The sequence below is a fragment of the Arthrobacter pullicola genome (assembly GCF_014836875.1).
Taxonomy (GTDB): Bacteria; Actinomycetota; Actinomycetes; order Actinomycetales; family Micrococcaceae; genus Arthrobacter_B; species Arthrobacter_B pullicola.
In genome coordinates this window covers 224,377-339,719 of the sequence record NZ_JACSQC010000001.1, presented here as the reverse complement: position 1 = coordinate 339,719, position 115,343 = coordinate 224,377, and the positions used below count along the sequence as shown (strand labels likewise).

Genomic DNA, 115,343 nt, shown 5'->3' with positions numbered 1-115,343 from the left:
CGGCAGGCCGAGCTGCTGCAGGGCTTCCCACAGCGGGTAATACCGTTGGTCCGAGGGATTGAATCCCTGCAGGCTTGGGTGGAACTTGAACCCACGGACCCCGTAGTCCTCAACCAGCTGTTTCGCCCGGTCGATGGCGTCGGCACCGGTAAGCGGATCCACAGACCCAAACGGGATCAGCACGTCATTGTTCCGGGCTGCGCCCTCGGCAATCTCCTCGATGCTGTTCGGCTCGTGCTTCAACCGGGTCCGGGCGTCCACAGTGAATACCACGGCAGCCATGTTCAGTTCACGATAGGTCGCCGCGATCGCGTCCAGCGACGGCGTCCGCTCCTCGGCCTTGAAGTACTTGCTCGAGGCGTCCATCAGGTCCTGCGGCAGCGAAACGTGTCCGTGCCCGTCGATTTCGATATGCACATGCATGTCGATCGCGGTCAACGAGGCAACATCCAGGCCCAACTCGTAGCGTGTGGATGCCATGGCTACTTCGCCACCGCTTCGGGCTGGAGTTCGGCGGGCAGCGGCGGGAACTTCTCCCCCACACCCTGCAGGCTGCCGGCGAACGGGAACGCGGCCGCGAGATCCTGATAGGTCCACCCGCCGTCCCGGTACTCCGAGGCAACAGCTTCGGGATGGGACCACAGCTGCAGCCGGTCCCCGCCCACACCAAGGGCCTGTCCGGTGATCCCGGCAGCATCCTCCGAGGCCAGGAACGCGATCAGCCCGGCAACATCCTCCGCCGTGCCAAAGCCCAGCTCCTTGCGGAAGAAGTCCGGCATCGCCTCACCGCGCTCCTCGGCCTCAACCGCGGCAGCGAAGTACGGGACGGTCTTGGTCATCGCCGTCGCGGCGACCGGAATCACGGCGTTCGCGGTCACGCCGGCCTTCTTCATCTCCAGCGCCCAGGTGCGGACCATGCCCACGATCCCGGCCTTCGCCGCAGCGTAGTTGGTCTGCCCGAAGTTCCCGCGCTGCCCGGTCGGGGAACCGATCGTGATGATCCGGCCCGCCACATTGTTTTCCTTGAAGTACGCGTATGCCTCCCGGACACAGGTGAACGTGCCGCGCAGGTGCACGTTGATCACCAGGTCAAAGTCCTCGTCCGTCATCTTCAGCAGCGACTTATCCCGCAGCACCCCGGCGTTGGTCACCAGGATGTCCAGGCCGCCGAAGTTCTCCACCGCAGCAGCCACCAGGGCCTTGGCCGTCTCGGTCGACCCGACCGGAGCCACCACCGCAACCGCGCGGCCGCCGTCGGCCTTAATCACCGCTACCGCTTCCTCGGCAACGGCCGAATCGACGTCGTTCACCACTACCGCTGCGCCCTGCCGGGCCAGCTCCCGGGCGTAGGCCAGGCCCAGCCCCCGCCCGCTGCCGGTAACAATCGCGGTTTTGCCGTCCAAGGACATGGTGGCTCCTTTTCTGCCGGCAGTGCCGGGCGCCGTTGACCTGCTCTTTTGCTCCATCCTTGCCGGAATGGTTGAAAAAGTCAACGGTTTAAGAGTGCACCTATCCCTGGCGCAGCGCCTCAGTTCGCTTGTCTTCCTCTTCTACGGAATCTGCTGCCTGCACCAGAGCTGTGATCTCCGCCAATGGCCCCCACGCCCCTTCCTCGGAGTTGGAAACCAGCGCCAATGTCACATCCGCGCCGGGATAATAGCCCAGGAGGGCACTGGCCCCGGCATTGATGCCGTCTTTATAAATCAGACCCGCCTGCCCTTCCGCATCCAGCCGGAAGACCAGCCCAAAGCCGTAGTGGAGCTCTCCGGCATCGAGGTCCGAGTGCTTGACCTGCGGAGTCAGGAACGCGGCAGTGGACTCGGCGGAGAGCAGCCTGCCGGCCCGGACAGCGTCCAGGAAACGGACCAGGTCTGCGGAAGTCGAATGGGCGCCGCCATCCGGGGACCCGATCGGCGGATAGCTGAAAATATTCTGCCGCCAGGAAGTTACCTGGCCACTGTCATCACGGATCGGGTCCCAGCCCTCGGCGACGTTCGGCACAGCTTCCTGCATGGAGAAGAATCCCGAATCGTGCATGCCCGCTGCTGCGAACACATGTTCCCGGACGTAATCCCGGTAGTTCGTGCCGGTCACCTTTTCCACTGCCAGCCCGGCCAGGACGTAGCCGCAGTTGCAGTAGCGGCACCCGGTGCCCGGGGCAAAGTTCGGCTCCTTGTGCACGAACTGCGGCAGGAAGTCTGCGGTTTTGGTGACTGAATAGGTGGGACGGTCCACCCACAGGTCTTCGTAGGACTCGCCGGCCTCCTCGTCGGCATCGTCCCCGATGCCCGAGGTATGAGTCAGGAGCTGGCGCATCGTTATCGCCGGGTCTACCCGGGTGCCGCCTAGTTCGACGAACTCTCCAACCGGGGAGCCGAGGTCAAGGGTCCCGGCATCCACCTGCTGCAGCACGGCCACAGAGGTGAACAGCTTGGTAACGGACGCGACGTCGAACCGTGTTCCCAGGGAAACCGGCACGCCCCAGCGGCGGGAAGCCACGCCGTAGGACCCTTCGTGAAGAACGCTGCCCGCACGCGAGAGCTGGATGGTGCCGGAAAACTCCTCCCGGGCCACAGCGTTCCGAAGGATCAGGTCCACGGCTTGGGCATCAATGTCTTGGAACATGGCCCCAACACTAGTGCGCAGCACCTATCCCGGCTGCAGCACCCGGAAGCGCAGGTGGATGCCACCGGCAAAGGCCTCCGTCTCCAGCCGCTCCAGATTGACCGGACGCTCGAGCCCGCTGAACAGGGAGATGCCCCGGCCCAGCAGGATTGGCACCACATGCAGCTGGATTTCGTCGACGATCCCGAGTTCGAGGCACTGCCGGGAGATGCTGCCGCCCAGCAGTGCCACTGCCCTCGCCCCCGCCGCGGTCCGGGCCCGCTCGACGGCCTGCGGGAGATCGTCCAGGAAGGCGTAGGTGATGCCGTCCTTTTCGATGGGGCCGCGGGGCGAGTGGGTCATCAGGAACACCGGGACTTTCAGCATTCCCCCGTAGGGTTCTTCCCCCGGTTCGATCGTCTGGGTTTTATTCGCGCCGCCCACCACGGCACCGATCTCCCGGACCACGCGGTTCACCAGCGCGGTGTCCGCCTCCACCGACTCGGCGTCGAACATCCAGTCGACGCCGCCGTCGCTGTCCGCCATAAAACCGTCCACGGTCACCGTTGCGTGAATCAGGACTTTTCCCATGGTTCCGCCCGCCTCTTTGCAGTTTCCCGGGCCTGGCCGTGAAGTTCAGGCCCGGACGCGGGGGTTCAGGCTATTTCTAACGCGCAGGCGGGTACCCGCGCCAGAGCCAGGACACCGGTCAGCCGCCGAGCTCCCCCGAAAGCCGGCCCTGCAGGGACAGCGAAGAGTCATTCAGGCCAATGATCCGGACGGTTTTGCCGCGGCTGCGGTACTTTTCGGTGATGGAATCCAGCGCCGCGACGGTGGAGGCATCCCAGACATGCGAGCCGCTCATGTCGATCACCACGTCTGCCGGGTCCAGGGCGTACTCGAACTGGGTATAAAGGTCGTTCGAGGAGGCAAAGAACAGCTCGCCCCGCACCGCATAGGTGACCGCGGCGCCGTCGTCGGCCACCGTCCGCTGCACGGTGACGAAGTGCGCCACGCGCCGGGCAAACAGGACCATCGCCACCAGGACACCGATGCCGACGCCGATTGCCAGGTTGTGCGTGAGCACGGTGGCGACGACGGTGGTCACCATCACCACGGTTTCCGACCGGGGCATCCGGCGCAGCGTGGACGGGCGGATGCTGTGCCAGTCGAACGCGGCCCAGGCCACGAAGATCATCACCGCAACCAGCGCCGCCATGGGAATCAGCGCCACGATGTCGCCCAGCACCACCACCAGGATCAGCAGGAAAACTCCGGCCAGGAACGTGGAGATCCGGGTCCGGGCGCCGGAGGCCTTCACATTCATCATGGTCTGCCCGACGACGGCGCAGCCGCCCATCCCGCCGAAGAACCCGGTGACGATGTTGGCGATGCCCTGCCCGGCGGCCTCGCGAGGCTTGGAGGAGCGGGTGTCGGTGATGTCGTCCACCAGCTTGGCAGTCAGCAGCGATTCGAGCAGGCCCACGAACGCCATCGCCACGGCGAAGGGCGCAATGATCTGCAGGGTTTCCAGGGTCAGCGGAACCTCGGGGAAAAGCAGGGCCGGCAGGCTGTCCGGCAGTTCCCCCTTGTCCCCCACCGTCGGGACGTTCCAGCCGGCGGCGACGGCGGCAGCCGTGAGCAGGACGATCGCCACCAGCGGTGCGGGCACCGCCGTCGTCAGCCGGGGCAGCAGGAACACAATCAGCAGCCCGACGGCGACGATCGGGTAGACCAGCCACGGCACCCCGATCAGTTCGGGCAGCTGGGAGGAGAACACCAGGATGGCCAGGGCGTTCACGAAGCCAACCATCACGGAGCGCGGAATGAACCGCATCAGCTTGGCGACGCCGGCGAGCGCGAGCAGGATCTGGAAAATCCCAGCCAGGATCACGGTTGGCACCAGGTATTCCACGCCGTGGCTGGCAACTACCGGGGCAATGACCAGCGCCACGGCTCCGGTGGCCGCGGAAACCATAGCTGGCCGCCCGCCCACGAACGCAATGGTCACGGCCATGGTGAAGGAGGCGAACAAGCCCATCCGCGGGTCGACGCCGGCGATCACCGAGAAGGCGATGGCCTCCGGGATCAGGGCCAGCGCGACCACCAGTCCGGCCAGCACCTCGGTTTTCAGCAGCCGCGGCGAGCGCAGGGTGGAGAGAACGGTTTGCGGGGCGGAGTGCGCTGGAACGGGAGTCGGGGCAGGTAGGGACAAGGCGGTTTCCATTCGGGTGTGCGGGGGCATTCGGCGGCCGGGGCGGAATGCCGGGGGCCGTGCGACGAATCCGGTTCCAGAATACCGGCGCGGTGTCCCCTCAAGGGAAGTCCAGCCGCTGGCCGAGACGCGGTCCGGAGCGTAGTTCGGTCCGGCATGGCCTAGTTTCCCTGCGTTTCGGGACTTCCCCGCCAGATGGGGACAATCCTGCGCGGCGCCACGGCAGGAAAGTCCCAAACCGGAAGGATTGTCTCAAAACGGAGCAAAACACGGACGGTCTGCCGCCACACAGTCCGAACCGCTCGTATGAGAGGGTGAAAAACAGAAACAGCATCCGCCGAAAGCAGGAATTTTGGAAGAGGAACGATCATTCGTGCCGGGCGTCAGCAGGTGGCGGGCGGACGGCAGCAAGCTCACCGGGAACTTCGGAACCTGGCGCGGCTGCGAATACGAGCTTCGGGCTGTCCGGCCGAGCCAGGGCGGAACCCTGACGCTGGTCAGCAGGACCGGCCTGGCTCCCGGCCCTGAATGGAAAACGATCCGCCGGCATCCCAATAATTTCGCCGCAACCCCGGTTGAACACCTTCTCAGCGTGCCCCTTGACGAAGTCTCAGGTGTTCAGGAGGTCGAAGTAACAGGCGACCTGGGCCGGGCGCGGCTGGTCCGAATCCTTGCCGAAGACGCTGAGGGAAGACTCGCGGTCATACAGTCGAGCCAATGGGAGGAATCGGACCAGCGCAGGCTCATCAGCTCTTACGGTTTCCGTCCCTTCTCTGACAACGAGCCTTTGTCGCACCAGAGCGTCGCCGGCTGGATCCCGGCCGAGCGGGTTCACCTCATCCGGCGCACAGTCGAGAATTTCTGACGACCTGCGCCAAGACCCACCCGCTCTTGGGTTCCACGCTCCGGCATGAGGCATGGGGCATACTCGCCCCATGGCCATCACGGACTTTGAGCGCTATCCCCTGACCTTCGGACCCAGCCCGGTCCACCCGCTCCCCCGCCTGAGCCAGCACCTGGGCGGCGGCGTCGAGATCTGGGCGAAGCGGGAGGACGTCAACAGCGGCCTCGCCTTCGGCGGCAACAAGACCCGCAAACTGGAATACCTGGTGCCGGACGCGCTGGCGCAGGGTGCGGACACGCTGGTGTCCATCGGCGGCTACCAGTCCAACCACACCCGGCAGGTTGCCGCGGTTGCCGCAAAGCTGGGGCTGAAGGCACGGCTGGTGCAGGAGAACTGGGTGGACTGGCCGGACCCGCTCTCGGACCGGGTTGGGAACATCCAGCTTTCCCGGATCATGGGGGCGGACGTCCGGCTGGACAGTGCCGGGTTCGACATCGGTTTCCGCAGCAGCTGGGAGGCCGCCATCGAAGAGGTGAAGGCCGACGGCGGCACCCCCTACGCGATTCCGGCCGGCGCTTCCGACCATCCGTTGGGCGGCCTGGGCTTCGCCAACTGGGCGTACGAGGTTCAGCAGCAGGAGCGTGAGCTGGGCATATTTTTCGACACCATCATTGTCTGTACGGTCACCGGCTCCACCCACGCCGGCATGATCGCCGGCTTCGCCGGACAGGACCGGCCGCGGCGGGTGATCGGCATCGATGCCTCGGCGACCCTGCAGAAGACCCGGGACCAAGTGGAGCGCATCGCCCGGAACACGGCGGAGCTGATCGGTCTGGGCCGGGACCTTCGGGATGACGAAATCACCGTGCTGGCGGGCTGGGCCGGGGACCTCTACGGCATTCCGGTGGATTCCACGCTGGAAGCGATCCGGCTCGGGGCCTCGCTCGAGGCGATGATTACCGACCCGGTCTACGAGGGAAAGTCCCTCGCGGGCCTGATCTCCCTGGTGAACAGCGGGGAGATCCCGGCCGGCAGCAGGGTGCTCTACGCCCATCTGGGCGGGCAGCTGGCACTGAACGCCTACAGCGGACTGTTCCGCTCGTAACACTTGCCGGACCCGCCGGAAGGCAGGGTTACAGTCAGCTCATGTTCACCGGCCTCAGCGCATTTCCCCTGACCCCGCTCAAAGACGATTCCGTTGACGAGGCCGCCTTCACCGGCCTCGTCCAGCGGCTCGCGGACTCCGGCGTCGACTCCATCACCGCTCTGGGATCCACCGGTTCCTATGCCTACCTGACCGCCGCGGAGCGTGCCCGGGTGGCGCAGCTGGCGGTGGAGCACGCGGGCGGAGTGCCGGTGTTCGTGGGTGTCGGTGCGCTGCGGACCTCGCATGTCCTGGCCAACGTCCGCTCCGCGGAGGCTGCGGGCGCGGCCGGCGTCCTGCTGGCCCCCATCAGCTATCAGCCGCTGACCGACGACGACGTCCTCGGCCTCTTCCAGGCCGTCACCGCCGGCACGGACCTGCCTGTGATCGTGTACGACAACCCCGGCACCACCCATTTCAGCTTCAGCACGGAGCTGTACGCGCGGATCGCGGAGCTGCCCGGGATCGCGTCCATCAAGATCCCCGGTGTCCCGCGGGATGCAGCGGAGGCCCGCAATCGGGTCGCAGGAATCCGGGCCGTGCTTCCGGAGCATGTCACCATCGGCGTCTCGGGGGATGCGACGGCGGCGGACGGCCTGGCCGCGGGGTGCGACGTCTGGTATTCGGTAATCGCCGGAACCCTGCCGGCCCCCGCGCTGCGGATCCTGCGTGCCGCCCGGGCGGACAGTGCGAACACAGCGGACGAGGCAGACCAGGCGGACCGGGCGCACCAGACGGACAGAGCAGCCGCCGCCGCCGCCGAATCGGCGCGGCTGGCTCCCCTGTGGCAGCTCTTCGCCGAGTTCGGCAGCCTCCGGGTTACGGCCGCCATTGCCGAACAGCTTGGGCTGGCGCCGCACGCAAGCCTGCCCCTGCCCCTCCGCGGGCTGGACAGCAACGGACGTACCCGGGTGGCCCGTGTCCTGGAAGAACTCCGGCTGGCCTGAAAACTGCCCGGTTTGGCCTGACGTGAGCCCGGCCACCGCATTCGGTGACTCCGACCGGAAGTCAGTAGGCTTAGGATCCGCGAAATTGTCCGTTTCGCTGATTGTTGCCAGGAGGAATGCCCATGTCACCGTCCCGCGCCGATCTGCAGCGCACAGCTGCCCGGGTTTTTGGCTGGGAGGATTTCCGTCCCGGCCAGCTGGAAGCGATGGAGGCCGCGTCCACGGGCCGGGACGTGCTCTGCATCATGCCCACCGGCGCCGGAAAGTCCGCCGTCTACCAGGTGCCGGCCATGGCGATGCCGGGGACCGCCGTCGTGATTTCACCATTGATTGCCCTCCAGCAGGACCAGGCGGACGCCATTAACGAGGCGGTTGGCCGTACCGCTGCGTACGTGCTCAATTCCGCGCAGTCCCAGGCCTACTGGGACGAGGCGTGGGCCGCGGCAGAGGGGGACGGCGCCGGTCAGGCAAAGTTTCTTTTCCTCGGTCCGGAGCAGGTGGCCAGGGCGGAAGTAGCGGAACGGCTGCGTGCCCTGGACGTCTCCTTAGTGGTTATCGATGAAGCACACTGCGTCTCCGCCTGGGGGCACGATTTCCGCCCCGACTACCTGCAGCTCGATCTTCTGGTCAAGGCCCTGGAACGGCCCGTCGTCGCCCTGACGGCTACGGCTTCCCCGCCGGTTCGAGCCGAGATCGTGGAGCAGCTCGGCATGCGGAATGAACTGCAGGTTTCCCTTGGCTTCGACCGGCCCAACCTGCGCCTGTCCGCGGCACGGCACGAAAATCCGGAGGACAAGCGGCGCGCCATCCTGGCCCAGACCGCGCAGCTGCCCGGCCCCGGACTGCTCTACGTTGCCACCCGCAGGGAAACCGAGGAATATGCGCAGGCCCTGCAGGAAAAAGGGCTGCGCGCTGATGCCTACCACTCAGGGCGGCGCCACGAGGACCGGCAGCAGATCCATGAACAGTTCCTTAACGACGCACTGGACGTGGTGGTGGCTACGACGGCGTTCGGCATGGGCATCGACAAACCCAACGTGCGGTTTGTGGTGCACGCGGATGTGCCCGACTCCGTGGACAGCTATTACCAGGAGATCGGCCGCGGTGGGCGCGATGGGGAACCCTGTGGGATCTTCCTGCACTACCGGCCGGAAGACCTCGGGCTGCGCCGGTTCTTCGCCGCGAAATCCCCCAACGAGGAGGCGCTGAGCCAGGTCTTCAAGGTGGTGAAACGCCATGATGCTCCAGTCTCCGCGGACACGCTCCGGCAGGACCTGGATATCAGCGCCCGGCGGCTCTCCGGGCAGTTGAGCCTGCTGGAACAATCCGGTTCGGTCCAGGCCAGCGGCGCCGGGTATACCGCGCTGCCTGTGACGGCGGCGAAAGCCGTTCAGGCCGCCGTCGAATTCGCCGAAAAGCGGGAGAACATTGACTCATCCCGGCTGGAGATGATGCGCCAGTACGCCGAAACCGGTGACTGCCGCCGGCGCTTCCTGCTGAACTACTTCGGTGAGGACGCTCCCGACATGTGCGGGAACTGTGACAACTGCGAGCGCGCGGAGGAACGGGGCGAGGAACTGGGTCCTCAGGAACCCGCCGGGGAGCAGCCCTTCCCGCTGCAGTCCGAGGTGACCCACGCAGAGTGGGGCCGCGGCATGGTGATGAGCTACGACGACGGCACCGTGACCGTCCTGTTCGATTCCGAAGGCTACAAAACGCTCTCCGTGGACGTGGTGCTGGAGAAGGAGCTGCTCAGGGCACAGTGACGTCCCGGCCCCTCCAGCGGGCAGCGGTTATTCCGGGACCGGTCGCCAAGGACCGCCAGGTTCCGCCATCCCGGCGGCTGAACGAAGGTCACCCGCCGGGATGATGCCTCAGGCCTGCCTGGCGAGTTCAAGCAGCCGCTGCAGCGCCGCCGCTTCGGTCTGTTCGATGACTTCCTCCGGAGCGCCGTCGAACTGATGTTTGGAGCTGCCCGTGGCGCCCTTGCAGCTCCAGCCAATGAACACAGTGCCGGCGGGCTGTCCCTCCAGCGGGCCCGGACCGCCAGCCCCGGTGGTGGAAACGGCGACGTCGGCTCCGAACAGCCGGGCCGCTCCAGCCGCCATCTCCTCGGCGCACCGCGCACTGACCACCGGACCTGGACTGACGCCCAGCACGGACTGCTTGACCTCCGTCAGATACGCCACGATCCCGCCGCACAGCCACTGCCCGGTATTGCCGCCCTTCCCCAGCGCTCCCGTAAGGTTTCCGCAGGTCAGCGACTCAGCCAGGGCCACCTTCAGCCCGGCCCGTTCCACCTCCTCCGCGATGCGGTGTGGAAGCTCTTCCAACTGTCCGTTTGTGGCGTTCATACTCAGCCGCTGCCCACCCTTTCCGGTCCGCATGCTATTGATTAGTAACGCTACTTACTATTTCACCACCCGCGCGGCACCGGTTGTTGCTCAGACCTGCCGCCGCATAACGGAAAAGGGGTCACAGATTGCAGCCGCGCAACACCATTCGGGTCGCCAGTGTTCCCTCCGGACACGTATACATCCGCCATCTGGACCCGGTCCCTGGCGCCACAGCCGGCCAGGCAGAGAAGCTTCCGAAAGTGGTCCGGCTCCCCGATCCGGACCCCGATTCCCCGGACAATCCCGCGACCGGCAAGTGGTGGCCGCCGGTTATGCTGCACGCGGACTGGATCGACGCCAATGCCGCTTCCTTCGACGTTTTCCACATCCACTTCGGATTCGATGCCCTGGACCCGCAGGATCTGCAGGACGCCGTGACCGCATTGCGCCGGCACGGCAAGCCGCTCATCTACACGGTGCACGATCTGCGCAATCCCCACCACAACAGCCCCGAAGCGCACAACGCGCACCTGGACGTCCTGATCCCGGGTGCCGACGCGTTGATAACCCTTACCGCCGGAGCTGCCGCGGAGATCGAACGCCGCTGGGGACGGACTCCCCACGTGATTCCGCACCCGCACGTCGTCGAACTCGACACGATGGAACAGTACGTCCGCCGGGCGGCGCAGACCCCGCCGGGGCAGGAGTTCCGCGTCGGGGTCCACGTCAAAAGCCTGCGGGCCAGCATGGAGCCGCTGCCCGTGATCCAGGCACTGCTGGACGTTGCCCGGCAGGACGGCGGCATGGTGGTGCAGGTTAACGGGCACAAGGATGTCCTGGAATCCGGCGGGGCCCGGTACGACGCCGGCCTGGCACACTTCCTCACCGCCCAGGCCGCTGCCGGGGAACTTGTTCTCCACGTCCACGATTTCCTGCCTGATGATGACCTCTGGGAGTACCTCGCCGGCCTGGACCTCTCGGTGCTGCCCTACCGGTTCGGCACCCACTCCGGCTGGCTGGAGGCCTGCCGGGACCTGGGCACCGCCGTCGCCGCTCCCGACTGCGGCTACTATGCCGGCCAGGGACCGGTGTTCGGCTACCACCACGACGAAGCAGGACTCGATCCGGAATCATTGAAGGCCGCCGTCCGCGCCGCCCGGCTGGCCGGCCCGCCGGAGCCGCTGCCCACCCTGGCGCGCGCCGAACAGCGCACGGTGATCGCGGCCCAGCACGCGGAAATCTACGCCACGCTCCTGGACCGGAGCGGGGTGCTGCAGTGAGGCTCTGCGTCATCGGACCCTCCCGGTTTCCGATCAGCGAGCCGTTCGCCGGCGGCCTGGAAGCCCACACCCATGCGCTGGTCTCCGCGCTGACCGCCCGCGGCCACGAGATCACGCTTTTCGCTGCCGCCGGTTCCGACCCGGACCTGAGGGTCGAGTTCCTGGACGTGCCGGTGTTTGAAATGAGCGGCGCGGCCCGCCGCGACGTCGGTTCGCCGCCCGAGCAGTGGATGGCCGAACACCATGCCTACCTTTCGCTGATGCTGGACCTCGCCGAGTCCGGCCACCGGAAGTACGACGCCGTCCTGAACACCAGCATCCACCACCTGCCGATCGCCATGTCCCGGCTGCTGCAGGTCCCCCTAGTGACCACCCTGCACACACCCCCGGTCGGCTGGATCGAATCAGCCATCCGGGTCCGCGGTGAGCGCACCCGGTTCATCGCGGTCAGCGCGCATACCCGCGACGCCTGGTCCGGGCTCGTGGACAGCACCGCCATCCTCAACGGAGTCGACACCCGGCGCTGGCAGCAGGGACCGGGCGGCGGCCCGGCCATCTGGTTCGGCCGGATCGTCCCGGAGAAGGGCACGGCACTGGCCATCCACGCCGCGAAGCGCGCCGGGACAGCCCTGGACCTGGCCGGTCCCATCTATGACCACGCATACTTTGACGCCGAAGTCCGCCCCCACTTGGGGAAAGACATCCGCTATCTGGGCCACTTGGATCACGCCGCGCTCCGCCGGGCCGTACAGGGTGCCAGCGCCGCCCTCGTGTCCCCGCGGTGGGATGAACCCTACGGCCTCGTCGCCGCCGAGGCCCTGGCTGCCGGGACACCGGTCGCAGCCTTTGAACGGGGCGCCCTTCCGGAAATCCTCACCAGGGACTGCGGGCGCCTGGCGCCGGCTGACGACGTCGAGGCCCTCGCCGCAGCCCTGCGCGAAGCTGCCGCACTGTCCCGCGATGCGGCCCGGCAGCGGGCGGAGACCTTCTGTTCGCACGAGCGGATGGTGGACGAATATGAGGCGCTGCTGCTCGAGGCCGCACAGGTGGTGGCCGCGTGATCGGCTACTACATCCACCATCACGGCAGGGGACACCTCCGCCGCGCCCTGGCCATCGCCGCGGAGCTGCCCACGGGCAGCGTCACCGGGTTATCCTCCCTGGCCTGCCCGCCTGAATGGCACGGTCCCTGGATCCAGCTGGAGCGCGACGATGCCTCCAGCCAGCCGCAAAGCGTTGACGCCAACGGTTTCCTGCACTGGGTTCCGCGTGATGACGCAGGGCTGCGCGGCCGCATGGCCCGGCTTTCGGCCTGGATCCGGGATGCCGCCCCGGCTCTGCTGGTGGCGGATGTGTCCGTGGAAGTTGCCGTCCTCGCGCGCCTGCACGGGGTACCCGTGGTTTCGGTGGCACTGCCGGGCGTCCGGACAGATCCGGCCCACACTCTGGGATTCGGGATCTCCGACGCCGTGATTGCCGCCTGGCCGGCCGCTGCTCCGGACATGCTCCGCACGGCGGATGCCGGCCTGGCCGGGAAACTGCACCCGCTGGGCGCGATCTCCGGGGTGCCGGTGCAGTCCGGCCGGCTGCCCCGCCGCATTGAGCAGGTCCTGGTCCTCGGGGGCGCCGGCGGCGGCGGGATGAGCGACGACGATATCCAGGACGCGCGCCGCCAGACGCCGGGCGTGGACTGGGTGGCGGTGGGAACCACACCGGACAACCGGACCGGCGATCCCCTCCCCCATCTGCGGGCGGCGTCGTTCGTGGTGACCCATGCCGGGCAGGGGGCGGTGGCCGACGCAGCAGCTGCCGGCATCCCGGCGCTGATCGTGCCGCAGGAACGTCCGTATCAGGAGCAGTTCACCACGGCGCGGGCACTGGCAAAACTGCAGGATCTGCCGGTCATCGTCTCCTCAACCTTCGCCCGGACGGATTGGCGGGAGGTTCTGGAAACCGCCGGAGGGCTGGACGGCAGACAGTGGCACGCCTGGAACGACGGACGTGGAGCGGCCCGCGCCGCGCGGATCCTCACCGCGGTTGCAGACCGTGCCGGAGCACCGGCAGAGGTGGACGCATGAAGATCGCCGTCATCACCCTGGCGCAGGGCCGCCACAGGCACCTGGCCGCCCAGCAGCGGGCCCTGCTGCGGTCCTCACGTTCCGTGGATGACTATGTGGTGGTGGCCATGAACGATCCGGCCGTCGGCGCCCGCGTCCGGGACCCCCGGCTGCCCGGGACAGTCCTGAACGTCCCGGCCTCCGGCAGCAGTCTTCCGCTGGCGAGCGCGCGCAACGCCGGTGCCCAGGCGGCACTGGAGCGCGGCGCAGACCTGCTGGTCTTCCTCGACGTGGACTGCCTCCCCGGCCCGGATCTGGTTTCCGGCTATGCGGCCGCCGCAGAGCAGGCGGGCGGCCGCCTGCTCTGCGGACCGGTGACCTATCTGGATCCGCCCGGCCCGGACGGCTACGACCTGCTCCGGCTCCAGGACCTGGACGCACCACATCCTGCCCGGCCGGCGCCGGAACCGGGCAGCATTGTTCCGGACAGCAATCCGGACCTGTTCTGGTCCCTCTCCTTCGCCGTCACGGCCGAAACCTGGCAGCGGATCGGCGGTTTCTGCGAGGACTACACCGGCTACGGCGGGGAAGATACCGACTTCGCCCGGCTCGCCGGGCAGAAGGGCGTGGGACTGGCGTGGGTGGGCGGATCCCGCGCCTACCATCAGTGGCATCCCACCCAGGATCCGCCGGTGCAGCACCTTGCGGACATTGTCCGCAACGCAAACCTGTTCCACGAACGCTGGGGCACCTGGCCCATGGGCGGCTGGCTGGAGGGATTCCGCCGGCGCGGCCTGATCCGCGGCGGTACCGGCTCCGAGCCGTGCAGGCTAGCCGAACCGGCCCCTCAGTCTGCCCAACCTTCCTCTCCGCTGCAGCAGTCCATGGCAACAGGCATCGACGCCCGGGCAGCGATTAACAACGCCGCCCTTCGGCACGGCAGCGATGTCACCGCCGACAGGCTGCGGAAGGAATAACGCACGGCGTACCCCCGGTGCGGGCCGGGCCGGCTCTCCCGGCCCGGCCCGCCGGGCATCAGGGCATGGCCGCCATGGTCTGGCGCAGCAGCGACGGGATGACACCGCCGGCACGCAGGAGACTCACATCCAGCCCGGTTTCCACGGCTGCCGTGGCGGTGAACTCTTCCCGGTGCCCGTCTGCGGTGTGGAGGATGACGGGGATTCCGGCACGCGGGGCAAGGTCTTCCGCGCCGGCCTGGATCTCCAGGGTGTCACCCGGGCGCATGGCCCTGAGTTTGGCACCGGCTTCCGCCGTGACGGTCAGGGGCAGGATGCCCATCCCAATGAGGTTGGAGCGGTGGATCCGCTCAAAACTGCCGGCCAGGACGGCCCGGACACCGAGCAACCGCTGCACCTTTGCCGCCCAGTCCCGGGAGGAACCGGTGCCAAAGCGTTCTCCGGCCACAACCACCACGGAGTGCCCGTCCAGGCGGTATTTCTCAGCTGCTTCGAAGAGCGGCAGGATTTCCCCGCTGGGGGCGTGCACGGTATGCCCCACCGGCAGCCCGTCCGGGATGCCCGCCGCCAGCTGGTTCACCACGGTTTTGTTATGGAACGCTCCACGCAGCATCACTTCCCAGTTGCCCCTTCGGGAGGCGAAGACATTCAGGTCGTGCCGGTCCTCACCCCGCTCGACCAGGAAATCCGCCACGAACCCCGTGGCGGGAATGGCACTGGCCGGTGAGATGTGGTCCGTGGTGATGTCATCGCCCAGGACCAGCAGCGGATGGGCCGTGTATCTGCCCAGCTGACTGCCCTCCGAGACCGAGGCAAACGGTGGCCGGCGCAGGATGGTGGAGTCTTCCGCCCAGGGGAAAAGCGGTCCGTCCGGTGCCTCGAGACGGGACCACATCGGGTTCCGGACGGCCACGGAAAAGTCCCGGGCGAAGTCGGCGGGATCCTGTCCGCGTTCCCACACCGCATCGATTTCCGCCTGGTCTGGCAGCAGGTCCGCGAGCCTCAGCGGAGCCTGCCCCGTCCCGGCCAGGAAGTCGTAGGTCGTGAGATCCACGTCCGCACGGCCCGCCAGTGCGTAGGCAACCACCAGGGGCGGGGACATAATGAAGCCCAGGTCAAGATCCGGATGCACCCGGCCCGGGAAATTCCGGTTCCCCGAAAGGACCGCCACCGCACGAACCCGCCCCGCATCAACGTTCGATTTAACAGAGCCCTGGAGCGGGCCGGGGTTGCCGATGCAGGTGGTGCACCCGAAGCCGACGATGTCGAACCCGACGGCGCCCAGGTCCTCCAGCAGACCGGAACGCGAAAGGTAGCTCGAAGCGGCCGGTGATCCGGGGGCCAGGGAGGTTTTGACCCAGGGCGCGGGCCGCAGTCCCAGCTGCCGCGCTTTGCGTGCCACCAGGCCGGCAGCGATCAACAGCTTGGGGTCCGTGGTGTTGGTGCAGCTGGTAATGGCGGCGAGCGCGACGGGGAAGCGGGGCATGTCCGACGCCGGTTCGCCCGTGAGCACTCCCTCAGCAGCCAGTGCCTCCGGGATACTGCCCAGGGCCAGCAGGTCCTGGGGGCGGCGCGGCCCGGCGGCGCGCAGCTGGACGGTGGTGAGGTCCACGGTGGTGCTGCGGCTGTACTCGGGGCTGGCCCCGGGATCAAACCAGAAGCCGCACGCCTTGGCGTACTGCTCCACCAGCGCACGCTGGGACTCGCTGCGCCCGGTATGGCGCAGATAGTCCAGCACCTGCTGATCCACCGGAAAGAACCCCGTTGTCGCCCCGTACTCCGGGGCCATATTGGCCACCACCGCACGCTGGCCGACACTCAGGCTGGAGACTCCCGGCCCGTAGAACTCGATGAACTCCCCCGACACACCCATTGCGCGCAGCAGGTGCGTCACCGTCAGCGCCAGGTCGGTCGCCGTCGCTCCGCGGGGCAGGGCACCTGTCAGCCGGACGCCCACGACGTCGGGGATCCGGAGGGTGGTGGGCATCCCGAACATAACGGTCTGGGCCTCCAGCCCGCCCACACCCCAGCCGAGCACGCCCGCTCCGTTGATCATGGGCGTGTGGCTGTCCGTGCCGATCATCATGTCCGGCACGGCCCACGCCGGCCCGCCGGCGCCGTCGTCGACCGTGGTGACCACGGTGGCCAGCTGTTCAAGATTGATCGTGTGCATGATGCCGGTGCCCGGCGGATTAATGCGGACCGTTTCCATGCCCTGCGCAGCCCATTTTAGGAAGCTGTAACGCTCTTTGTTCCGGCGGTACTCGTGGACCAGGTTGCGCCCGGCGGCATCGGGACGGCCGTACTCTTCCACGGCCAGGGAATGGTCAATCGATACATCCACCGGGACCACCGGGTTCAGCACGGAGGGGTCGAGCCCGGCCTCGGCCAGGGAGTTCCGCATTCCCGCGATGTCCACCAGTGCCGGGGTGCTGGTGGTGTCATGCATCAGGATGCGCCCTGGCCAGAATTCCAGCTCTTCCAGGGATGTCCGTGCATCCAGCCAGCCCCGGAGGTTCTCCACCGTCCGCGCGCTCTCCCGGGCGGAGGAATTGCGCAGGGTGTTTTCAGCGAGCAGCCGCAGGACTACCGGCAGGCGGTAAAAGTCCCCGCCCAGGGCCGCGCGGGCGTCAACGGCGCGGAAGTCCTGTCCATTGACCCGGAACTCCGTGGTCCAGTCCTTCGCTGCGGCACCACTCACCATTTCGCCCTCTTTCATCCGTTACAGGTTATAAGCTATACCGAATCTACGCCATCATCGGCCGGCCCGGCCGAAATATGCGGGGCAAACACGGCCCCAACGGCCAGGTGCCAAGTCGACACTTATAGTTCACACGTTATAGGGTATTTTTGTGGCCAGCGTCACAGTGTTTGAAACCCTGCTCATCGATAGTTCCACCGGAAGGAATCGGCCGTGAAGCCCAGCGTCGAGCCCACAGTGCGCCCACGCCTAGCCAGACGCACAGCAATGGCTGTTTTCGCCGTCCTCGGCGCTGCCGCCGTGGTTATGGCGTCGGTTGATGCCTCTGCCAGCGGAAGCGGTGACGATGCGCGCAGCCAGTTGACCATCATCGCTCCGGCCGGGGCCGGCGGCGGCTGGGACGGAGCCGCCCGCGAGGCGCAGCAGGCCATGCGTGCCCAAGGCATCGTCAACAATGCCCAGGTGGTGAATATCCCGGGAGCCGGAGGAACCATCGGGCTGACCAAGTTCGCCGGCATGGAGGGTGAGAACACCACCGTCATGATGATGGGCATCACCATGCTCGGAGCCATCAACATCAACGGCTCCGAAACCACGCTGGAGGATGTCACCCCGCTGGCCCGCATCACCGAGGACTACGACGTCCTGGTGGTCCCGGCGGATTCCCCCTACAACTCCGTGGATGAACTGGTTTCTGACTGGCAGCAGAATCCCAAATCCTTCGCCTTCGGCGGCGGCTCGCTTGGCAGCGTGGACCAAATGATCATCACGCAGCTGGCGCAGGCCAGCGGGATCGACCCCACCGCGGTGAACTACATTGCCTACTCCGGCGGCGGCGAACTGGCCACCTCCCTCATGTCCGGCACCATCAAGGCGTCGGTGAGCGGCTACGTGGACTTCGCGGACCAGATCGAGGCCGGGCGGCTGAAGGCCCTTGCGGTTTCGGCTCCGGAACCGGTGGGGTCCATCGACGTTCCCACCCTGAAGGAACTGGGCTACGACATTGAGCTCACCAACTGGCGCGGAATTGTCGGACCGCCGGGCATCAGCGACGAGCAGAAGCAGGAGCTTCAGGCCATCCTCGCTGAAGTGGTTGATACGCCGCAGTGGCGCGATGCGATCGAGCGCAACCAGTGGACCGACAGGTTCCTGGCCGGCGAGGAATTCGAACGTTTTATTGCCGAGGAGACCTCGGCCGTCAATGACATCTGGAATGACCTGGGCTACTAAAGCCCCCCTAGCGCTGGAGACACCATGACAATCCTGGTTGGATACACGACCACCACTGAGGGAGAAGCTGCCCTCCGCCACGGCCTTAGTGCCGCAGAGTCCACCGGCATGCCGGTGACCATCTTCCCGCTGACGGAGAATCCTCCGGCAGCAGGCAGCGACGCCGCCCTTGAGACTGCATTGACCGCCGGCGCAAAGCTCCTTGAACGCGATCCCCAGGGACGGCACGCGGCAGAGGAACTGCTTGATACCTCTGCGGAAATCGCGGCGCACCTGATCATCATCGGCGTCCGGAACCGCTCCCGGGTCAGCAAGATCATTCTTGGTTCCGACGCCCAGACCATCATCCTGGGTTCCCAGGTTCCGGTGCTGACCGTGAAGGCAGCGTCCGATGACGACTGAGGCACGGGACGGCACAGAAACAGCGGACCCCACCCCGGAAGGCACCACCGCGGACGGTTTCTGGACCGGACGCAGCGGTTTGGTAGTGGCAGGCATCCTGGCTGCCATCGGCGCCTACCTGGTCGCCGGCATTATCACCATGGATGTGCCGGAAGGCGCCAAATCGCCGGGCCCCACCTTCTTCCCGATCCTGATTGCCACGGCCGTCTTCGTCCTGGCAGGTCTTTTGGCAATCCAGACGGTGCGCAACCCCGATCCGAAGCCGGCCGGGCCTGCAGAACACCGTTTCTACACGGACTGGAAGTCGCTGGGACTCGTATTCTTCTCCTTCCTGGCTTTCGCGCTGCTGCTGGTGCCCGTTGGCTGGCTGCTCTCCGCAGCTCTGCTGTTCTGGGGCGTGTCCCGTGCCTTGGGCAGTAAGCGCCCGCTATTCGACATCGGGCTCGCCCTGGTGTTTTCCTCCTGCATCCAGCTGGCCTTCGGCGCCGGACTGGGCCTCAACCTGCCTGGCGGCATCCTGGAAGGAATCTACGGCTGATGGAATCCCTATCCCTGCTTATGGAGGGCTTCTCCCAGGCGCTGACTCCCATGAACCTGCTCTGGGTTTTCGTGGGGGCGTTCCTCGGCACCGCCGTTGGCGTCCTGCCCGGCCTGGGTTCCTCGATGGCCGTTGCACTGCTGCTCCCGGTGACCTTCAGCCTGGATCCGGTCGGAGCCTTCATCATGTTCGCCGGCGTCTACTTTGGCGGCCTGTTCGGCGACTCCACCATGGGCATCCTGATGAATACGCCCGGCGGATCCACGGCAATTGCCACCACTTTTGAAGGCCATCGCATGGCCAAGCTGGGGCGGGCTCCGCAGGCGCTAGCCACCTCAGCCATTGGCGCCTTCATCGGCGGCCTGATCGCGACCACACTGGTGGTTTTCTTCGCACCGAAACTCGCGGACCTCGCCGTGATGTTTGGTCCTGCCGAGTATTTCGCCCTGGCGTTATTCGCGTTCATCGCGACGGCATCGGTCGTGTCCGATTCCGTCATCAAGGGACTGGCCGCTCTGGGCATCGGCTTGGCCCTCGCCGTCGTGGGCATCGACGGCATTTCAGGTGCCTCCCGGTTCACTGCGGATATGCCCCAGCTCTTTGACGGCATCAGCATCATCGTCATCACGGTCGGAGTCCTGGCCCTGGGTGAGGTCCTGCACGTTGCCTCCCGGATCCACCGGGATCCCGCCCTGTCCGCGATCGCTGTTTCCGGCCGCCCCTACCTGTCCAAGCGCGAGTTCCGCGAGGCTCTGCCGGCTTGGCTCCGGGGAACCGCCTTTGGCGTGCCCTTCGGCGTCATCCCCGTGGGCGGCGCCGAAGTGCCGACCTTCATGGCGTACGGGACGGAACGGCGGCTGGACCGTAAACGCCGCAACCCGCAGTTCGGCAAGGGAGCCATCCGTGGTGTGGCCGCTCCGGAAGCCGCAGGCAACGCCACCTCCGGCACCGCGATGGGTGCCCTGCTGGCGCTGGGCCTGCCGACCTCCGCCACGGCTGCGATCATGCTGGCTGCCTTCCAGCAGTACGGCCTGCAGCCCGGGCCGCTGCTCTTTGAACGCAACCCGGACCTGGTCTGGGCACTCCTGGCCAGCCTCTTCGTGGGCCTGGTGATGCTGCTGGTCCTTAACCTGCCGTTCGCCCCGCTCTGGGCCAAGCTGCTGCTCATTCCCAAGCACTACCTGTTTGCCGGCATCACGGTCTTTTGCGGCTTGGGCGTCTACGCGACCAGTGCCGCGGTGTCTGACCTGCTGATTGTCCTGGCCATTGGCTTCCTGGGCTTCATTCTGCGCCGCTATGGTTTTCCGCTGGCCCCGATCATGATCGGGGTGGTGCTCGGCCCGCTGGCGGAAACCAGCCTGCGGAACGCAATGATGTCCAGTGGCGGCGAGGTTTCGATACTGGTCAGCAGCCCCATCACCTGGGCTCTCTACGGGGTCCTGGCCATCGTCATCATCTACACGCTCTGGCGGAGAATCACCACGCGCGCCCGGGCGGACGTCTAGGCCCTTTCCGGGGCGGACACCGCGTGGCTGCTCAGGCCCCGCGGTGTCCGCCGCCGCAATTCCGCCCGGTCCCGGTGCCCAGCGCGCCGGTAGGCTATAAGAAACAGACTATTTCGGCTGTCGTTCCTGCGTCGGTTCCGTAGGAGGGGCCCGCCAGGGACAAGGAGTCAGCCGTGCCAACCCCTCCTGTTGCTTTGACCAAGAGCGCCTACGCCTATGAAGAGCTTCGGCGGCGCATCCTCACCGCGGAAATCCAGCACGGTTCGGTGATGAGCCAGGCTCAGATGGCCCACGATCTGGGCGTCAGCACCACCCCGCTCCGGGAAGCCCTGCGGCGGCTGGAAGCTGAGGGCCTGGTCCAGCTGGAATCCCACCGGGATGCGCGGGTAGCCGCCCTCACGGCGGAGGAGGCCGGCAACCTCTACGTCATCCGCGAAAACCTCGATCCGCTGGCAGCCGGCCTGGCCGCAGAGAGCAGGAACCAGGCGGACATCAGCGCCATCAAGGATTCCCTCCGCCGGCTGGTCCCGCTGAGTGACGCCAATGACCTGGCGGCGATGACGGCGCACCGGGAGTTCCACCGCAGCATCTACACCGCGTCCCATAACCCGCTCCTCACCGGCATTCTGGAGGGCCTCTGGGACAAGGCGGACCGTTACCGGCAGATTGGGCTGCAGAGCCAAAAGGACTCCCGGACGGATCGGGCCAGGGTCCAGGCTGAGCACAAGGAAATCGCGGCAGCTGTCATTGCCGGGGATGCCGGGGCAGCCCGGGCCGCGATGCACCGGCACGTTGTGGGAAGCCTGGGACGCCGTGCCATTGAGGTGCTGGCGTCCAGCACGGACTGACCCGCCTGCGCTTCCCGTGGCCGGACGGCAGGTCCGGCTGTCTTTCGGCTCCCTGCCACTCCATCCCCGACGTCCACGGGAACCGTTCCCAGCCGGGACGGGGCTGTGTAGCCTCGGGTGCACTGCAGCCGCAGCTGGCCTGAGATCAAAGGAGATCGTCCATGCCCAACCTCGCCGGAATCCTGACCGATACTGCCGCCCGCGCTCCGGGGAACACCGCCCTCCAGCTGGACGACACTGTGATCAGTTACCAGGTGCTGAACGCCATGAGCGCCAAGATGGCCGGCCTGCTGCGCGCCCGCGGCGTGCAGCGCGGCGACCGCGTGGCGCTGATGATGCCCAACATTCCTCCCATGGCATCCGTCTATTACGGGGTTCTGCGCTATGGGGCCGTGGTGGTGCCGATGAATCCCCTGCTGAAGGCCCGCGAGGCCGCCTACACGCTGCAGGATTCCGGTGCCAGCCTGCTCTTCGCCTTCGAACCGGTGCTTCCCGAAGCGGCCGCAGGTGCCGGGGAAGCCGGCGGCGTGGACGTGATCCCGGTCAACGCGGACAGCTTCCGGCAGCTGCTGGCCGACACCGAAGCGGACGACGCCGTTGCGGAGGTCGACGGCGAGGACATCGCCGTCGTCCTCTACACCTCCGGCACCACCGGCCGGCCCAAGGGAGCCGCGCTGACCCATAACAACCTGCGCAGCAACGCCGAGGTTGCCAAGGACCTGCTGGGCATCACGGAAACGGACGTGATCTTCGGCGGGCTGCCCTTCTTCCACGTCTTCGGACAGACCGCCGCCCTCAATGCGGCCGTACTGGCCGGTGCCGCCATCAGCCTGCTCCCCCGGTTCGACGCCGGCCGGGCGCTGGAAATCATCGAGCGGGACGGGGTAACTCTCTTCGAGGGGGTGCCCACCATGTATATCGGCATGCTGCGCCACCCGGATGTGGCAACCCGGAACATCTCCTCCCTGCGCGAGGCGATTACCGGCGGAGCAGCGATGCCGCTCGAAGTCCTGCGGGAGTTCGAAGAGGTGTTTGGCGCGGAGCTGCTGGAAGGCTACGGCCTGTCCGAGACCTCCCCGATCGTGTCCTTCAACGTTCCCGGCGGGGAGCGCCGTCCCGGATCCATCGGCAAACCCGTGTACGGGATGGAGGTGCGGATGCTCGACGACGCGGGCCACGACGTGCCGATCGGAGAGATCGGTGAACTGTCCGTCCGGGGCCTCGGCGTGATGAAGGAGTACTGGAATAACCCGGAGGCCACCGCGGCAGCCATCCCCGACGGCTGGTTCCGCACCGGTGACCTGGCCCGGTTCGATGAGGCCGGCAACATCTACATCGTGGACCGGAAAAAGGACATGATCCTGCGCGGCGGCTACAACGTGTATCCCCGCGAGGTGGAGGAAGTCCTGTACGAACACCCTGCCGTCGCGGAAGCCGCCGTCGTCGGAGTCCCCGATGAACTCAACGGCGAGGAAGTAGCTGCCGTGATCGGGCTCAAGTCCGGGGCCCTGCCGGGCGATGGCGCCGCGCGGGAAGCGCTGGCCGCTGAAATCCTGGCGTTCGCCAGGGACCGTCTGGCTGCGTACAAATACCCGCGCAGGATGATCTTCACCGACGAACTGCCCAAGGGTCCCACCGGCAAAATCCTCAAGCGCGAAATCCAGATCCACCCGATCCAGGGAGCCCAGCCGGTCCAGGGAATGCAGGGAGCCCAGCCAGCCGCCAGTGAAGCGCAGGCCGACCCGCTCGGAGCCTGAACCGGGACCCCCGTACGGCAGGACTCAGCGGCCCACCTTGCCCATAAGCCCGGCGACCGGACGCAGGAAGACCGGCCGTGCCGCCACCCAGGCCACCACCATCACCACCACTGAGGCCGCAAAGAACCAGAACCCGGTCCATCCGGTGCCGTCCGAGGCCGCGTACATGTGGTTCAGGTTCCGCAGCGCGCCGGTGGTAAGCACCAGGGTGACGTGCACGATGATGAACAGAACGAAGAAGGCCATCACGGGAAAGTGCACCGCCCGTGCCGTTTCAATGCGGAGGAAACGGTTGATCCGCGCTTTCGCCGGCCAGGACGGGGACATCCGCAGGCCGGAGATGATTGCCAGCGGGGCGGCGATAAACACGACCGCGAAGTAGGAGAGCAGCTGCAGGCTGTTGTAGTTCACCCAGCCGTTTTCCAGGGGCCACTCCAGCGAGGCGTACTGCAGCGCCGTGGAGGCGGCGTTCGGGAACACATCCCAGCTGGTGGGCACCAGCCGCATCCAGTGGCCGGTGGCGAAGATCAGCACATAGAAAATGAGACCGTTCAGGACCCAGAGCACATCCAGGCTGAGGTGGAACCACAGGTCCAGGCTGATTTTCTTCGGCTGGTTCCTGGTGCGGATCAGTCCCTTGTTGTTCCGGGTCCAGGAACCGACCGGCCGCTGCCGGGTCCGGATGAGCCAGCCGGACCGGATAATCAGCAGGATCAGCAGCGAGTTGAGGAAGTGCTGCCAGCCGACCCACGCCGGAATTCCGACCGGAGCGCCGTCGGGCAGCTCGGAGAACCCCGGGTACTCGGTGAGGAAATCCTGCAGCGCAGGGGTGTCCCGGAGCCAGCGGGCAGCCAGCACAACACCGGCGAGGACCAGCAGCGCCGCGGGCACCATCCAGGCCAGTTTCAGCCAGCGGGACCGTGGGGCAGTTCTCGGCGGACTGGGACTCATTTGGTGCCTGCCGTCGGCTGCGTGGTTCCCCCGCTGCCGGAACCGGCGAATTCCGGCCGGACCTCCGGCAGCACGCAAGGATCAGTCTTCACGGTTTCCCCCGTTGGTCGAGCCGCTTCGTTGCCGGTGAGCCTACCGGAGATGGGCACTAGGAGCGCCGTTGTCCGGTTACTTGGTCCGCGCCAGTCGCCTGGGCTTCCGCTCCGGTGTCCGGCAGGTCCGTGTGCTTGTCAGACCGGACCAGGACCAGTCCGGTGACAATCAGGGCCCCACCCACCAGCTGGATGGTGCGCGGAAGTTCGGAGAGCAGCAGCCAGGCCCACAGCACGGCGAAGAGCACTTCGGTGAGGGAGACGAACGAGGCAATCCGGGGTCCAAGGGCGCGTGCGGCAATGATGCCGGTGACGTAGGCCAGCACGGTGGAGAGCAGCACCAGGCCGATCAGCGGAACCCACCAGCGGGTGACCCAGCCGGCGAGTTCAACGTCGGCGGTGCTGAACCCGGTGGGCAGCAGTCCGGTGAGGCCAAGCAGCACCATGGTCCCGGCGCCCACCAGCAGCCCGCCGGTGGTCAGCACAAGCGGCGGCAGTGTGTCGTTTTGCTTGGCGGTAATGAAGAAGTACATCGCCAGGCAGACGGCGGCAGCCAGGCCCCAGGCGATGCCCAGCGGATCAACCCGCAGGTCACCCCCCAAATCCAAAACAAGGACCAGGCCGACGACGGCGGCCGCTGCACCGAAGATGGTGGCGGTCCCGGGGCGGCGGCGGCTGCGGAACCAGATCCACAGCACCATCAGCACCGGCGCCAGGAACTCCAGCAGCAGGGCCACGCCGACGGAAAGCCGCTCCACGGCATTGAAGTAGAAGAACTGGCATCCAGCCACTCCCACCAGGCCGAACAGCAGGATGGTTTTCCAGTTCTGCCGCACCTGGTACCAGCGGCCGTGGAGCGCGATGAGCGCCGGGACCAGCAGCACCAGGGCGGCTCCGCCCATGCGGAAGCCGACGGCGGTTGCGGGCGTCCAGCCGGCCTCCATCAGCGACTTGGCGAACGATCCGGAAAGGCCGAAGACAGCGGAAGAAAGGAGGGCTATCAGGATTCCGGACGCTCCGGCGGGCGGCAGCGGGCGTGCCGTGGACGTGGGCTTTTCCATGCCGGACCTTTCGAGGAAGACGGCCCGCCCCCATGGACAGTGTCACGGGCTGGTCAATGCTGGTGTCGCTGGTGTCAAAGCTTGTCACGAGCTAAATGGGCCTATGCTAGTGACACTAGGGTGGCCGATGTCAGGAGTCAAGATGCTTTTCACTTATGACACCGAAGTGGCACTGACCAGTGCCGCGGCTCTGGTGAACACTGCCTCCGAAGACCCCGATCCGCTCTCCGGCGACACCGGCCTCACGCGGTTCCTGGCCCAGGAGGGCTTCTCCGGATCCCGGACCCATACTGCCGCCGAGCGGCAGGCGGTACTGAGGCTGCGCGCAACTCTCCGGAACCTCTGGGCCGCCGGCGAAGAACCGCTGGTTGAGGGCATCAACCAGCTCCTGCGTACTTCCCGCGCGCTGCCGCAGCTGGTCCGGCATGACGGGTGGGACTGGCATCTGCACTGCACTCCCCCGGAGGCTGCCCTGGCTGACCGGATGGCGACGGAGGCGGCCATGGCGCTTGCCGACGTCGTCCGGGCCCGGGAGCTGGGCCGGCTCCGGGTGTGTGCGGCTTCCGACTGCAGCGATGTTCTCATTGACCTCTCCCGCAACCGCTCCCGCAGATACTGCGGAACCGGGAACTGCGGCAACCGGGAGAACGTCCGGGCGTACCGCCGACGGCAATCTGCCTCCATGACAGGCACAAAGTAGCCTTACGAATTGCCAGACGCACTTTTACCCGCTAGGCTCCGGGGCAGTTCCGGGACACCACTATGTCACCGGAATGCCAACTAAGTCTCGGATTCCCGGCGCGCGTCCCTCTCTGCGGTTTGCCCCGGGCAGCATGAGCGTGGCTCACGTCTGATGGGGGTATTCAATGAGGAGAACGTCACTAGTCCGGTCCGGTCCAGCGCGCGCTGTGGCCGTTACGGCGGCCCTGGTGGTCGGCGGCGCACTGATCGGGGTGCCGGCCCAGGCCGCACCCGGCGCCGGCGAGCCCGAGGAGTCGGCTGCTTCCCAGCCGGCTGCGGCCCCGGAGACTGCCGGAACCGCGGACCTGGCCGGCGCTCTGCCGCCCGGTCTCGCCGAGGCACTGCAGCGCGACCTCGGCCTGACCGAGGCAGAATTCCGCGACGCCGGTGAGCTGGGCCAGCGCGCCGCCGCCGCCCTGCCGCGGCTTCAGGCCACGGAAGGCTTCGCCGGTCTGGCACTGGAAGACGCGGAAATTGTGATTTACGGATCGGGCACCGCGCTGGAAGCCCTGGCCGAGGAGCTGGACGCACGGCTCGAGGCACCGGCGGCCACGGACAAGGCAACCGACGCCGCCGATGACGAGTCATCTGACGACAAGACGGCGACGGACGCCGGCAGCACTCCTGCCGCTCCCGCTCCCACCGAGACGGCGGCACCTGCCCCTTCGTCCGAGCCCGCACCGGAAGAGTCCGCTGCCGAAGGCACCCAGGCCGACGCGGCAGCGACCCGCACCGCGACCGATCTGACTTCCTTGGCACGCGACTACATTGCCAACGTGGGAGTGGACGGACTCCAGTCCATCAGCCTCGACTCTGACGGCTTCACGATTAATGTCGAAAACCCGGAAGCTCCCGTCACAGCCTCAGCGCGGACGCTGCAGGATTCAGCTGCACCCGCCACGCCGAAGGAATTCGCCGACGACTACACCAACGTCCAGGCAGTAAAGTCCAACGGTGGGCCAGGCGTCCCACTGGAGAACGTCTACGGCGGCCAAGGGTATGTCAGCGGAAACGGCAGCCAGCTCGCCGGCTCGTGCTCCATCGGTTTCAACGGCTGGAACCCGGCAGGCGAGCCGGCAGTTATTACTGCGGGGCACTGCACCGGCGACGGCTCTCTTAAGGACACCTACCTGGCTCCGACGGATGGCACCAACGTTGTCACAACGGAACTGGGTACCTTCGGCACCTCGGTCTTCGGCGGACCGGGCAACACACCCTCGAGTGTGGAAAATCCTAACGTTGGCACCGACGTTGCCGTTATTGACGGCATCAACACTGACCTGGACCTGCTGGCTGAAGTCACCGGGTGGGCCGCGGGCGGACTTTCAGAGACCACAACCCGGATCACCGGCGTCGGCTCAGCTGTCGCCGGGCTGCCGGTCTGCCGGTCCGGGCTGACCACCGGCTGGGAGTGCGGGACGGTCGACAAGCTGGCGGTCTTCTTTGTCGGCGGCCACAAGATGGCTACCGATCCCAACGACGTTCGTGCTGTCCTGGGCTTCGAGTCCACTTTGAAGGCAAAGGGCGGCGACTCCGGCGGACCGGTCATCGCCGGCAACACCGCTCTGGGGCTGGTCAGCGGCGGCATGGGACAAACGGATAAGGACGGCTTCTATAACACCGTCGGCGCTGCTGATCTGACGTCGGCACTCTCCGTCACCGGCGGCTACACCGTGGCCCTGCATGTCGAGGCACCGGAGCTGAACATCAAGAACGGCGACACAGTGGAAACCGATCAGGTGCTGACCGGCACCGCACCGGCTGGCTCGGCCGTCAAGGTCACCCTCAACGGTTCCAGCACGAAGGTGGAGACCGCTCCGGACGGATCGTGGAGCGTACAGGTACCGCGCACCCTTTCCGACGGCGGAAAGCTGGAAATTGAAGCCAGTGCTGCCATCGGGCAGTACAACAAGTCGAAGACCACCACGTACAGCGTGACGGTTAAGCACTCTGCACTGGCGGCTCCGGTCCTGACCAACCTCGCTGACGGAGCGGCCGTTGTGAACGAGCTCCGGACGCTCGAAGGGATCGCGGATCCCACGGCGACCGTAACCCTGGAGGTCGCACCCGCGGCTGCAACGGAGGACGCAGGCGAAGCACAGGCCTTGGCAGCCACCGATCCCCAGGTCCTGACGGTTACCCCGGACAAGGACGGATCGTTCTCTGTTCAACTGGAAGAGGCGCTGTCCTACGGCCTGTATTCGGTGTCCGCCAGCCAGGACGGCGCTCCCGGCAAGACCGCCTCGCCGGTGGTGACCACCTCCTTCAGCGTGATCTACCCGGCTCCGGCCATCACGTCGCTGCGGGACGGCGAAGTCTTCACCGAAGCCACGGCTCCGGAGACCATCTCCGGCACCGGCGTTCCGGGTGCAACGCTCACCCTGGCCGTCGGCGACGCAGACCCCGTTGCCGTGGTGGATGCTGATGGCAACTGGACCGTGGAACTGGGCACCTGGGCTGCCGGTGAATACGTTGTCACCGCCACCCAGGAACTGGATGGCATTGGCTCGGCAGCGGCGACTGCCACGATCCGGGTCACGGAACTTCAGGTGGCTGGCGTAGCCAACCCGAAGCCGTCCGGCAAGCTTCCCAGCACTGGCGTAAGCGGCACCACCGCACTGCTCTCAGCCGCAGGCATCCTGCTCCTGGGCGGCGCGGCCGGCGTAGGCATCAGCCGCCGCCGCCGCAGCAGCACCCGCTAGCCCGCCAGCCGGCTCACAGAACGGTCCGGGATCCGCCTTCGCGCGGAACCCGGACCGTTTCGGTCTGGCATGATGACCGGCGGAGACCAATACTGGGAAGGCCTTGCGGGTCAGGACGGAAAGGATGAGGTTCAATGCAGTCAGTACGGTGCGGTTCCACAATCGGTTCACAGTCCACAGCCGGTTCACAGTCCGCGGTCCGTTCGAATTCCGCAGTCCGTCCCCTGTCCACCGCGGCACCGCTGGCGCGTGCACTGGCCGTTGGCGCCCTCCTGCTGCCGCTGGCCGGCTGCGGTCCTGCACCGGAGCCGGCTTCCACCGGGGCAGGAGCTGACGCCGCCCCTTCAGAACAACTTGCAGCTGTCGCTGGGCCCGCGGTTCCGGCCGCTTCGAAGCCCGGAACTGTCTTCCCTGAGGCTGCAGAATCACCCCCGGAGGACGGCATGGCTGACCTGGCAGAAACCAACATGGCCCTCAAAGCGGCACTCGGCGCGGCGTACACCGATGCGTGGGTTGCTGACGGCACACTGCATGTGGCGGTCACGGACACGTCCTTCTTTGAGGCCATCCGAGCCGCGGGAGCCGTCCCGGTGCAGGCAGCATTCTCCGCAGCGGACCTGCAGGCAGCACTGCGCCTTGTCCACGACACCGGAGCTGCGGCAGGGACGGAGTTCCATAGCCTTAGTTTCAGCGGCCAAACCGGCATCACCGCCCAGGTACCCGCGGAACAGGTCGAGCCGTTGCGCGCGGCCCTGTCCGCCGCTGCACTTCCGGGCAATGTGCCCGTAGCGGTAGCCGTATCCACGGGAGTTGGAGTACCACTGGACCCAAACAACTCCTGACGGCCCGGTTTCAGCTGCCCCGGGGCGCGTCAGCGGAACATCCGCTTCTAGACTGAGGGTGTCGAGCAGTACGGCATTCCGCCTGCCTCCAGGAGATTGTATGGAGCAGAAACTGCGTTCCGCCCTGTCCCCCCGCGCCGCCTGGATCCTGATCGGCGCCTGCATCATCTTCTGGATAGTCTCGGCGTTCGGGCTTCTCCAGCTGCCGGCTTCTGCACCGTCGCTGCTGATGTTCTTCTGGCTGTACCTGAACGCACTGGCAGCCCTGGCCAGCGCTGTGGCGGTGGCGGCCGCGGTTGCTGCGTTGGTGCTGCACCGCCGGGTGTCACGGCACCTGGAACCGGAGGGTGCCGGCGGCGCACCGCCGTCGGCCCTGGACGCCGCGGAGGAGACCGACCTCAACCGGCTGCTGAACGAGGAACCGCCGAATGAACCCGGCACCCCCGCTCCAAGTCAACCAGCGCCGGCGTCGGCAGCAGAGTCCACCCGGACCTCACGCAGGAAGCGCAAGCGGCGCTAGCTGGCCCGGCGTCTGATCAAAACCAGCCGCTCAGTACCAGGGAGTGTTGCAGTCCTACGCTTTGTCAGCGGAGCCTTCGGTAGGATCGGCGCCGGCGGGAGGTGTCTTGGAAGCCTGGCCGTTTTCGGGAGCCTTCTTCGCACCGGGCGCTCCGACGCTGCCGGCACCGCCGGGAATATTGGCGGAGGCACGGTGAACGCCGGAACCTTCGCTGAGGTGGTCAGGATTAGGCTTCTCAGTCATCAGCAGCAGCGAGGAAATCAGCAGCGAGGCGATAAACGCGATGCCTGCTGCGGTGAGGCCTAGATCGACCCGCAGCTCCTTGGTGGCACCACCGGTGGCGAAGATCATGGTGGTGATACCGGCAATGATGGCCAGGACTGCGGAGAAAACCAGCGGGGCTTTCACGGAATTCCGTTTCTGCGGCCCACTGGGCTGGCTCTTCGCCACTATCTGTCCTCCTGCATTGTCGTTTGGGCGGTCTTCTACCTCAGGTAGAAGCCGCGGTCAGTTCTAGTTTACGGCCTTCGAGGCTTCCTCGCTGTCCCGGGCCAGGCTGGCGTCATGGCGCAGCCCCAGGCCGGAGATCGCGAGAATCACCGCAGTGATGACTGCGGCTCCCCCGCTGACACCAAGGAGGGCCTGGACATGGCTGCCTTCGGGCAGGGTAAGGAAGACCGGCATCAGGACACCGGCGCCGATTCCAACCACGCCGGTGATCAGCCAGTCACGCGCCGGGACGAACTGCTTCCGGGCACGGAACCAGAGCACGAGTTCTATGACTCCCCCGATGAGGAGGGCGGCTCCGGCGGTGTATGCAAAGACCTCCGCCGATTGAACAACAGCCACAAGGACGCCGGCCACGGCGTAGACGGCTGCTGCGGCAAGCAGTGCGGCCGGAACCAAGGCAACCCCGCAGCCCTTGGCCAGGGCGGACATCCGCCAGACGCTGACTCCGGTGAGCACCAGGTAGATTCCGCCTGCGAGGGCGAGGACCGCCACTGTGGGTTCCTGCCAGAAAATGGTCACTGCGCCGTAAACCGCCGCGATGACGGAACGCAGCAGAATAGGGATCCAAGGTGCCTTGGGGTGGGATACGCCCACGGTTGGCCTCCGCTTTCAGGTTGCTTGGCGGCCGGTCCGGCCGATCCTTAGCTTAGTCCTTCCGGTTCCCGGGTGCCGCACCGGTCCGCATCCAGGCGTCTCCACGGGCCCGCCAGGCGAGGGTGATGGCCCGCGCTGACATGTAGCCGAGCCCAAAGGCCGCCCACAGCCAGGCGATTCCGGTCCCGCCCTCGAGTCCGGAAACGTGGACCCACCACAGCAGCGGCAGATAAGCCAGCAGGTTCACGACGCCGGTGAGGGCCAGGTACTTGGCGTCGCCGGCCCCGATGAGCACGCCATCCAGGACGAACACCAGGCCGCAGACCGGCTGTGCAGCGGCCAGGACCCACAGGCCGGCCGTCAGCGCGTGCTGCACACCCGGGTCGGGGGTGAAGATCCAGCCGACAAACGGAGCCGCGGCGGCCAGCAGCGCGCCGGTGATGACGCCGAAGCCGAGGCCCCACCGGGACATGGTCCGGGTCAGGTCACGGACGGTCCGGCGGTTCCCGGCTCCCAGTTCCTTGCCGATCATGGCCTGCGCGGCGATGGCGAGCGCATCGAGGGCGAACGCCAGGAAGGTAAAGAACGTCATGACCAGCTGATGGGCGGCCAGGGACACCGGCCCCTGGGACGTGGCGACGAAAACGGCGGCAAGCACCGCGATCCGCAGGCTCAGGGTACGCAGCATCAACCAGGATCCGACATGCAGGCTGGCCAGGATGCCGGACGCCGCCGGACGCAGTGACACCCCTTCCCGCCGGGCCATGCGGGCCACCATGATCAGGTAGACCGCAGCCATACCCCACTGGCTGATGCTGGTTCCCAGCGCCGCGCCGGCGACCGAAAGGCCCAGTCCGTAAACGAGCAGGAAGTTCAGTCCGATGTTGACGCTGAACCCGGCCACCGCGACGATGAGCGGGGTCTTGGTGTCCTGGAGACCGCGCAGCACGCCGGTGGCGGCCAGCACCACCAGCATCGCGGTCAGCCCCGGTGCCGACCAGCGCAGGTAGTCCACGGCATAGCGCTGCACTTCCCCCTCCGCGCCCATCACGCCGGTCAGCCACGGTGCCAGGAGGACGGCCGCGGCGGAAAGGACGATGCCCAGCAGCACTGCCAAGGCGATGCCGTCCCGTCCGGCTGCCACTGCCTCGCGGTGGCGGTTCCCGCCCAGGTACCGCGCCACGGTGCCGGTGGTCGAATAGGCCAGGAACACCATCAGCCCGACGGCGGTCTGCAGGACCGTTGACGCCAGGCCCACACCGGCCAGCTGGTTCACGCCCAGATGCCCGACGATCGCGGCATCGGCAAGCAGAAACAGCGGTTCAGCGATCAGCGCCCCGAGAGCCGGCAGGGCCAGGGCAAGGATCTGCCGGCCGAGGCCGCGGTCCGCAGCGGGAGTCCTGGTTTTCACTCCTCTAGCCTAAGGCTGGCCGGGTCCCGGCTAAGTCCCCCCGCCAAGGCGCCACCGGCCTCCTGGCAAGGCCGTAGCGAGAAGGGCAGCCAGCGCCATCAGCATGCCAACAAATCCCGCCAGCCCCGCCCAGCCTGAGCGTTCGAAAAAGAAACCGCCGGCCCAGCCAAGCAGGCTGGATCCGCCGTAGTAGGCAAGGTTGTACAGCGACGAGGCCTGCGCCCGGCCTCCTTCGGCCAGCACCGGCACCCACCCCGAAGCGATGGCGTGCGCGCCGAAGAACCCGGCAGTGAAAACCACCAGCCCGGCGATCACCGCCGGCAAAGTCTGCATTAGCGTGAGCGCGAGTCCGGCAGCCATCACCGCGGTGCTGGCCAGCAGGACGCTCCTGCGGCCTCCCGCCAGCAGCCCGGCGGCCTTCCCTGCTGCGCGCGAGGACCAGGTGCCGGCCAAATAGGCGAGGAACAGGGAACTGGCCAGCGCCTGCGGCAGGTTGAACGGTGCCATTCCGAGCCGGAAGCCAAGATAGTTGTAAACCGCGACAAATCCACCCATCAGCAGGAAGGCCTGGGCGTAGAGCACCAGCTGCCGCGGTGACCGCAGGTTCCCTGCCAACCGGGCACCCAGGCCGGGGCCGCCGTCGTGCCGCCGGACGGGAACGTAGCCGCGCTGCCGCGGTGCCGCAAGCATAAAAACGACGGCGGCTGCCGCAGCGAGCAGGCTGACCGCCGCAACGCCCAGGCGCCAATCGGCATACTCGCCGATGGGCGCCGCCACGATCCTGCCTGCCAGTCCGCCGATCGTAGTCCCCGATACATAGGTTCCGGCGGCGACGGCAGCGTGGACCGGGCTGACTTCCTCACTGAGGTAGGCCAGGGCGACCGCCGGAATCCCGCCCAGGGCCGCACCCTCGGCGAAACGGAGGAGCAGGAGCGCCGGAAAGTCCGGCGCCAGCGGCACCAGCAGTCCCAGGACGACGGCGGCCACGATGGCTGCCCGCATCACCGGCAGCCGGCCGAAACGGTCAGCGGCCGCGGACCAGGGGATGACGGCGGCAGCCAGGCCCAGCGTGGCGGCGGAGACACTAAGCGCCGCGGTGGCGGCGGTGATCCCGAAGTCGGCAGCCAACTCGGGCAGCAGGCCCTGCACGGAGTAGAGCTGGGCGAAGGTCGCGAGTCCAGCAGCGGCCAGCCCCACCAGTACTCCCCGGTAGCCGGCGCTTCCGCGTTCGTGGCCCAGGAATCCGTCCCGGCCCTCAGCCACGGGGCGGCCCGGCTTCCCGGCGCGGGTTCCGGGGTTTTCCCGCCGGATCCCCGGAAGCTGAGAGCGCAGCCAGTTCGCGCCGCAGGTTTGCGCGGGCCGCGGCTCCCCACAGTTCCTCTCCCCGGGCGGTGCGGAAGAGCCGGGTCCGGCCCAGGAGCGCGTCAAGGACGGCACGGCGGCCGGCGCGGAAGGCCTCATCGTCGAAGTGCCGGTATTCGAGGCGCACGTCAGCGGCATACCGGTCATATCCCTCCGCGCCCCGGCCCAGCACGGCCAGGTCCGCGTCGCTGAGCAGCGCACCGCTGATATCCCCGGGATCCGGATCGTGGCCGGCCGTCAGCCGGACCAGCCGGGCCGTCTCCGCCGTCTCGGAACGGCTGACGCCGGCAGCCGGGAGCAGCTGCTCCGCCAAGACCGCGGAGGCCTCCTCGTCCGTGCCGGGTACGCCGTCGTACACCGCGTCATGGAACCAGGCTGCCAGCAGCACCGGACGGTCACTGCAGCCAAGACGATGCAGGGCTTCCAGGGTTTGGAGCAGGTGGCGGCGGTCGTGATAGCGGCGGTGCGGCTCGCCCCACCGGTTCAGCAGCTCGGCACCCAGCTCCGGGGTTCCGGGGAGCATCGCCTCCCAGCGGCGGCGCAGCGGGTGCACCAGGGACGCGGCGCGTTCACGCGCCGGTATCCGCAGTCCGCCGGCGATCAGGGCACGGACCAAGGTGGCGCCGTCGACGGCTGCGGCACCGGCGTTCACCAGGTCGCGGTACCGGTGCGCCGGCACGTCATAGTGGTCCTGGTCAAAGGCGCGGCGGGGAATTCCGGCGGCGCCGGCAAAGGCATGCAGTTCTTCCAGCGAGGTGTCGGACACCAGGTGGGAGAAGTAAGTGTTGTGGGCAGGCCACAGGGGCGGGTCGATGTAGATCAAGCGGACTCGGAGGGCCGGGGTGCGGGAACCATTCCTCCATCCTTAGCCCACCGGGTCCGCAATTTCCATCTGGCCGGCTGCGCGCCCGCCTTCCACCGTGCGGGTCGGCGGGCACCCGGCAGAGCCTCCGCAGGACAGATCCTCCGCGGAACGGCGGGGTGCCGTCCCGCGGAAGGGTTCTGCAGTCCGGCTAGTGTCCGGCCGGCTCCGCTGCGGTGCTGCCGCGGACAATCCGGGCGGTTTCATCCTCCGCCGGCTCGGACAGATAGCGCTCCAGCGAGTCGTCAAGCTCGCTCAGCCACGGCGTGTGGTGGACCACGGACTCGGTTCCGGTCAGGACGGAGGTGTGCACACCGTCGCGGTAGGTGAGGATGTTCTCCTTCTTGTCCTGTTTCCAGGCGAGGAAGACCTCAACGACGCGGTCGAGGTCGAACTCCGGATAGTCCGTGGCGTCCACCAGGTCCCGGATGTAGTCGGCCTGGAAACGCACCTCGTCGGCAGCGCTGCCGATTGCCCGGAAGCGGCCCTGCCACTCGGCCAGGTGCTGCAGGCGGCCGGCCGCGGAAGGAAGTTCCGCGGTGCCCAGGATGAGGTCCCGCACGTACCAGGCCTGCGCATCGAACATGTTGAAAGTGAACCACTGGTCCTGCGCGCCGAGGTAGTAAAGATGCGGGTTCCCCTCCCACACCACACCCCGGTAGAGGCGCTCCGGGTAGACGTTGTTCGGGGAGTCCAGCGCAAGTTCGGCCGGCAGGAACGGATACTTGTGGAGGTACCCGGTGCATAGGATCACTGCGTCGAAGCGGCGCGTCTCACCGTTCGAGAAGCGCACGGTCTCGCCTTCGAAGCGTTCGATCAGCGGCAGTTCCTCCATGCTGTCCGGCCAGTCCAGGCCCATGGGAGCCGTCCGGTAGCTCATGGTGACTGACTTGGCGCCCATCTTGAACGCCTGCACACCGATGTCCTCAGCGGAATAGCTGGCCCCAACCAGCAGGACGTCTTTACCCGCGAGCGCCTCCGCACCGCGGAAATCGTGGGCGTGGCGCAGTGACCCGGGAAAGGTTTCGATGCCGTCAAAGTCGGGCACGTTCGGGACGGAGAAGTGTCCGGTAGCCACCACAACGCGGTCGAAGCGCTCCGTCGTCGTCGTTTTGGCCCGGAGATCCTCGACCGTAACCTCGAAGCCGCCGTCGACCTCCTTCACCCAGCGGACGGCGTGCGCAAAGCGCACCCACTTCCGAACGTCCGTTTTGCTGACCCGGCCGTTGATGTAGTCCCAGAGGACCGCCCGCGGCGGGTAAGAGGAGATGGGCCGGCCGAAGTGCTCGTCGAAGGTGTAATCGGCAAACTCGAGGGCTTCCTTGGGTCCGTTGGACCAGAGATTGCGGTACATGCTGGAGTGGACGGGCTCACCGTAGCCGTCGATCCCGGTGCGCCAGTTGTAGTTCCACTGGCCTCCCCAGTCATCCTGCTTCTCGAAGCAGACAATCTCGGGGACTTCCAGGCCCTGCCGGGCCGCCGACTCAAACGCTCTGAGCTGGGCCATGCCGCTGGGGCCGGCTCCGATAATGGCAATTCGTGCAGTCAAGGCTGCCTTTCCGGCCTTCCGGCCTCGTGTCACACAGCGCGGAGGCGGCCCGTGGGCCGCCTCGACACGCCGCTTCGTATAACCGGAAGCAGCCATCACGTGGCGGGTGCTCCCGGGGGCGCCGAAAGGGGCGCCCATGCGGCCCATCCTATCGGCCGGGTTTTCCCACCCCTCTTTCCCAGGTCTTTCCCAAGACTGACCCCGGTGCCGCCGGTGCCGGGCGGTCCTTGCTGCGCTGCGGCGGTTTGGCTGCCGGTTACCCCTTGTCCGGCCGCAGGCCGGATGGTCCAATATCTGCCATGACGCAGACGGAAGATACTGTCCTGGCTATCGGCACGCGCAAGGGCCTCTGGCTTGCCCGCAGCACAGACCGCACGGACTGGAAGCTCAGCGGGCCCCACTTTCTGATGAATGAAGTTGCCAGCGTTGCCTTGGATACCAGGAACTCGCCCCCGCGGATCCTGGCCGGGCTGCTCTCCTCCCACTGGGGACCAACGGTGGTGGCCTCCGACGATCTCGGCGGGACCTGGACGGAGCCTGAAGAGGGCGCCATCTCCTTCCCCGCCGCGACCGGGGAGGCCCTGGGCCGGATCTGGCAGCTGCAGCCGGACTCCGCGGACCGCCCTGGGGTGGTCTGGGCAGGATGCGAACCGATTTCGGTATGGAAATCGACCGACGGGGGAAACCGGTTCGAATTGAACCAGGCCCTGTGGGACCACCCGCACCGCACGGAATGGGGTGCCGGCTACGGCGGGGCGGCCGCTCACACCGTCCTGCCAAGTCCCATCGATGAGACTGTGCACGTGGCCATCAGTTCCGGTGGTGTCTACCGCTCCGACGACGGCGGAGACAGTTGGCAGGCACGCAACCAGGGCATCTCCGCCTACTTTTTGCCCGATCCGAATCCCGAATTTGGGCAGTGCGTCCACAAGGTGGCACGTGACGCCGAGGTTCCTGGCCGCCTGTACGCGCAGAACCACCATGGGGTGTACCGCTCCGATGACTCAGGCGAGACGTGGGTTTCGATCGCCGACGGGCTTCCCGTGGACTTTGGCTTCGTGATGCTTTCCCATCCGCGCCGCGGCGGAACCATCTGGACCATTCCCTTGGTGGCTGACGGCGAACGCATCCCTCCGGACGGCCGGCTGGCGGTCTACCGCAGCACCGATGCGGGGAACTCATGGACCAGGCAGGACGCCGGCCTGCCGGACGCCGAGTACAACGCCATCCTGCGCGATGCGGCCGCTGTTGATGCAGGCCAGCCGGCCGGAGTCTACTTCGGCACCCGGGCCGGTGATGTCTTCGCCAGCGCCGACGAAGGGGGTAGCTTTCACCTGGTCGCTTCCAATCTTCCCGATATCCTGTGCGTCCGCGCTGCCACGCTCGGACCGGCTGGCCAATGACTGCCGGTGAGGTCCGGGTCCTGCTGCCGGAAGTCCTGGCGGCCACGGCGGAAGGTCAGCGGGAGCTCACGCTCTCCGGGGCCGACGGACTCACGGTCGGATCACTGCTTGACGCACTAGCGCTGCGCTATCCCGTGCTGGAACGGCGGATCCGGGACGAGACAGGGATGCTGCGGCGGTATGTGAACATCTACATCGACGGCCAGGACATCCGTGGCCTTGACCGGCAGGACAGTGTGCTTGGCTCCGGCGCCGAGGTGCTGGTCCTGCAGTCCATCGCCGGCGGTTAGGCGCGCGAACCCGGCTGAACAAGTGGTTAAACACAGAACGGCTGGACTCCCGAAGGAGTCCAGCCGTTCTCACGCAGCACCGTCTTAGGCGGGGAGCTGCAGGACCTCGCCGGTGAAGATGAGGTCCGGGTGGACGATCGTGCCGGCGTTGGCAGCGTAGAGGGCCTGCCAGCCGCCTGCAATGCCGAGCTTCTCGGCAATGGAGGACAGGGTGTCGCCAGCCTGAATGGTGTAGGTTTCACCGCTCAGTGCCGGAGCCTGGACGGGAGCAGCCGGGGCCAGCGAGGAGGCGGGAACCTCCACAGGTGCGGCTGCGACCGGGGCCGGCTCAGTGTAGGTCGGTGCCGGGGCAACTTCCTGCACCGGGGTCTCCGGGACGTAGGTTTCGACCGGAGCGGTGTAGGTCTCGACAGGTGCAGTCTCAACGTACTGCTCCTGCGGCGTGACGGTCTGGCTCTGGGTGCTCACATCGGTGGTGGCACCGGAGGTCACGCCGGTGGCGCCGCCGGAGAGGCCAAGCTTGGCAGAGCATGCGGGCCATGCACCCCAGCCCTGGCCTGCCAGGACGCGCTCAGCAACAGCGATCTGCTGCTCACGGCTGGCGTTTTCGGGGCTGCCGGTTCCACCGAAGGCTGCCCAGGTGGAAGGCGTGAACTGCAGGCCGCCGGAGAAACCGTTGCCGGTGTTGATGTTCCAGTTGCCGCCGCTCTCGCACTGCGCCAGGGCGTCCCAAGTACTCGCATCGGCCGCCTGGGCACCGGGCCCAGCAAAGGTGAGGCCTGCGCCAGCCACGACGGCAGCAGCAAGTCCACGGCGAACGTAACGGGTAATCTTAGAGTTCTTCATCAGCTGTATCTGCTCCTGAGGGCCCACCATGCGTTCCGCCCGTCCCCGGGCTTCACAACGCCGTCGCCTACCCCGACTACTAGAGTTCAGGTTTAGGTGCTCCCATCGCGGCGACGTCTGGTGGCGCGGGGCACCTTGCAATTTGTCGGCCACACCATCTCATGTGGGGTGCTGGCCGGCCGGATCAGCCTCAGCGGACTCTCTTGGATCCGACGTAGTCCCGTATTGGGTACATATCCAAGCTAAGACGAGTTCGAATCGATACCAAATCGAGACCTTCGGAAATGAACCGTTACCCTACGGGACTTCCGCTTATTCATGCGGATCGAGGGGCCAAATGTGCACTTTGCCACAGGGCCGTTTTAGCGGTATTGGAAGCTGTTTGACCCGGTTGTTTTTGTGGCCGCACTCACGGATATAAGGCTCCGGAGAGGGTTCATCAGCACGGTTTCCTCGGAACTTACATTCCCGTCAACGACCTCTTCAACTCAAGACCCACTGTCCGCGCAGCCGGTGCGAGTGCGGCCAAGACAGGTTCAATCTGGAACCCATCAGCAGGCACGACTACAGCCAAAGCAGCCACAGTTTGGCCATATGGCCCCCTGACCGGCACGGCGATCGCCGTGGATTCCGGATGGATAAACCCACTGGTCACGGCGTGGCCCTCTGACCTCGCTTTGGCTACCCGCGCCCGGAGGGACGAGGTGCTTTGAGCCGGCTCCGTTGCGTACCGGGGCCGGGGAAGCTCCAGGATCCGGTTTTCCTCCTCGGGGCTCTGCCCTGCCACCAGAACCAGCCCGCTTGAGGTCGCGTACCAGGGAATCCGCCCACCCACCGCTGTGAAGTTGACGGCGGATTCCGGGGCTGAGAGCCGTTCCAGGTACAGAACCTCGGCGCCCTGCAGGATTCCCAGCTGCGCATGCTGCTGAAGCTTGTCCCGCAGCTGTTCCAGATAAGGCAGCGCGGTCTCACGCAGGCCAAAAACGCCCGGAGCGCGCACTGCCAACTCCCAGAGCTTTACCCCCAGAAGGAGTTCCCGCCCCCTGCGCTCCAACAGTCCGAGCCCGACGAGCTCGGCGACGATCCCATGCACAGTGCTCGTTGGCATTCCGGTACGGGCCGCAATCTGGGTCAGTGTGAGTTCGCTGCGTGACGGATTGAACGCTTCCAGTACCCGCACAGCCCTGGAAAGCCCTGAATGGCCTTGTGAAGAACGCGCCACGGAACCTCTTTTTCGTTTCATGCGAATCGCGTCACGCTCTGTGCGTGACTCAGATCATACTTTCGGGAACGAAGAACCGCGGAAAGGCCGGAAAACGACAGTGACAAATACAGCAGTTCCCGTGGGTCTGCCCACTGCCGGATGGCTTGATCCGGCAGAACTGGCATGCGACCCCTACCCCAGTTACGAACGTCTTCGCCGGGAGACTCCAGTGGCATGGGCTCCGGCCGTGAAAAAGGTCCTCATTTCTACGTTCGAGGGCTGCAGCTTCGGAGAACGCCATCCAGAAATCTTCTCCTCCAACGTCTCCGGCGGGACGATGGCAAAAGCGCTGGGCGGGCGCCCGCTGATCCGCAAGGACGATCCGGAGCACGCCAGCGAGCGTGCCCCCATGAACCGGACGCTGAGGCCGAAGCAGATTATGGAAATCTGGGCCGACAAATTTGAAATCAATGCCCGCCGGTACCTCGCCGAGATGGTCTCCAACAGCCAGGGTGCCGCAGATCTAAACGCCGCGTATGCGGCCCCGCTGGCTGCAAAGAATCTTTGTGACATGGTCGGCATGCCGGATGTGGAGCCGCTGGATTTGGCGCGCTGGTCAGTTGATTTCATTGCCGGGACCGGCAATGTGCTTGACCGGCAGGACATCTGGGACCGCTGCGAGCGTTCCCGGGCGGAGTGTGATGCCGCCCTGGACGAGACTGTCGCCCGGCTGCGCAGGCACCCGGATCCTTCCATTACGTCAATGCTGCTCGAAGGCGGCATGGCCGAAGATCAGGTGCGCAACAACATCAAATTGACGATTTCCGGTGGCATGAACGAACCGCAGCACATGATCACCAACATGGTCTGGTTGCTGGACCGTTCACCCGATCAGAAGGCCGCGGTGCTTGCCGACCCTGGTTTGTGGAAACAGGCTTTTACCGAGGCCGCGAGGCTTTTCTCCCCGATTGGCATGATTACTCGCCAAACAATTGCCGATGTCGAAATCCAGGGAGTGGCGATACCCGCCGGAACCCAGATCGGCATGATTCTCTCCTCAGCGAACCGGGACTCAACACAGTTCACAAACCCCGATCAATTCGACATTCACCGTCCGCCTGGAACCAATCTGGCCTTCGGATCGGGTGTACACCAGTGCGCCGGCAAATGGGCGGCCCAAAAAGCCATCGGAGATATTGCTGTTCCCTTGCTCTACCGGGAACTTCCCGGCTTGAAACGGGATAAGTCCCAGCAGGAAATCTGGGACGGCTGGGTCTTCCGCGGCCTCACCAGCCTGCCTGTCGTGTGGTAACAGTCATCCCATCCAGAGAAAGTGACAACGATGTCATCGATAAACCCTTACTCCACGGCTGCTGACCGCACGGTGGTCCGCGAGCGCCGCCGCGTGGTCCTGTCCAGCTACCTCGGAACGACTATCGAGTTTTATGACTTCCTGCTGTACGCAACGGCCTCGGCTGTGGTTTTCGGACCGGTGTTCTTCTCTGGGCTGGACCCCTGGGCAGGTACGGTCGCCGCTTACGGAACCTTTGCCGCAGGATACGTAGCCCGCCCTCTCGGCGGCGTCATCTTCGGGCACTTTGGCGACAGGCTGGGCCGCAAGAAGCTACTCGTTATCTCCATGCTGATCATGGGCACCGCGTCCACAGCCATCGGCCTGGTCCCAGGCCCGGACCTGATCGGCGCCTGGGGGGCCGTATTGCTCGTCCTCCTGCGGGTGATCCAGGGCATTGCGATCGGCGGAGAATGGGGAGGCGCTGCCTTGATGGCGCTGGAACACGCGGACCCCAAGTCGCGCGGCTTCGCAGCATCCTTCACGAACGCGGGTGCCCCCACCGGATCCGTCCTGGGCCTGCTGGTCATGAGCGCCTTCTCGGCCATGCCGCAGGAAGCCTTTCTCGCGTGGGGCTGGCGGGTTCCCTTCCTGCTCTCCTTCGTGCTGCTGCTCGTGGGCCTGTATGTGAGGTCCCGCGTCTCCGAAAGCCCTGTCTTCCAGGACGCGATGGCCCGCCTCGACAGCGAATCGGCAAAAGAAATGGGTGTCCGCCGGTCAGTGCCCCTGTTCCAGGTCCTTCGGCGGCCGGGGCTGCTGGTAACAGTGATCCTTGCTGCGACCTCGGCATTCGCACTTCAGACCCTGCTGTCGACATTCGCCATGTCCTACACGGTTTCTCTCGGGCTGCCGCAGTCCCAGGTCATGCTCGCCTTTGCCGGCGCCGGAATCATCAGCATCGGCACCACACTGCTGATGGGACGGATTTCTGACCGGTTGGGGCGCAAACCGCTGATGATCGCAGGCAACGTTCTCTTCATCCTTGTCCTGGTCCCCGTTTTCGCACTGCTCTCAAGCGGAAACCTCTCGCTGGTATTCCTGGCTTTCACCCTGGGAATCGTGACTCAGACGATTCTTTACGGACCGATGGCAGCTTTCATAGCGGAACGTTTCGGGACAGGATCGCGCTACACAGGCGCATCTCTGGGATATCAAATAGCCACTCTGCTGGGTGCCGGATTCACCCCGATCGTGCTGGCCAACCTCTATGGCGGCGGGCAGTCCACCACTCCCGTGATCGTCTACCTGGCGTCGGTTTCTCTCATAAGTCTGATCACCGTAGTTTTTATGCCGGAATCAAAGGACAGAAGCCTGACCGATTCACCCGGAACAGCGGCCGAAGCTTCCGAAGGGACGCGGTCAGCCGTGAGCTGACCGCGATGCGGTGGAGGCTAGCCTTCCGGGCTAGCCTCCACTCGCTTGGCGTCTGACCGGGGCCGCTGCTCTATCGATCCCGATCCTCCTTATTCGATTCCAAAGGGAACCACAAATGGCAAAAATTACCTTCCACCATCCCGGCGGCGGCATCGATGTCCTGGACATTGAACCGGGCACATCAATCATGCGGGCCGCAGTCACAAACGGAGTGCAAGGCATCGTTGGTGAATGCGGCGGGCAGGCAATGTGCGGCACCTGCCACGTTTATGTCCGGGAGCAATACCTGGAAGCAGTGCCGCCGGTTGGAGAGGACGAGGATGAAATGTTGGACTGCACCACCGCCGGACGCTTAGACGGGTCACGGCTGGGGTGCCAGTTGGTAGCCGGCAACGGCTGGGAAACCCTCGAAGTCGATGTGCCCGGAAGCCAGACCTGAGTTCACGGCCTGAGGATCATTCACTGACGGGCCGCAGCCCCGGACAGGCCCGGTTTGGAGCCGTCTGGACTTGGTTATGCAACCGGTCTAGGGTTTGACCTCGTGCTCACATTCTTCAATGCGCTCAAGCGCATTCTGGTGGGGCGTCCGTACGGGAATGAACGGCTTTCGCGCACTCTGCTGCGAAAACGCATAGCCCTCCCCGTTTATGCCTCGGACGCACTCTCCTCGGCAGCGTACGCGCCGGATGAAATCCTCCTTACGCTGGCACTGGCAGGGGTTGCTGCCGTCACCCTGTCCCCCTGGGTGGGGCTGGCCGTCATTGTGGTTCTGCTGACGGTGGTGGCTTCCTACCGGCAGAACGTCCACGCCTACCCTTCCGGCGGCGGGGACTACGAGATTGCCAGCGAAAACCTGGGCCGGCGTGCCGGACTGACCGTGGGATCGGCGCTGCTGGTGGATTACGTGCTGACCGTTGCTGTCTCCATGTCATCTGCCGCCCAATACCTGGTGACCATTGTTCCGGCGCTTCACGGCAGGCAGGGCCTGCTTGCCGCGGCCGGCGTCATCATCCTGATGCTGGTGAACCTGCGCGGCGTTAAGGAAGCCGGAAAGGTCTTCGCCGTCCCCACCTATGTGTTCCTGGCTTCCGTTTTGGGCATGTGCGCGGCGGGCCTTTTCCAGGCCGCCACCGGCACCCTCGCACAGGCGCCCTCGGCTGCTTTTGACCTGGTACCTGAAGCGGGACTCGATGCCGGCCTCACCGGGCTGGCTGGCGCCTTCCTGCTGCTCCGGGCGTTTTCCTCCGGGGCTGCGGCCCTGACCGGGGTGGAAGCCATCAGCAACGGTGTTCCCACATTCCGGAAACCCAAGAGCACCAACGCCGCAACCACACTGCTGCTCCTTGGCGGGCTGGCAGCGCTTATGCTGGCCGGGATCCTGACCCTCGCTTCCCTGACCAAAGTCCACTTCGTGCAGAATCCCGCCACGCAGCTGCTCCTCAACGGTGCTCCCGTGCAGGACTATCTTCAGCACCCGGTGATCAGCCAGCTGGCCGAGACTGTCTTTGGTGACGGCTCCCTGCTCTTCTACCTTGTGGTGGCCGCCACCGGGTTGATCCTGGTGTTTGCTTCCAACACCGCCTTCAACGGGTTCCCGATTCTGGCTTCGGTGCTGGCCCGCGACGGTTACCTGCCCCGGCAGATGCGCACCCGCGGCGACCGGCTGGCCTTCAGCAATGGCATTATTGCCCTGGGCCTGGCTGCCCTGGTGCTTATCCTGGCGTTTAATGCCGATGTCACCCGCCTGATCCAGCTCTACATCGTGGGGGTTTTCGTCTCCTTCACGGCCAGCCAGCTGGGCATGATCAGGCACTGGACCAGGAAGCTGCGGACCGAACGGAACAAGGACGCGCGACGGCGGATGATGCGTTCGCGGGTCATCAACGCCTGTGGTTTCGGCATGACGTCCGTGGTGCTGGTGATTGTGGTCATCACCAAGTTTGAGCATGGTGCCTGGATCGCACTGTTGGCCATGGCATTCCTCTATGCCGTGATGAACAGCATCCGTATCCATTACCAGTCCGTGGCGGAGGAACTGCGCGTGGAGGACGACCCGGAGGTGCTGGCCCTGCCCAGCCGGGTCAACGCCGTCATTCTGGTGTCCAAGGTCCACAAGCCGGTGCTCCGCGCGCTGGCCTACGCCCGGGCCTCCCGCCCGTCCAGCCTGAACGCGATCATCGTGGACCTGGACCCGGAGGAAACGCAGAAGACGGTGGATGACTGGGAGCGGCTGCGCATTCCCGTGCCCCTGACGGTTCTGTCCTCCCCCTACCGCGAAACCGTGTCCCCCGTCCTGGCCTACCTGCGTGAGGCCCGCCGCAGTTCACCGCGGGAACTTTTCGTGGTGTACATCCCCGAATACGTTGTCGGCCGCTGGTGGGAACAGCTGGTGCACAACCAGACGGCGCTGCGGATCAAGACCCGGCTGCACTTCGAGCCGGGAATCATGGTGGCCAGCGTCCCCTGGCAGCTGGCGTCCAGCCGGGACAAGACCGGAGCCCCCGGGACCGGCGACTAGGCCTCCCGCGGATCAGGTGCCGCTGGCTCCACGCCGAGCCTGTGGCCAGTCCAGCGCCGCCGCAGCCACTGATCATGGCTGGCCAGGACCACAGTTCCCGGATAATCGGCGATAGCCTGCTCCAGTTCCCCGGCGAGGGCGAGCGAGAGGTGGTTGGTCGGCTCGTCCAGCAGCAGCAACTGCGGCGGTTCGGCCACCAGCACCGCCAGCGCCACCCGCCGGCGCTGCCCCGGCGAGAGCTCAGCCAGCCGCAGCCCGTCCACCCCCGGGTGGAGCAAACCCAGCTCAGCCAGCGACGGGGCTAGGCCGGGTTCCGCCAGCCGTGACCGGTACGCATCCCCGGCGGTGACTTCCAGGTCCGGCCAGCGGTCTTCCTGGCGCAGGAGGCCCACCGTTAGTCCGCTGACGCGGACCACGCGGCCGCTGGCCGGGGCAACGGTTCCGGCCAGGAGTTCCAGCAGGGTGGATTTTCCCGCACCGTTGGGTCCCTCGACCAGCACGCGGTCCCCTGCCCGCAGGACCAGGGTCTGAGGCTGAAGCCGCCCCGGTACCGCGGCCCCGGCGAGGCAGAGAATTTCCTCCCGCACGGTCTCCGGGACCGAATCAGCGGCCGGGCCAGCCGCCGGACTAACCAAGCCACCGCCGGGAATCCCGTGGAAACGCAGCGGCGGCGGCGGCACCGGAACCGCGGAGCGTTCCAGTTCAGCCAGGCCCCGCCGGGCGGCCTGGACCCTGCCGCCCACGGTCTTGGCCGCCTTGTCGCTGTAGAACTTCCGGGCTCCGCGGACTTCGCTCTTCGGCGCCGTGGTGTGGAAAACGCTGCGCCCGTCCACTTCGGCTATCTGCTGCAGCCGCTGCCGCTCCGCCTCCTGTGCCCGCCAGGCTTCCTCCCAGCGGCGGCGCGCCCCCGCCCTTGCCCGCAGGTAGCCGGAGTAGCCGCCTGTATAGCGGATGCCCTGCACGGTTGGCCCGCCGTAGCCTTCAGCCCCGGAGCCGGGGTCCAGGTCCACCAGGTCCGTGGCAGCGGTGTCCAGGAACCAGCGGTCATGGCTGGCCATAAGGACCGGTCCCGGCCAGCCGGCGAGCTCGTCGGCCAGGAAGTCCAGGGCGCCGTCGTCGAGGTGGTTGGTGGGCTCATCAAGGAGCAGGGCAAAGGGGCGTTCCAGCAGCAGCGCGGCGAGGGACAGCCGCCGTCGCTGGCCGCCGGATAGGGCATCAACAGAGTGGCTGCGCGGCACTGCTCCCAGACCCAGTCCGTCCACAACGGCGGCGATCCGCGCGTCCAGTGACCACAGGCCGGAGTGCTCCGCTTCCTGCAGGACACGGTCATAGGCGTCGGCGACGGCCGGATCATCCGGTTCCGACCCGAGGCGTTCCGCCAGCCCGGTCAGCTGTGCTCCAAGGGAGCGGACCGGCGCGACGGCGGCCTCAAGAACACGGTCCATGGACAGGCCGCGGTCGGATGCCATCTCCTGCCGCAGGAATCCGGTGGACTCCGGGCGGTGCACCGAGCCGCTGTCCGGGGTTTCAATCCCGGCGGTTATCCGGAGGAGCGTGGATTTACCGGCCCCGTTTTCTCCGATCAGACCGGTGCGCTGTCCGGGCGAGACGGTTACTGAAACGTCTGTCAGCAGCCGCCTATCCGGATACCTGAGGGATACGGCGGCCAACCGGAGGTGGCGGATGTTGCCTACGGCAGCGGATCCGGTAACCGGTCCGGGAAATGCTGAGGAAAGCTGCTGTTCAGCCAATGAAGGTCCTGACGTCCGAATATGGAGGCCCGCCGGGCCGGATCCATAGGCTGGCAGGCGGACGGGAATCCAATCGATGTGGATTCCGCCGGGCTGGCAGTGGGGCCTCGGGCGCGGGCAGTTGGTGTCAGGAAAGCAGCATGCGTTGATACTAATTCCGGGCCCGGCCGGGTGCAATCCGCGGAGCAACACGGGTCCGGCCTGCGGGACCGGCTCCGGCTCCGGCACCGGGCGGGGCAGGCCTAGTCCTGGAGCGCAGCCCCACGGCCCGCCAGAACCGACTGGTAGGCGTAAGCCGTCAACCGGCCTTCCCGGGCCGCCTGAACCACAGCCTCGAAGGAGCGGGGGCCGTCCCCGCTGTACGGGAAGTGAATCAGCTCGGCAATGAGCTCCCATTCCTCGGCGATCGTGTCGATGAGTTCGCCGGGCGTTTCGTCCGGGCCGGGGCCTCCGCCCAGAACCGTCCAGGTTCCATCCGGCACCCGGTAGGCCTCAAGCCGGTCCAGATCCCCCTCCAGCTCGTCCAGAGAGGCGTATTCCGTCTGTGCCTCCGGCGGAACGGAACCATCCGGTGTGGCGAGCTGGCTGACAAATCCGGTTTTCGCCGGGAATACGGAGGTGGGTACCGGCTCGCCCTCTTCCAGGTAGGCCGGAAGCTGGGACGGCATCCAGTACCAGGCATCTCCCTGGTCGACGCCGCCGGGCTGGTTACGCTCGCTGATCCAGCCGCGGGAGGTCAGCAGCGCCTCACCCTCGTCGCTGACGAAAGTCTCCGCATCACCGAGAATCCGGTTGCTCTCATGTTCGCTCCGGCGGGCCAGGCTCTTTTTCGCGGCGGCCTTCTTGCGGGGTTTGGATTTGGGCACGGTACTCCTCAAGGACTGCTGGTCAGATGAACGCGGGGGAATGACCCTGGAGGGCAAACCGGCACCCTCGATTCTAGTCGGCGTCAGCCGGCACGGCAGCCCGCGTCTGCCGGCTAGAAGCCGGATCCACCCTCGACGGCCATGTTGGAGAACCGGGAGTAATGGCCCTGGAAGCCCACCACGATGGTCTTGGTGGGACCGTTACGGTGCTTGGCCACGATCACGTCGGCTTCGCCGGCGCGCGGGGACTCTTTGTCATAGATGTCTTCGCGGTGCAGGAGGATCACCATGTCGGCGTCCTGCTCGATCGAGCCCGATTCGCGGAGGTCGGAGACCATGGGCTTTTTGTCAGTGCGCTGTTCGGAACCTCGGTTCAGCTGTGACAGGGCGATGACCGGGACGTCGAGTTCCTTGGCCAGCAGCTTCAGGGCACGGGAGAACTCCGAGACTTCCTGCTGGCGGGATTCGACCTTCTTGCCGGACGACATCAGCTGAAGGTAGTCCAGGACCACCAGTTTGAGGTCGTGCCGCTGCTTCAACCGCCGGCATTTGGCCCGGATTTCCATCAGGGACATGTTCGGACTGTCATCGATGAACAGCGGGGCGTCGTTCATCCTGCCCATGGTGGTGGCAATCTTGCCCCACTGTTCGTCCTTGATGGTTCCCTTGCGGAGGTCCTGCAGTCCGATGGTCGCCTCGGCGGAAAGCAGGCGCATGGCAATCTCGTTGCGGCCCATTTCCAGGGAGAAGAATACGGTGGTCATGTTGTTTTTGATTGCCGCAGACCGGGCGAAGTCGAGCGCGAACGTGGATTTACCCACTGCCGGACGGGCAGCGATGACGATCATCTGGCCGCCGTGCAGGCCCTGGGTCAGTTCGTCGAGCTCGTAGAAGCCGGTGGGGACACCGATCATGCCCTCACCGCGGTGGCCCGCGGATTCGATCTCATCGACGGTGCCTTCGATGATGTCCTTCAGCGGAACATAGTCCTCGGCCGTCCGGCGCTCAGCCACGGCATAAACCTCTGCCTGCGCCGCGTTGACGATGTCGTCAACTTCCATGCCGTCGCTCGAATAGCCCAGCTGCACGATCTTGGTTCCGGCGTCCACGAGCCGGCGGAGAACGGCACGTTCCCGAACGATCTCCGCGTAGAAGCCGGCGTTTGCGGCAGTCGGAACGGACTGGATGAGTGTATGAAGGTAGGCGGGACCGCCGATCCGGCCAATTTCACCGCGTTTCGTCAGCTCATCCGAGATGGTCACCGCATCAGCGGGTTCGCCGCGGCCATAGAGATCGATGATGGCTTCGTAGATGGACTCATGGGCGGGCCGGTAGAAGTCCACGCCCCGCAGCACCTCAACGCAGTCGGCAATGGCGTCCTTGGAGAGCATCATTCCGCCGAGGACTGACTGCTCCGCAACCAGGTCCTGCGGCGGGGTGCGGCCGAGATCCGAATTGCGGGTTGATTCAGCGGCATCCGCATGTGCAAGCGACACTATGGCCACCCTTTCCAAAAACGTTAGATCCATGGGCCCCGTCGGGCGGGCGGCATGAGGTTGTGCTGGGTATCTGTCTACCCGACGGCACTGACACCGGCTTTGCGCCGCCGGTGCCTTCGCCGTAACCCGTGCAGGTGCGCCGATGAAGGAGTCCACCGCAACCGTAGCCCCGTAAGGCCCCCTCAACAAACGAGTTATCCACAGGCCCTGTGGATACGCTGTTCATAACTGGGCGTGTCTTGTGCACAGGGTGGGCATAAGGTTGTGGATAACAAATTAGTTTTGACTGAAATACGGCTCTGACTAGGAGAAACACTCGTCCACACCTGTGCACAGCGAGGTATTTTTCCCAACATTCATCCACTACCTTCAGGTTGACAGAACGGTTTCAGCCGCGTAGGAACGCCATTATCCACAGTTGATATCCACATACCTGTGGGTTTCCGGAAACTACTTGGATAAATCAGCCAGCGCAGCCTCCGTCACAGGCAATGGATGTGCTTGACGGCACAGGAACAGACCGCAGCGCGGCGGCCGTTCATCCCGGTAAGCAAAAGCGCCCCCCGCCAAAGGCGGAGGGCGCTTTTAGTCACGCAGTGCGCAACGGGCGGTACTAGCTGGCAACGACCTCGAGGTCGATGACGGCAGCAACGTCGTCGTGCAGGCGGACGTTGGCCTGGAAGGAACCGACCGACTTGATGTGAGTCGGCAGTTCAACCTTGCGCTTGTCGATGCTGCCGAGGCCGGCAGCTTCAACGGCAGCGGCAACGTCAGCGGGCTTGACCGTGCCGAAGAGGCGTCCGGACTCGCCGGCCTTGACGGTCAGCTTGACCGGCTTGGCGGAGAGAGCAGCAGCCTGCTTCTGGGCATCTTCCAGCGAAGCGTGCTCGCGGGCAGCGCGGGCAGCCTTGATGGACTCAACCTGCTTCTCGCCACCCTTGGTCCAGGTCAGGGCGAAGCCGCGGGGGATCAGGTAGTTACGTGCGTAACCATCCTTTACCTCAACAACGTCGCCTGCAGCACCGAGACCGGTCACTTCGTGGGTCAGAATGAGCTTTGCCATGAGTTAGGTTCCTTTCCTTTAGCCGCGGCCAGCGCCGGAGTAAGGCAGGAGAGCAACTTCACGGGCGTTCTTGATTGCCTGTGCGATCTTGCGCTGTTCCTGCACGGTGACGCCAGTTACGCGACGAGCGCGGATCTTTCCGCGGTCGGAAATGAACTTGCGCAGCAATGCTACGTCCTTGTAGTCGATGACAGTGATGTCAGCGGCCTTCAAGGGGTTGGACTTTGGTTTGGGCTTGCGAAGTTCAGCCTTAGCCATCGTGGAGCTCCTTATGTCTAGTGGAGCCCGTGGATTGATTCCACGGGATGGGCTCGACGGCGGTTGCCGTCAGAGGTTGTGCCTTGCGGCACTGGGTGTTGCTTAGAAGGGCGGATCGTTGGAATCCGGACCGGCTCCCCAGCCGCCTGAGTTGCCGCCCGCAGGCGCACCCCAGGGGTCATCCGCAGGTGCGGACTGCTGCTGCTGCTGGCCGCCCCAACCGGAGTTGGAGTTGCCGCCGAAGCCGCCGGAGTTTCCAGCATTGCCGCCAAAGCCGCCGCCACCGCCGCCGGAGCGCTGGGTGCGGGTGACCTTTGCGGATGCGTACCGCAGCGAGGGGCCGATTTCGTCGACCTCAAGCTCCATTACGGTGCGCTTTTCGCCTTCTTTGGTCTCGTATGAACGTGACTTGAGTCGGCCCTGGCAGACGACGCGGGTGCCCTTCGTGAGGGACTCGGCGACGTTTTCCGCAGCTTCGCGCCAGACCGATGCACGGAGGAACAGCGTTTCGCCGTCCTTCCACTCATTGGACTGCCGGTCGAAGGTACGCGGCGTCGAGGCAATGGTGAAGTTCGCCACTGCCGAACCGGACGGGGTGAACCGGAGTTCCGGATCATTCGTCAGGTTGCCGACCACGGTGATCGTTGTCTCGCCTGCCATTTATGCCTCCTGGTGTCTCGGCCCGGAATGCGGGCCTTTCATTGACGAGTAAAGGATGGGCCGAAATTACTCGGCAACAACCTTCTGGTCTTCGGGGCGGATGATCTTGGTGCGCAGGATGGTCTCATTGAGGCCAAGCTGGCGGTCAAGTTCAGCAGCCGCTGCAGGGCTGGCGGTGAAGTTAACCACCGCGTAGATGCCTTCGGCCTTCTTTTTGATTTCGTAGGCCAGGCGGCGACGGCCCCAGATGTCCACCTTGTCGACGGTTCCACCATCGTTGCGGACAACGTTGAGGAACTTGTCGAGCGAAGGCTCCACGGTACGCTCTTCGACCTCGGGGTCGATGATTACCATCAGTTCATAAGCACGCATTTGTGAACCCACCTCCTTTGGGCTATACGGTCACGGTATTTCCGTAACAGGAGGTTCTTTAGCGTTGTCTTTGCTCCAGGACACGGCAGATAGTTCCACCGCACACCGAGAGCCTGCCAGCCAAGGCTGACAGCACAGACTCCACTATCCTATCGGACTTTCACGCCCGTTTTTGACGCGCATGGGCACCTGTGGACAGCTGCGGAGCAGCCGGGCGGTGCCCCCGGCTCAGCGGTTGAAGAACAGTTCCGCTGCCCGCGAGAGGAGGTAGGGATCCTGCACGCCCGCCATTTCGCGGGCCGAGTGCATCGACAGCAGCGGGATTCCGACGTCGATGGTCCGGATCCCCAGCCGGGTCGCGGTGAGCGGTCCGATGGTGGAGCCACAGGGAATCGAATTGTTGGAAACGAACTCCTGATAGGGCACTTCAGCCTCGCGGCACAGTCCCGCCCAGTACGCTGCGCCCTGCGCATCGGTGGTGTACCGCTGGTTGGCGTTGATTTTCAGCAGCGGTCCGCCGTTGAGGACCGGTTTGTTGGCCGGGTCGTGCCGCTCTGCGTAGTTGGGGTGCACGGCATGTCCGGCGTCCGCGGAAATACAGAACGACGCCGCGGACGCCCGCTGGGCTTCCACGGCACCGGCGCCCAGGCCGGCACTGATCCGGGCCAGCACGTCTTCGAGGAAGGGGCCTGCCGCGCCGGAGCGGCTGCCGCTGCCGACCTCTTCATGGTCAAAGGCTGCGAGGACCGCGATGGATCCCCCGGATTTGGCAGGAGCTGCGGCGATGAGTGCCTGCAGCCCCGCGTGCACCGAGGACAGGTTATCCAGCCGGCCGGAGGCGAAGAACTCACCCTCCGCACCGAAGACCTGTGCCGGCTGGGTGTCGGCGGCAACGACGTCGTACCCTCCGATCTCCGCCCGGTCCAGGCCAGCCTTGGCGGCGAGCAGTCCCAGCAGGTCCGCGGCGGACGGGTCCCCCAGGCCCCAGACCGGATTCAGGTGCTGCTGCTTGTCCAGCTTGAGGCCCTCGTTGACGGCCCGGTCCAGGTGGATCGCCAGCTGCGGGAAGCGCAGCAGCGGCCCGGTCGCAACGAGGTGTTCTTTTCCGTCCAGGGTGACCAGCCGGCCGGCCAGTTCCAGTTCGCGGTCCAGCCAGGAGTTCAGCAGCGGCCCGCCGTACACCTCCACGCCGGCCTGCAGCCACCCGAACCGGCCGGTTGTGGGTGAGGGTTTGAGCTTGAACGTGGGTGAGTCCGTGTGGGTGCCGAAGATGTTGAATCCGGTGGCCGGCCCCGCGTCTTCCGGAACGATCCAGGCGATAAAGGCTCCGTCCCGGACCACCACGTAGCGGCCGGGTGCTGCCGGCCACTCCTGCGCCTCGAACAGCTCGGTGAATCCGGCGGCGGCCAGCCGGTCCGCCGCGGTGCGGGCGGCGTGGAAGCTCGAAGGTGAGGCGCTGACGTACGCGCCGAGGTCGTGGATGTGCCCGTGCGGCTGCCTGGTGGGAGTCATAATCCGATCTAACCAGAAACCGGACACCACCGGACATAGACGCTGCCGGACATAACAGTGGAGGGGAACACGGCCGTTCTTCCGCGTTCCCCTCCACCGGGTTTGTGCAGCCCGGCATGTGGCAGCCGGGCGGGCCTGTCGGGCCCTAGACGTCCCGGATCTTGTTCACGACCAGCGCCGCGATCAGCAGCGCCACCGCCCACCCACCCAAAACGAGCCCGCCCTCGAGCTGGTTCAGGGCACCGTCCGAAATGTTGGTAGCCACAAGCTGGGCACCGGCGCTGCTGGGCAGGAAGCGTGCGGCATCGGGAATCCAGTCCGCCAGGCCGGAGATCAGCTGAACAATCACCGGGAGGACAAACAGGGCACCAATGATGGTGACGACGCCGCCGGCCGTGCTGCGCAGCAGGGAACCGATGGCAACGCCCATCACCGCGATGGCGGCCAGAAACGTTCCGGTGTTGATGATGCTGGGCAGCACCCAGGGGACATCCAGCGTGAAGTCCAGGTTCTCCGTTGCCAGCAGGGGCTGGCTGATCAGGAAGCTGGCAAAAGCCCCAGCGACCCCGATGACGAAGGCAACGACCGCAGTGATGATGGCCTTGGCGAACAGCGCCGGCGTACGGCTGGGAACCGCCACCATGGTGGAGCGGATCATTCCGGTGCTGTATTCGGAGGCAATGAGGACCACGGCAAGGGCAGCGATCAGCAGCTGGCCGAACAGGACGCCCGAGGCGGGGGTGTCATAGACCATGGCCTGCAGATCCATGCCCGCTCCAACACCCATCGCCGGTCCCATGGTGGGATCGTCCGCGAGCATTTGGGCGGTGGTCGCCCAGCTCCAGGCAACAAGTGCCGCGATTCCCACCATAACCACCAAGGTGGTGGCCAGCAGGATCACGGTGGACGGGACCGTGGTCACCTTGATCCACTCAGAGCGCAGGATCCGGGCGAAGTTCACGCCGCTGCCGTCGGGCCGGGCTGCTCGGCGCGTGGGCGCGGGTGCAGTTGAGGTGCTCATGCTCGGGTTCCTTCCACAACAGGCTCGGCTGCCGCAGCCGGTTCCTGGCTAAATCCGTGGGACTTGTATTCGACGTCGTCCCGGGTGAGTTCCATGTAGGCGTCTTCAAGCGAGACCTGGATCGGAGTCAGTTCCGTGAGCAGGATCCGGCGGTCCAGCGCGATCTCCGCGATGGCGCGTGAATCGGTGCCGCTGATTTCGAAGAGCCCGTCCTCGAGGCGGTTGATCTCCGCGCCCTGTCCTTCAAGGACCGGCAGGAGATCAGCGGCGTTGTCCGTCCGCACCCGGGTCCGCTGGCGGCCGCCGCCGTCGATAATGTCCTGGATGGGCGCGTCGGCGATGATGCGTCCGCGGCCAATCACAATCAGATGGTCCGCGGTGACGGCCATTTCACTCATCAGGTGGGAGGAGAGGAAGACCGTGCGGCCCTCGGCTGCCAGGCCGCGGGCCAGGTTGCGGACCCAGAGCACGCCTTCAGGATCAAGGCCGTTGACAGGCTCATCCAGGATCAGGGTGCTGGGGTCCCCCAGCATGGCGACGGCGATGCCGAGCCGCTGGCCCATGCCCAGGGAGAACCCGCCTACGCGCTTTTTCGCCACGGGCTCCAGCCCGGTCAACTCAATGACTTCGTTGACGCGCTTGTTGGAAATGCCGTGGGTCGCGGCCATGGCGCGCAGATGGTTGTACGCGGAGCGGCGGGTGTGGACTGCCTTGGCGTCCAGCAGGGCTCCGACCTCATGCAGCGGCGCCTTGTGCCGGGCGTACGGCGCACCGTTGACGGTGACGGTGCCGGCGCTGGGCCGGTCCAGGCCCACGATCATCCGCATAGTCGTGGATTTGCCGGCGCCGTTCGGGCCCAGGAAGCCGGTGACCTTGCCTGGCTGAACAGTGAAGGAAACATTGTCGACGGCGGTTTTGGCGCCGTAGCGTTTCGAGAGGCCGTGTGCCTCGATCATGGTGATCCTCATGTTGGAACGGACAGATTCTTTGGGGGCTGCCCCCACCCTATGCGAGTGCAGGCGCCGCCGGACCGTTCCAAGGGATGAATCAGGTGTATTCAGGAGTCACCCTTAGGGATGACTCAGGGTCCGCCCTGACTGGTGTTCGGGCATCCGCGGCGCCTTTGAACCTAGACGTCCCGCTTCTTCAGGACGACGACGGCGGCCGCCAGCAGCACCACGGCCCACCCGGCGAGGATCAAGCCGCCCTCCACCTGGTTGAACTGATCCGGCGCGATGCTCGTGGCCACGAGCTGGGAGGCCGCACTGCTGGGGAGGAACCGGGCGGCATCTTCGACCCAGTCAGCCAGTCCCGTGAGCAGGCCCGCGATGATGGGCAGGACAAACAGCGCCCCGACCAGGGTGACCACTCCCCCGGCGGTGCTGCGCAGCAGGGCACCGATGGCCACACCCATAACGGCGATCAGCGCCAGGACAGTGCCGGTGTTGATGATGGAGGGCAGCACCCCTTCTGCGTCCAGCCCGAAATCCAGGTTGGAACCGGCGAGGATCGGCTGGGCCAGCAGGTAGGTGGCGAGGGCAGCGACAACGCCGAGCAGGAAGGAGATGACGGCGATCACCAGCGTCTTGGCCAGCAGGGCCGGGGTGCGGGTGGGCACCGCCACCATGGTGCTCCGGATCATGCCGGTGGTGTATTCGGAGCCGATCAGCACCACCGCCAGTGACGCTATCAGCAGCTGCCCGAACGGCAGCCCGGCGGCCGGAATGTCGTACGCCACGTTCTGCAGGGGCTCGCCGATTCCCTCCGGAGGTCCCGCCGCGGGGTCGCTGGCCAGCTGCACGGTACCCCACGCAACCAGCGCCCCCAGGCCCACCATTACCGCGAAACTCACTGCCAGGAGAATAACCGTGGAGGGCACCGTGGCAGTCTTGATCCATTCCGAGCGCAGCACGCGCCCGAACGTCACCGGACGGCCGGCCCAGCTGCGCGGTGACCGGGACACGGGAGCTGCTGCCGTGCTCATGCGCCCTGTCCTTCGCCTGCCGGGAGCGCCTGCTCACCGGGCTGCCCGGACCGGTACTCCACCTCGCCGCCGGTGAGTTCCATATAGGCGTCCTCCAGCGAAACCTGCTGCGGTATGAGCCCGGTGATGAGGATTCCCCGGGCGAAGGCCGCTTCGGCGATGCTGCGGGCAGGCAGTCCGAGGATTTCGAGTTCGTCCGCCGCCGTCCTGCGCACCTCCACTCCCGGCGACCCGACGGCGGCACCCAGGGCACCGGCGTCGTCCGTGCGCACCAGGACGCGGTCGCGCTTGCCGCCGGTCAGGACGGTTTCGATAGGAGCGTCGGCCAGGATCCGGCCCCGGCCGATCACTATGAGATGGTCCGCGGTCAGAGCCATTTCACTCATCAGGTGGGAGGAGATGAAGATGGTGCGGCCTTCCGCCGCCAGACCCTTGACCAGGAACCGCACCCATTTCACGCCTTCAGGGTCCAGTCCGTTCACCGGTTCATCCAGGATCAGGGTCTGCGGATCCCCCAGCAGGGCCGCGGCAATGCCCAGGCGCTGGCCCATGCCAAGGGAAAAGCCGCCCACCCGTTTCCTGGCTGCCGGTCCCAGCCCGGTGAGTTCAATAACCTCCCGGACCCGGGAGGCCGGGATGCTTTCGGTTGCGGCCATCGCACGCAGGTGGTTGTACGCGGTGCGTTTCGGATGGACGGCCTTGGCCTCAAGCAGTGCGCCGACCTCATGCAGCGGCATCCGGTGCCGGTCGTAGGGTTTCCCGTTCACGCTCACGTTCCCGGCGGTGGGATGGTCCAGTCCGACGATAAGCCGCATGGTGGTCGATTTCCCGGCGCCGTTGGGCCCGAGGAATCCAGTCACCTTGCCCGGCTGGACCGAAAAGGTGATGCCGTCGACGGCGGTCTTGCCGCCGAAGCGCTTGGTGAGTGCGTGTGCCTCGATCATGGTGGGTCCTTACGTTCGGGGAGAGCGGGACCTAGCGGGAACTCACCGCCTCGAACTTGCGCACTGCCAGCGGCACGAACACCACGAGCATGAAGGCCGAGCCGATCAGGACCGTGGCGATCGGATTCTGCATGGGCCAGGTGTCCGGCACCGGCGTTGACCCCAGGTTGCCGAAGAGCTGCCGCACCGCCTGGACCAGGGCGGAGACGGGGTTCCAGTCAGCGATGGTCCGCAGCGGTTCGGGCAGCGTGGAACTCTGCACGAAGGCGTTCGAGATAAAGGTGATGGGGAACAAAATGATGAAGGACGCGTTATTGATCGCTTCCGGGGACCGCACGGTCATTCCCAGCAGTGCCATCACCCAGCTGAAGGAATAGGAGAACAGCAGCAGCAGTCCCACGCCGCCGAGGAAGCTCCAGAAATCGGTGTTCACGCGCCAGCCAACCAGCAGCCCTGTCCCCATCATGATCACTATCGAGATGCTGTTCAGTGCAAGGTCAGAGTTCGTCCGGCCGATCAGCACTGCCGAGGGACTCATCGGAAGGGTACGGAAGCGGTCAATGATCCCTTCCTTCAGGTCCTGCGCCATGGCCGAGCCGGAGAACGTGGAGCCGAAAACGACCGTCTGTGCGAAGATTCCGGCCATCAGGTACTGCGTGTAGTTGGTGCCGGCCACCTGAATGGATCCTCCGTAGACCTGGCTGAACAGCAGCACGAACATGATCGGCTGCAGGACAGCGAACACCACCATGTCCGGTGTCCGGCGGATCTTAATCAGGTTCCGCTTGGTCACGGTCCAGCCGTCGGAGGCCCAGCTGCCGGCGGTGGTACCCGGACCCGGCCGGAAGGTGAGTGTCTGCGCCGCGGTGCTCATCGTGAGGCCTTCGCTTTCTCGGCGTCGTCCTTCTCCTCTTCGGCTACATGCCCGGTGAGCTTGAGGAAGACGTCATCCAAGGTGGGGCGCCGGATCCCGGCGTCGTGCAGTTCGATTCCCGCGGACTCAAGGTCGCGCAGGACCTGCTGGAGCGCGGACGGTCCCTCGGTGACCGCGACTTCGAGGGTCCGGCCGTCACTGGCGGTCTGGACTTCGCCGTCGCCGTGCCGGGCAAGCACCTCCCGGGCCACGCCGGCGTCGAATCCTTCCACCAGCGCCACCGCCACCCGGTGCCCGCCGATCCGGGCCTTGAGCTGGTCGGAGGTACCTTCTGCGATCACCTTGCCGCCGTCGATCACTGCCACGGTATCGGCAAGCTGGTCCGCTTCCTCCAGGTACTGGGTGGTCAGCAGGAGCGTGGTTCCGCCGGAGACCAGGGACTTAATGACGTCCCAGAGGGCCAGTCTGCTGCGTGGATCCAAACCGGTTGTCGGTTCGTCCAGGAACAGGACCCGGGGCTCGTTCACCAAGGCTCCGGCAAGGTCCAGCCGGCGGCGCATACCGCCGGAGTACCCTTTGACGGGCCGGTTGCCGGCGTCGGAGAGCTCGAACTGGTCAATGAGCTCGGCTGCCCGGGACCGTGCCTTCTGGGTCGGAAGGTGGTAGAGCTTGCCCACCATCCGCAGGTTCTCGATGCCCGTCAGATTTTCGTCCACAGCGGCATACTGGCCGGAGACACCGATGATCCGGCGCACCTCCTTGGGCCGCGCTGCGACGTCTATTCCGTCGATGGAGGCGGTTCCGGCATTGGGCCTGATCAAGGTGGTCAGCACCTTGACGGCCGTCGTTTTGCCGGCTCCGTTGGGGCCGAGGAGGGCAGTGACCGTGCCTTGGGGAACTCCAATATCGAGTCCATCGAGGGCATGCACCGGCCCTGATTTGGATTTGTAGATCTTTGTCAGTCCGTGGGCCTGGATCAGCGGATCCCGCCGGCCATCGGAGACCGGACGGTCCGGATGTGGGGGGTTCTGGGGAAAAGACATGCGAACAGGGTAGGACTGCGCCCCGGCAGCCGGAAGGCCCTTTCCGGACAGCTTTGGTCCGCAAATCCCCATTCCTCGGGAAGTTGTCCGGATTTCGCCGCTAGACGGCAGGATTCCGTTCGGTTGGCGCACTGCTCCGGCGCTCCGCCGCGGCCGGCGCGAAGACAATCGAGAGCAGGATCGCGGCACCGACCACCAGCAGGGCGTTGCGCAGGCCCCAGAGTTCACCGAGGAAACCGAGCACCGGCGGACCGACAAAAAAGGCCGTGTAGCCCAGAGTGGAGACCACCGAGACCCGCCCGGCGGCAAGCGCCGGGTCGTCCCCGGCTGCCGACATGCCCATGGGGAAGCCCAGTGCGGCTCCGATTCCCCAGAGGATGACGCCGATGCCCGCCAGCCACAGGTTGGGTGCGGCCACGAACAGGACCAGTCCCACCAGAGAGGCGCTCATGCACAGGCGCAGGGCCCGTACCCGGCCTATCCGGTCGATCAGGCGGGCCCCAAACCAGCGGGTGGCAGTCATCGCGGCGACGAAAACGCCGAACATGACAGCACCTGCGGTTTCCGAGGCCTGCAGCCCATCCACGGTGGCCTTGGCCACCCAGTCGTTGGCGGCACCTTCGGTCAATGCCGCGCCCAGGACGACGACGCCGATCAGCAGCGTGCGCCCTTCCTTCCACGCAGCGAAGCTGGACGGTTTGGCCACAGGTTCACCGAGTTCCTGCACCGGGGCGTCCGGCAGGAAGGCCCGGGGAACCAGGATCACCAGGACCACGGCGATCACCACGATGCCAATCAGGTGCAGGGACAGGCTCACGCCGACGGCGGAGAGCACCGCACCGATCATTGCCCCCACGAAGGCGCCGCCGCTGAACGCCGCGTGGAACTTGGGCATGACCGTCCGGTTCAGCCGGTGCTCAACCTCGGTCCCCTCCAGGTTCATGGCGACATCCCAAAGACCGATGCCGGCGCCGAAGATCAGCAGGCCGCCGGCGGTCAGCGGGATGGAGGACCAGGCCAGGCCCGCGGCGATCACCAGGGCGGCGAAGGACGCCAGCAGGCCTCCCAGCCGAACGGCATTGGCCGTGCCGACCCGCTGGGCCACTGCCCCGGACAGGGGCAGGGAGGAGACCGAACCGACGGCAGAGAACAGCAGGAGCACACCGACGCCGGCGGAGCCGATCCCCAGCGATTCGGCGGCAGCGGGAATCCGCGCTGCCCAGCTGGCGAAGATCATGCCGTTCAGCCCGAAGATGGCGAAAACGGCCAGCAGTGCCCGATCCAGTGATTTGGTTTGCACGTGCTCATTCTGGGACACGGGTGCCACCCATGGGAAATTCCTGTGGCGGTGAGCCTTACCGGGCCCGCTGGACCCGCTTCTCATCCCAGACCGGCTCTTCGGATTCGTAGACCCTGCCGTCGGATCCGAAGACCAGGAACCGGTCGAAACTGCGGGCAAACCAGCGGTCGTGGGTCACGGCCAGGACCGTTCCCTCAAAGGCGTCGATGGCTTTCTCGAGCGCCTCGGCCGAATGCAGGTCCAGGTTGTCGGTGGGTTCATCCAGCAGCAGCAGCGTGGCTCCGGAGAGTTCCAGGAGCAGGATCTGCAGCCGCGCCTGCTGCCCGCCGGAGAGCGAGTCGTACTTCTGCTCGCCCTGCGAAGCCAGTCCGTAGCGGTCCAGCGCGCCGGCCGCCGCTTCCCGTCCCAGGCCCGACCGGTGGTCGTCACCGCGGTGCAGGATATCGAGCAGCGTTTTGCCCAGCAGGTCCTGGCGCATCATGGTCTGGGCGAAGAACCCGGGCCGGATCCGGGCACCGAGCTTCACCGACCCTTCATGGGGAACGGGGGCGATTTCCACTTCCGAAACGGGCTCGTGCTCCTTATCCGGGTCGCTGCCGCCCAGGGCCAGCAGCCGCAGGAAATGGGACTTCCCGGAACCGTTGGAGCCCAGGACTCCTACCCGGTCGCCGAACCAGATCTCGGTGCTGAACGGCTTCATCAGACCGGTGAGCTCCAGCTTCTGCGCCACCACGGCCCGCTTGGCTGTGCGCCCGCCCCGCAGCCGCATCTGCACGTTCTGCTCAATCGGCAGCGCTTCGGGAGGCCCTGCCTCCAGGAACTTCGCCAGCCGGGTCTGGGCCGCGTGGTACCGGTTTGCCATGTCGGAGCGGAAGGCTGCCTTGTTCTTGTACATGTTGACGAGTTCCTTGAGCTTGATGTGCTCCTCGTCCCAGCGCCGGCGCAGCTCCTCGAAGCGCGCGTTCCGGTCCTCGCGGGCCTGGACGTAGCTTTCGAACCCGCCGCCGTGGATCCAGGCGGAGGCTCCGTTGATGCCCGGTTCCAGGGTGACGATCCGGGTAGCGGCGTTGGCCAGCAGTTCCCGGTCGTGGCTGACGAACAGCACCGACTTCTTCGATTCGGCCAGTTTCGCTTCGAGCCAGCGCTTGCCCGGAACATCCAGGTAGTTGTCCGGCTCATCCAGCAGCAGCAGCTGGTCCGGGCCGGAGAACAGCGCCTCCAGCACCAGGCGCTTCTGCTCTCCGCCGGAGAGCGTGCTGGCCTTGCGGTACTGCGCCCGGTCGAACGGCATCCCCAGGGAGGCTCTGGTCACCTCGTCCCAGACGGTCTCCTGCTCGTACCCGCCGACGTCGCCCCAGTCCGCGACTGCCTGGGCATAACGCATCTGGGTGGGTTCGTCGTCGTTCTCCATCATGGCCAGTTCGGCTTCGTCCACCGCCCGGGCGGCCGCCGCCAGGACCGGAGGGGCAGCGGAGACAAGCAGGTCGCGCACCGTGCTTCCGTCACGGACCTGACCGACGAACTGGCGCATGATGCCCATGTTTCCGGAGCGTGAGACGGTGCCTTCGTCGGGCTTGACCTCATCCGAGATGATCCGCAGCAGAGTCGTCTTGCCGGTGCCGTTCGGGCCGATCAGCGCCGTCTTGTGGCCATCACCGACCTTGAAGCTGACACCACTGAGCAGCTGGCGTCCGTCGGAGAGGAAGTAGTCAATGTTGGATACGTCGAGATGGGCCACGCTCCCATCCTCCCATTGAGCCGGCCCGCCCGCCCAGCGTGACGGCGGCGGCGGCCCGGGCATAGGATTGCTGTCCCGTTCCCCAACCGAAAGCAGGAGAGATGATCTTCATTGTCGTTAAGTTCAAGGTCAAGCCGGAGTGGACCGATCGGTGGCCGGAACTCACCGCCAATTTCACTGCTGCCACCCGGTCCGAGCCGGGAAACCTGTGGTTTGACTGGTCCCGAAGCATCGAAGATCCCAACGAGTACGTGCTGGTGGAGGCGTTTAAGGACGACGCCGCCGCAGCCCACGTGAACAGTGACCACTTCCAGCAGGCCATGAAGGACATGGTCCAGGCCTTGGTGGAAACCCCGCGGATCATCAACACGGTCATCGAGGGCGAGGACTGGTCCCGGATGGGCGAACTCACCGTCGAATAGGTCAGGACACTGCTGGCCGGGCCCGCCGCTTGGAGCTTTCAGCCGGCGGCCCCGGCGGGCGGGAGGCACCCGGAACGTTCAGTTCTCCGGTGTGTATCCCGCCCGCTCCAGCATGTGCCGTAAATCGACCACCGTCTGCTCGTCAATATCCTTGCCCTGCGGCGGGGTAAGGACATCCGTGCGGCCAGCGAGAGTGACCTCGTACTTACCGTTGTGTTCCCGCGTGGTGTCTGCGACCGCCTCAAGCAGGGAACGTACCCGCTTCCACTCGATGTTGTGGGATACGGGATGGCGCAGGATCTGGTTCAGGGTGTCCCGGTGATGGTTGTTCAGGTGCTCAGGTGTCTCCGTCATGGCAACCTCCTTCCTCAAGTTCGCCACGCACCGGGCGCCAGTGCAAGAGGCTAGGGCCGGAACTCGAGCTTCAACGAGTTCCCGGTGAGCTCCAGCTCCGAGGTGAACGCAATACTGACCAGGTCGGACCGGGTCTCCCACCGCCCGTCACCCGTGACGTCCTCCTGGTAGGTGACCCGTGCCTTGCCACCGGTGGCGTAGACGGTCAGGCCGGTTTCCGGAGTTCCGGTGATCCGGTAAACAGGCGCCTTCTCCTCGGTCCATTCCACCGCACGCTGCTCTGCGCTGCCACCGGAGGTGTACGCCGAATTCGGGCAGGCGTCCGGAGCGGTCTCCTTCCGGTCCAGGCAGTCCCGGAGATAGGCATCACCCTGGGCCTGCACCTCGGCAGCCAGTTCCGCGGTCACGGAAGCGACGAGGCGGATGGGATCAGGATCTCCGGCCATTTCCGGTTCCACCGTGACGGTATGCGGGCTTCCGTAGGTGAGGTAGCGCGTGTCCGGGCCCTGCAGCCGGTACCGGCCCGGGAGCAGCCGCACTTCAACCGTGCCGGCGCCGGCCGCCGGCAGCTGGAGATCCCGCCCATTGATCCGGACGGCTTCGGTGCCGGACGGAACCGTCACCGCCACCGTGCGCGCAGCCGTGTGCTGCAGCTGCCAGCCGGTGAAGATCTGCAGCCGGCGCCCGTCAGCCTGGAGTTCGAATTCGACGGTGGAGCGGCCGTCGTTTTGCTCGAGCTCAGCCTGGACAACAGCTTCGCTGCCGTCGATCTCCCCGCCGAGCACTTTATAGCCGGTAATCCGGTTCTCCGCCGCGGCGTAAATGCCCTCGTCCTCCGGGGTTAGCGCCTCAGACGGAGGCAGCAGCGCTACGGCCGCAGTCTGGTCACCCGAGGCCAGGGCAGCCAGATAAGCCTCGACCTGGGCCTGCGGGCCGAAGACATGGTGGCTGAGGAAACGGAACCCGAAGATTCCGGCGGTTGCCAGCAGCACCGCGCCTGCAGCGGCCAGCACGACAGCGGGACTCCGGCTTGCGCCACGGGCGCGGCGCCGGGTCCGTCCAGTCCGCCGGGCGGGGCGTGGCCGAAGATCCGAGGCAGGCAGCGGTGTTCCGGCACCGGGGCGCCTCCGGGGGCCCTCTGGCGGCGAAACGGTCATCGGTTAATCCCCCGGCTAAGCTCTGGCAGCCGCCCTCAGCAGCGGCGGCACCTATTCAAGATACAGGCTGTGGACGCCGGTTTCCCGGCGGCGCGGCACGGCCCTTCCCGTGGCCACGCATCCTGGGGAAGCCGTTGCCCGCTAGGCCGTCAGCGGCCAGGAGCGAGGTCCGGCACTGAAAGGCCAAAGACCTGGCGCAGGGCCAGGGAGGCGGCATGGAAACCGCCCATCCCGTGGACGCCGGGCCCGGGCGGAGTGGACGCCGAACACAGATAGACCCCGGGCAGCGGGGTGGCCCAGGGCGCCGGGGAAGCCACGGGGCGCCGGATCATCTGGGGCAGGGTCACCGCACCGGCACCGAAGTCTCCGCCCACATAGTTCTCGTTGTACGCGGCAAGGCCTGCCGCCGTCGTTGCCTGTGACTCCACGATGAGGTCCCGGAATCCCGGAGCAAAACGCTCGATCTGGGCCGTGACCGCCTCGGTCATGTCCCGCTCCGATCCTGCCGGGACGTGGCAGTAGGACCAGAGGATCTGCCGGCCGTCCGGTGCGCGCGTGGAATCGAAGCCGCTGGGCTGGGAAAGCAGTACGTACGGGCGTTCCGGGTGCCGGCCGGAGGCGACCTCCGCTTCGGACGCTGCGGTTTCGGCCCGGGTTCCGCCCAGGTGCACGGTTCCGGCGGCGGCGATTTCCGGATTGGACCAGGGCACCGGTCCCGAGAGGATGAAGTCCACCTTGCAGGCAGCGTTGCCATAGCGGAACTTCTCCAAACGGTGCGCGTACCGGGCCGGAAGCCGGTCTCCGGCCAGGCGCAGCAGCCCCGCCGGCGAAGTATCCAGGATCACGGCCCGGGAGCCGAGTTCCGCAAGGGAATCCACCTGGTGCCCGGTTTCCAGCTCTCCCCCGTGCTGCCGCAGGTCCGCCGTCATCGCATCGGCAATGGCCTGGGAGCCGCCTTCGGGAAGGGCCCAGCCCACGGTGTGGGCCAGTACGGCCAGGAGCAGTCCGGCACCGGCCGAGGGGAGGGAGGGCATCCGCCCCACTGGGTGGGCCATGACCCCGGTCAGCAGTGCCGGAGCCGCGTCCCCGGAGAACCTGCGGTTCCAGGCGGGGCTTCCCTGTTCCAGGGCTGCCAGGCCCAACCGCAGGGCCGCGGCCGGATGACGCGGGATGCTCAGCAGCGGGTTCATCAGCGTGGCGGTGATGGCTTCGGAATGCTTGACCAGCGGGCGCATCAGCCGGCCGAAGGCCGGACCGTCCGGTCCCAGTCCCAGGATGGTGCGCTCCAGGCTGCGGTAGGCGACGGCGGCCCGTCCGCCGTCGAGGGGCTGGGCGTAGGACGCCTCCGGAACAGCAAGCCGGATCCGCTCGGCCAGACCGAAGCGGCGGAAAAACGGAGCTGCCAGCGCCATCGGATGGACAGCTGAACAAACATCGTGGAGGTGCCCGGGCTGCATCAGTTCCTGGGTGCGGGTTCCCCCGCCCGCGGTTGGCGCAGCTTCGATGACCCGCACGGAAAGTCCGGCGCGCGCCATGGTCACGGCTGCGGCCAATCCGTTCGGCCCGGCTCCCACCACGGTCACATCAGTCACGGCGTGCCTTCACGGCGGCAGGCAGATTCTTCACGCGTCCCAGGGCTGCTTTGACGGCCCCCGGGGCTTCCCGCCGGACCCGCAGTGCACTGGCCAGGACCCGGTAGCGGACCGGCTGCAGCGGAATGTCATAGGTGGTGGGAACGGTGACGATGGCCTTGGAGAAGTTCCGTTTGAAGGTGGTGACGTTCGCCAGCGAAGGGTAATTCTCGCTTTCGATGCCGGTCAGCCCGCACGCGGTGTTTCCGGCGTCTTTGAGCACCTTGAAGGCTTCCCAGAGCAGCAGGTAGGGGGCGTTGGTCTTGCGGGCGTCCCGGGAACTGGCGGCGAAATAGTAGACGGCGTAGCCGCGGTATTCGGTGGTGATCAGCCAGGAGACCGGTTTGCCCTCGACGTAGGCGACCATCAGGCGCAGGTAGTCGCCGAGCTCGTCCAGCAGCGTTTCGTAAAACGCTGAATCGAAGCTGGAGAACCCGTCTCGCGCCGCGGTTTCCTGCATGATCGGGAACAGTTCGGTGCGGAAGACCGTGGTCCATTGCTCCCGCTCCACGGTGCGCACTTCCACGCCCAGCTTCTCTGCCTTGCGGATCAGGTTGCGGGCGTTCGGGCGGAACCCGGCGAAGATTTTCTCCTTCTCCGGAGCCAGGTCGACCACGATTTCACGTTCGTACCAGCCGTGTTCCAGCGGTCCGGAGACCGGCGGCTGGGGGTGCTCCACCTGCATGCGGACGTACAGCGGGTCCACGCCTGGATCAGCCCGGAACTGGTCCTGCACGGTCTGCACCAGCCTGGCTTCGGCCTCCGGTGTCCGCTCGGTGAACCAGGTGGGGCCGTTGACGGCAACCAGGGAAGGGCGGAAGCGCCGGGAGGAGCGCAGGAAACTGGCGGTGGCGACCAGCTTGCCGCCGTCGTAATACGCCCAGATGCCATAGGGCTCACGGCCCAGCCGGGTCTCGAAATCCGCCCAGTACGGGGTCTGCTCCAGCGGTATGACGACGTCGGGATGCCGGTCCGCCAGCGCATCGAAGTCCTCACGGGACAACTGCTGGAATCGGTAGGGAGCGGGGGTCACAATGCTTCTTTCGCCGGGGCTTCGTCCGTTTCCAAGGGTACCCGAGGGCGGCGGCGGACCCCGATCCGCCAGCGGTCCGCTGCATGGTCGAAAGGCCCGCCCTGGGGATCGTCGATGTCCATCCGGCGTACCGGATCTGTCCGCGGGTCCAGGATGTCCCCCACGACGCGGCCCATCAGGTACAGGGTGGCTCCCATATGTCCAATGACCGAAAGGACGAACCACCCGGAGTCCAGGTTGTTCTCCGGCGGACCGCCGCTGGCCATGGCGGCCAGGTACAGCCAGATGGCCCACCAGTGCATCACCTCGAAGAACTGCCAGATGAGGAAGTCCCGCCAGCGCGGCCGGGCCAGGGCCAGCAGGGGGACCAGCCAGAGCACGAACTGCGGGGAGTAAACCTTGTTGGTGAGGATGAACGCGGCAACGATCAGGAACGCGAGCTGGGCCAGCCGGGGCCTGCGGGGTGCTGCCAGGGCAAGGAGGGCAATCCCCGCGCAGGCCAGGGCGAACAGGAAGTACGCCCAGAAGGTGATGAATTCCGGACTGACGGCCCGCTCGGGAAAGGTTATGTCCCAGGCCTGCCAGACGCTGGAGTTCCCCGAGCCGCGGTCCCGGGAGAACTCATAGAAGTGTTTCCAGCCCGGATAGTCCCGCAGCATAAAGGGCACGTTGACCACCAGCCAGGTCCCCGCGGTGGCTGCGATGGCCAGCAGTGCGGCCCGGAACTTCAGTGTCCGCAGTGCCAGGACCAGCACGGCACCGAGGATCAGCACCGGATAAAGCTTCAAGGCCGTCCCCAGGCCTAGAAAAATACCCGCCGCCACCGGCTTGTTCCGTGCGAACGCCAGCATTCCGAGCGCCGCGAGCATCACGGCCCAGATATCCCAGTTGATGTAGATGGACAGGATCACCGCCGGGGCCACAGCCACCATCGCAGCATCCCAGGGACGCCGGTTGGCGATCCGCATGGTCGCCACGACAGTCACGATCCAGGCGATGGTGGCGAAGACGGCGTTCAGGTCGAAATACACCAGTCCGCGGGACTCGGCACCCGCCGGTACCAGCCAGGCCACAAAACCGGCCAGCAGTCCCAGCAGCACGGGATACTCGAATTCGGAGCCCGCACTGATGAACGGGTAGACCCCCTCCCCCAGGCCGCGTGCGCTGAAGAGCGCCGGCCAGTCGGAGTAGCAGGCCATGTAGAAGGCGTTGGACCAGCCGCTGAGCCGGCAGGGGGTTTTGGCCAGGAGGGCGATCAGGGCGGCGCCGGTGGTCATCAGGATGAGCACGCGCTCCACGGTGAAGAAGCCCGGGGAAACTACTCCCGGGGCGGTGAACCGGCCCAGCGGCCCGCCGATGACTTCGGTGAAGCGGCGCAGCAGCCGGTCGTTTCGGCTGGGGACGACGATGCGCAGCGGCCGCCGGCGGAGCTTGGGATCCATGCCTACCAGTATGCAGGCGCCCGGATTCAGCGCAGAGCCAGCCTGGTCTGGGTCTGGATCGCCCCGGAGCCCGTTTTGAGCCGGTGCAGGAGCTCATCCAGTGCCTTCATGGTGGGGACGCTGACCCGCAGGAGATAGTCATAGGGGCCCGTCACATGCACCGCATCCTGGACGGCCGGGTCATTCCGGGACCACTCCAGGAATGAGCGTGACTCCGTCTCCGGCTTGAGCCGCACATCGATGAACGCCTGCAGCCCGGGACCTGCTTCCGGGGCCTCCGAACCCAGGATTGCCCGGTAGCCGAGGATCACCCCGCTGGTTTCCAACCGGCGGACGCGGGCCGCGGCTGCGTTGGTGCTCAGGCCGACCCGGCGTCCCAGCTCACTGTAGGTGATCCGCGCTTCGCGCTGCAGGATGCCGAGTATTTTGCTGTCTGTACTGTCCACGCCGCGATTCTAACCACCACACTGCTCAAAGGGAGGTCCAGTGCCCCAGTGAGCCGCACAGTGCTGGAATGGACGTTCTTAGATCCCTGGCCGGAGGCATCCTCGCCGGGTTCGGCGTGGCCGCACCCCTGGGAGCCATCGGGATCCTGCTGCTGCGCGAAGGGCTCGCGGCTGGGTTCCGGGCGGCAGCCCCGGGGGCCTTCGCCGTCGCACTCGTTGATGCGGCGTACTGTGCCCTGGCCGTCCTCGCCGGTGCCGCTGCCGCGCCCCTCGTTGCGTCCTGGGGCGCCCTGCCGGCCGTGGCAGGTGGCACGGCGCTCCTGGTGCTGGGCCTGGCGGGCATCCGCCGGACCTGGCGGGGCACCCAGGGTCCGGGTCCCACCGGTGCCCCGGCGCCGGAACCCGCCAAGCGCCGGAGCAGGAGCCGGTTCATGCTCTTCCTTGCCCTGACCGCAGTCAACCCGGTGACCCTGCTGTATTTCGCGGCCCTGGCCGCCGGCCTGCAGGACCTCCTCGCACCTCCTGCCGGTCCGGCCGCGTTCATCGCGGGGGTGGCACTGAGCTCCCTCGCCTGGCAGCTGGGACTTGTTTTCGCCGGTGCCTGCCTGCGGGACCGGGCCAGCGCAGCGGTGCAGCGGAGCCTCTCGGTGGCAGGGCACGCGACCGTGACGCTCCTGGGCGCTGCCGCCGTCGTTTTCTCACTTCAGTGACGTTTTCCCACTTCAGTGACGTTTTCCCGGTTCTGTGGGGGTGAAATCCGTTCAGTGACCCGGCTGCCGCCGGGAGGCCTGCGGCTGCCGGACGGAGCCGCCAGGCCTGGCTGTGTGTAACCGGGGCCTCATGTGACCGAATTAACAAAGTAGACTGAGGCCGTTGCCTGCGCCGCGTGCGGCGGCATATGAATGTCTTCAAAGGAGAACAGTGGCAAAGAACCCCATCCGGGTGGCAATCGTTGGTGTTGGAAACTGTGCTGCATCGCTGGTGCAGGGCGTCCGTTACTACCGCGATGCCGACCCGAAAGCAAGCGTCCCGGGCCTGATGCATGTCCAGTTCGGCAAGTACCACGTCAACGATGTGCAGTTCGCAGCCGCATTCGACGTCGACGCGAAGAAGGTCGGACTGGACCTCGCAGACGCCATCGGCGCAAGCGAAAACAATACGATTAAGATCTGCGACGTTCCGGACACGGGCGTCAAGGTCCAGCGCGGCCACACCCTGGACGGCCTGGGCAAGTACTACCGCGAAACCATCACCGAATCCGATGAGGAACCGGTGGACGTTGTGGCTGAGCTGAAAGCGGCCGACGTCGATGTAATGGTCTGCTACCTGCCGGTCGGTTCCGAGGCTGCGGCCAAGTTCTACGCCCAGTGCGCCATCGACGCCGGCGTGGCGTTCGTGAACGCACTGCCGGTCTTCATCGCCGGCACGAAGGAGTGGGCGGATAAGTTCACTGCCGCCGGTGTTCCGATCGTCGGCGATGACATCAAGAGCCAGATCGGCGCCACCATCACCCACCGCGTGATGGCCAAGCTCTTCGAAGACCGTGGCGTCACGCTGGACCGCACCTACCAGCTCAACGTCGGCGGCAACATGGACTTCAAGAACATGCTGGAGCGGGAACGGCTGGAGTCGAAGAAGATTTCCAAGACCCAGGCCGTTACCTCCAATGTGGAGGCCGATCTCTCCGAGAACGACGTGCACATCGGTCCCTCGGACTTCGTCGCCTGGCTCGATGACCGCAAGTGGGCCTTCGTCCGCCTGGAGGGCCGTAACTTCGGCGATGCCCCGGTCTCCCTTGAGTACAAGCTGGAAGTCTGGGACTCCCCCAACTCCGCCGGCGTCATCATCGACGCCGTGCGTGCGGCGAAGATCGCCCTGGACCGCGGTGTTGGCGGTCCGATCCTCTCGGCGTCGAGCTACTTCATGAAGTCCCCGCCGGAGCAGTACAACGATGACATTGCCCGCGACAAGGTGGAGCAGTTCATCCGCGGCGAGGTCGAGCGCTAGGCCCCGCTCGCCAAGCTCAACAAACCGGCAAAAAGGTGGCCCTCCCAGCGGGAGGACCACCTTTTTGCTGTTCCGAGAGGCTTCGGAAGGCCTAGAACAGGCCCGACGGCGTACCGTCCGGCGCCACGCCCATGCGCAGTGCCGCCGGCGATTTCGGCAGGCCCGGCATGGTCATCACCGCGCCGGTCACGGCCACGATGAAGCCGGCACCGGTCTTCGGCACCAGGTCCCGGACATGCACGGTGAAGCCTTCCGGCGCACCGAGCCTCGAAACATCGTCGGAGAACGAATACTGGGTCTTGGCCATGCAAACGGGGAAATTTTCCCAGCCGTTGGCTTTGATTTCCTCAAGCCGGCGCAGTGCCGGGACGGAAAACTCGACGTCGTCCGCACCATAGATCTCCTGCACCACCGTGCGGATCTTCTCCTCCACGCTCATCTGCAGCGGATAGAGCGGGCTGAAGGCTGACGGTTTCTCCAGGGCGGCCAGGACCTTCCCGGCAAGCTCATCCCCGCCGGGACCACCGCCGCCGCCGGCCCACACATCAGCGACCGCCGCTTCCACACCCTCCTGGGAACACCACTCCAGCAGCCAGTCCAGTTCCTGCGGCGTATCGGAGGTGAAGCGGTTGATCGCCACCACGGGATTCAGCCCGAACTTGGTAATGTTGCGCAGGTGCCGGCGCAGGTTGGCGGTCCCGGCTTCCAGACCCGCCGGGTTAGGTTCATCGAGCCGGTCCCGCGGCACGCCGCCATGCATCTTCAGGGCCCGGATGGTGGCCACAACGACGACGGCGTCGGGTGCCACGTCCGCTGCGCGGGAGGTGATATCCATGTACTTCTCCGCCCCCAGATCGGCTCCGAAACCGGCCTCGGTCACAACGACGTCGGCCAGGTCCCGTGCCAGGGACGTGGCGATCACAGAGTTGCAGCCATGGGCAATGTTCGCAAAGGGCCCGCCGTGCACCAGGGCCGGTGTCCCGGCGATGGTCTGCACCAGGTTGGGCTTCAGTGCGTCCTTGAGCAGCAGTGCCATGGCCCCCTGGACACCCAGGTCCGCGACGGTTACCGGCCGCCGGTCGTAGGTGTAGCCGACCGTGATCAGGGCGAGCCTGCTGGTGAGGTCCTCGATTCCGGTGGCGAGGCAGAAAATGGCCATCACCTCGGACGCGACCGTGATGTCGAAACCGTCCTCGCGCGGTGTGCCCTGGCCGGGTCCGCCGAGTCCGATCACCACGTTGCGCAGGGCCCGGTCATTCATGTCCAGGACGCGGCGGAACGTGATCCGGCGGGGGTCGATGCCGAGCTCGTTGCCCTGGAAAATGTGGTTGTCCACCAAGGCGGCAAGAGCGTTGTTGGCACTGGTGATGGCGTGGAAGTCGCCCGTGAAGTGGAGGTTGATTTCCTCCATCGGAATGACCTGGGAATACCCGCCGCCGGTCGCGCCGCCCTTCATCCCCAGGACCGGGCCCAGGGACGGTTCACGCAGCGCGATGACGGTCCTGCGTCCGGTGCGTGCCAGGGCGTCGCCCAGTCCCACGGTTACGGTGGACTTCCCCTCCCCCGCCGGCGTCGGGCTCATGGCCGTGACCAGAACAACCTTGCCCTTTTCCTCCCTGGCCGGCACCTGGTCCGGGTCCACCTTGGCCTTATACCGGCCGTAGAGTTCAAGCGCTTCATCGGGAATACCGGCGGCGGCAGCGATGGACGTGATGGGCTGCATGGTTGCGGCGCGGGAAATGTCGAGGTCGTTGGCCATAGGTCAACGCTCGCACCAGCCCCGTTATGCGTCAATCCGGGCAGGGGCGCGCCGGAGTGTCAGTGCCTGACGGCCTGTGCGGAGGACTGTTCAGCAGCCCGCCGGTAGCCCTGCGTGGTGAGCATCGCGGTGCGCTGCCAGCCGAAGGCCCGGGCGTGCACAGCAGCGGAACGGCCGAGCTCGGCACGCCAGGACGAATGGTCGTAAAGAGTTTCCAGTTCCGCGGCCCAGCGCGCCGGATCATGCCCCTGGACCAGGATTCCGGTCCGGCCGGAGCTGACAGCCTTAGGCAGTCCACCGACGTCGGCCGCGATGACCGGGGTCCCGCAGGCCTGGGCCTCGAGTGCCACCAGGCCGAAGGATTCGCTGTAGGACGGCACGGCCACAACGTCGGCGGAACGGAACCACCCGGCCAGTCCGGCGGCCGCGATCGGCGGACGCAGCTGAACCGTCCCCTCCAGCCCCAGGGAAGCGACGGCGGCCTCCAGGTCCAGGACCTCCGATCCGCTCGGGGCACCGAGGATGCTGATCCGCAGCGGGATGTCCGGGCGGGCGGCCCGAAGCCTGGCGGCAGCCTCAACCAGCACCTGCGGACCCTTCATCCGCTGGATGCGCCCGGCGAACACCACATGGAACTCGTCCCGGCGTATTCCGTGCAGCGGTTTGGCCAGCGCCCGGCCACCTGGAGAGAACACGTCCAGGTCGACGCCGGGGGCCACTACGTCGATTGCGGATTCGTCAGCTCCGTACCAGGTGGCCAGTTCCGATGCTTCCGTGGTGGTGTTGGCGATCAGACGTGCGGCGGAGTCCACGATGTCCTGCTCCCCCTGGATCCGGACCTCTGGTTCGGCACGCTCACCGGGCTGGAGCTGCACGTTCTTCACCCGTGCCATCGTGTGCATGGTGTGGACCAGGGGCACGTCCCATTGGCGTGCCAGCGACAGTCCGGCAATCCCGGAAACCCAGTAGTGAGAGTGAAGGACGTCGTACCGTCCCTGCTCCCGCAGGCCGCGTGCCGCCGCGCTTATGCCCTCTGCCAGCTCGTCAGCCAGCCCCGGCAGCAGTTCCTTGGGAAGGCGGCGCCGTGGTCCGGCGGTAATGTGCCTAACCGTTGCTCCCGGAGCGATCTCCACTGCCGGGGGCTGATCCGGGGCCGAGGCGCGGGTGAAGATGTCCACCTGCACGCCCATCCTCGCCATCTGAACGGCCACGGAACGCACGTAGACGTTCATTCCGCCCGCGTCTCCGGAACCAGGCTGTTCGAGTGGAGAGGTATGCAGCGAGAGCATGGCCACCCGGTTAACCTGGGGCACAGCACTCCCTTCGTCGCTGGCCTGTGTTCCCTACCTATCGACCATACAACGCGATAAGGCCCCGCTTTGTTTCCTGGCCCGGTGGCCGCCGCTGGATGACAACGGCCACCGAAGGCCCGGCCTGCGGCGCCCTTACTGCCTGCTGCCGCTGTTGATGTAGTGGGTGAGGAGGTTGAACTGACGCTCTTCCTGTTCCTGGAGCGATTCCTGGCTTGTGGCCAGATTGACGGCCAGCCGGCGGCGGAGAACACCGGCCAGCCTCCGCACCAGCGTCGCAGGACCGGCAATGCCGGCGCGCCTTCCGGCCGCACGCCGGAATTCTTCCCTTCCAGAAGGAAGCACCGGCGCTGAATTGTGGGCATTTTTCCCGTCTTGCAATCCCAAAAAGGGCAGGTTGTTATAAGGCATGGCAATACTCCCAAGAATGGCGCACTAAAGGCGCGGAAATGAAAAGCAAAAAGGAAGTCAGCGGCCCAATTCAATGGCGCAGGTGTTGGCGGAAGGGCTCCGTGTGCTGATCTGTGCCCGCCTTAGGCGGACAGGCACCGGAGCCGAAGGCCAGTCAGGCCCGAAACCGAAACCCGTGCAGAAACCCGAAAACCTGGTGGTGAGCTGCTTTAAAGCCGCTGAGCCGCAGACCGGCTCTCAGCGAGGAGGCCGGCAGTCTACGCGGCAGTCCGGCGCAGGACAGCAGCTGCCGGGACCAGCCCGGTCTCGCCGGGCTGTCTGGTCTCAGCGGGCTGCCTGGTCTCGCCGGGCTGCCTGGTCTCAGCGGGCTGCCTGGTCTCAGCAAGGGGCTGGCCGCACATCCCGTACCGCACTCCAACCGGCAGGCCGGACATGGTTACACGGAAAAGGGACCGCCGGGCTGTGCCCGCAAAATTGGTATCCATTCTCCACCTCCATTGGTTGTCCGGGGCCTTGGGGGCCGCTGCATTGGTTGCTGCATGTACTTTGTTGCGAGTAGGTTGCACCGGCGTAGCTCTACTAGGTGTGTTCTAGCTTTAGTTCTACCAGTTGTAGTTCTAGCGGGTGCTTTGCGTTAGCCGCATTAGCCGGCAGGGCCGGCTGCTGAAAAAAATATAGCCGACTTACGTGGGGATTGCCAACCCCAAATGCAAAACTTTCTTTAAAATCTTTCTAGATATTCCATTTCAGCAGGGCGGGGGTGTGCTTATCCCAGCCCAGAACGCACACTGCCGCCGTTCCCAGCACCAGGTGCCGGCCTTGGTCAGGGGCAAGACCCAACCAGCGGGCGGCGAGGATGCGCAGGAAGTGTCCGTGGGCCACCAGCAGTGCCCGCTCCATGGGAACGGCGTCCGGATCCCGGTCCATCGGTGTTCCGCAGCCGGCCTGCACGGTGGAGATTATACGGTCTGCACGGGCTGCCACGGAGTCCAGTGATTCGCCACCCGGAACGCCGTCGTTCCAAATGATGTATCCCGGGTTCTGGGCCCGTACCTCTGTGCTCTTCCGGCCTTCGTTCTGCCCGTAGTCCCATTCGTGTGCGTGCGGCAGGATCTCGGCGTCGGGGTAGCCCAGGAGTTCGGCTGTGCGCCGCGCCCTGACCAACGGTGAGGTAAAAACCCGGTCAAACTCGAAGTGCCCTATCTTCCCGCGGGCAGCCGCGGCCTGCGCTTCCCCCTCCGCTGTGAGGGGGATGTCCGTCAGCCCGGTGTAATTTCCCTCCCGGGACCATTCCGTCTCCCCGTGCCGGACCAGCCAAAGGATGGGCAGCGGGGTTCCGGCGGGTGTCAGGTCCGGGACCGCCGGTCCAAAATTCTGTGCGGTCATGACTGCTCCTCTGTCTCGTTCTGCTGGTCTGCTCCGGTTTCCTGCCGGCTTTCCGGCTGCTCCTGCCACCAGGAGCGAAGCTTGGCCGCCGCCTCTTCGGGGTCCGAGGGACCGTTCTCCATCCGTTCCTCCAGCAGGAACCGGTAGGCGCGGCCCACCACTGGTCCCGGCCTGATGCCGAGCAGCTCCATGATCTGGCTGCCGTCCAGATCCGGCCGGATCGAGGCCAGTTCCTCCTGCTCGGCCAGCTTCGCTATCCGCTCTTCGAGGTCGTCGTAGGCGAAGGCCAGCCGTTCGGCCTTGCGCCGGTTCCGGGTGGTGACGTCGGAGCGGGTCAGCCGGTGCAGACGCTCCAGCAGCGGGCCGGCGTCCGTGACATACCGGCGCACTGCGGAGTCGCTCCAGCCTGCGTCGCCGTAGCCGTAGAAACGCATGTGCAGTTCCACCAGGCGGGAAACGGCCTTGATGGTGTCATTATCGAAGCGCAGCGCCTTCATCCGCTTTGCGGTGAGCTTGGCGCCGACGACGTCGTGGTGCAGGAAGCTGACCGACCCTGCGGGTTCGAAGCGGCGGGTGGCCGGCTTTCCGACGTCGTGCATCAGCGCCGCGAAGCGCAGGATGAAGTCAGGTCCCGGCACCGGACCGTCAGGCCCGGTTTCCTGTTCGCAGGCCTGCCGCAGCACCGTCAGCGAGTGCTGGTAAACGTCCTTGTGCCGGTGGTGTTCGTCCATCTCCAGCTTCAGGGCCGCGACTTCGGGCAGCACATACTCCGCCAGGCCGCTCTCCACCAGCAGGTCCATGCCCGCTGCCGGTGACTTGCCGTTAATCAGCTTCACCAGTTCGTCACGGACCCGCTCAGCCGAGATGATCTCGATCCGCCCCGCCATGTCCTTCATGGCTTCGAACACCTCCGGCGCCACCGTGACGTCGAGCTGGGAGGCGAACCGGGCCGCCCGCATCATGCGCAGCGGATCGTCCGAAAACGACGACGACGGCGCACCGGGTGTGCGCACTACTCCGGCATGCAGGTCACGGACTCCGCCGAAGGGATCCACCAGCTCAAGCTGCGGCAGCCGCAGCGCCATCGAGTTCATGGTGAAATCCCGGCGGAACAGGTCGTCTTCCAGCTTCTCGCCAAAGGCGACCACCGGCTTGCGCGATTCCGGATCGTAGGCTTCGGCGCGGTAGGTGGTGATTTCGATCTGGAAGCCGTCCTTGCGCATCCCGATGGTGCCGAACTCCCGGCCTATCTCCCAGTACGCGTCGCACCAGCCGCGGACTACGGAAAGGATGTCATCCGGCCGTGCATTCGTGGTGAAATCCAGGTCCGGGGAAACCCGGCCCAGGAAGAGGTCCCGCACCGGTCCGCCGACCAGGGAGAGTTCAAACCCAGCCGCCTGGAACATCTCTCCCAGCTGCGGGATCACGCCAGGAAGCGGGGGATGCGGGACAGAGCTGTCAAAAAGGTGCGCCATAGTGCTTTAAGCGTGCCAGATAAACCGGCCGCAGCAGACAACAGAGCCCACCTGTGACCCGGACACGCCGGGGTTGCCGCGGCCCGGCAGGGGTGGGCTGGGAACAGTCATCATCGCTGGGGAAAGGTAGTTACAGTGGGGGTATGGCCCATCCTGTCCCGAGTGCGCCCAAGCGGACCCCATTGACTGCGTCAATGGGCAGTTCCGGCGCGCACCCGGCTCATGCGGCCCTGCCCACGGTCGAAGAGGTGTCTGCCGGGGGAATTGTGGTGGATACCAGTGATCCCCAGCTGCCCGTGGCCATCATCGCCCGGCTCAACCGCGGCGGACGGCTCGAGTGGTGCCTGCCCAAGGGCCACCCGGAGAACGATGAGGACAACCAGCAGGCGGCCATCCGCGAGATCGCCGAGGAGACCGGCATCAGCGGCCGCATCCTCAGTCCGCTGGGCAGCATTGACTACTGGTTCACAGTCAGCGGCCACCGGGTGCACAAAACCGTGCACCATTATCTGCTTGTTGCCGTCGGCGGGGAGCTCACGATCGAGAATGATCCTGACCACGAGGCCGTTGATGTTGCCTGGGTTCCGCTTTCGGTCCTGAGCCGGCGCCTTTCCTTCCCCAATGAACGCCGTATCGCGGACCTTGCCCGCGAGATCCTGCCCAAACACCTGTAACCGGCGGCCGTTGCCGGCCGGCCTCCACACCCGCTGGCTTTGCATGATTCGCCCGTGAAGGTGAGAGCATAAGGACATAATGGCCGCACAGAATACCGCTCCCAGCACTGCCCGCTCCAGCGCCGTCATGGCAGCGGGAACCATGGTTTCCCGCGTACTCGGATTGGTCCGCACCGCGCTGCTGGCCGTGGCCATTGGCAATACGGGGCTGGTCACGGACATCTTCAGTTCCGCGAATGTCCTGCCCAACTTCATCTACCTCCTGGTGGCAGGCGGCGTCTTCAACGCCGTGCTGGTCCCGCAGATCATCAAGGCCAGCAAACGCGAGGACCGCGGGGCGGATTACGTTTCTCGGATCCTGACCCTAAGCCTGGTGTTCCTGGCTGTCATCGCTGCCCTGGCAACCATCGCGGCGCCGCTGATCCTGCCTCTGGTGACCGCCCTGAACCCGGACCAGCTTCCGCTGGCCACGGTTTTTGCCTACTGGCTCTTCCCGCAGATCTTCTTCTACGGCGCCTATGCCGTGATTGGCCAGATCCTGAACGCCAACGGGCGGTTCGGTGCGTACATGTGGGCACCGGTGGTCAACAACCTGGTGGCCATCGCCGGCCTGATCGTCTTCATCACCTTCGTGGGCCGGCAGGAGACCGAACAGTTCTCGCCGGAAACCTGGACATCCACAGCAACCCTGATCCTTGCCGGCAGCACCACCCTCGGAATCGTGCTGCAGGCCGTTGTCCTGCTGTTCCCCCTGAAGAAGCTGGGACTCGGACTGCGCCCGTCCTTCGGGCTGCGCGGTGTCGGCCTGGGGCAGACCGGCAAGGTCGCCAAATGGACCGTCCTCACCATGCTCGTCGGCAACGGCGCGTACCTTGTGTACACCAAGGTTGCGACCATAGCCTCCGCCGCGCGGCCGGACTATCAGGCCTTGACCCCGCCCCAGGAGATCGCCGGTCACCTCAACCTGGAAACCGCTGCGATGCTCTACATCATCCCGCACTCGGTCATCACGCTTTCGCTCGCGACCGTCCTCTTTAACCGCATGTCCCACGCGTATGTGGAGAAGGACCTGGACGGGGTCCGGGAAACCATTTCCCGCGGGCTGCGCGCCATCGGGGTGGCAACTGTGTTCTGCGCGGCTGTCCTGGTGGTGCTGGCCGGTCCCATCAGCATGTGGTTCAGCGGCGGGTCCAACGCCTCGGCCGTGATTCAGGCGCAGGTGCTGGTCCTGCTGGCGGCCAGTGCCCCGTTCCTCAGTGCAACCTTCCTCATGAACCGTGCCTTCTACGCCAATGAAGACGCTAGAACGCCGCTGATCATGCAGGTGATCCTCTCCATCCTCGGCGTGTCCCTGGCCCTTGCCGCGGCCGCCCTTCCGGCGGACCGGATCGTTTTTGGCCTGGCCGTGGCCTACTCGATCGGCAACATCGCGGCTGTGGTGCTCAGCCATATTTTCCTGAACCGCAAACTTGGCCACTACGGCGCGGGCCGCGTGTTCGACCTGCATGTCCGGTTGACCGTCGCAGCCCTCGGGGCGTCCGTCGTGGGAGCCGCAGCTTTGGCAATGTTTGGCGGCTACACCTCTGACGGGTTCGCCTGGAACTCCCTCGCCAACGCCGTCGTCGTCCTGGTGGTCTGCGGCACCTTGATGGCCCTGTCCTACGCCGCGATGCTGCGGGGACTGAAGGTCAAGGAACTGGATGAGTTCCTGGCACCCCTCCTCGCCCGCCTCAAGCGCAGGGCCTGAAGACACCAAACTCAGGTTTGACTGCGGCCGCAGGTAGCATGGAATAAGGCGGGCAGTACGGGAAAGTCCTTCGTGGCGTGCGCGTACTGTGTTAACCGCACCGGCAGCCTCACGTCCGCCGGTGGCAACATCTTGCAGAAGTTACAGCCGTTTCCACGGGAGGAACACGTGCCACAACCGGTAAACGTTGGTTCAGTGCTGGGCGGCCGATACAAGGTCACCGCCCAGGTACTGGCCTCGGCAGAGAACGACCTCGTCCTCGACGGCGTGGACCAGGTGCTGAACCGTGCCGTAAGCATCCTCGTTGCCGCACCGCAGAACGCCAGCCAGGTGAGCGCCAGTGCGCGGGAAATCGCCACCGGCGAGCGGTATTCCACCGTGCAGATCCTGGACCTGGGCGTCAGCGACGGCTGCACCTACCTGATCACCTCCACCGGCAACGCGGCCGACCTCCTGGACCTCGTCATTGAACGTGACGCACCCTACGTGGAACCGTTTTTCACGGACACCCTCGGCTCGGAGATCTTTGGCGAGCCCCGTTCACGCGAACCCGAGACGGTTGAAGAAGACCGCTACGTCGAGGAAGCCCCGGAACGGGACCGCCGGCCCCTGCTCTCCGGCCTGTCCAAACCCCAGCTTCCCCGCTTCGGCCGTGGAGCCGCAGCCTCCGGCGCTGCAGGTGCTGCCGCGGCAGCCAACGCTGAACGCGACCTTGAGTTCGGCGGGTCCCAGGCGGCCCCGGCGGAGGCAGCCACCGGTGCCGCAGCCGTTCCCCCGCCGCCCCGCCAGAGCCCGCGTACCGCCGCCTACTCCACCGCACCGCAGGAGACGGCTCCCGCTGCCACCCCCAAGGTGAGCCGCTGGGAAGGTGAGGATGACTTCCCCGTGGAAGGCTACGCACCGGCAGGCGAGAATGAGCGCCGCGCCTCCAGCTTCCCCCGCACTGCCCTGGGTGCCGGCTATGAGTCCGAACCCTATGAGGACTACCAGCAGGACGACGACGACGAGCCCCAGGCCTCCGGCGACCGCAGGTACGGCCGGCTGCTGGTTGGAGGCTTCCTCAGCCTGGTACTGATCGTTGCCGTGGTTCTGGCCTTTACGAACCTCGGCAAGGTCGGGGACATGTTCGCCTCCGACGAGGTTTCCACCTCTCCGGAGGCGGTAGCCCCGGCACCGGAAGAGGGCACAGCCGAAGAAACGGGAGCCGCCCTGCCCGCTCCCGCTACTGCCGGTGTCACCCGCCTGGTTCCCGGCAACCAGGAGCTGGACTCGGTGAATGATGCCGCTCTTCCGCAGATCATCGACGGCAACCCTGCCAGCTACTGGTCCAGCTACGTCTACGCCTCGGAAACCTTCGGCGGCCTGGCACCCAGCCTGGCACTCGTCGTCGAACTCGAAGACGAATCGGCCATCAGCAAGGTGGATATCACCCAGCTGAACGGCAGCGGCGGCAGCTTCTCGGTCGTGCTCAATGACCAGCCCACCCTGGAAGGTGCCTCCACCGTTGCCCAGAGCGGCTTCACCGGACCCACCACCAGCATCACGGTGCCCAAGGTGAACGGGGAGCCGGCGTCGGCCAGTTACGTGATCATTAACTTCACCCAGCTCCCCCGCCTGAGTGGAGTACAGGCCGAATACCCCTGGGGACTGCGCATCGCAGAAATCGCGGTGTCCTGATTCCAGCCATTTGAGCCGCCGGGAACCGGCCCGGCGGCCCAGCATGTGACGCAGCAGCCATTCGGAATAAGCTGTTCCCTGTCAGTGTTGTGCCGGGTGGTTAGAGTCCCCGAGCGTTCCATCACCGGGTCCCGCCCGTTCTCCAAAGAAAGAGGTTCACAGCACGTGAGCACCGAAATTCTCTCCGACGCCACAGGTTCCGCACCCGAAATCCGGGACGTCATCATCGTTGGCTCCGGGCCGTCCGGTTACACCGCCGCCGTCTACACCGCGCGTGCCAACCTGAAGCCCCTGCTGATCGCCAGCTCCGTCACTGCCGGCGGTGAACTGATGAACACCACTGACGTGGAGAACTTCCCGGGCTTCCCCGAAGGAATTATGGGCCCGGATCTCATGGCCAACCTCGAGAAGCAGGCCGCCCGTTTCGGCACCGAGATCCTGTTCGAGGATGTCACCTCCGTCGACCTCACCGGAGAGGTCAAGAAGGTCACCATCGGCACCGGGGAGACCTTCCTGGCCCGCGCCGTCATCATCTCCACCGGATCCGCCTACCGTGAACTGGGCCTCGAGGATGAGAAGCGGCTTTCCGGCCGCGGCGTCAGCTGGTGCGCCACCTGCGATGGTTTCTTCTTCAAGGGCCAGAACATTGCCGTCATCGGCGGCGGCGACTCTGCACTGGAAGAGGCGCTGTTCCTTACTAAGTTCGCTGATTCGGTCACCGTGGTGCACCGCCGCAGCACGCTGCGCGCCTCCAAGATCATGCAGGACCGCGCACTGGCCAATGAGAAGATCCGCTTCGTCTGGGATTCTGAGGTCGTAGGGATCCATGGGGCTGAGAAGGCCACCGGGCTGCGGCTGCGCAACACCGTCGACGGGTCGGAGTCGGACCTCGAAGTCACCGGCATCTTCGTCGCGATCGGCAACGATCCGCGCATCGACCTGGTCCGTGGCCAGCTGGAGCTGACCGAAGCCGGCACCATCGCCGTCCAGGGACGCACCTCCAAGACCTCCCTCCCCGGCGTATTCGCAGCCGGCGACGTTATTGACCCGACCTACCGCCAGGCCATTACGGCAGCCGGATCAGGCTGCGCCGCTGCGCTCGACGTCGAGCATTACCTGGCAGACCTGGGTTCAGCCGCCACTGCTGCCACCGTTCCCACCCCGGCGTCGGAAACTGTTTCCGAAAACGCCGCCGTCTAGAGATCCACAAGGAGTAAAACCATGAGCAATGCCAAGGACGTAACGGATTCCTCGTTCAGCACCGATGTGCTGGCCGCAGACAAGCCGGTCATTGTGGACTTCTGGGCTGAGTGGTGCGGTCCGTGCCGGATGCTCTCCCCGATCCTCGATGACATCGCCGCCGAATACGCGGAGAAGGTCGACGTGGTCAAGGTCAACGTTGACGACAACCCGGCGATCGCCGCCAAGTACGGCATCACGTCCATTCCTGCCGTGTACGTCTTCAAGGGCGGTGAGGTTGCTGCCACGTCGATCGGTGCGAAGCCGAAGCAGGTCCTCGAGCAGGAATTCGCGGCCTTCCTGAAGTAGGTTTCATGACCATGCACTCGGCGGACGAAAGTCTGCGGAGACTGGATTCCAGCCGGCGCGTAGTGACGCTTCGCGAAGCACTGCTGCGCGCCGGCATTTCCATGTCCTATCTCTCCCCGGACGCCGTTCATGACCCCACCGTCTTCGACGATCACGTCGATGCGGCGGTCCGCGCGTTCCAGCAGAGCCGCGGGCTGATCGTCGACGGCGTCGCCGGTCCGGATACCCAGCGCGCCCTCGCCGAAGCCCAGTTCCGGTTCGGCGACCGTGCCCTGGCCTATGCCGAAGATGAGCCTTCCGTGCGGGGCGACGACGTCGCGGAACTGCAGCGTCATCTATCCCATCTGGGTTTCTACTACGGTCACATTGACGGCGAATTCGGTGTCCGCACCCGCTACGCCGTCGCCGAGCTGCAGCTGAACCTTGGGATCCCCGGGACCGGGGTGTGCGACGCCGATACGATGACGGCCATGCTGCGGGTCAACCGGGCACTCTCCCCCAGCCAGGCCTTTGCGCTGCGCGATTACGAGCGGCTGGACCGTTCCACGGCAGCCCTGCGCGGACGGACCATCACCCTGAACATCGGCCGCTCAGAAATCCCATCGGCCCACGTCACGGAACGTCTGACCGGGCAGCCACTCACCGAGCTGCTGGTCGCCGCCGATGTCAGCGCCCGGGTGGAACGCATTCTCAACGAGTTCGGCGCCGAGGTAGTTGCCTACGATGCCGAAGTGAACGGCCACGACCCGGTGGACAAGTTGCCGAGCCTGAACGTCAATATTCACTGCGACTGGCTGGACCAGCCGGCGGCCTCCGGCATTGCCGCCTATTACTGGGGCCTTCCCTCCTCCGGAGAGCCCCGCTCCCCCATTGGCCAGCGCGCAGCCATCCTGATGATCAAGGAACTGGCAGCCCGGACGGACATGAGCAGTCTCGGCATCCACGCCCGGACCTGGGACACCTTGAAGCTGCCCGGCATCCCCTCAGTGGGAATCGACCTGGGCTACCTCAGCAACTTCCACGACGCGCACCGTCTGGCCGATCCTGTGTTCCGGCAGACCGTCGCCGATTCCATCGTCATCGCGATCCAGCGGCTGTACCTGCTGGAAGAAGAAGACCAGCCGACCGGCACCCTGGCCCTCGACGACGTCAGCCGTTTCAATCCTGGCGCAGACACCCGCCGGGTGTCCGGGCTTTAGGGCCGATGGACTGACCGTGGGTTTTCTGCTTCCTCCATCATCGCCTGGACTAATACCTCAACGGGACCGGATTGGACTGCGGAAGGCCAGGTCACCCAGGTGCGCACAAGCATCTCCATGCCTTCTTCATCCAAGGCATCCAGCGGAACCCAGGGCCAGTCAGGGAAATTGATCGCCGCTGACGCCTGAGTAGTCAGGGCGGCATCAGCGGATGCGAGATCCGCGATCAGCAGCGCGTGATGGCTGAACCGCCTGAAGACCCAGCGTGCCCTAATTCCCGCGGCGTCCGCGGCCGCACGCAGCTTGACCTCCTGGGCCTTGATCTCGCCGACGGCGTGTGCCATGACTGTGAGGGTGTCCAGGTCTGCCAAGCTGAGGCTTTTGCGCCCGGCAAGGGGGGAACCAGGAGGAAGGACGGCCCCCAGCGGCTGCGTCAGGACGTGCTTGGCGTGCCCCTCACGCGGGCGGGCGTGCAGGAGGCCCACATCCAGTGCGCCGTTCCGCAGGAGCCTGCGCTGCTCATCGCTGCTGGCCTCGAATAGAGACAGCTGCACCCTCTGGTCTGCCGCACGGACCCGGGCGGATATCCGTCGGAACCAGTCGTGTGGCAACCCCGGAGGGGCTCCGATCCGCAGAACGCGGTTTCCCGATGCCGCAACCCGAACGATCTCGGGAATTTTCTCCATATGACCAATCAGCTGATGCGCATGGCTATAGAGCGCTTCACCAGCCTCCGTCATTGTGACCCCCTTGGCCGTCCGGACAAAAAGCCGGTTCCCGATTTCCCGCTCCAGCTCGGCAATCTGCCGGCTCAGCGCTGGCTGGGTCATGTGAAGCTCTGCGGCAGCACTGCTCACCGACCCCGTTGACGCTGCCCGGACAAAATACTCGATCTGCCTGAACTCCATTGCTGCTCCCATGCCTGATGGTAATGACTGAAAAGCTTATTAGGCATTTGAATTATGACGCCCATCACAACGAGAATGAAATTCTGCCGATGTATTTTCTGGCAGGGTTATCAATTCCAAGCTTTAAGGAAATATCTCCATGCCCCATACTCCGGGCCGTACAGCTTATGACGTTGTCGTTGTAGGAGGCGGAGCGGCTGGCGTGGCTGCGGCCGTCAGCGCAGCACGCAGTGGCGCTGCGGTTTGTCTTGTTGAACAGTACGGGTTCCTCGGCGGAGCGGCCACGAACAGCTCGGTTCTCGCGTACTGCGGTTTCTACGACCAGCAGGGTGAGCAGGTGGTCTACGGCTTCGGCGACGAGTTCCTCCAAGAACTCCACCGCCATGATCTCTACCGCCGGGAAACCTTTAGCAACTCCGGCAACACGGTCGTCCTCCTTGACCTCGAAACCACCAAGCTGATCCTGGACAAGCTCGTGGCCTCGGCCGGCATCGACGTCCTGTTCCACAGCACACTCCACTCCGCACGCCGCGGTCCCACCGGAATCGAAAGCGTCCTGATCTCCCACCGTGGCGGGAATCTGGAGCTCACGGCCAAGGCGTTCGTCGACTGCAGCGGCGACGGGGCGCTCCTGGCCGCCGCGGGCGCCGGCCATCATCTCTCACCGACTGACCAGCGTCAGGCCAGCACTCTTGTGATGAGGGTTGGCGGGGTAGCGGAAGACGCCGAGACGTCGCCTTCCGCTATGGATGAGGCACTGGCCCACTACGCCGCCCGGACGGGTGTGGAACTCGGCCGCAGCAACGGTACCTGTGTACGGCTACCCCTCTCCCGCGAATTGATGCTGCTCCTGGCTGACGAACACATAGACGTACTGGATGTCCAGCAGCTCAGCGGTGCGGAGAGCCGGGCCAGGGCTCTGTGCCACGCCTACCTTGACGCCTTCGTATCCTTCCTGCCTGGCTGGCGGGATGCCTACCTGGCAGCCACGGGTCCCCAACTGGGAATCCGCGAGGGCCGCCGGCTTCTGGGACAGGAAACGGTGCGGGCCGCTGACGTGAGCGGAGCGCGGCGACGCCCCGAGGATGCAATTGCCCGCTGCGGCTGGCCCATGGAGGATCACGCCGTAGCAGGATCCACTTCCTACCACCGGATTGCGGGGAAGAGCTGGTACCACATTCCCTACGGCGCCCTGGCGTCCTCCGACGTGACAAATCTATGGGCCGCCGGACGCCTGGTCAGCTCCGACAACCGGGCGTTCGCTTCTCTCCGTGTCATGGGCACATCCTTTGCCACCGGCCAGGCTGCCGGGCTCGCCGCGGCCCTCTACGTCCGGGACAGCACAGTTGATGTCCTGCAGCTGCAGGAAGCCCTCGTCGGCCAGGGGGCACTGCTGTGAGTGGTCCCTGGATTCAGCTGCCCCAGCGGGTCGCACTGACCGGAGCCGCCGGTTCCCTTGCGTCCGACATCATCCCGGCGCTGCAGGAAGCAGGGATAGAGCTGCGGTGCATCGACCGGGTCCGTCCCCTGCAAGATTTCGGCGCTGACTGGGCGATCTGCGACGTTAATGACCGCGCTGCCCTCAGCACCGCGTTGTCAGGATGTGACGCGCTAATCCACCTCGCTGGTATACCGCTGGAAGACGACTGGGACCGGATCCTCCGGGCCAACATAGACGGTACCCAGGCGGTGCTTGAAAGCGCGCGGCTGCAAGGCATCACCAAAGCCGTGCTGGCAAGTTCGATTCACGCCGTTGGCTTTACTCCCGTCCCCGCCGACGGCACAACAGTCCCCGACGAGACTCCGGTGCGCCCCAATACCTTCTATGGTGTCTCCAAAGCTGCATTGGAGGCGCTGGGCAGCTACTACCATGACCGTCACGGCATGGACGTAACCTGTCTGCGCATTGCATCGCGTTTTGAACAGCCCCGGGATGCCAGGATGCTGAGCACCTGGCTCTCACCTGCAGATGCAGGAAGCCTGTTCCTCCATGCCTTGGACAAGCCCTCAAGCGGGTACCGCATCATTTGGGGGGTCTCGGCGAACACCCGCGGCTACCTGTCCGCTGCCGGCGGCTCCGCAATCGGCTACGAACCGGTTGACGACGCCGAGCTCTGGGCTCCAGGCCTGATCGGCCCAGCTGCTCAGGAAAACCTGCAGCCCTCCGAATGGGACCAGCGGTTCATTGGAGGGATCTTCTGCTCCCCGCTTCCACCCCGCCAACCTTCACAGTCCACCGACACTCAGGAAACAAGATGACCCCAGAAACTTCGACGGACTATGCCTTCGAGGTCAACTCCGTACACAAGGTATTCCCCGGTTCCACCGGAGTCCATGCCCTCGATGACATCAATCTAAAGCTGAAGGAGGGATCCTTCACTTGCATCGTGGGTCCCTCCGGCTGCGGAAAGTCAACCCTTCTTCGCATTCTGGGAGACCTGGAAACAGCCACTTCCGGCCACATTTCCACAAGCCTTCGAGCAGACAAGGTTCCAACGTCAGCGTTCGTGTTTCAGGAACACGGCGTGTTTCCCTGGTTCAATGTCCTGCAGAACGTCGCGTTCGGCGAGCATATGGCAGGCGTCGGACGACGTGAACGCGAGGAGCACGCCCGGCACTGGATTGCCGAGGCCGGGTTGACCGGGTTCGAAAATTCCTATCCGCATCAGCTGTCCGGCGGTATGCGCCAGCGCATTGCCATTGCCCGCGCGTTCGCCACCGGATCCCCCGCGCTGCTGATGGACGAGCCGCTGGGTGCCCTCGATGCACAGACACGGATGCTGATGCAGGAACAGCTGGTGAAGCTATGGGAGCTGGAGCGCAAGACGGTTGTGCTTGTCACCCACTCAATTGAAGAAGCGCTCCTGCTGGGCGACCAGATCGTTATGATGTCCGCCCGCCCCGGCCGGGTCAAGGAAATCATTGACGTTCCGTTCGGACGCCCCCGCAGCATGCAGATCGAAGCAAGCCCTGAGTTCGCGTCAATGAAGCAGGATATCTGGGATTCATTGCGCGACGAAGTCCAAGCATCCCTGAGGTACTCCTAACATGACAACAACGATCCGCAACCAAACCAAAGCCCCGGCCGACGCCGAGCTTCAGGGTGCCATTCGGCGTGAGTTCTCCCGGAAACAACGACTCCGTTTCCGGGACCTCTCCCTCTCCATCCTTACCCCGGTCCTGCTTCTCGCCCTCTGGGAGCTGCTGGCCCGCAGCGGCACCGTCGACGCACGCCTGTTTACCCCGCCGACGCAGATCGCGGTGCAGGCATGGAGCATGATGGAAAGCAACGAACTCTGGAAGCACACAGGAGCCACCGTGGCCCGGCTGAGCGTTGGGTTCGCGTGCGGCGCTGTGGCAGGCATCGCCGTCGGTCTCCTGATGGGAGTCTGGCGGCCCCTGCGCGCCGCACTCGGTCCGACCTTCACGGCCCTCTACGCCCTGCCCAAGATCGCGATTCTTCCGCTGCTGCTGCTCATCTTCGGCCTCACCGAAACCCCCAAGGTGCTCAGCGTTGCCATTTCGGTATTTTTCGTCATCCAAATCAACACCCTTGCCGGCATTGTCCAGATCGATGCGCGTGTCCTGGAAGCTGCCCGTGCCTACAAGGCCACCGGATTTAAGTTGTTCAGGCATGTGCTGCTCCCCGGGGCCACACCGGCGATTATCACCGGTCTCAGAGTCGCCGCTGGAATGTCCGTGATCGTTATTACCGCTGTGGAGTTCGTGGCGTCGAACGACGGCCTCGGTTACCTCATCTGGAATTCCTGGCAGCTTTTCCAGCCCGCAAAGATGTACGTCGGGCTGATTGTTGTTTCCCTCGTCGGCGCGCTGGTGACAGCAATGGTGCTTCTTCTCGAGCGGGCAGTACTTCCCTGGAAATATTCCAATGGATCAAAAAAGAAGGATAAGAAGTGAAAATCAGACTGAAAGTTTCTGCCGCAATGGTGCTGGCAGCCCTCGTGACAACCGGATGCAGCGCCGAATCTGGCGCGGAGGCCGAGGGACCCGAAATGACAGGAGTGAGCGTCGGCATCGTGCAGCTGCCGATTTTTGCTCCCATCTACGTTGCCGATGCCAAGGGATACTTCGAAGACGAGGGCCTGGAAGTGACCCTGGAGACCGTTAAGTCCGGCCAGGATGCCATTCCTTTGGCTTCCAGCGGCAAGCTCGACGTCGTAGCCGCAGGTTTCTCGGCTGGTATGTTCAGCGCCATCGAAACAGGCCTCGACATCAAGGTTGTAGGCTCGATGGGTGTTGCAGACGGCAACACTGAGGAGAGCCCCACCAGCCTGGTCGTTTCGAAGGCATTGGCCGATGACAACCAGATCAGCGGAGTCGAAGATCTGCGTGACCGGAAGGTCGGCGCTGCCGGCGGTGCCGGCGGAACCGGGGCGTTCCTCCTGGCCCTGGCCTTGGAGGAAGCAGGCCTGAGCATCAACGACGTCGAAGTCGTCAACCTCGGCAACCCGGATATGCCTACGGCCATTGCCAACGGCAGCCTCGATGCAGGCTTGATCTCCGCTCCCTTCTCTTCGCTGGCCATCAGCGACGGGACGGCTGTTCAGCTCAGTGTTCCCCCGGCAGGTACATCCGGTACCGGAATGATCTTCGGCGGGCACTTCGCAGGCACCGACAATGCTCAGAAGTTCTTTAATGCCGTTGCGCGCGCGGCCAAGGACCTCCAGGGTGAGGCCCGCTACTCGGACGAAAATCTGAAGATCATCGGTGACGCCACCGGACAGACTGCCGAGGAAGTTAAGGCCGTCCCGCTGTACACCTGGCTCCCCAACCTGGCGCCCCTCCCTGAGCAGCTGGCCAAGATGGAGGAAGTGTGGATGGCTTCCGGTGCGATCGAGTACTCAGATCCGATTGAGCAGGACAGTTATGTCGATTCCAGCTTCTCGGAGAACGCGAAGTAGCTGACCTTCCAGTTCAGAGGGCGGGTTTCCATTCGGGGACCCGCCCTCTTTGCGTTTCATCCGGAAAACCACCACGCCCCAATGCATGAGCAACAGCTTTTGGTGTCGCTCATGAACACAACTTCGTGCCGATCACTGATCTGCTGCGGAGTGGTCTGATCCCCGGCGACCCGCGGCGCCGGCCTCTATGAGGCATTCGCACTGGTCCTTGGCGTGAGCACCAGCGAACAAGCCAACTTCAATGGAAACCTGGCGTTACCATCGGTTGATCGAAACCGCTGCGCGCGGACAACAAATAGAAATCATCTGATCCGCCTACCGGTCTGGTCATCGGGGAACGTGTGGTCAGTACGGAGTATTCGGACTCGGCACCAATAACCGCGCAGCCCACACCTCCATCGACCACAGCACTGTCCATTCCGTGCCACCGGCCAACCCACCAGGCGAGCAGAGCCTTGCAGGATTGGCCTGCCGAGTCATCGCCATATCCGCGGACCTGCCTGAAGGACGTTCCCGCACCGCGCGGAGTCTCCGTTCACTTTCAGGTAGGCAACCAGTTAGCTACGGAAACACCTTCGGCTATGGTCGCATCCCGGCGTAAATAGCCTGCTGTCGCACGCTGTGGTTTCACGTGAAACCACAGCGCTTTTGATTGGGCACAGCCGTTCACGGAATCCGCCCTCTGTGGCGATGGGCAGCCTGGGCCGCGGAACAGTCCGATCTTCGCTGCCCCCTCTCCTACTGCTCGCCGTCCGCACCCGAGGCACTCTCACAACGACTGCCGGTATTCGCACGCTTTTTGTGTGATGTTTCGCCGGCGCAGCGGACAGCGTTGATAATGCGTGGGCATGTCCTTGCATGTCGCGGCGTGGGGTGCGCGGCTGCCACCGTGATCAAATTTCAGCGTGTCCGCCCGGGCCCCCAGCCTGGCAGAGCGAGTGAATAGGGATGCTTGCGCCGGACCATGACGGCAACCCCTTTCGCCACTATCCGATAGACCTGGGGCGGCCGGTACGGAAACACTTCCCCCGATGCACTCCGCCCGGGGAACCACCTGCAATGAGGCTGGGACCACAAAGGACCTCCATACCCCTGGTCACCTTCCCCCCGCTGTTACGCAGAACCTTGGCATGCACACTGCTGGTCATGAGCTGGCCGGCAAGGAGCCCATGCGTAGGCTGATCCCAAACACGGGGCTGATCCTGGTTGGTTACCCATGAGATCAACCCGACCATTTCCCCCGGGGGAATCCAACACCTATCTCAAGAGTGCCCACCGCAAGGTAATGGCTTATGCCGAATCCGCCGTTTCAGAGACTCCTTCGCGCCTGACGCGGAGATAAGCGTCCGCAGCATCCCAACGCCTCGCCAGTCGTGAGGACGACGCCCCACCGGTGCCCGCCGGGGATCACGGAAGTCAGAGGGGACTACCAACTGGTATCACCCTCACCGCATGCCCCCTACCTCCAAGCCGGCCACCTCCTCGCCTCCTGGCCTCTTGGCCTCCTCTCAGTATCAAGTCGATCACCGTTTCCATCCCACTTTGACAGTGCATGGCCCCTAGAAACTGCGATGCTGCTACAAGGTGTTTCACGTGAAACCTGTGCCCGCTCAGTGAGACTCTGCGCTTCCACCTGAGTGTTACGTGTGGTGGTCAGCAAATGGGGATCGAATTCAGGGCCCTTCGACAACGAACGTCCGCAGCGAGTAAACCGCGAACCTTCCTTGAAATGGATTCCGGTTCCGGCGAATTTGAAGTAGAAGGACAGCGACCTTGACGAGTTTGTCAGCGCGGGGTTGTAGCACCCGGCCTTAGGTGGCTAGTTCCGGTCCACGGGAAGGGGCCTGAACCCAGCACGACAATGTTTCACGTGAAACCGAGGGCAAATCCTCATGCCCAGAGGACGACGCCCCGCCCCTTGAGCCAAAGCGGCGCCCCAGCTGAGCACTGCTCGGCCTTGCTCACCTCTGCTCGGCCCTGCTTATCTCTGCTCGGCCCTGCTTAACTCTGCTCGGCCCCTGCTTATCTCTGCTCTGCATATCTCTGCCCTGCCCTGCTCAGCGAAGCCACAGAACTAAATCATGGTGCCGAAAAACAGAAACCGTAGGCGGCGAACCGCAGGAGTATGCCTAGACGGTACCCACCCGGGACCCTCAAGAGGGCACTGTGGACCAGGCAAGCGGTGACTGGTCCGGGGGCACCTTGTGTGAACGGTGAGCCCTCCCCATCAAGGTGAATGCGTCACGTCGCTGATGGCTGTTCATTGAACCGCAACGCCAACAACTCTATTTACGCGCGACACAATGAGTTGAGCTTTTATAGACAAGTGCCTGGGCGTCTACTGCGCTGAGAACCCTGTGGAATCTGGTGATCCGCTGCTCCCGTTCCCAAGGTCGCGCACAGTCAATCAGGTCAGGCCGGCCGTGCTGTACTACGCCCTGCACTACGCCGCACCAGCACCGGAGGATGCGTGTTTCACGTGAAACGGAACGGCACAGTGCTGTCATTCAGGCCGCAAAATTGGGGAGATAGCCCCGAGCGGGACTCGCCATCAGGACCTCGGCTTTTTGCCGACCCTCTATCTATTGGCTGAAATCTCATACGCGGCAGCTGTGTGAAGGTTTTCCCTCCCGAGGGGGCTACCTGGCACCCACAGAGTTCACGACAAGCGTCTTTCATTAATGTTCGGTGTTTATCTATCATTATGGGTGGATGCACGGAACACTCCGCTTCTAAGGCAAGCGCTCATTTTCGTTCCCAGAGTCGGCGCTGACTCAGGTACCGCTAACCTCTACGTATCCGCATAGTCCTGTCCCTTTCGTGAGTGGTTGGGATCAGGTTTCACGTGAAACAGTGCATCGAAACACATGAGTAGACAGACCAGTGACCATCACACTGAACCCGAATGAACCCTATTATCGGTAATCGAAGTGCTGCCGGCGAGCGGGGCTAAGCGGCCGAGACCTGGGGGGCTTGGATGCAAGACGTAAGTCAGCGGCTGGCCAGCAAGATGAGCTCATTGTCTACGTTAAAGCTAAACACGCCAGCACCATGATCCCTTCCCAACGGCACCACGGCTGATTGCTTCCCGCTTCTTATTCTCGTTCTTATTCTTTGGCCCCCTCGCATGCCCCTCGCCCCCCATCGCCTCCGCCTCCGAGCAAATGAAGCTTCTTTCGGTTGTGCATCCGCTGACTTCGGACCGTCCGTGTGCTCCAGCCATGACCACACGGTCATCTGGCCAGGAACGCGTCCTTCAAGCACGAGCACTAGTGGGACGTGCCCAACACTATGGCTTGAGATCCGCACCGGACCTGCAATGCATACAGAACGTGGTGTGCCGAGCCCAGCACATCCCCGCGCAAGAACCACATTCAGCTGAGCCCAACAACCATGCCCCCCAGTGGCAAGTCGCGTCCATGTTTCACGTGAAACGACAGAAGGTACTGACGTACGGGAGTACTGAATCCACTTCCAGAGAAATTCTGGTTGCCTTCCAGTGGGATTCGAATGGCAAAATCTGGTCATTAGTGGACAGAAACCGATCGCACCCAGGACCGACATGGTCTTACGACCCGCTCGACATCTCTGCACACAGAGGTGCCCAGCTAAGCTCCGGAGTGTCAAGAAGCAGAAAGGCCGCCTGTTTCACGTGAAACAGGCGGCCTTTCCGGAACGGATTACTCCGTAGGTGCAGGATTCAAAACTCCCATGATCCGGTTCAGGTCTTCAACGCTCGCAAATTCGATGCTTACCTTGCCCTTCCGGGCTCCCAAAGTGATCTTCACGCTGGTATCAAGGCGATCCGAGAGGGAATTGGCGAAATAGTCCAGGCGCTCATGTCGGGCACCCACCTTCGGCTTAGCCTCCTTCGCGGGGCGGCGGAGACCGTCGGAAAGCGAAACGACCTCCTCGGTCGCCCGAACAGACATGCCCTCAGCGACGATTTTCTGCGCCAGCTTCTCCATTTCCGCAGGGTCATTGAGTCCCAGGAGCGCGCGGGCGTGGCCAGCTGACAAGACGCCGGCTGCCAAACGACGCTGCACGAGTGGGGGAAGCTTCATCAACCGGAGAGTGTTGGATATCTGTGGACGCGAGCGTCCAATCCGCTCGGCCAGTTCCTCGTGCGAGCATTCAAAGTCATCCAGCAACTGCTGATATGCAGCAGCTTCTTCTAGCGGATTCAGTTGACTCCGGTGCAGGTTCTCCAGAAGCGCGTCTCGGAGCAGGTCCACGTCCTGGGTGGAGCGGACAATTGCCGGAACGAAATCAAGGCCGGCCTCGCGGCTGGCACGCCAACGGCGCTCACCCATAACGAGTTCATAGGGGTGCTCAGGATCGCCCTCGGCAGACGGGCGGACCACGATGGGCTGCAGGACGCCGATTTCCCGGATGGAGTGCACCAGCTCTGACATGTCTTCTTCGTCGAAGACACTGCGCGGCTGTTTGCGGTTGGGGTGAATGGAATCAATCGGCAGTTCGGCAAACCGTGCGCCGGGCACTTCCAGAAGCGTTTCACGTGAAACATCATTTGCGGAGGCTTCTGACGCTGGAAGTACCTCGCTGGGCGCCGGTTCCACCGGTGCCGGTGTTTCCTCTGAGGGCTCAGACGGCTCTGCCGCGGGCTGGGAGGGCGGCCGCTGCTGGGATGCCGCAGCAGGCCGCTTCACGGGCTTCTTGGGGGCCTCCGCTGCCTCCTTGGACGGCGCAGAGGATCCTCCTGCGGCGCCGGGCGCTTCGGCAGCTTCAGCGGCCTTGGCCCGCGCAGTGGACGAGCGGCCTGCTGCTGAGCGTGCTGAAGTCTTTTTCGGCACGGGTGCCCGGAGCGCATCCTTATTGATGCCCGCTCCGCGTCGGCTGCCGCCTGCACGTCCGGGAGCCACCTCATCGCTCGCCGCGGCGAAGAACAGATCTACGGGCCTGCCGGATCGTGATTCCTGCGCGGTTTCAGTTGTCTCAGAAGCCGTACTGGGAATCAACGCGCCCAGACCCCGGCCCAAACCCCGACGCTTCTCGGTCATGGGTAAGTCCTTCCCTTATGCACACAGCAAGCGGCATGGATTGATTGTGAGAGTATTCTACGGTTCGCCGGCAGGATCCCCCGGCAACCCTGAGGGGGTGTCTAAGAACGCTGGGCGATCTCAGCCGCGGCCTCGAGGTAGGACAGGGCGCCTGTGGAGGACGGGTCGTACGTCATCACCGTCTGCTGGTAGCTGGGAGCCTCAGAGATACGCACGGAGCGCGGCACTACAGCAGACAGAACCTGCTGGGGAAAGTGTTCACGGACCTCGGCAGCTACCTGTGCGGCCAGGTTGGTGCGCCCGTCGTACATGGTGAGCAGGATGGTGGAAACAACCAAATCGGCGTTCAGGTGCTTCTGGATCATCTCAATGTTCTTCAGCAGCTGGCTGAGGCCCTCAAGCGCGTAGTACTCACACTGGATGGGAATCAGGACTTCCTTCGCAGCCACAAAGGCGTTGACGGTCAGCAGACCAAGGCTCGGCGGGCAGTCGATGAAGATGTAGTCCAGGCGTTCTTCCCCGGCTTTTTTGCGTTCAGCTGCGTACACGTCAATGGCTCGGCGGAGGCGCTGCTCCCGGGCAACCAACGAGACAAGTTCAATTTCTGCTCCGGCCAGGTGGATCGTTGCAGGCGCGCAGATCAGATTCTGGATGTCCGGGCACTGGGCAACCACCCTGCCCAGCGGCAGATCATCAATGAGCACATCGTAGATGCTCTCAACCTCTGCGCGGTGGTCGATGCCAAGGGCGGTCGAGGCATTTCCCTGCGGGTCAATGTCGATAACCAGCACGTTCAATCCGGCCGATGCCAGGGCAGCCGCAAGATTAACGGTGGTGGTGGTTTTACCCACGCCGCCCTTCTGGTTGCTGACCGTCATAACGCGGGTTTCGGCCGGACGCGGAAGTACGCGTCCGCGGAGCCGTTCGCGGCGCCGGTTTTCACTGGCAAGCTCGCGGGCCAGTGGGGTGCTTTCATCCATCAGGTCCATAACGTCTACCGACTCGGACGGAACGACCGCCTGGCCGGCTACACCACCTTCGCTGGTCTCGGAAACAGGCACATGGGATGCGCCGGCAGACAATGTTGCAACAGCATGTCCTGTTTCACGTGAAACAGGCAAGGGCGGCTGTGGTTCTGCAACTTTTTCGGGTTGATTCCTTGAAAACGTGGATGAGAAGGCAGAACCCAGCGCAGCAAAGGGGGGAATTCGTTTTGCGGCAGAATCGCGCACACTCACCTGGACATGCTCACTTTCACAACATAAGGCATTACTGCCACCAGCCTATCGGCTGCCCCGCCAAAACCCCGGATCGACCGGGGTATGTACACAACGCGTTGAGTTCCTAAACCACGATCCGGACGACCGTGGTGTGTTCTTCCAGCACGTCCTCCCCAGCCGTCACAACTGAGGTTTCCTTCCCACCGAGCTTGCGGATCTGCTTGGCGGCCTTTTCGATCTCTTCTGCAGCGCTGCGGCCCTTGATGGCCAGCACCTCGCCGCGGCCCTGCAGCAGCGGAATGGTCAGCCCGGCAAGACCGGACAGGGCCGAAACGGCCCGCGCCGTGACGACGTCGACCGTGACCTTCCCGACCACCTGTTCGGCGCGTCCGCGGATGACCTTTACGTTGTCCATCCCCAGGTCTTCAACAACCTCGTTGAGCCAGGTGACCCGGCGCTCCAGTGGCTCGATCAGCGTCATGTGCAGATCCGGCCGGGCGATCGCCAGGCAGAGCCCCGGAAGGCCGGCACCGGAACCGACGTCGGCCACCTTGCTTGAGTCCGGAATCAGATCAGCGACAACGGCACAGTTCAACACGTGCCGGCTCCACAGGCGAGGAACTTCGCGCGGGCCCAGCAGCCCTCGTTCCATGCCGGATGTGGCCAGGTGCTCCACATAGCGCTCAGCCAGCGGCAGCCGGGAACCGAATACCCTGACCGCTGCAGCATGCTCGGCAGGCGTAATTTCAACCACGAAAACAGATCCTTGTCTTAGCGAGTCTGAGGGATATTCCGGCCTGCAGGCCTAGGAATCGAGGGAGACCACAATGTGGCGGGAAGGCCCTTCGCCCTCGGACTCGCTGATGAGGCCGAGTTCTGCAACTGCGTCGTGGACAATCTTCCGCTCGTAGGCGCTCATCGGAGCCAGCGCGATGTCCTTGCCGGAGGTCTTTGCCCGGGAAACCGCGTCTTCGGCAATCCGGTGCAGTTCCTCGCTGCGCTCCTTGCGGTACCCGGAGATGTCCAGAACCAGGCGGGAGCGGTTGTCCGTGGCTGTCAGCACGGAGAGCCGGGTGAGCTCCTGGAGGGCTTCGAGGACTTCTCCGTCCTGACCCACCAGTGACTGCAGCCCGGAGTCGTCTCCTTCTTCGGAGACCACGGAAATATAAGTTCGCCCGCTGCGTACTTCGATGTCGATATCGCCATCGATGTCGGCAATGTCCAGCAGCTCTTCCAGGTAGTCGGCGGCGACGTCGCCTTCTTCCTCCAGGCGTCCCGGTGCCCCGCCCTCAGCAGGCTCCGGCAGTTCTTCAACGGACTCTTCGACGTGCTCAGTGCTCATCTTTTCTTCCTGTTCTTGCGCTGGGGCTGCTGGCGCTGTGCCTTGGCGGATACGGGGACTTCTTCAACCGGTTCGGATTTCTTCTCGCCCAGCAGCGGAACCATCGGCAGGCCCTTTCGGGCACGCCTCTCGGCCAGGGCCTTGGCAGCGGGGGAACCGGGCGTGGGCATCCGGCGGATAACGAAGAACTGCTGAGCCATGGTCCACAGGTTGGTGGTGGTCCAGTAGATGAGGACACCGATGGGGAAGTTGATGCCGCCAATGCCGAAGACGAGCGGCAGTACGTAGAGCATCATCTTCTGCTGGCGCATGAACGGGCTCTGCAGCGCCTCTTCGGACATGTTCTTCGACATGATCTGCTTCTGCGTAATGAACTGCGAAGCGGTCATGGCGATGATCATGATGATCGAGAGGACAATGACGGCAGTGTGGCCCTCGGTGCCGAAGCCGTGAAGCAGCGACGAGGACAGCGGTGCGCCGAGGATGGTTGCCTCGTCGAACTGGCGGATGGCATCCGGTGTGAGCGCTCCGATGCCCTCACCGCCCGCGCTGGCATTCGAGACACCGTTGAGCACCTGGAACAAGGCGAAGAAGAACGGCATCTGGATCAGCATCGGCAGGCAGGCTGCGAACGGGTTGGTCCCGTGCTTCTTGTAGAGCGCCATCTGCTCCTGCGTCATTGCCTGGCGCGAGAGCTGATCGGTCTTGCCCTTGTACTTCTGCTGGAGCTTACGCAGGTCCGGCTGCAGCGACTGCATACCGCGCTGGGCCTTGATCTGCTTGACGAAGACAGGAATCAGGGCGGCCCGGATAACGATCACCAAGCCGATGATGGACAGCGTCCAGGTCCAACCCGATGCGGCATCCATCCCGAGGAAAACGAATCCCTCGTGGAAGATCCACATGATCCATGACACCACCCACTTGAAGGGGAACAGTATCGTGTCGAAGAAACCCATTTACTCTCCTAAGCCGCCGAGCGGCTGTCTTCGTCTGCCGGAATCACGGGATGATTCAGCACAATAATCCTGGGGACCGATTCCTGCGGCCACGTTCTGCGGCCTTCGGGCACGTGGTCTACTCCGCCGTCGTTCCACGGATGGCAGCGGATAAGCCGGCGGGCGGCAAGCCACGTTCCCTTAACGGCACCATGAACGGTGACTGCTTCGAGGGCGTACGCCGAACATGATGGAAAAAACCGGCACACGGGGCCGTAGAGCGGGGACACCACCTTGCGGTAGCCCATCAGAAGTCCGATCAGGACATTCCGGGGAAGGTGCCAGAAAAAACGCAGGACCTTGAGGAAAAAGGCAGCGGGAAAAGAAGCCTGCGCCGGTTTGCTACCGGTTCGGCCCATCTTCAGCCCCTCCCTCACCTGTGTGGTCACTGCCGCGAAAGCTTGCCAATGCATGCAGAGAGGGCACCAGCGTAGTCGGCGCTTATCTGCGCCCACGATGCCGATGCCGCCGGCGGCAGTGCCCTGACCACTATGTCCAGCCCTGTGGGATGGTCGGCCAGGCTCTGCGCTGCTGCTTCTCTCAGTCTTCTCTTAACGAGGTTACGTGTCACGGCGTTCCCGACCGCCTTCGACACAATGAACCCGACGCGCGTGGGCGCGGCCGGGTTAGGCACTGCGTATAAGACTACGTTCCGGCGCCCGCAACGGGCACCGGAACGTACGGTATGGGAAAAATCCGCCGCCGAACGCACCCGGTTCCTCGCGGCCAGCATTCAGGACGCCAGGATCGGGAGACAGAGCTGCTGAGGCAGCATCGGCAAACCTAAGTCAGTTTTATGCCGACAGTTCGGTACGGCCCTTGCCACGGCGTGCGGAAAGAATGGCACGGCCGGCGCGGGTACGCATGCGAAGGCGGAAGCCGTGCTTCTTGGCACGACGGCGGTTATTCGGCTGAAAAGTCCGCTTGCTCACGGTGGTTACTCCAAGACAATCTGCGCTGGCGCTTGCTGCATCAAGGGGAAAGCACAAGCGGCGCTCTTTTCATGTGACTGACTACGCTCAACCCGGACCTGGACCCTGATTCCCAGAACCCTGATGGGCATGAATGAGTGCAGATAGCAGACACAAAGGACTACTCAACGTTAGGTGAGACCCCGTTTGCAGTCAAACCGGGGGGTGCGGGGCCTGTTCATACAGATATTTCCACACCTGTGGACAAGTGCCGAGTATGACTGTTCACGGCCGGATGTGAGTCGCGCCGCAAGTCACGCCCGGGCGCGGGATTCCGGCTACCGACTGCCGAACCGATGCTCTAGGCTTGGCGCTGGGTGTTTATCCACGACTGTGTATAACTCTGTGGATGACCCTTCGGGATCCAGGCCTGGATTCCGGTTCTTAAACCGCCCTTTGCTGGCGTCACGAGAGGTTTTTGTGGGTACGGACGAAATCAATGATGTCGGCAGCTCCTGGCGCAAGGTCATCAGGACGCTGGAGACCGATGACAGGGTTTCCCCCCGGCAGCGCGGATTCGTGGTCCTGGCCCAGGCCCAGGGCCTGATCGGCACAACCCTTCTTGTGGCCGTCCCCAATGAACTGACCCGCGAAGTCCTGCAGACCCAGCTGAAGAACATCCTTGATGAGGTCCTCAAGACGGTCTTCCAGGCGGACATCCAGTGCGCCTTTGTGATTGACGCCGATCTGACTCCCGTTGCCCAGGCAGAACCGGAGCCTGAGCCCGAAGAAGCTGCGCCGTCACCCGTTCCGACCGGCGAAAGCGCACCCTCACCCACTCCGCCGAGCACTTCACAGGAATTCGGCCGGCTGAACCCCAAGTACGTTTTTGAGACTTTTGTCATCGGGTCTTCGAACCGGTTTGCCCACGCCGCTGCCGTTGCCGTGGCCGAAGCCCCCGCTAAGGCCTACAACCCGCTGTTCATCTACGGCGATTCAGGACTGGGCAAGACCCACCTGCTGCACGCGATCGGCCATTATGCCCGCCACCTCTATACGGGGATCCGCGTGCGGTATGTGAACTCGGAGGAGTTCACCAACGATTTCATCAACTCCATCCGCTACGACGAGGGCGCCAGCTTCAAGCAGCTGTACCGCAACGTCGACATCCTGCTTATTGACGACATCCAGTTCCTGGCGAACAAGGACGCGACGCAGGAGGAGTTCTTCCACACCTTCAATGCCCTGCACAACCACAACAAGCAGGTGGTCATCACCTCCGACCTGCCACCCAAGCAGCTCTCCGGGTTTGAGGAGCGGATGCGTTCGCGCTTTGAGTGGGGCCTGCTGACCGATGTGCAGCCGCCGGAGCTGGAAACCCGGATCGCGATTCTGCGCAAGAAGGCCATCGGCGATTCGCTGAGCGCCCCCGACGATGTGCTGGAGTACATCGCCTCGAAGATCTCCACTAACATCCGCGAGCTGGAAGGCGCCCTGATCCGGGTGACAGCCTTCGCCAGCCTCAACCGCCAGCAGGTCGATGTTGGTCTGGCCGAGATTGTGCTCAAGGACCTGATTACCGACGACGGCGCCCAGGAGATTACTGCCGCTTCGATCCTTGGGCAGACGGCAGCCTACTTCCAGATCAGCCTGGAGGAGCTGTGCAGCAAGTCGCGGACCCGGACCTTGGTCACCGCCCGCCAGATCGCCATGTACCTCTGCCGCGAGCTGACGGACATGTCGCTGCCGAAGATCGGGCAGGAACTCGGTGGGCGCGATCATACGACCGTTATTCACGCAGACCGCAAGATCCGCGAACTCATGGCCGAACGCCGGGCCATCTATAACCAGGTCACCGAGCTGACGAACCGAATCAAGCAGCAGCAGCGCGAGGCCTAGATCCGCGTCAGCGCGCGGATGTAGGGGCCCCGCAGGGGCTCGAAATTAACACGTGTGGACAAGGGTGTGGATAACTCGGTGGATAACAGCTCATTACGGGTATTGCCTTGTGGATACGCGGAACTGCAAAATAGTTCCCAACAGCCGCACCCGGCACGTAGGCTGAGCGTCCACAGGTTATCAACAGGCTTAAAACGCCGGAATGCCCGGCAGGGTCGAGTTATCCACAGTATCCACAGCAGTTATTAACACTACGAATCTTAAGAAATTCGGTTCCACCAAATAACATCCGACCTTCCGGACCAAACATCCGATGTTCCATCTGCCTGCTCCGCAGGTTCCAAAACCTGCCTCGATGAACCCATTGGGCAATGGCACAAAGGCAGCTGCGGCCTGATCCCGCAGCACCCCGGTAAATGACAACCTGCCGGCGGTAAGCTGGCACAGGGTAGTGTTGTGATTCCCAGCGGGCAGACCGGGCATCCTGGCAGCCCGAAACGCTCCCTCACGTGTTCATGAAAACTCAGTAGTACTGACAAGTACGTTGTGAAAGGCGGCACCCTGCAGTGAAGTTCAGAGTTGAGCGGGATGTCCTGGCCGAGGCGGTTACGTGGACAGCACGGTCCCTCTCACCCCGTCCGCCGGTCCCCGTCCTTTCCGGCTTGTTGATCAAGGCCGAATCCGGTTCCTTGAGCATCGCCAGCTTCGACTACGAGATCTCAGCCCGCCTGCAGATCCCGGCGGATATTTCCGACGAAGGCACCATCCTCGTCTCCGGGCGCCTGCTGGCCGAGATCTGCCGCAGCCTGCCGTCAGCACCGGTGGAAGTCGAAACCGACGGATCCAAGGTGACCCTCACCTGCCGCAACAGCCGGTTCAACCTGGCGACGATGCCGGTTTCCGAATACCCGGAACTTCCGGCACTTCCCGATGTCAGCGGCGTCGTCGACGGAGATGCCTTTGCCCAGGCTGTCTCCCAGGTGATCATTGCTGCCAGCCGTGACGACACCCTGCCGATCCTGACCGGTGTGCGCATGGAAATCGAAGATGACCTCATCACTTTCCTGGCGACTGACCGTTACCGCCTTGCCCTCCGTGAACTGTCCTGGAAACCGGCGACGCCGGGAATCTCCACCAGTGCCCTCGTCAAGGCCAAAACGCTGAACGAGGTGGCCAAGACTCTGGGCGGCGGCGGAGACCTGAACATCGCACTCTCCGGAGACAGCGAACTGATTGGCTTCGAAAGCGGCGGACGCCGCACGACGTCCCTGCTGGTCGACGGTGACTACCCCAAAATCCGGTCACTTTTCCCGGAGAACACACCAATCCACGCCACGGTGGAAACGCACGCCCTGGTCGAAGCCGTCCGCCGTGTCTCCCTGGTTGCTGAGCGCAACACCCCGGTGCGCCTGGCGTTCACTGATGGACAGGTCACCCTCGACGCCGGCACCGGAGAAGATGCCCAGGCCTCCGAAGCCCTCGAAGCTTCCCTGGTTGGCGACGAGATCACGGTCGCCTTCAACCCGCACTATCTCAGTGAAGGCCTGGGGGCCTTCGCGAGCAAGTACGTCCGTTTTTCCTTCACCACCCCGCCGAAACCTGCGGTGATTTCCGCGCAGGAAGAACTCACCGGAGATGACCAGGAAGACTACCGCTACCTGCTGATGCCGGTGCGGCTTCCTAACCAGTAAAGGCTTTCACCTGCATTTCGAGAGCCTTTCCGTCCACTGATGTGGACTACGGAGAGAGGAACCGACATGCATATTGGCCTTATCGGACTGGGAAAAATGGGTTTCAGCATGCGCGAGCGGCTGAGGCGGAACGGAATTCAGGTCACGGGGTTCGACCGTGACCCGGTAGTCAGCGACGTCGGGTCCCTCGCGGAGCTCGCTGCTGAACTGCCGCCGCCGCGCATCGTGTGGAGCATGGTTCCCAGCGGCGAAACCACAGCGGCCGTTGTCAGCGGCCTCGCGGAGGTGCTCGAGAACGGGGACCTGGTGATCGAGGGAGGCAACTCCCGCTACACCGAGGACCTGCACCATGCCGGGATGCTGGCTGCCAAGGGAATCCGGTACCTCGACTGCGGGGTTTCCGGCGGGATCTGGGGCAAGGACAACGGGTACGGATTGATGGTCGGCGGCGATCCCGCCGATGTGTCTGCGGCCATGCCTCTCTTTGACGCCCTGCGGCCAGCCGGCCTGCGGGCAGAGAGCTTCGTCCACGCAGGTGCCACAGGGGCCGGCCACTACGCCAAGATGGTGCACAACGGCATCGAGTACGGCCTGATGCAGGCATATGCCGAAGGGTATGAACTGCTTGAGGCCCAGAACATAATCGACGACGTTCCGGGAATCCTCCGTGCCTGGCAGAGCGGGACCGTGATCCGCTCCTGGCTCCTGGAACTGGCGGTCCGTGCTGTTGATGAAGATCCCGGCCTCACCAGGATCGCCGGCTATGTGGAAGATTCCGGGGAAGGCCGATGGAGCGTCGAGGAAGCCCTGTCCGCCGGAGTGCCGGCGCCGGCAATTACAGCGGCTGTTTTTGCCCGCTTCGCCTCCAGGCAGGAGGACTCTCCGGCCCTGAAACTCGTTGCTGCGCTTCGCGGGCAGTTTGGCGGGCATCCGGTGAGGCCCGCGGATCCTGCCGTTCCCGGGGGAAACGGCGGGCAGGCCAGTGCTGCCGAGCAGGCGGTCGGAGACGCAGGCTCCCCCGAATAGCGGGCGGTAGGCTGGTGGCGGAGCCGGCAGGACAGGACTTGAAGAAACGGACAGGACGGAAATACCAGGTGGAGCAGCGTGTACGTTGATTACCTTTCGCTGACGGGGTTCCGCAGCTACGGGCAGCTTGACCTGAGCCTGGAACCCGGTGTGAGCATCTTCGTCGGCCCCAACGGGACGGGCAAAACCAACATTGTCGAGTCCATTGGCTATCTCTCCTCGCTCTCCTCCCACAGGGTCAGTTCGGACGCCCCGCTGGTAGCCTTCGACGCGGAACAGGCCCTGGTCCGCGCACGCATAGTCCGCGGCAGCCAGGCGACAGCACTGGAAGTGGAAATCAATCCCGGCCGGGCAAACCGGGCCAGGATCAACCGCGCGAATCCGGTCCGGGCCCGGGAAATCCTGGGAATTTGCCGCACAGTGCTCTTCGCTCCGGAGGACCTGGCCCTGGTCAAGGGCGATCCTTCCGCCCGCCGCCGGTTCCTGGATGAGCTGATAGTTTCCCTTGTCCCCCGCCACGCAGCGACCCGCGCCGACTATGACCGGGTCCTCAAACAGCGCAATGCGCTTCTGAAATCCGCGCGTGCCAGTGGGCGCTTCACTTCAGCGCACGAGGCGACACTCGAGGTATGGGACCATCACATGGCCGTTGCCGGGGCCCAGCTGGTTGCCGCCCGGCTGCAGGCCATGGACCAGCTCAGTCCGCATTTGGAAGGTGCCTACAAGGACCTGACCGACGGTTCAAAGACCGCACGGGGCATCTACCGGTCTACGCTGCTGGGCCAGGTTGACGACGACGGCGCTGCGGAGGGGCCGGCGGATTCCGCCGACCTGCTGGGGCTGGGACAGGAAGAACTGCAGGAACGTTTCCTGCAGGCCTTTGCCGCGAACCGGAAACGCGAGGTTGAACGCGGCATTTCCCTGGTCGGACCGCACCGGGACGAAGTGGAACTGGTGCTCGGAAAAGCTCCGGCCAAGGGGTTTGCATCCCATGGCGAGACCTGGTCGCTGGCGCTGGCCATGCGCCTGGCTTCCTACTACCTGCTGCGGGACGACGATGACACTCCGGGAACGGCACCTATCCTGATCCTGGACGATGTCTTCGCGGAACTCGACACCAGCCGCAGGGAACGCCTTGCGGCCATAGTCGCCGGTGCCGAACAGGTCCTGGTGACCGCTGCTGTGGCGGAGGATATCCCGGCCGCGCTGTCCGGCCAGCAGATACCGGTGATTCCGGGAGGCGTCAGTGTTGCCGCCCGGTGAGGACCAAGAGCCGGAAGGGCCCGGCGGGGACACCTTTCCCGGCTCCGGCGACGACCGTCCGGATGCCGCCAGGGAACAGCTGAACCGCATGCGCCAGGCAGCCCAGGCACGGGGAAACCAGCGCGTTCCGGCCAGCCGCAGCAAGAAGGGCCAGCGCCGGCAGGCCCCGTTCATTCCCGGGGAATACACGGGACGTGATCCGCAGGGCCTGGGCAAAGTCTTTAACCGGTTCGTCAATGAGCGCGGCTGGAACTCGCCCGTCGCCGTCGGATCCGTCATTTCCCGCTGGGATGAGCTGGTTGGCGCCGAGGTCAGTGCCCACTGCAAACCGGAGTCCTTCTCCGACACGACAGTCCAGGTCCGCTGCGATTCGACTGCCTGGGCCACGCAGCTGCGCCTGCTGCGCTCGGCGCTGATTGCACGGTTCGATGCAGAGTTGGGTCCCGGCGTCGTCACACGCATCGAAGTGATCGGACCCGCGGCGCCGAACTGGCGCAAGGGGCTGCGCAGCGTCAAGGGCAGGGGACCGCGGGACACATACGGCTAGCGGCTGCCGATGGTGACAGCGTGAAAAAAGTTATTGATATATAGCGGGTTTTGTGCTCTCGGCCACAAACGCTGCGCGGTGTTTAGGCGGCAGGAAAACCCTTCGGACGTATCGGGCCTCATCGGAGGGCGGGAAAATCGCTCAAAACGGGCTTTGGTGGCCTCTGGTGGGGTGTTTTGGCGCGCAAAGGTACCCTTATCGCGGTAGAATTGGTAGCAGAGGCACCCTCTCCCGCTGGACAGGGTGCCAAATTCTGACCGACACAAGAGGAGTCGACAGCACCTGTGGCTAACGACAATGAGCTAGACAACACGGAGCCCGCACCCCAGGAACGCAGCGACCAGCCGGCCCCGCATGAATACGGCGCCAATGAGATCACTGTGCTGGAAGGCCTCGAGGCCGTCCGTAAGCGTCCGGGCATGTACATCGGCTCCACCGGTCCGCGCGGCCTGCACCACCTGGTTTACGAAGTGGTGGACAACTCGGTGGATGAGGCCCTGGCCGGTTTCTGCGACCGCATCGACGTGACGCTCCAGGCCGACGGCGGCGTCCGGGTCTCCGATAACGGCCGCGGTATCCCCGTTGATATGCACCCGACGGAAAACATGCCCACCGTCCAGGTGGTGATGACCATCCTGCACGCCGGCGGCAAATTCGGCGGCGGCGGCTACGCCGTGTCCGGCGGCCTGCACGGTGTTGGTATTTCCGTTGTCAACGCTCTCAGCGCCCGGGTGGAAACCGAAATCAAGCGTCAGGGATTTGTCTGGCGGCAGTCCTTTGAGAACGGCGGCCACCCCGTGGGTGGACTGCGCCAGGGTGATCCCACCGACGAAACCGGCACCACGCAGACGTTCTACCCGGACCCGGAAATCTTCGAATCCACCGAGTTCGACTTTGAGACCCTGCGGGCACGGTTCCAGCAGATGGCCTTCCTCAACAAGGGCCTGCGCATCGTGCTCACCGATGAGCGGGCGCTGGACGAGACCGCGGCGGAGATCGCCGAAGTGGATGCCGGGACCGAAGACGATGCGCCCAAGCACCGCACGGTGGACTACATGTACGCCAACGGCCTGCTGGACTACGTCCAGCACCTGAACAGCTCCAAAAAGGTCGAGGTCATCCACGACGACATCATTGCCTTCGAAACCGAAGACAATGACAAGAAAATGGCCGTGGAAATGGCCCTGCAGTGGACCACGGCGTACTCCGAGAGTGTCCACACCTACGCGAACACGATCAACACCCATGAGGGCGGCACGCACGAAGAAGGTTTCCGTGCAGCCATGACCTCCTTGATCAACCGGTACGCGCGTGAAAAGAACATCATCAAGGAAAAGGACGACAACCTCACCGGAGACGACATCCGTGAGGGCCTCACCGCCGTCATTTCCGTGAAGATCGCCGAACCGCAGTTCGAAGGCCAGACCAAGACCAAGCTTGGCAACTCCGAGGTCAAGGGCTTTGTGCAGCGCGTCGTCACCGACCAGCTCGGCGACTGGCTGGAACGGAACCCCGGCCCCGCACGCGACGTTATCCGCAAATCCATCCAGGCCTCGCAGGCCCGGCTGGCCGCACGCAAGGCCCGTGAATCCACCCGCCGCAAGGGCCTGCTGGAATCCGGCGGGATGCCGGGCAAGCTTAAGGACTGCTCCTCCAAGGACCCGTCGAAGTCCGAAATCTACATCGTGGAGGGTGACTCGGCAGGCGGTTCGGCTGTCCGCGGCCGGAATCCCGAAACCCAGGCGATCCTGCCGCTGCGCGGCAAGATCCTCAACGTGGAGCGGGCCCGGCTGGACCGGGCACTCGGCAACGCCGAGGTCCAGTCCATGATCACGGCCTTCGGCGCCGGGATCGGCGAGGACTTCGACGTCGAAAAGGCCCGGTATCACAAGATTGTGCTGATGGCCGATGCCGACGTGGACGGCCAGCACATCACCACCCTGCTGCTGACCCTGCTCTTCCGCTACATGCGTCCGCTGATTGAGCAGGGCTACGTGTACCTGGCACAGCCGCCGCTGTACCGGATCAAATGGTCCAACCACCCGCATGACTACGTCTACAGCGACCGGGAACGCGATGAGACCGTGGCCCGCGGCCTGGCGAACAACCAGCGCCTCCCGAAGGAAAACGGAATCCAGCGCTACAAGGGCCTGGGTGAAATGGACTACACGGAACTCTGGGATACCACCATGGACCCGGACCACCGGACCCTCCTCCAGGTCACCATGGACGATGCCGCTTCGGCGGACCAGATCTTCTCGGTGCTTATGGGTGAGGACGTCGAATCCCGCCGAAACTTCATCCAGCAGAACGCCAAGGACGTGCGCTTCCTCGACATCTGATGTGATTCAGGCCGCTCCGGCGGCTTGAATCACATCGGCAGCCGGAGCAGCTTCCCCGGCAACAGGCAACGCACATGGACTTGAACTTAGAACGGAACTGAACCAATGAGTGATGAGACCCCGGAAGTTCCCGGCGGCGAACTCGAACCCGTCAGCGGGAACGTCCTCTCGGACCGGGTCGAGCAGATCGACCTGCAGACCGAAATGCAGCGCTCCTACCTGGACTACGCCATGGCGGTCATCGTGGGGCGTGCGCTTCCGGATGTGCGCGACGGCCTGAAGCCGGTGCACCGCCGCGTGCTCTACGCAATGTACGACGGCGGCTACCGCCCCGACCGCGCGTTCAACAAGTGCGCCCGCGTAGTCGGCGAAGTCATGGGCCAGTACCACCCGCACGGTGACTCGGCCATCTACGATGCGCTCGTGCGCCTCATCCAGGACTGGGTCATGCGTGCCCCGCTCGCCCTGGGGCAGGGCAACTTCGGGTCCCCGGGTAACGACGGCGCTGCCGCACCGCGTTACACCGAAACCAAAATGGCTCCGCTGGCCATGGAAATGGTCCGTGACATCGACGAGGAAACCGTCGACTTCATGGATAACTACGACGGCCGCAACCAGGAACCGACCATCCTGCCGGCCCGGTTCCCCAACCTGCTGGTCAACGGGTCCTCCGGCATCGCCGTCGGTATGGCCACCAACATTCCGCCGCACAACCTGCGCGAGGTGGCTGACGGTGTGCAGTGGTACCTGCAGCACCCGGAAGCATCGAACGAGGAACTGCTCGAAGAGCTGATCAAGCGGGTCAAGGGACCTGACTTCCCCACCGGCGCCACCATCCTGGGCCACAAGGGAATCGAGGACGCGTACCGCACCGGCCGCGGATCGATCACCATGCGTGCCGTGGTCAATGTCGAAGAACTCCAGGGCCGTACCTGCCTGGTGGTTACGGAACTGCCCTACATGGCCAATCCGGACAACCTCGCCATCAAGATCGCCGAACTGGTGAAGGACGGCAAGATCACCGGCATCGCCGATATGCGCGATGAGACTTCCGGCCGCACCGGCCAGCGCCTGGTCATCGTGCTGAAGCGCGACGCCGTCGCGAAGGTGGTGCTGAACAACCTCTACAAGCACACCCAGCTGCAGGAAAACTTCGGCGCCAACATGCTGGCGATCGTCGACGGCGTGCCCCGTACGCTGAGCCTGGACGCCTTCATCCGCCACTGGGTCACGCACCAGCTCGAAGTCATCGTCCGCCGCACCCGGTACCGGCTGCGCAAGGCCGAAGAGGTCGCGCACATCCTGCGCGGCCTGCTGAAGGCCCTGGACGCACTGGACGAGGTCATCGCCCTGATCCGCCGTTCCTCCACCGTGGAAGAGGCCCGTAATGGCCTGATTCAGCTGCTGGATATCGATGAGCTGCAGTCCCAGGCCATCCTGGACATGCAGCTGCGCCGTCTTGCTGCGCTGGAACGCCAGAAGATCCAGGACCAGCACGCCAAGCTGGAACTCGAAATCGCCGAGTACAACTCGATCCTGGCCTCTGAGGAGCGCCAGCGGCAGATCGTCAGCGACGAACTCGCTGAGATCGTGGACAAGCACGGCGATGACCGCCGCACCAAGGTCCTGATGGGCTACGACGGCGATATGAGCATGGAAGACCTCATTCCTGAAGAGGAAATGGTCATCACCATTACCCGCGGCGGTTACGTCAAGCGGACCCGCAGCGACAACTACCGTGCCCAGCACCGCGGCGGAAAGGGAATCCGCGGGGCACAGCTTCGCGGAGACGACGTCGTCGAGCACTTCTTCGTCACCACCACCCACCACTGGCTGCTGTTCTTCACGAACCTCGGCCGCGTGTACCGTGCCAAGGCCTACGAGCTGGCTGAAGCCGGGCGGGACGCCAAGGGACAGCATGTTGCCAACCTGCTGGCCTTCCAGCCGGGAGAACACATTGCCCAGGTGCTGGACCTGCCCGACTACGAGGCCGCCCCGTACCTGGTGCTCGCCACCAAGCGCGGTCTGGTCAAGAAGACCCAGCTCCGGGACTACGACACGAACCGGTCCGCCGGTGTCATCGCCATCAACCTGCGCGAGGGCGACGAAGTTGTCTCGGCCCAGCTCGTCAGCGAGACCGACGATCTGATGCTGGTTTCCCGCAAGGGCCAGTCCCTGCGCTTCACCGCCACCGACGAGGCCCTGCGGCCGATGGGCCGGGCAACCTCCGGCGTCACCGGCATGAAGTTCCGCGAGGATGATGAGCTGCTCGCAGCGGACGTCATCACGGAGGACTCCTACGTGTTTATCGTCACCGAGGGCGGCTACGCCAAGCGCACCAGTGTCGATGAATACCGTGTGCAGGGACGCGGCGGCCTGGGCATCAAGGTGGGCAAGTACAACGAAGACCGTGGACACCTGGTCGGCGCGATGATTGTGCAGGAAGAGGACGAGGTCCTGGTGGTCATGCAGGGCGGCAAGGTTGTGCGCTCCGCGGTTGCCGGTGTTCCGGCCAAGGGCCGCGACACCATGGGCGTCATTTTCGCGAAGCCGGACAAGAACGACCGCATCATCGCGGTGGCCCGGAACTCCGAACGGGATCTGCCGGTGGACGCAGCTGACGGCGACGGCGCCTCCGACGGCGAGTCTGTGGAGGCACCAGTGGATGAAGTACCGTTGTCAACAGAGGAAATGGCTGGGCCCGACGCACAGTCAGCAGACGATGGAGGTAGCGAGTGAGCTCGACCAACTCAAATGCCAGGCCCGGCGGCGGCCCGCGGGTGAAAACCCCTGCACGGCCCGCACAGCGGCCTGGAACGGGTCAGAGCGCGTCCGGCAACCGGCAGCCGCTGGTGAAGCCGGCTCCCAAGGCCAAGGCCCGGAAAGCCCGCCTGCTGGTCAGCAAGATCGATCCGTGGTCGGTGCTGAAAATGTCCTTCCTGCTGTCCGTTGCCCTCGGCGTCGTGACCGTGGTCGCAGCGATCGTGCTGTGGACCGTCCTGGACCTCACCGGGATCTTCGACCGGGTCAACGACCTGCTCGGTGAAATTGCCGGTTCGGAGTCCGGCGGATTCGACCTCCGCGAGTTCGCGTCCCTGGGCCAGGTTGTCTCCTTCGCGACCATCATCGCCGTCGTCAACGTCCTGCTGCTGACGGCCCTGTCGATGCTCTCAGCTGTGCTCTACAACATTGCCTCGACCCTGGTCGGCGGCATCGGTGTAACCCTTACCGACGACTGATAATCCGCGATTCCGGCGCAGGAACCGAGCCTGCGCCGGAACACGGGGCACCCGATTTGGGTTCCGGCCGAGGTTACGGTAAAGTCATATCTCGGCCCGGTGAGGTATCGGGGCGTATAGCTCAGGCGGTTAGAGCGCTTCGCTGATAACGAAGAGGTCCCAGGTTCAAGTCCTGGTACGCCCACGGACGATCATGAAAATGATCGGCCACAACGGCAAGGAGACACTGTGAAGAAGTTGTTCGCGATTGCAGCAGCCGCAGCAGCAGGCGTCTTCGCCTTTCGGAAATGGCAGGAAACTGCCGCGGAGAAATCCGTCTGGAAGGTCTCGACCGACAAGGTTGAGTAGCTCCGCAGGAACAGGATTGGTTTGAACACCCCCGCGGGTGGGATATACTGAATCAGGTTCAATTCGGGGGCATGGCGCAATTGGTAGCGCACCTGCTTTGCAAGCAGGGGGTTCGGGGTTCGAGTCCCCGTGCCTCCACCGAAAGAAAGTCCCGGTCGTTACGACCGGGACTTTCTGCGTTTAATCCGGTTGGGCGGTTACCGGTACGGCACCGCCCGTGCAACTTGGTGGCTGGTTGAGGATCCGGCGTTCCCACCAGCCGTCACAGCACCCACAGGACCGTCTGCCAGCACGCTTCCAGGGAATAATCTTTTCCCATGACCTTTCTCCTTGCGGCGGTAGGCGTGCTGGGCGTCTCCGCCTCCGGCCCCATCATGGCGGCAACCGCAGCGCCAGCCCTGGCCATTGCTTTTTGGCGGAATGCCCTTGGCGCCATCATCATGGGCGGACCTGCCGCGCTGCGGGACAGGGAAGGTTTCCGCAGCCTCAGCCGGACCGAACTAAAATGGACTGCCTTGGCAGCCCTCGCCCTGGCACTGCACTTTGCCTGCTTCATCTCGGCCTTGCAGCTCACCTCTGTCGCAGCGGCCACTGCCCTTGTCTGCCTTCAGGCGGGCTGGATCGCGCTCTTCGGCCTTCTTCGGGGAAACCGCGTGGCCCGGCAGACCCTCCTTGGACTGGTCCTCGCTTTCGCCGGGGTCGTGGTGATCACCGGCTTCGATGTAGCGGTCTCACGCGAGGCGCTGGCGGGTGATGCCCTCGCGCTGGCCGGCGGCGCCTTGGCAGGTCTGTACACGATTGCGGGAGGCAAGGCCCGCCGGACCATGTCCACTGGAACCTACACGACGCTCTGCTACGGCGCCTGTGCCGTCATTCTGCTGATCATGTGCGCCGCGTTCCGGCAGCCCCTCGTCGGGTTTGAGCCGGCCGCCTGGGCCGGGATCCTGGCAGTGACCGTGATGGCGCAGCTGCTTGGCCACACTGTGTTCAACCATCTGCTGGCCGTAATCAGCCCCTTGGTGGTCTCGATGATCATTCTGCTCGAAATTCCCGGTGCGGCCGTCTTGGCCGCCATTTTCCTCGGAGAGGAGCTACCCGGCGGCACCTACGCCGGTCTGGGAATCATCCTTGCCGGGCTCGGCGTCGTCCTCAGGGGGCAGGCCCGGGGGCGTGTGCCCGTGTCCGGGGCCCCGCCGGAGGACAGGATTCCCCCGGCACCGCCGGTCCTGGGCGGAGACATCGAAAAGTGACCCTCAGGCTCAGGAACGCTTAAACAGGGAAGGACCCCGGATATCCGGGGTCCTTCCCTGTGCTGTCTGCCGCGTTAGTTCTTCGGCTTCTCAGCCTTCGCGTCTGCGGAGGTGTCAGCGTGGGCACCGGCAGGCTTGGCAGCCGTGGACGCGGCTTCCTTGCTGTGCTTGGCGGCATCGGCTGCCTTCTCACCGGCCTTGGCGGTGGAAGACGCAGCAGCCTCCTTCACGCCCTGCGCGGCTTCCTTGGTCTTCTGGGCAGCGGCTGCGGCGCTGTCCTTCGCCTTCTCGGCGGGGGACGCCGGCTTGCTGTCCTCGGCCGGAGCAGCCGGTGCCGGCGCGGGGACCGGAACGACGGCGGGCTTCGGCTGGGCCGGTGCCGGCGTCTTCCAGGGATCTTCGACCGGACGGGAAGCCCGCCAGGCGGCAACTGCGGCCACAACCGCCGAAGCAACAATGCCGAAGACGAGCCAGCCCTTGCCGCCGCCCTTCTGCTGCTTCTTCAGCTCCTTGGCAGCCTTGGCAGCTGCCTTCTGAGCCTGCTTCAGGGCCTTCTTATTACCGGTGGCCTTGGCCACGGCGGTCTGTACCGGTACTGAGGCATTTCCGAGTCCGCGGGAGACGGAATCAGCGGCGTCGCCAAGCCGGTTGGAGATCGTGGGGATGTAGCTGTCCACAACCTTGTCCTTGGCATGGGTCAGGGCCGGCGCAGCCTTGTCGAGGGTGGTCTGGATCCTCGGAGTGGCATCGTCAACAACCTGGCTGATCCTGGGGCCGACCTTCTGAAGTCCGTCCTGGAGCCGGGGAGTCACGACGGCGACGCCCTGTGCGATCTCGTCAGCGGCACGTTTGAGTCCGTCCTGAATTTTCGGCGAAGCGGTTTCGATCCCCTTTTCGATGCGGGGAACTGCCCAACCTACGGCGGCCTCTACCTTGGGGGTTGCCCAGTCACGTGCCGTTTCCACGCCTGCGGTGACATTCGCTTCGAAGTCACGGGCAATGCGGTCCTTCTTATTCAAAACTACCTCCCGGGATAGTGACGGTTCAGCCTTAGCCTACGTGTAATGACTGTTCTGTGCTATCAGCGGGCCCCTGGGGCCCAAGTTTTCACTGTGCGCTGAACAGGCCGGTTTCCGCGCGTATAAAGGGCTGCCGTGGAAGAATGAGGTCATGACTGCTATTCCTACCGCAAAAGCGACCCTCCATACCTCCAAGGGCGATATCCGGATCAACCTCTTCGGCAACCACGCACCGAAGACGGTCAAGAACTTCGTCGGCCTGGCAACAGGTGAGATCGAATGGACCGATCCGGCCACCGGCGAGAAGACCAGCCGGCCGCTCTACGACGGCACGATTTTCCACCGCATCATCAAGGATTTCATGATCCAGGGCGGCGACCCGCTGGGCCGCGGCACCGGCGGACCGGGCTACCAGTTCGATGATGAGATCAGCCCCGACCTCGACTTCACCAGCCCCTACAAGCTGGCCATGGCTAACGCCGGCATCCAGATGGGCCGCGGCACGAACGGATCTCAGTTCTTCATTACCTCCGTCCCCACCACCTGGCTGCAGGGCAAGCACACCATCTTCGGCGAAGTTGCAGACGATGAGTCCAAGGCCGTTGTGGACGCGCTGAACGCAGTAGCCACGGACATGCGGGACAAGCCCACTGAAGACGTCGTGATCAACAGCGTCACCGTGGAACAGCTCTAACCCTGGTTGGCAGCACACCCCGGCCGGACCTCCGGCCGGGGTTTTCCCATAAGAGCCCCTGGAGCCAAACCCAACATGTCCTACGGAATTCCGGCCGGCCAGCCGGCCCCTGAAGTACCGGTCTGTCCTCGGCATCCGGACCGTGTCAGCTATATCCGCTGCCAGCGCTGCGGCCGGCCCGCCTGCCCCGAGTGCCAGCACAGCGCACCTGTGGGAGTCCAGTGCGTTGACTGTTTCCAGGAGAGCCGCCGGAATGCCCCCGCCTACCGGACCCCCTATGGTGGCGCCGCCCGGCCCGGGAAACCGGTGGTCACCACAACGCTGATGATTCTGTGCGGAATCGCCTACGCCCTTCAATGGCTGGTTCCGGGCTTCGCCGAACGGTTCCTGTTCGCCCCGATCCTCGCGGCCTCCGAACCCTGGCGGCTGTTCAGTGCTGCGTTCCTGCACTCCCCCGGCTTTATCTTTCACATCGCGTTCAACCTCTATGCGCTGTGGCTCCTGGGCCGGTCCCTGGAACCACTGCTGGGCCGGGTCAGATTTATCCTGCTGTACCTGATTTCAGCGCTGGGC

The 115,343-nt window shown here is 64.9% G+C and carries 105 protein-coding genes and 2 tRNA genes (2 of these 107 only partly in view); 52 read left to right on the top strand and 55 right to left on the bottom strand.

Going from position 1 to position 115,343, the window contains the following annotated elements:
• From H9638_RS01625 to H9638_RS01605, 5 genes are all read right to left on the bottom strand, one after another.
• Positions 1 to 480: the 5' portion of an amidohydrolase family protein gene (locus H9638_RS01625; RefSeq protein WP_191745434.1), read on the bottom strand. The gene continues 414 nt to the left of window position 1, outside the view; 480 of the gene's 894 nt are visible here — the first part of the coding sequence; it begins with the start codon at positions 478 to 480; the stop codon falls past the left edge of the window.
• A 2-nt stretch (positions 481 to 482) separates the two neighbouring features.
• Positions 483 to 1,409, bottom strand: coding sequence for an SDR family NAD(P)-dependent oxidoreductase (locus H9638_RS01620; RefSeq protein ID WP_191745433.1), 927 nt, complete (start codon positions 1,407 to 1,409; stop codon positions 483 to 485).
• Between the two features lie 100 nt (positions 1,410 to 1,509).
• Positions 1,510 to 2,625 carry a serine hydrolase domain-containing protein gene (locus H9638_RS01615; protein ID WP_191745432.1) on the bottom strand — a complete coding sequence of 372 codons (1,116 nt, stop codon included), beginning with the start codon at positions 2,623 to 2,625 and terminating at the stop codon, positions 1,510 to 1,512.
• 24 nt (positions 2,626 to 2,649) lie between these two features.
• Complete coding sequence (locus H9638_RS01610; RefSeq protein WP_191745431.1) at positions 2,650 to 3,195, bottom strand: dihydrofolate reductase family protein; 546 nt, start codon at positions 3,193 to 3,195, stop codon at positions 2,650 to 2,652.
• 118 nt (positions 3,196 to 3,313) lie between these two features.
• Positions 3,314 to 4,831, bottom strand: a complete 1,518-nt coding sequence (locus H9638_RS01605) for a SulP family inorganic anion transporter (RefSeq protein ID WP_191745430.1) — start codon at positions 4,829 to 4,831, stop codon at positions 3,314 to 3,316.
• Positions 4,832 to 5,171: 340 nt separating this feature from the next.
• Between H9638_RS01605 and H9638_RS01600 the strand changes: the two genes are divergently transcribed.
• The 4 genes from H9638_RS01600 (at position 5,172) to H9638_RS01585 (ending at position 9,520) form a co-directional block, all read left to right on the top strand.
• Positions 5,172 to 5,684 carry a hypothetical protein gene (locus tag H9638_RS01600; RefSeq protein ID WP_191745429.1) on the top strand — a complete coding sequence of 171 codons (513 nt, stop codon included), beginning with the start codon at positions 5,172 to 5,174 and terminating at the stop codon, positions 5,682 to 5,684.
• Positions 5,685 to 5,754: 70 nt separating this feature from the next.
• Positions 5,755 to 6,768, top strand: a complete 1,014-nt coding sequence (locus H9638_RS01595) for a 1-aminocyclopropane-1-carboxylate deaminase (protein WP_191745428.1) — start codon at positions 5,755 to 5,757, stop codon at positions 6,766 to 6,768.
• A 41-nt stretch (positions 6,769 to 6,809) separates the two neighbouring features.
• Complete coding sequence (locus tag H9638_RS01590) at positions 6,810 to 7,754, top strand: dihydrodipicolinate synthase family protein (RefSeq protein ID WP_191745427.1); 945 nt, start codon at positions 6,810 to 6,812, stop codon at positions 7,752 to 7,754.
• A gap of 122 nt (positions 7,755 to 7,876) precedes the next feature.
• Positions 7,877 to 9,520, top strand: coding sequence for a RecQ family ATP-dependent DNA helicase (locus H9638_RS01585; protein WP_191745426.1), 1,644 nt, complete (start codon positions 7,877 to 7,879; stop codon positions 9,518 to 9,520).
• A gap of 108 nt (positions 9,521 to 9,628) precedes the next feature.
• Here the strand turns inward: H9638_RS01585 and H9638_RS01580 are convergent, their stop codons facing one another.
• The gene (locus H9638_RS01580) at positions 9,629 to 10,108 is read right to left on the bottom strand and encodes a CinA family protein (RefSeq protein WP_191745425.1); all 480 of its coding nucleotides are present in this window, start codon (positions 10,106 to 10,108) and stop codon (positions 9,629 to 9,631) included.
• Between the two features lie 128 nt (positions 10,109 to 10,236).
• Between H9638_RS01580 and H9638_RS01575 the strand changes: the two genes are divergently transcribed.
• The 4 genes from H9638_RS01575 to H9638_RS01560 are packed head-to-tail and all read left to right on the top strand — an operon-like array spanning position 10,237 to position 14,403.
• Positions 10,237 to 11,370, top strand: a complete 1,134-nt coding sequence (locus tag H9638_RS01575; protein ID WP_191745424.1) for a glycosyltransferase family protein — start codon at positions 10,237 to 10,239, stop codon at positions 11,368 to 11,370.
• Complete coding sequence (locus H9638_RS01570) at positions 11,367 to 12,431, top strand: glycosyltransferase (protein WP_191745423.1); 1,065 nt, start codon at positions 11,367 to 11,369, stop codon at positions 12,429 to 12,431. The genes H9638_RS01575 and H9638_RS01570 overlap by 4 nt, the downstream gene beginning before the upstream one ends.
• On the top strand, positions 12,428 to 13,447 hold the full coding sequence (locus tag H9638_RS17025) for a glycosyltransferase (protein ID WP_191745422.1): 1,020 nt from the start codon (positions 12,428 to 12,430) through the stop codon (positions 13,445 to 13,447). Before H9638_RS01570 ends, H9638_RS17025 begins: the two co-directional genes overlap by 4 nt.
• On the top strand, positions 13,444 to 14,403 hold the full coding sequence (locus tag H9638_RS01560; protein ID WP_191745421.1) for a glycosyltransferase family 2 protein: 960 nt from the start codon (positions 13,444 to 13,446) through the stop codon (positions 14,401 to 14,403). Before H9638_RS17025 ends, H9638_RS01560 begins: the two co-directional genes overlap by 4 nt.
• A 58-nt stretch (positions 14,404 to 14,461) precedes the next feature.
• On the opposite strand, the gene acnA is transcribed toward H9638_RS01560, so the two are convergent.
• Positions 14,462 to 17,122 carry an aconitate hydratase AcnA gene (acnA, locus tag H9638_RS01555; RefSeq protein ID WP_225216869.1) on the bottom strand — a complete coding sequence of 887 codons (2,661 nt, stop codon included), beginning with the start codon at positions 17,120 to 17,122 and terminating at the stop codon, positions 14,462 to 14,464.
• A 249-nt stretch (positions 17,123 to 17,371) separates the two neighbouring features.
• Between acnA and H9638_RS01550 the strand changes: the two genes are divergently transcribed.
• From H9638_RS01550 to H9638_RS01525, 6 genes are all read left to right on the top strand, one after another.
• Positions 17,372 to 18,334 carry a tripartite tricarboxylate transporter substrate binding protein gene (locus tag H9638_RS01550; protein WP_191745420.1) on the top strand — a complete coding sequence of 321 codons (963 nt, stop codon included), beginning with the start codon at positions 17,372 to 17,374 and terminating at the stop codon, positions 18,332 to 18,334.
• A 24-nt stretch (positions 18,335 to 18,358) separates the two neighbouring features.
• Positions 18,359 to 18,736: a universal stress protein gene (locus tag H9638_RS01545; protein WP_191745419.1), complete on the top strand. Its 378-nt coding sequence runs from the start codon at positions 18,359 to 18,361 to the stop codon at positions 18,734 to 18,736.
• Complete coding sequence (locus H9638_RS01540) at positions 18,726 to 19,274, top strand: tripartite tricarboxylate transporter TctB family protein (protein WP_191745418.1); 549 nt, start codon at positions 18,726 to 18,728, stop codon at positions 19,272 to 19,274. Before H9638_RS01545 ends, H9638_RS01540 begins: the two co-directional genes overlap by 11 nt.
• Positions 19,274 to 20,779, top strand: coding sequence for a tripartite tricarboxylate transporter permease (locus tag H9638_RS01535; RefSeq protein ID WP_191745417.1), 1,506 nt, complete (start codon positions 19,274 to 19,276; stop codon positions 20,777 to 20,779). Before H9638_RS01540 ends, H9638_RS01535 begins: the two co-directional genes overlap by 1 nt.
• Positions 20,780 to 20,952: 173 nt before the next feature.
• Positions 20,953 to 21,627, top strand: a complete 675-nt coding sequence (locus tag H9638_RS01530) for a GntR family transcriptional regulator (protein ID WP_318241743.1) — start codon at positions 20,953 to 20,955, stop codon at positions 21,625 to 21,627.
• A gap of 161 nt (positions 21,628 to 21,788) precedes the next feature.
• Positions 21,789 to 23,384 (top strand): long-chain-fatty-acid--CoA ligase, encoded by a 1,596-nt coding sequence (locus H9638_RS01525; protein WP_191745416.1) that lies wholly within the window; start codon positions 21,789 to 21,791, stop codon positions 23,382 to 23,384.
• A 24-nt stretch (positions 23,385 to 23,408) separates the two neighbouring features.
• On the opposite strand, the gene H9638_RS01520 is transcribed toward H9638_RS01525, so the two are convergent.
• On the bottom strand, positions 23,409 to 24,335 hold the full coding sequence (locus H9638_RS01520; RefSeq protein ID WP_191745415.1) for a cytochrome b/b6 domain-containing protein: 927 nt from the start codon (positions 24,333 to 24,335) through the stop codon (positions 23,409 to 23,411).
• A 148-nt stretch (positions 24,336 to 24,483) separates the two neighbouring features.
• Positions 24,484 to 25,488 (bottom strand): EamA family transporter, encoded by a 1,005-nt coding sequence (locus tag H9638_RS01515; RefSeq protein WP_191745414.1) that lies wholly within the window; start codon positions 25,486 to 25,488, stop codon positions 24,484 to 24,486.
• 142 nt (positions 25,489 to 25,630) lie between these two features.
• Here H9638_RS01515 and H9638_RS01510 point away from each other — a divergent pair, with 142 nt between their 5' ends.
• The 4 genes from H9638_RS01510 (at position 25,631) to H9638_RS01495 (ending at position 30,293) form a co-directional block, all read left to right on the top strand.
• Complete coding sequence (locus H9638_RS01510; protein ID WP_191745413.1) at positions 25,631 to 26,188, top strand: CGNR zinc finger domain-containing protein; 558 nt, start codon at positions 25,631 to 25,633, stop codon at positions 26,186 to 26,188.
• A 166-nt stretch (positions 26,189 to 26,354) separates the two neighbouring features.
• Complete coding sequence (locus tag H9638_RS01505; RefSeq protein WP_191745412.1) at positions 26,355 to 28,931, top strand: S1 family peptidase; 2,577 nt, start codon at positions 26,355 to 26,357, stop codon at positions 28,929 to 28,931.
• Between the two features lie 134 nt (positions 28,932 to 29,065).
• Positions 29,066 to 29,773: a hypothetical protein gene (locus H9638_RS01500; RefSeq protein ID WP_191745411.1), complete on the top strand. Its 708-nt coding sequence runs from the start codon at positions 29,066 to 29,068 to the stop codon at positions 29,771 to 29,773.
• A gap of 100 nt (positions 29,774 to 29,873) precedes the next feature.
• Positions 29,874 to 30,293, top strand: a complete 420-nt coding sequence (locus H9638_RS01495) for a hypothetical protein (RefSeq protein ID WP_191745410.1) — start codon at positions 29,874 to 29,876, stop codon at positions 30,291 to 30,293.
• A gap of 54 nt (positions 30,294 to 30,347) precedes the next feature.
• Here H9638_RS01495 and H9638_RS01490 read toward each other — a convergent pair whose 3' ends face one another.
• The 6 genes from H9638_RS01490 to H9638_RS01465 form a co-directional block, all read right to left on the bottom strand.
• Complete coding sequence (locus tag H9638_RS01490; RefSeq protein WP_225216868.1) at positions 30,348 to 30,701, bottom strand: hypothetical protein; 354 nt, start codon at positions 30,699 to 30,701, stop codon at positions 30,348 to 30,350.
• A gap of 105 nt (positions 30,702 to 30,806) precedes the next feature.
• Positions 30,807 to 31,397 (bottom strand): DUF308 domain-containing protein, encoded by a 591-nt coding sequence (locus H9638_RS01485; protein ID WP_191745408.1) that lies wholly within the window; start codon positions 31,395 to 31,397, stop codon positions 30,807 to 30,809.
• A 52-nt stretch (positions 31,398 to 31,449) separates the two neighbouring features.
• On the bottom strand, positions 31,450 to 32,808 hold the full coding sequence (locus H9638_RS01480; protein ID WP_191745407.1) for an MATE family efflux transporter: 1,359 nt from the start codon (positions 32,806 to 32,808) through the stop codon (positions 31,450 to 31,452).
• A gap of 30 nt (positions 32,809 to 32,838) precedes the next feature.
• Positions 32,839 to 34,071, bottom strand: coding sequence for an MFS transporter (locus tag H9638_RS01475; RefSeq protein ID WP_191745406.1), 1,233 nt, complete (start codon positions 34,069 to 34,071; stop codon positions 32,839 to 32,841).
• On the bottom strand, positions 34,064 to 34,993 hold the full coding sequence (locus H9638_RS01470) for a DUF4031 domain-containing protein (protein ID WP_191745405.1): 930 nt from the start codon (positions 34,991 to 34,993) through the stop codon (positions 34,064 to 34,066). The genes H9638_RS01475 and H9638_RS01470 overlap by 8 nt, the downstream gene beginning before the upstream one ends.
• 190 nt (positions 34,994 to 35,183) lie before the next feature.
• Positions 35,184 to 36,581, bottom strand: coding sequence for an NAD(P)-binding domain-containing protein (locus H9638_RS01465; protein ID WP_225216867.1), 1,398 nt, complete (start codon positions 36,579 to 36,581; stop codon positions 35,184 to 35,186).
• A 299-nt stretch (positions 36,582 to 36,880) separates the two neighbouring features.
• On the opposite strand from H9638_RS01465, the gene H9638_RS01460 reads away from it, so the two are divergent.
• Both H9638_RS01460 and H9638_RS01455 read left to right on the top strand, forming a co-directional pair.
• Positions 36,881 to 37,984: a WD40/YVTN/BNR-like repeat-containing protein gene (locus tag H9638_RS01460; protein ID WP_191745404.1), complete on the top strand. Its 1,104-nt coding sequence runs from the start codon at positions 36,881 to 36,883 to the stop codon at positions 37,982 to 37,984.
• Positions 37,981 to 38,274, top strand: coding sequence for a MoaD/ThiS family protein (locus H9638_RS01455; RefSeq protein ID WP_191745403.1), 294 nt, complete (start codon positions 37,981 to 37,983; stop codon positions 38,272 to 38,274). The genes H9638_RS01460 and H9638_RS01455 overlap by 4 nt, the downstream gene beginning before the upstream one ends.
• An 84-nt stretch (positions 38,275 to 38,358) precedes the next feature.
• Here the strand turns inward: H9638_RS01455 and H9638_RS01450 are convergent, their stop codons facing one another.
• Entirely contained in the window at positions 38,359 to 39,120 is a 762-nt protein-coding gene (locus tag H9638_RS01450) for a transglycosylase family protein (RefSeq protein ID WP_191745402.1), read from the bottom strand.
• Between the two features lie 460 nt (positions 39,121 to 39,580).
• Positions 39,581 to 40,342 carry an IclR family transcriptional regulator gene (locus H9638_RS01445; protein ID WP_191745401.1) on the bottom strand — a complete coding sequence of 254 codons (762 nt, stop codon included), beginning with the start codon at positions 40,340 to 40,342 and terminating at the stop codon, positions 39,581 to 39,583.
• Positions 40,343 to 40,571: 229 nt separating this feature from the next.
• Between H9638_RS01445 and H9638_RS01440 the strand changes: the two genes are divergently transcribed.
• The 4 genes from H9638_RS01440 to H9638_RS01425 all read left to right on the top strand — a co-directional run bounded on the left by H9638_RS01440 (position 40,572) and on the right by H9638_RS01425 (position 45,567).
• Complete coding sequence (locus tag H9638_RS01440; protein ID WP_318241742.1) at positions 40,572 to 41,636, top strand: cytochrome P450; 1,065 nt, start codon at positions 40,572 to 40,574, stop codon at positions 41,634 to 41,636.
• Between the two features lie 30 nt (positions 41,637 to 41,666).
• Positions 41,667 to 43,049 carry an MFS transporter gene (locus tag H9638_RS01435; protein ID WP_191745399.1) on the top strand — a complete coding sequence of 461 codons (1,383 nt, stop codon included), beginning with the start codon at positions 41,667 to 41,669 and terminating at the stop codon, positions 43,047 to 43,049.
• Positions 43,050 to 43,164: 115 nt separating this feature from the next.
• Positions 43,165 to 43,488 (top strand): 2Fe-2S iron-sulfur cluster-binding protein, encoded by a 324-nt coding sequence (locus H9638_RS01430; RefSeq protein WP_191745398.1) that lies wholly within the window; start codon positions 43,165 to 43,167, stop codon positions 43,486 to 43,488.
• Positions 43,489 to 43,590: 102 nt separating this feature from the next.
• Entirely contained in the window at positions 43,591 to 45,567 is a 1,977-nt protein-coding gene (locus tag H9638_RS01425; protein WP_191745397.1) for an APC family permease, read from the top strand.
• Here the strand turns inward: H9638_RS01425 and H9638_RS01420 are convergent.
• From H9638_RS01420 to H9638_RS01350, 16 genes are all read right to left on the bottom strand, one after another.
• Positions 45,564 to 47,318 carry an ABC-F family ATP-binding cassette domain-containing protein gene (locus tag H9638_RS01420; RefSeq protein ID WP_225216865.1) on the bottom strand — a complete coding sequence of 585 codons (1,755 nt, stop codon included), beginning with the start codon at positions 47,316 to 47,318 and terminating at the stop codon, positions 45,564 to 45,566. The genes H9638_RS01425 and H9638_RS01420 overlap by 4 nt on opposite strands.
• A 242-nt stretch (positions 47,319 to 47,560) precedes the next feature.
• Positions 47,561 to 48,184, bottom strand: a complete 624-nt coding sequence (locus H9638_RS16690) for a hypothetical protein (protein ID WP_225216864.1) — start codon at positions 48,182 to 48,184, stop codon at positions 47,561 to 47,563.
• Positions 48,185 to 48,297: 113 nt separating this feature from the next.
• Positions 48,298 to 49,680 carry a replicative DNA helicase gene (gene dnaB / locus H9638_RS01415; RefSeq protein WP_191745395.1) on the bottom strand — a complete coding sequence of 461 codons (1,383 nt, stop codon included), beginning with the start codon at positions 49,678 to 49,680 and terminating at the stop codon, positions 48,298 to 48,300.
• Positions 49,681 to 50,296: 616 nt separating this feature from the next.
• On the bottom strand, positions 50,297 to 50,746 hold the full coding sequence (gene rplI / locus H9638_RS01410) for a 50S ribosomal protein L9 (protein WP_066300360.1): 450 nt from the start codon (positions 50,744 to 50,746) through the stop codon (positions 50,297 to 50,299).
• Positions 50,747 to 50,764: 18 nt separating this feature from the next.
• Positions 50,765 to 51,004, bottom strand: coding sequence for a 30S ribosomal protein S18 (gene rpsR / locus H9638_RS01405; protein WP_003800144.1), 240 nt, complete (start codon positions 51,002 to 51,004; stop codon positions 50,765 to 50,767).
• 102 nt (positions 51,005 to 51,106) lie between these two features.
• Positions 51,107 to 51,664, bottom strand: a complete 558-nt coding sequence (locus tag H9638_RS01400; protein WP_191745394.1) for a single-stranded DNA-binding protein — start codon at positions 51,662 to 51,664, stop codon at positions 51,107 to 51,109.
• A gap of 66 nt (positions 51,665 to 51,730) precedes the next feature.
• Positions 51,731 to 52,036, bottom strand: a complete 306-nt coding sequence (gene rpsF, locus H9638_RS01395; protein WP_066300367.1) for a 30S ribosomal protein S6 — start codon at positions 52,034 to 52,036, stop codon at positions 51,731 to 51,733.
• A gap of 228 nt (positions 52,037 to 52,264) precedes the next feature.
• Positions 52,265 to 53,548, bottom strand: a complete 1,284-nt coding sequence (locus H9638_RS01390) for a M18 family aminopeptidase (RefSeq protein ID WP_191745393.1) — start codon at positions 53,546 to 53,548, stop codon at positions 52,265 to 52,267.
• Between the two features lie 145 nt (positions 53,549 to 53,693).
• Entirely contained in the window at positions 53,694 to 54,569 is an 876-nt protein-coding gene (locus tag H9638_RS01385) for an ABC transporter permease (RefSeq protein ID WP_191745392.1), read from the bottom strand.
• A complete protein-coding gene (locus H9638_RS01380) occupies positions 54,566 to 55,525 on the bottom strand; it encodes an ABC transporter ATP-binding protein (protein WP_191745786.1) in 960 nt (319 codons plus the stop codon). Before H9638_RS01380 ends, H9638_RS01385 begins: the two co-directional genes overlap by 4 nt.
• Positions 55,526 to 55,698: 173 nt before the next feature.
• Complete coding sequence (locus H9638_RS01375; RefSeq protein ID WP_191745391.1) at positions 55,699 to 56,553, bottom strand: ABC transporter permease subunit; 855 nt, start codon at positions 56,551 to 56,553, stop codon at positions 55,699 to 55,701.
• A complete protein-coding gene (locus H9638_RS01370) occupies positions 56,550 to 57,497 on the bottom strand; it encodes an ABC transporter ATP-binding protein (protein ID WP_191745390.1) in 948 nt (315 codons plus the stop codon). The genes H9638_RS01375 and H9638_RS01370 overlap by 4 nt, the downstream gene beginning before the upstream one ends.
• A gap of 31 nt (positions 57,498 to 57,528) precedes the next feature.
• Positions 57,529 to 58,371 carry an ABC transporter permease gene (locus H9638_RS01365; protein WP_191745389.1) on the bottom strand — a complete coding sequence of 281 codons (843 nt, stop codon included), beginning with the start codon at positions 58,369 to 58,371 and terminating at the stop codon, positions 57,529 to 57,531.
• Complete coding sequence (locus tag H9638_RS01360) at positions 58,368 to 59,414, bottom strand: ATP-binding cassette domain-containing protein (protein ID WP_191745388.1); 1,047 nt, start codon at positions 59,412 to 59,414, stop codon at positions 58,368 to 58,370. The genes H9638_RS01365 and H9638_RS01360 overlap by 4 nt, the downstream gene beginning before the upstream one ends.
• A 100-nt stretch (positions 59,415 to 59,514) precedes the next feature.
• Entirely contained in the window at positions 59,515 to 60,651 is a 1,137-nt protein-coding gene (locus H9638_RS01355; protein WP_225216936.1) for an MFS transporter, read from the bottom strand.
• Between the two features lie 118 nt (positions 60,652 to 60,769).
• Entirely contained in the window at positions 60,770 to 62,452 is a 1,683-nt protein-coding gene (locus H9638_RS01350) for an ABC-F family ATP-binding cassette domain-containing protein (RefSeq protein WP_191745386.1), read from the bottom strand.
• Between the two features lie 101 nt (positions 62,453 to 62,553).
• On the opposite strand from H9638_RS01350, the gene H9638_RS01345 reads away from it, so the two are divergent.
• Positions 62,554 to 62,874 carry a putative quinol monooxygenase gene (locus H9638_RS01345; protein ID WP_191745385.1) on the top strand — a complete coding sequence of 107 codons (321 nt, stop codon included), beginning with the start codon at positions 62,554 to 62,556 and terminating at the stop codon, positions 62,872 to 62,874.
• A 78-nt stretch (positions 62,875 to 62,952) separates the two neighbouring features.
• Here the strand turns inward: H9638_RS01345 and H9638_RS01340 are convergent, their stop codons facing one another.
• From H9638_RS01340 to H9638_RS01315, 6 genes are all read right to left on the bottom strand, one after another.
• Positions 62,953 to 63,228, bottom strand: coding sequence for a hypothetical protein (locus H9638_RS01340; RefSeq protein ID WP_191745384.1), 276 nt, complete (start codon positions 63,226 to 63,228; stop codon positions 62,953 to 62,955).
• A gap of 50 nt (positions 63,229 to 63,278) precedes the next feature.
• The gene (locus tag H9638_RS01335; protein WP_191745383.1) at positions 63,279 to 64,241 is read right to left on the bottom strand and encodes a hypothetical protein; all 963 of its coding nucleotides are present in this window, start codon (positions 64,239 to 64,241) and stop codon (positions 63,279 to 63,281) included.
• 293 nt (positions 64,242 to 64,534) lie between these two features.
• Positions 64,535 to 65,977, bottom strand: a complete 1,443-nt coding sequence (locus H9638_RS01330; protein WP_191745382.1) for a phytoene desaturase family protein — start codon at positions 65,975 to 65,977, stop codon at positions 64,535 to 64,537.
• Complete coding sequence (locus H9638_RS01325; protein ID WP_191745381.1) at positions 65,970 to 67,049, bottom strand: lipid II:glycine glycyltransferase FemX; 1,080 nt, start codon at positions 67,047 to 67,049, stop codon at positions 65,970 to 65,972. The genes H9638_RS01330 and H9638_RS01325 overlap by 8 nt, the downstream gene beginning before the upstream one ends.
• Complete coding sequence (locus tag H9638_RS01320; RefSeq protein WP_191745380.1) at positions 67,046 to 68,491, bottom strand: glycosyltransferase family 87 protein; 1,446 nt, start codon at positions 68,489 to 68,491, stop codon at positions 67,046 to 67,048. Before H9638_RS01320 ends, H9638_RS01325 begins: the two co-directional genes overlap by 4 nt.
• Before the next feature lie 26 nt (positions 68,492 to 68,517).
• Positions 68,518 to 68,937, bottom strand: coding sequence for an Lrp/AsnC family transcriptional regulator (locus H9638_RS01315; protein ID WP_191745379.1), 420 nt, complete (start codon positions 68,935 to 68,937; stop codon positions 68,518 to 68,520).
• A 68-nt stretch (positions 68,938 to 69,005) separates the two neighbouring features.
• Between H9638_RS01315 and H9638_RS01310 the strand changes: the two genes are divergently transcribed.
• Positions 69,006 to 69,647, top strand: a complete 642-nt coding sequence (locus tag H9638_RS01310; protein ID WP_191745378.1) for a LysE family transporter — start codon at positions 69,006 to 69,008, stop codon at positions 69,645 to 69,647.
• 211 nt (positions 69,648 to 69,858) lie between these two features.
• Positions 69,859 to 70,944, top strand: coding sequence for an inositol-3-phosphate synthase (locus tag H9638_RS01305; RefSeq protein WP_191745377.1), 1,086 nt, complete (start codon positions 69,859 to 69,861; stop codon positions 70,942 to 70,944).
• Between the two features lie 91 nt (positions 70,945 to 71,035).
• On the opposite strand, the gene H9638_RS01300 is transcribed toward H9638_RS01305, so the two are convergent.
• From H9638_RS01300 to H9638_RS01275, 6 genes are all read right to left on the bottom strand, one after another.
• A complete protein-coding gene (locus H9638_RS01300) occupies positions 71,036 to 72,703 on the bottom strand; it encodes a formate--tetrahydrofolate ligase (RefSeq protein WP_191745376.1) in 1,668 nt (555 codons plus the stop codon).
• A gap of 59 nt (positions 72,704 to 72,762) precedes the next feature.
• Positions 72,763 to 74,016: a D-inositol-3-phosphate glycosyltransferase gene (gene mshA, locus H9638_RS01295; protein WP_191745375.1), complete on the bottom strand. Its 1,254-nt coding sequence runs from the start codon at positions 74,014 to 74,016 to the stop codon at positions 72,763 to 72,765.
• Positions 74,017 to 74,148: 132 nt separating this feature from the next.
• Positions 74,149 to 74,358 carry a hypothetical protein gene (locus H9638_RS01290; protein WP_191745374.1) on the bottom strand — a complete coding sequence of 70 codons (210 nt, stop codon included), beginning with the start codon at positions 74,356 to 74,358 and terminating at the stop codon, positions 74,149 to 74,151.
• Positions 74,359 to 74,681: 323 nt separating this feature from the next.
• Positions 74,682 to 74,909, bottom strand: a complete 228-nt coding sequence (locus H9638_RS01285) for a hypothetical protein (RefSeq protein ID WP_191745373.1) — start codon at positions 74,907 to 74,909, stop codon at positions 74,682 to 74,684.
• A 247-nt stretch (positions 74,910 to 75,156) separates the two neighbouring features.
• A complete protein-coding gene (locus H9638_RS01280; RefSeq protein WP_191745372.1) occupies positions 75,157 to 75,810 on the bottom strand; it encodes a histidine phosphatase family protein in 654 nt (217 codons plus the stop codon).
• Positions 75,807 to 77,285, bottom strand: a complete 1,479-nt coding sequence (locus H9638_RS01275; protein ID WP_191745371.1) for a CCA tRNA nucleotidyltransferase — start codon at positions 77,283 to 77,285, stop codon at positions 75,807 to 75,809. Before H9638_RS01275 ends, H9638_RS01280 begins: the two co-directional genes overlap by 4 nt.
• 194 nt (positions 77,286 to 77,479) lie before the next feature.
• On the opposite strand from H9638_RS01275, the gene H9638_RS01270 reads away from it, so the two are divergent.
• The 6 genes from H9638_RS01270 (at position 77,480) to H9638_RS01245 (ending at position 84,130) form a co-directional block, all read left to right on the top strand.
• A complete protein-coding gene (locus tag H9638_RS01270) occupies positions 77,480 to 77,959 on the top strand; it encodes an NUDIX hydrolase (protein ID WP_404799617.1) in 480 nt (159 codons plus the stop codon).
• A gap of 79 nt (positions 77,960 to 78,038) precedes the next feature.
• On the top strand, positions 78,039 to 79,706 hold the full coding sequence (murJ, locus tag H9638_RS01265) for a murein biosynthesis integral membrane protein MurJ (RefSeq protein WP_191745369.1): 1,668 nt from the start codon (positions 78,039 to 78,041) through the stop codon (positions 79,704 to 79,706).
• Between the two features lie 168 nt (positions 79,707 to 79,874).
• Positions 79,875 to 81,383 carry an ABC transporter substrate-binding protein gene (locus H9638_RS01260; RefSeq protein WP_191745368.1) on the top strand — a complete coding sequence of 503 codons (1,509 nt, stop codon included), beginning with the start codon at positions 79,875 to 79,877 and terminating at the stop codon, positions 81,381 to 81,383.
• Between the two features lie 165 nt (positions 81,384 to 81,548).
• Positions 81,549 to 82,583: a thioredoxin-disulfide reductase gene (gene trxB, locus H9638_RS01255; RefSeq protein WP_318241740.1), complete on the top strand. Its 1,035-nt coding sequence runs from the start codon at positions 81,549 to 81,551 to the stop codon at positions 82,581 to 82,583.
• Between the two features lie 21 nt (positions 82,584 to 82,604).
• The gene (gene trxA / locus H9638_RS01250) at positions 82,605 to 82,931 is read left to right on the top strand and encodes a thioredoxin (RefSeq protein WP_066300427.1); all 327 of its coding nucleotides are present in this window, start codon (positions 82,605 to 82,607) and stop codon (positions 82,929 to 82,931) included.
• Positions 82,932 to 82,936: 5 nt separating this feature from the next.
• Positions 82,937 to 84,130, top strand: coding sequence for a peptidoglycan-binding protein (locus H9638_RS01245; RefSeq protein WP_191745367.1), 1,194 nt, complete (start codon positions 82,937 to 82,939; stop codon positions 84,128 to 84,130).
• Here H9638_RS01245 and H9638_RS01240 read toward each other — a convergent pair.
• A complete protein-coding gene (locus H9638_RS01240) occupies positions 84,127 to 85,038 on the bottom strand; it encodes a LysR family transcriptional regulator (RefSeq protein WP_191745366.1) in 912 nt (303 codons plus the stop codon). The genes H9638_RS01245 and H9638_RS01240 overlap by 4 nt on opposite strands.
• Positions 85,039 to 85,177: 139 nt before the next feature.
• Here H9638_RS01240 and H9638_RS01235 point away from each other — a divergent pair, with 139 nt between their 5' ends.
• From H9638_RS01235 to H9638_RS01215, 5 genes are read left to right on the top strand one after another with little or no spacing between them, the layout of a single operon-like run.
• Positions 85,178 to 86,437, top strand: a complete 1,260-nt coding sequence (locus H9638_RS01235; RefSeq protein ID WP_191745365.1) for an FAD-dependent oxidoreductase — start codon at positions 85,178 to 85,180, stop codon at positions 86,435 to 86,437.
• The gene (locus H9638_RS01230; protein WP_191745364.1) at positions 86,434 to 87,297 is read left to right on the top strand and encodes an NAD-dependent epimerase/dehydratase family protein; all 864 of its coding nucleotides are present in this window, start codon (positions 86,434 to 86,436) and stop codon (positions 87,295 to 87,297) included. The genes H9638_RS01235 and H9638_RS01230 overlap by 4 nt, the downstream gene beginning before the upstream one ends.
• Positions 87,294 to 88,085, top strand: coding sequence for an ABC transporter ATP-binding protein (locus tag H9638_RS01225; RefSeq protein WP_191745363.1), 792 nt, complete (start codon positions 87,294 to 87,296; stop codon positions 88,083 to 88,085). The genes H9638_RS01230 and H9638_RS01225 overlap by 4 nt, the downstream gene beginning before the upstream one ends.
• Position 88,086: 1 nt before the next feature.
• Positions 88,087 to 88,956 carry an ABC transporter permease gene (locus H9638_RS01220; RefSeq protein WP_191745362.1) on the top strand — a complete coding sequence of 290 codons (870 nt, stop codon included), beginning with the start codon at positions 88,087 to 88,089 and terminating at the stop codon, positions 88,954 to 88,956.
• Complete coding sequence (locus H9638_RS01215; protein WP_318241739.1) at positions 88,953 to 89,960, top strand: ABC transporter substrate-binding protein; 1,008 nt, start codon at positions 88,953 to 88,955, stop codon at positions 89,958 to 89,960. The genes H9638_RS01220 and H9638_RS01215 overlap by 4 nt, the downstream gene beginning before the upstream one ends.
• 3,680 nt (positions 89,961 to 93,640) lie before the next feature.
• Here H9638_RS01215 and H9638_RS01210 read toward each other — a convergent pair.
• From H9638_RS01210 to rpmH, 8 genes are all read right to left on the bottom strand, one after another.
• Entirely contained in the window at positions 93,641 to 94,981 is a 1,341-nt protein-coding gene (locus tag H9638_RS01210) for a ParB/RepB/Spo0J family partition protein (RefSeq protein ID WP_191745361.1), read from the bottom strand.
• 101 nt (positions 94,982 to 95,082) lie between these two features.
• Positions 95,083 to 96,219, bottom strand: a complete 1,137-nt coding sequence (locus H9638_RS01205) for a ParA family protein (RefSeq protein ID WP_318241738.1) — start codon at positions 96,217 to 96,219, stop codon at positions 95,083 to 95,085.
• Positions 96,220 to 96,325: 106 nt separating this feature from the next.
• Complete coding sequence (rsmG, locus tag H9638_RS01200; protein ID WP_191745360.1) at positions 96,326 to 96,955, bottom strand: 16S rRNA (guanine(527)-N(7))-methyltransferase RsmG; 630 nt, start codon at positions 96,953 to 96,955, stop codon at positions 96,326 to 96,328.
• Between the two features lie 51 nt (positions 96,956 to 97,006).
• A complete protein-coding gene (locus H9638_RS01195) occupies positions 97,007 to 97,543 on the bottom strand; it encodes a Jag family protein (protein ID WP_191745359.1) in 537 nt (178 codons plus the stop codon).
• Positions 97,540 to 98,502 (bottom strand): membrane protein insertase YidC, encoded by a 963-nt coding sequence (gene yidC / locus H9638_RS01190; protein ID WP_191745358.1) that lies wholly within the window; start codon positions 98,500 to 98,502, stop codon positions 97,540 to 97,542. The genes H9638_RS01195 and yidC overlap by 4 nt, the downstream gene beginning before the upstream one ends.
• 8 nt (positions 98,503 to 98,510) lie before the next feature.
• Complete coding sequence (gene yidD / locus H9638_RS01185) at positions 98,511 to 98,900, bottom strand: membrane protein insertion efficiency factor YidD (RefSeq protein ID WP_191745357.1); 390 nt, start codon at positions 98,898 to 98,900, stop codon at positions 98,511 to 98,513.
• A 26-nt stretch (positions 98,901 to 98,926) separates the two neighbouring features.
• Positions 98,927 to 99,274, bottom strand: coding sequence for a ribonuclease P protein component (rnpA, locus tag H9638_RS01180; RefSeq protein ID WP_191745356.1), 348 nt, complete (start codon positions 99,272 to 99,274; stop codon positions 98,927 to 98,929).
• Positions 99,275 to 99,335: 61 nt separating this feature from the next.
• The gene (rpmH, locus tag H9638_RS01175) at positions 99,336 to 99,473 is read right to left on the bottom strand and encodes a 50S ribosomal protein L34 (protein WP_022892375.1); all 138 of its coding nucleotides are present in this window, start codon (positions 99,471 to 99,473) and stop codon (positions 99,336 to 99,338) included.
• Positions 99,474 to 99,932: 459 nt separating this feature from the next.
• On the opposite strand from rpmH, the gene dnaA reads away from it, so the two are divergent.
• The 12 genes from dnaA (at position 99,933) to H9638_RS01120 (ending at position 113,057) form a co-directional block, all read left to right on the top strand.
• Entirely contained in the window at positions 99,933 to 101,351 is a 1,419-nt protein-coding gene (gene dnaA / locus H9638_RS01170; protein WP_066300466.1) for a chromosomal replication initiator protein DnaA, read from the top strand.
• A gap of 566 nt (positions 101,352 to 101,917) precedes the next feature.
• The gene (gene dnaN, locus H9638_RS01165; RefSeq protein WP_191745355.1) at positions 101,918 to 103,042 is read left to right on the top strand and encodes a DNA polymerase III subunit beta; all 1,125 of its coding nucleotides are present in this window, start codon (positions 101,918 to 101,920) and stop codon (positions 103,040 to 103,042) included.
• A gap of 66 nt (positions 103,043 to 103,108) precedes the next feature.
• Positions 103,109 to 104,068, top strand: a complete 960-nt coding sequence (gene gnd, locus H9638_RS01160) for a phosphogluconate dehydrogenase (NAD(+)-dependent, decarboxylating) (RefSeq protein ID WP_191745354.1) — start codon at positions 103,109 to 103,111, stop codon at positions 104,066 to 104,068.
• A gap of 78 nt (positions 104,069 to 104,146) precedes the next feature.
• Complete coding sequence (gene recF, locus H9638_RS01155; protein WP_191745353.1) at positions 104,147 to 105,331, top strand: DNA replication/repair protein RecF; 1,185 nt, start codon at positions 104,147 to 104,149, stop codon at positions 105,329 to 105,331.
• A complete protein-coding gene (locus H9638_RS01150) occupies positions 105,315 to 105,878 on the top strand; it encodes a DUF721 domain-containing protein (protein WP_404799616.1) in 564 nt (187 codons plus the stop codon). Before recF ends, H9638_RS01150 begins: the two co-directional genes overlap by 17 nt.
• Before the next feature lie 284 nt (positions 105,879 to 106,162).
• Positions 106,163 to 108,220, top strand: a complete 2,058-nt coding sequence (gene gyrB, locus H9638_RS01145; RefSeq protein ID WP_191745352.1) for a DNA topoisomerase (ATP-hydrolyzing) subunit B — start codon at positions 106,163 to 106,165, stop codon at positions 108,218 to 108,220.
• 105 nt (positions 108,221 to 108,325) lie between these two features.
• Positions 108,326 to 110,959 carry a DNA gyrase subunit A gene (gene gyrA, locus H9638_RS01140; RefSeq protein ID WP_191745351.1) on the top strand — a complete coding sequence of 878 codons (2,634 nt, stop codon included), beginning with the start codon at positions 108,326 to 108,328 and terminating at the stop codon, positions 110,957 to 110,959.
• The gene (locus H9638_RS01135; RefSeq protein WP_191745350.1) at positions 110,956 to 111,459 is read left to right on the top strand and encodes a DUF3566 domain-containing protein; all 504 of its coding nucleotides are present in this window, start codon (positions 110,956 to 110,958) and stop codon (positions 111,457 to 111,459) included. The genes gyrA and H9638_RS01135 overlap by 4 nt, the downstream gene beginning before the upstream one ends.
• A 110-nt stretch (positions 111,460 to 111,569) precedes the next feature.
• Positions 111,570 to 111,643: transfer RNA gene (locus H9638_RS01130), tRNA-Ile, on the top strand.
• Positions 111,644 to 111,687: 44 nt separating this feature from the next.
• Positions 111,688 to 111,807 carry a DLW-39 family protein gene (locus tag H9638_RS16685; protein WP_318241737.1) on the top strand — a complete coding sequence of 40 codons (120 nt, stop codon included), beginning with the start codon at positions 111,688 to 111,690 and terminating at the stop codon, positions 111,805 to 111,807.
• Between the two features lie 65 nt (positions 111,808 to 111,872).
• A tRNA-Ala gene (locus H9638_RS01125) sits at positions 111,873 to 111,945 on the top strand.
• A 179-nt stretch (positions 111,946 to 112,124) separates the two neighbouring features.
• A complete protein-coding gene (locus H9638_RS01120; RefSeq protein ID WP_191745349.1) occupies positions 112,125 to 113,057 on the top strand; it encodes a DMT family transporter in 933 nt (310 codons plus the stop codon).
• A gap of 74 nt (positions 113,058 to 113,131) precedes the next feature.
• Here the strand turns inward: H9638_RS01120 and H9638_RS01115 are convergent, their stop codons facing one another.
• Complete coding sequence (locus tag H9638_RS01115) at positions 113,132 to 114,076, bottom strand: hypothetical protein (protein ID WP_191745348.1); 945 nt, start codon at positions 114,074 to 114,076, stop codon at positions 113,132 to 113,134.
• A 151-nt stretch (positions 114,077 to 114,227) separates the two neighbouring features.
• Here H9638_RS01115 and H9638_RS01110 point away from each other — a divergent pair, with 151 nt between their 5' ends.
• The gene (locus H9638_RS01110) at positions 114,228 to 114,770 is read left to right on the top strand and encodes a peptidylprolyl isomerase (RefSeq protein WP_191745347.1); all 543 of its coding nucleotides are present in this window, start codon (positions 114,228 to 114,230) and stop codon (positions 114,768 to 114,770) included.
• A gap of 306 nt (positions 114,771 to 115,076) precedes the next feature.
• Positions 115,077 to 115,343, top strand: partial view of a rhomboid family intramembrane serine protease gene (locus H9638_RS01105; RefSeq protein WP_318241736.1) — the 5' portion only. Its footprint extends 345 nt past the window's final position; the window shows 267 of its 612 coding nt (coding positions 1-267); its start codon is at positions 115,077 to 115,079; the stop codon falls past the right edge of the window.

What these genes read in the sequence shown, in the direction of transcription:
- H9638_RS01275 (WP_191745371.1), bottom strand. Translation starts at nt 77,285, where the DNA reads ATGGCGCACCTTTTTGACAGCTCTGTCCCGCATCCCCCGCTTCCTGGC.
- rpsF (WP_066300367.1), bottom strand. Translation starts at nt 52,036, where the DNA reads ATGCGTGCTTATGAACTGATGGTAATCATCGACCCCGAGGTCGAAGAG.
- H9638_RS01240 (WP_191745366.1), bottom strand. Translation starts at nt 85,038, where the DNA reads ATGGAGTTCAGGCAGATCGAGTATTTTGTCCGGGCAGCGTCAACGGGG.
- H9638_RS01270 (WP_404799617.1), top strand. Translation starts at nt 77,480, where the DNA reads ATGGGCAGTTCCGGCGCGCACCCGGCTCATGCGGCCCTGCCCACGGTC.
- H9638_RS01375 (WP_191745391.1), bottom strand. Translation starts at nt 56,553, where the DNA reads ATGAGCACGGCAGCAGCTCCCGTGTCCCGGTCACCGCGCAGCTGGGCC.
- H9638_RS01345 (WP_191745385.1), top strand. Translation starts at nt 62,554, where the DNA reads ATGATCTTCATTGTCGTTAAGTTCAAGGTCAAGCCGGAGTGGACCGAT.
- H9638_RS01435 (WP_191745399.1), top strand. Translation starts at nt 41,667, where the DNA reads ATGTCATCGATAAACCCTTACTCCACGGCTGCTGACCGCACGGTGGTC.
- H9638_RS01560 (WP_191745421.1), top strand. Translation starts at nt 13,444, where the DNA reads ATGAAGATCGCCGTCATCACCCTGGCGCAGGGCCGCCACAGGCACCTG.
- H9638_RS01340 (WP_191745384.1), bottom strand. Translation starts at nt 63,228, where the DNA reads ATGACGGAGACACCTGAGCACCTGAACAACCATCACCGGGACACCCTG.
- H9638_RS01225 (WP_191745363.1), top strand. Translation starts at nt 87,294, where the DNA reads ATGACCCCAGAAACTTCGACGGACTATGCCTTCGAGGTCAACTCCGTA.
- rnpA (WP_191745356.1), bottom strand. Translation starts at nt 99,274, where the DNA reads ATGCTGGCCGCGAGGAACCGGGTGCGTTCGGCGGCGGATTTTTCCCAT.
- yidD (WP_191745357.1), bottom strand. Translation starts at nt 98,900, where the DNA reads ATGGGCCGAACCGGTAGCAAACCGGCGCAGGCTTCTTTTCCCGCTGCC.
- H9638_RS01460 (WP_191745404.1), top strand. Translation starts at nt 36,881, where the DNA reads ATGACGCAGACGGAAGATACTGTCCTGGCTATCGGCACGCGCAAGGGC.
- H9638_RS01535 (WP_191745417.1), top strand. Translation starts at nt 19,274, where the DNA reads ATGGAATCCCTATCCCTGCTTATGGAGGGCTTCTCCCAGGCGCTGACT.
- H9638_RS01510 (WP_191745413.1), top strand. Translation starts at nt 25,631, where the DNA reads ATGCTTTTCACTTATGACACCGAAGTGGCACTGACCAGTGCCGCGGCT.
- H9638_RS01585 (WP_191745426.1), top strand. Translation starts at nt 7,877, where the DNA reads ATGTCACCGTCCCGCGCCGATCTGCAGCGCACAGCTGCCCGGGTTTTT.
- H9638_RS01365 (WP_191745389.1), bottom strand. Translation starts at nt 58,371, where the DNA reads ATGAGCACCGCGGCGCAGACACTCACCTTCCGGCCGGGTCCGGGTACC.
- H9638_RS01580 (WP_191745425.1), bottom strand. Translation starts at nt 10,108, where the DNA reads ATGAACGCCACAAACGGACAGTTGGAAGAGCTTCCACACCGCATCGCG.
- H9638_RS01300 (WP_191745376.1), bottom strand. Translation starts at nt 72,703, where the DNA reads ATGGCCAACGACCTCGACATTTCCCGCGCCGCAACCATGCAGCCCATC.
- yidC (WP_191745358.1), bottom strand. Translation starts at nt 98,502, where the DNA reads ATGGGTTTCTTCGACACGATACTGTTCCCCTTCAAGTGGGTGGTGTCA.
- H9638_RS01515 (WP_191745414.1), bottom strand. Translation starts at nt 25,488, where the DNA reads ATGGAAAAGCCCACGTCCACGGCACGCCCGCTGCCGCCCGCCGGAGCG.
- H9638_RS01285 (WP_191745373.1), bottom strand. Translation starts at nt 74,909, where the DNA reads ATGGATACCAATTTTGCGGGCACAGCCCGGCGGTCCCTTTTCCGTGTA.
- murJ (WP_191745369.1), top strand. Translation starts at nt 78,039, where the DNA reads ATGGCCGCACAGAATACCGCTCCCAGCACTGCCCGCTCCAGCGCCGTC.
- H9638_RS01385 (WP_191745392.1), bottom strand. Translation starts at nt 54,569, where the DNA reads ATGAGCACCTCAACTGCACCCGCGCCCACGCGCCGAGCAGCCCGGCCC.
- H9638_RS01235 (WP_191745365.1), top strand. Translation starts at nt 85,178, where the DNA reads ATGCCCCATACTCCGGGCCGTACAGCTTATGACGTTGTCGTTGTAGGA.
- H9638_RS01455 (WP_191745403.1), top strand. Translation starts at nt 37,981, where the DNA reads ATGACTGCCGGTGAGGTCCGGGTCCTGCTGCCGGAAGTCCTGGCGGCC.
- H9638_RS01595 (WP_191745428.1), top strand. Translation starts at nt 5,755, where the DNA reads ATGGCCATCACGGACTTTGAGCGCTATCCCCTGACCTTCGGACCCAGC.
- H9638_RS01540 (WP_191745418.1), top strand. Translation starts at nt 18,726, where the DNA reads ATGACGACTGAGGCACGGGACGGCACAGAAACAGCGGACCCCACCCCG.
- H9638_RS01400 (WP_191745394.1), bottom strand. Translation starts at nt 51,664, where the DNA reads ATGGCAGGCGAGACAACGATCACCGTGGTCGGCAACCTGACGAATGAT.
- H9638_RS01195 (WP_191745359.1), bottom strand. Translation starts at nt 97,543, where the DNA reads ATGAGCACTGAGCACGTCGAAGAGTCCGTTGAAGAACTGCCGGAGCCT.
- H9638_RS01620 (WP_191745433.1), bottom strand. Translation starts at nt 1,409, where the DNA reads ATGTCCTTGGACGGCAAAACCGCGATTGTTACCGGCAGCGGGCGGGGG.
- H9638_RS01520 (WP_191745415.1), bottom strand. Translation starts at nt 24,335, where the DNA reads ATGAGTCCCAGTCCGCCGAGAACTGCCCCACGGTCCCGCTGGCTGAAA.
- H9638_RS01610 (WP_191745431.1), bottom strand. Translation starts at nt 3,195, where the DNA reads ATGGGAAAAGTCCTGATTCACGCAACGGTGACCGTGGACGGTTTTATG.
- gnd (WP_191745354.1), top strand. Translation starts at nt 103,109, where the DNA reads ATGCATATTGGCCTTATCGGACTGGGAAAAATGGGTTTCAGCATGCGC.
- H9638_RS01210 (WP_191745361.1), bottom strand. Translation starts at nt 94,981, where the DNA reads ATGACCGAGAAGCGTCGGGGTTTGGGCCGGGGTCTGGGCGCGTTGATT.
- H9638_RS01380 (WP_191745786.1), bottom strand. Translation starts at nt 55,525, where the DNA reads ATGATCGAGGCACACGGCCTCTCGAAACGCTACGGCGCCAAAACCGCC.
- H9638_RS01550 (WP_191745420.1), top strand. Translation starts at nt 17,372, where the DNA reads ATGGCTGTTTTCGCCGTCCTCGGCGCTGCCGCCGTGGTTATGGCGTCG.
- H9638_RS01370 (WP_191745390.1), bottom strand. Translation starts at nt 57,497, where the DNA reads ATGATCGAGGCACACGCACTCACCAAGCGCTTCGGCGGCAAGACCGCC.
- H9638_RS01245 (WP_191745367.1), top strand. Translation starts at nt 82,937, where the DNA reads ATGACCATGCACTCGGCGGACGAAAGTCTGCGGAGACTGGATTCCAGC.
- H9638_RS01545 (WP_191745419.1), top strand. Translation starts at nt 18,359, where the DNA reads ATGACAATCCTGGTTGGATACACGACCACCACTGAGGGAGAAGCTGCC.
- gyrA (WP_191745351.1), top strand. Translation starts at nt 108,326, where the DNA reads ATGAGTGATGAGACCCCGGAAGTTCCCGGCGGCGAACTCGAACCCGTC.
- H9638_RS01430 (WP_191745398.1), top strand. Translation starts at nt 43,165, where the DNA reads ATGGCAAAAATTACCTTCCACCATCCCGGCGGCGGCATCGATGTCCTG.
- H9638_RS01590 (WP_191745427.1), top strand. Translation starts at nt 6,810, where the DNA reads ATGTTCACCGGCCTCAGCGCATTTCCCCTGACCCCGCTCAAAGACGAT.
- H9638_RS01505 (WP_191745412.1), top strand. Translation starts at nt 26,355, where the DNA reads ATGAGGAGAACGTCACTAGTCCGGTCCGGTCCAGCGCGCGCTGTGGCC.
- acnA (WP_225216869.1), bottom strand. Translation starts at nt 17,122, where the DNA reads ATGAAAGAGGGCGAAATGGTGAGTGGTGCCGCAGCGAAGGACTGGACC.
- H9638_RS01615 (WP_191745432.1), bottom strand. Translation starts at nt 2,625, where the DNA reads ATGTTCCAAGACATTGATGCCCAAGCCGTGGACCTGATCCTTCGGAAC.
- H9638_RS01280 (WP_191745372.1), bottom strand. Translation starts at nt 75,810, where the DNA reads ATGACCGCACAGAATTTTGGACCGGCGGTCCCGGACCTGACACCCGCC.
- H9638_RS01360 (WP_191745388.1), bottom strand. Translation starts at nt 59,414, where the DNA reads ATGTCTTTTCCCCAGAACCCCCCACATCCGGACCGTCCGGTCTCCGAT.
- H9638_RS01310 (WP_191745378.1), top strand. Translation starts at nt 69,006, where the DNA reads ATGGACGTTCTTAGATCCCTGGCCGGAGGCATCCTCGCCGGGTTCGGC.
- rplI (WP_066300360.1), bottom strand. Translation starts at nt 50,746, where the DNA reads ATGGCAAAGCTCATTCTGACCCACGAAGTGACCGGTCTCGGTGCTGCA.
- H9638_RS01120 (WP_191745349.1), top strand. Translation starts at nt 112,125, where the DNA reads ATGACCTTTCTCCTTGCGGCGGTAGGCGTGCTGGGCGTCTCCGCCTCC.
- H9638_RS01500 (WP_191745411.1), top strand. Translation starts at nt 29,066, where the DNA reads ATGCAGTCAGTACGGTGCGGTTCCACAATCGGTTCACAGTCCACAGCC.
- H9638_RS01110 (WP_191745347.1), top strand. Translation starts at nt 114,228, where the DNA reads ATGACTGCTATTCCTACCGCAAAAGCGACCCTCCATACCTCCAAGGGC.
- H9638_RS01450 (WP_191745402.1), bottom strand. Translation starts at nt 39,120, where the DNA reads ATGAAGAACTCTAAGATTACCCGTTACGTTCGCCGTGGACTTGCTGCT.
- H9638_RS01320 (WP_191745380.1), bottom strand. Translation starts at nt 68,491, where the DNA reads ATGGATCCCAAGCTCCGCCGGCGGCCGCTGCGCATCGTCGTCCCCAGC.
- H9638_RS01605 (WP_191745430.1), bottom strand. Translation starts at nt 4,831, where the DNA reads ATGGAAACCGCCTTGTCCCTACCTGCCCCGACTCCCGTTCCAGCGCAC.
- H9638_RS01525 (WP_191745416.1), top strand. Translation starts at nt 21,789, where the DNA reads ATGCCCAACCTCGCCGGAATCCTGACCGATACTGCCGCCCGCGCTCCG.
- rpsR (WP_003800144.1), bottom strand. Translation starts at nt 51,004, where the DNA reads ATGGCTAAGGCTGAACTTCGCAAGCCCAAACCAAAGTCCAACCCCTTG.
- H9638_RS01220 (WP_191745362.1), top strand. Translation starts at nt 88,087, where the DNA reads ATGACAACAACGATCCGCAACCAAACCAAAGCCCCGGCCGACGCCGAG.
- trxA (WP_066300427.1), top strand. Translation starts at nt 82,605, where the DNA reads ATGAGCAATGCCAAGGACGTAACGGATTCCTCGTTCAGCACCGATGTG.
- H9638_RS01495 (WP_191745410.1), top strand. Translation starts at nt 29,874, where the DNA reads ATGGAGCAGAAACTGCGTTCCGCCCTGTCCCCCCGCGCCGCCTGGATC.
- H9638_RS01355 (WP_225216936.1), bottom strand. Translation starts at nt 60,651, where the DNA reads ATGATCTTCGCCAGCTGGGCAGCGCGGATTCCCGCTGCCGCCGAATCG.
- H9638_RS01390 (WP_191745393.1), bottom strand. Translation starts at nt 53,548, where the DNA reads ATGACTCCCACCAGGCAGCCGCACGGGCACATCCACGACCTCGGCGCG.